Below are 112,017 nucleotides of genomic sequence, written 5' to 3' on the forward strand. Positions count from 1 at the left end.
ACCGCCGCCGCGAACGGAGCGATCTTCGCCTCCGCCAGCGAACGCACCGACTCCCGGAGCATCTCGTGCTCCTCGCCGAGCCGGTAGAGGTCGAAGTCCGCCCCGGAGTTGCCCGCCATGTTGCTCGCCCCTCACGTTAATTACCGTTAAGTAGTGGACATCCTAGGGTCGGGGGCGCCCCGGCGGCAGGTGACCGGGGCAACAGGGCGGGCCCGGGTTCAGCTAACGTCCCGGCCGAGGATGTCGGCGCTGGTGCGGTGCTCGGCGAGGTAGTCGTCCATCCGGTCGGTGCGCATGGCGGTCCACAGCACGCTCGCGGCGCCGTCGTCCATCAGCACCACCGCCTGGCCGTCGACGGTGTCGAAGCCGCCGAAGGGGGCGTTCATGAAGTGCACGCCGTCGGGGCGGATGTCGCGCAGGCTCCAGGCCAGGTCGTAGAGGTCGGTGTTGCTGAGCCGGTCGTCGACGCTGGCGACGTCGCCGATGGTGCCGAGCAGGCCGGTGAGCTTGGACGGGCTGGCGAGGGTGCCGGAGTTCATGGTCCTGAGCATCAGGGCGCGCAGGAAGTTCTGCTGGCGCTTGGTGCGGTCGAGGTCGCCGCCCGGCAGGCCGTGCCGCTCGCGGACGTAGAGCAGCGCCTCGGCGCCGTCCATGTGGTGGGTGCCGGCCAGCCACTCGCGGGCGTCGCCCTTGGCCTCGATGGTGCGCGGGATGGTGATGTCCACGCCGCCGACCGCGTCGGTGAGGGCCCGGAAGCCGTTCCAGTCGATCACCGCGAGGTGGTCGATCCTGATCCCGGTGAGGTCCTGGACGGTTCGGACGGTCAGCGCGGGGCCGCCCCAGGAGTAGGCGGCGTTGATCTTCGCTTGACCGTGGCCCGGAACCGGCACCCAGGTGTCGCGCGGGATGGAGACCAGCGCGACCGACTTCCGGTCCGCCGAGATGTGCATCAGCATCATGGTGTCGCTGCGCTGGGCGCCCGCCTGCCAGGCCGGGGCCTCGGCATCCCTGCCGGTGGTCGGCTCGTCGGAACGGGCGTCCAGGCCGACCAGCAGGAAGGTCTGGCCGCTGTGCGGGACGGCCGACGGCTGCTCGGAGGCCGGCAGCGTCGGGAAGGCGTCCGGGATCCGCCGCACCGAGGAGGCGTAGTGGTCGGCCGCCCAGAGCAGCCCGCCGAACGCCCCGCCCGCCAGCACCAGCAGCACGGCCAGCGTCCACGCCAGCAGCCGCCGGCCCCGGCGCCGGCGCGGGGCGGGTTCCGGCGCGTCCCCGTCGGGGTCGGCGGGATCGGGTTCGTCGTCCTCGTCGCGGTCGAAGATGCTCAGCGGGCCGGGGTCCTCGTCCGGCTCGTCGTGCCGCCCCTTGGAAGTCATGGCGGCATTGTGAACCTCCTGCACAGACCTTCGCGCCGGAACCGTAATATCTGCAGACCGCCGACGTCCGGCGGACGGCTAACATCAGTGGCTGCGGCCGTGGCCCACCACTGGTACGGCCCCGAACTGAACTGAAGGAAACGCGTATGGCTCCCCGCATCACGGTGATCGGCACCGGCTACCTGGGCGCGACGCATGCCGCGTGCATGGCGGAGCTCGGGTTCGAGGTCCTCGGTCTCGACATCGACCGGGACCGGCTGACCGCGCTGGCCGCCGGCCGGGTGCCGATGTACGAACCCGGACTGTCGGAGCTGCTCCTCAAGCACGTGGCGGGCCACGAGGGGTCCAGCGGGCGGCTGCGCTTCACCGACTCCTGGGAGGAGGTCGCGGCCTTCGGCGACGTCCACTTCATCTGCGTCAACACCCCGCAGCGCAAGGGCGAGTTCGCGGCCGACATGAGCTACGTGGACTCCGCGCTGGACTCGCTGGCCCCGCTGCTGGAGCGGCCCGCACTGGTCGTCGGCAAGTCGACGGTGCCGGTGGGCTCGGCGAACCGGCTGGCCGCCCGGCTGGCCGAGCTGGCCCCGGTCGGGGCGCAGGCCGAACTGGCCTGGAACCCGGAGTTCCTGCGCGAGGGCTTCGCCGTCGGCGACACCCTGCACCCGGACCGGCTGGTGGTCGGCGTGCGCAGCGAGCACGCCGAGCAGGTGCTGCGCGAGGTGTACGCGGGGCCGATCGCGGACGGCGTGCCGTTCGTGGTGACCGACTTCCCGACCGCCGAGCTGGTCAAGGCCGCCGCCAACTCCTTCCTGGCCACCAAGATCTCCTTCATCAACGCGATGGCCGAGGTCTGCGAGAGCGCCGGCGCCGACGTGGTGCAGCTGTCCAAGGCGCTGTCGTACGACGCCCGGATCGGCGGCAAGTTCCTGAACGCGGGCCTGGGCTTCGGCGGCGGCTGCCTGCCCAAGGACATCCGGGCGTTCATGGCCCGGGCCGGCGAGCTGGGCGCGGACCAGGCGCTGACCTTCCTGCGCGAGGTCGACTCGATCAACATGCGGCGCCGCTCCCGGATGGTGGAGCTGGCCCGCGAGCAGTGCGGCGGCAGCTTCCTGGGCCGCCGGGTCGCGGTGCTGGGCGCGGCCTTCAAGCCGAACTCGGACGACATCCGGGACTCGCCCGCGCTGAACGTGGCCGGGCAGATCCAGCTGCAGGGCGCCCAGGTCACCGTCTACGACCCGAAGGCGATGGACAACGCCCGCAAGATGTTCCCCGGCCTGTCCTACGCCGCCTCCCCGCTGGACGCCGCCGAGGGCGCCCACGTGGTGCTGCACCTGACGGAGTGGCAGGAGTTCCGCGAGCTCGACCCGGCCGAGGTCGGCGCGGTGGTCGCCGAGCGCCACCTCGTGGACGGCCGCAACGTGCTGAACGGCGACGCCTGGCGGGCCGCCGGCTGGACCTACCGCGCGATGGGCCGCCCCTCCGCGGAGTGACCCGCCCCGCGCACGCGCGACGGCCGGGCCCGGAATGACCGGGCCCGGCCGTCCGTTCTCCCCGGCATGAGCCACACAGACGACGCCACCGTCCGGAAGGTCCTCACCTCCTCCGGCGACACCTGGGCCGTGGTCGGCCTGTCGAACAACACCGCGCGCGCCGCGTACGGCGTGGCCCGGGTGCTGCAGCGGGCCGGGAAGCGGATCGTGCCGGTGCACCCGAAGGCCGAGACGGTGCTCGGCGAGCCGGGCTACGCCTCGCTCGCCGAGATCCCGTTCCCGGTCGACGTGGTGGACGTGTTCGTCAACTCCGAGCTGGCGGGGCCGGTCGCCGACCAGGCGGTGGCGGTCGGCGCGAAGGCGGTCTGGTTCCAGCTCGGGGTCATCGACGAGGCGGCCTGCGCGCGCACCCGCGCGGCCGGCCTCGACATGGTGATGGACCGCTGCCCGGCGATCGAACTGCCGCTGCTGTAGCGGCGGCCCGGCGCTCCGGCCGTCGGCCGGTGGCCCGGCCCCGGGGGCCCGGCCCCGCCGGTCAGCCGCCGGTCGGCGCGCCGATCGGGAAGGCGATGTCGCAGACCTCGTCGGCCGGCCCGGCGGTCGCCCAGTCCGCGAAGTAGACCTCCCGGCCGGCGCCGGTGCGCGGGGTGCCGGCCCGTTCCATCCACGCGCAGACGGCGTCGTACGCGCTGAGGATCTGCGGGTACTCCACCTGCGCCTTGGTGACCGTGGTGTACGCCTCCCGGTGCGCGGGCTCGGTGCGGTGTGCGGCGGTCAGGCCCGCGGCGCGGGCCGGGTCGACCGGGACGCAGACCTCCACCGGGCCGTCGGCGTCCTCGTTGACGTCCCCGTGGTAGACCACGAACGGGGCGGCCGTCACCCCGCCGTGGGCCTCGGCCACCGCCGCCAGCCGCGCGGTGGCCTCCGGGATGAAGCGGTCCAGCTCCTCCGGCCTGGCCCGGCGCTGCTCGGTGAGCACCAACTGCTCGGGCACGTCGCGCTGTTCGATCCGGTACATCTCGTCGATCCCTTCGAGTCCGCTGAGTTGGACGCGGAGGTGGTCGGCCAGCGTCCGCTGCGAGGCGGTCCGCCGTTCGACGGCGGCCCAGTACGCGGCGACCCGCTCGGCCGCCGCGGGGCCCGGCAGGGCGAGCACCTCGGCGACCGTGGCCAGCGGCATGTCCAGGCCGCGCAGCCGGACGATCAGCCGCGCGGTGGCCAGCCGCTCCGGCCGGTAGTACCGGTAGCCGCTGTCCGGGTCGATCCGGTCCGGCGGCAGCAGTCCCTGCCGGTCGTACAGCCGCAGCGCCTTCGGCGACAGCAGGCCGCGGCGGGCGAACTCACCGGTGGTGAGCAGCCGTTCCTCCTCCGCACCGGCAACGCTGCCCCCTGCCCCAGGGGCGAGGTCAAGCCGGTGGTTCACGCGCCGTCCAGCCGGGCCAGGGTGGCGATCGAGGGGCGGCGCTCGGCCCGCAGCCGGGTGGCGACCGTCTCGGCGCCGCGCAGCGCCCGCACCGCGTTGTGCCAGGTCAGCTTGGCCAGGTCGGCCTCGGACCAGCCGCGGCGCAGCAGTTCGGCGACCAGCACCGGGTAGCCGGCGACGTCCTCCAGGCCGGCCGGGGTGAACGCGGTGCCGTCGTAGTCGCCGCCGAGGCCGATGTGGTCGACGCCGGCCACCTCGCGCAGGTGGTCGAGGTGGTCGGCGACGGTGGCGGCGGTGGCGACCGGGCGGGGGTGCTCGGCCTCGTAGGCGCGCTGCACGGCCATCGCCTCGGGGGTGGTCTCCAGCGGGTGCAGGCCCTTGGCCCGCATGTTGGCGTCGGCGGCGAGCGTCCACTCGATGGCGGCGGGCAGCACGAACTTGGGCACGAAGGTGGCCATCACCACGCCGCCGTTGGCGGGCAGCCCCGCCAGCACGTCGTCGGGGACGTTGCGCGGGTGGTCGCAGACGGCGCGGGCCGAGGAGTGCGAGAAGACCACCGGGGCCTCGGAGACCCGCAGCGCGTCGCGCATGGTGTCGGCGGAGACGTGCGAGAGGTCGACCAGCATGCCGAGCCGGTTCATCTCCCGCACCACCTCCTCGCCGAACGCGGTCAGCCCGCCGTGCACGGGCTCGTCGGTGGCGGAGTCCGCCCACGGCACGTTGGAGTTGTGGGTGAGCGTCAGGTAGCGCACGCCCAGCTCGTACAGCGCCCGCAGGGTGGCCAGCGAGGAGTTGATGGAGTGTCCGCCCTCGGCGCCCATCAGCGAGGCGATCCGGCCCTCGGCGCGGGCGGCCTCCACCTCGTCGGCGGTCAGCGCGAGCCGCAGGTGGTCGGGGTGGCGGGCGGCCATCGCCCGGACGAAGTCGATCTGTTCGAGCGTCGCGCTGACCGCGTCGTCCCCCGCCAGTTCGGCCGGCACGTACACCGACCAGAACTGCGCACCGACCCCGCCCGCCCGCAGGCGGCCGAGGTCGGTGTGCAGCCGGTGGCTCTGGTCCGCGGCCAGGTCCACGGCGTCGAGGTCGTACCCGGCCTGGGCGCGCATCGCCCAGGGCAGGTCGTTGTGGCCGTCCACCACCGGCGTGGTGCGCAGGACGGCCCGGGCGCGGTCGAGCAGTTCGGGGGTCATCCCCCCGTTCTACTACTTGCCGAAGCCGAAGGAGTCGTTCCCCGCGACCTTGGCGCGCAGCTTGCGGCCCTTCTCGGTGGCCTGGCTGTTCAGCTCGGCCTGGAACTCGACCATCTTCTCGGCGAGTTCGGCGTCGAACGCGGCCAGCATCCGCACCGCGAGCAGCCCGGCGTTGCGCGCGCCCGCGACCGACACGGTGGCCACCGGCACCCCGGCGGGCATCTGGACGATCGACAGCAGGCTGTCCATCCCGTCCAGGTAGCGCAGCGGCACCGGCACCCCGATCACCGGCAGCGGCGTCACCGACGCCAGCATCCCCGGCAGGTGCGCCGCCCCGCCGGCCCCGGCGATGATCGCCTTCAGCCCGCGCCCGTGCGCCTGCTCGCCGTACGCGACCATCTCGCGCGGCATCCGGTGCGCGGAGACCACGTCGACCTCGTACGGGATCTCGAACTCGTCGAGCGCCTGCGCGGCGGCCTCCATCACGGGCCAGTCGGAGTCGGAGCCCATCACGATGCCGACAAGGGGAGAGGTCATTCGGTGATCGTTCCTCGCAGGTAGGCGGCCGCGTGGCGGGCGCGCTCGCGGACGTCTTCGAGGTCGTCCCCGAAGACGTTGACGTGGCCGACCTTGCGGCCGGGCTTCACGTCCTTTCCGTACATGTGGATCTTGAGGCCGGGGTCGCGGGCCATGCAGTGCAGGAAGGCGCGGTACATGTCGGGGTAGTCGCCGCCGAGGACGTTGACCATGACGGTCCACTTGGCGCGGGGGCGGGGGTCGCCGAGGGGGAGGTCGAGGACGGCGCGCAGGTGGTTCTCGAACTGGGAGGTGACGGCGCCGTCCTGGGTCCAGTGGCCGGAGTTGTGCGGGCGCATGGCGAGCTCGTTGACCAGGATGCGGCCGTCGCGGGTCTGGAAGAGCTCGACGGCGAGGTGGCCGGTGATGTCGAGCTCGCCGGCGATCCGCAGGGCGAGCTGCTGGGCCTCGTCGGAGAGGGCGGGGTCGAGGCCGGGCGCGGGGGCGGTGACCTCGGCGCAGATGCCGTTCTCCTGGACGGACTCGACGACCGGGTAGGCGACGGCCTGGCCGCTGGGCGAGCGGACCACGTTGGCGGCGAGTTCGCGCAGGAAGTCGACCTTCTCCTCGGCCAGGACGGGGACGCCGGCCAGGAAGGGGGCGGCGGCCTCGTTCTCGTCCTCGACGACCCAGACGCCCTTGCCGTCGTAGCCGCCGCGGACGGTCTTCAGCACGACGGGGTACCCCTCGCCCTCGGCGGCGAAGGCGGTGACGTCGGCCGGGTCGGCGACCAGCCGGTGCCGGGGGCAGGGGACGCCGATGGAGTCGAGCTTGGCCCGCATGACGCCCTTGTCCTGGGCGTTGACCAGCGCGCCCGGCCCGGGGCGGACGGCGATGCCCTCGGCCTGGAGGGTGCGCAGGTGCTCGGTGGGCACGTGCTCGTGGTCGAAGGTGATCACGTCGCAGTCGGCGGCGAAGGCCCGCAGCGTGTCGAGGTCGCGGTAGTCGCCGAGCACGGTGGTGCCGACCACCTGCGCGGCCGACTCCTGGGGGGTGTCGGCGAGGAGTTTGAAGCGGATGCCCAGCGGGATGCCCGCCTGGTGCATCATGCGGGCGAGCTGCCCGCCGCCGATGACTCCGACCACTGGAAAGTTCGCATTGCCCGCTACAGTCACGCGCTCCAGGATATCCGGGCCGGTGGGAGGGCTCGGCACCGGCGGGCGCGACGCCCGTTCCGGCGTGCGGCGGGGCTTCTCGCACCGGGGCGGGGGTGAGGCCGCGGGGATTGCGGGTAGCCTGGTGGGCCGGATCGTAGAACACCACTTATCCGATCATGTGAAGCAGACGGAGACAGCCCGGATGACGACCAGCACCGAGACGCGTCCCTCCCTGACCCAGCGGATGCGCGGGCTGTCCGCCGAGGCGATCGGCTTCGCCGTGATCGGTGCCAGCGGCGTGGTGGTCAACTTCGGCCTGTTCTGGATCCTCACCAACGGCGTCGGCCTGGCCTCGCTGCGCTCCAACATCGCCGCGACGCTGGTGGCCATCGCCACCAACTACCTGGGCTACCGGTACTGGCTGTACCGGGACCGCGACGCCGCCTCCCGCAAGCGGGAGATCACCCTCTTCCTGCTGTTCAGCGGCATCGGCATGCTGATCGAGACCGGCACCCTGGGCTTCACCCAGTACGTCCTGGGCCTGGACACCCCGTTCGAGAAGATGGGCGGCAAGGTGCTGGGCCTGGTGGTGGCCACCGTGTTCCGCTTCGTCTCCTACCGCACCTGGGTGTTCAAGGCGATGCCGGAGCTGGAGGAGCCCGCCGTGGTGCAGGAGGCGGAGCTGCTGCTGGCCGCCGGGCCGAGCCGCACCCTGGCGAACTGAACGGCTGACCGGCCGCGCGTCGGAAGCCCGCGAACTCCCCCGCGGGGGAGGCTCATTCGCCCCCGTGCGCGAGGAACAGCGCGAACACCGGCGGCCGCAGCGACAGCAGTTCGAGGCGGCCGCCGTCGGCTTCGGCCAGGTCGCGGGCGACGGCCAGTCCGATGCCGGTGGAGTTGCGGCCGCTGACCGCCCGTTCGAAGACCCGGTTGCCGAGTTCGCGGGGGACGCCCGCGCCCTCGTCCTGGACCTCGGCGACCACCGAGCTGCCGGAGCGGCGCACCCGCAGCGTGATGGTGCCGGCGCCGTGCATCAGCGAGTTCTCGATCAGGGTGGCGAGCACCTGGGAGACGGTGCCGGGGGTGCCGATCACCCGGGCGTCGCGCAGGCCCTCGATGGCCAGCCGGCGGCCGCTGTCGCGCAGGGTCGGGGCCCACTCCTCGACCTGCTGCTTGACCACCTCGTCGAGCCCGAAGGTCACCGCGGTGGGGCTGCCCGGGTCGCGCTGGTTGGTGAGCAGCCGCTGCACCACGTCGGTGAGCCGCTCGACCTGCTGGAGGCCGATCGCGGCCTCCTCGCGGACGGTGCCGGGGTCCTCGGCGAGCGCGGTGATCTCCTCCAGCCGCATGGAGAGCGCGGTGAGCGGGGTGCGCAGCTGGTGCGAGGCGTCGGCGGCGAGCCGGCGTTCGGCGGTGAGCATCCGGGCGATCCGTTCGGCGCTGGTGTCCAGCACCTCGGCGATCCGGTCGAGTTCGGGCACGCCGTAGCGGCGGCCCTGCGGGCGGGGGTCGCCGGAGCCGAGGCGCTCGGCGGTCTCGGCGAGGTCGGTGAGCGGCCGGGCGAGGCGCTTGGCCTGCCAGACGGCGAGCGCCACGGCGGCCTGGACGGCGAGCAGCGCGACCACGCCGAGCAGCAGCAGCATGTTGCCGATCTCGTGGTCGAGCGCGGTGCGGGACTGCGCGACGGTGACGGTCTCCCCGCTGGCGCCGGGCTCGGTGGCGGACAGCGCGTCGCCCCGGACCGGCTGGCCGAGGGCGATCTGCGGCTGCCCGGGAATGTCCACGGTGACGTAGTACTCGTCGGTGACGACGGCGGCGAACTTCTCGCCGCTGACCGGCTCGCCCGCGGCGAGCCGGCTCTCGACCAGGCCGAGCACCCGGACCGCCACCGCGTCCACCCGGTCGTTGGCGGCGTTGACGATCGACTGCTTCTCGATCAGGGCCAGCGGCACGCAGAACACCGTGACCACCACCAGGACGACGCCCAGCAGCGAGTTGATCATCCTGCGCTTCACGCCTGGCGGCCCTTCGGTTCGGTTCGGGCCGCCGCGGTCGGGTCCGCCGCGGGTCCTCCGGTCGGTTCTCCTCGAACTCCGGCCGGTCCTTCTCGGACTCCGGTCAGTTCTTCTCGGGCTCCGGTCAGTTCTTCTCGAAGCGGAAGCCCACGCCGCGCACGGTGGCGATGTAGCGCGGGTTCGCGGCGTCGTCGCCGAGCTTCTTGCGCAGCCAGGAGATGTGCATGTCCAGGGTCTTGGTGGAGGTCCACCAGGTGGTGTCCCAGACCTGGCGCATGATCTCCTCGCGGGTGACGACCCGTCCGGCGTCCCGCACCAGGACCCGCAGCAGCTCGAACTCCTTGGCGGAGAGGGTGAGTTCCTCCTCGCCAAGCCAGGCGCGGTGCGACTCGATGTCGATCTTGACGCCGTGCGCGCCGGTGGTCAGCTGGTCCACGTTGCCGCGGCGGAGCAGGGCCCGGACCCGGGCGAGCAGTTCGGCCAGCCGGAACGGCTTGGTGACGTAGTCGTCGGCGCCGGCGTCCAGGCCGACCACGGTGTCCACCTCGTCGGCGCGGGCGGTGAGCACCAGGACGGGGAAGCTCTTGCCGTCGGCGCGCAGCCGCCGGCACACCTCCAGGCCGTCCATCTCGGGGAGCCCGAGGTCGAGCACGATCAGGTCGACGTCCTCGCTGAGGCCGGCGCCCAGGGCGGCCGGCCCGTCCTCGCGGACGAGCACCTCGTAGCCCTCGCGGCGCAGGGCGCGGGCCAGCGGTTCGGAGATTGCCGGGTCGTCCTCGGCCAGCAGCACACAGGTCATAGGGGCGATGGTAGACCGCGCGGCGGCCGCTGATCAGAGGGTCTCGGGCAGTCCCGGCGCGCCCGGGCCGGGCGCTGTGAACACCGTCACAGCCGGTGATCATCTGCGATCGGCGGGCCCCTGCGGCAGCAACTGTACTTTCACGGACATTCTTCGCAGCACCCTTGGCATCGCAGGTAATCTTCCGGCCACGGCATCAAAATGCACGGCGCACGGCCGCCAGACTTTACCTTCTGCATACCATTCACTCTCCGCAGTCGGTCGAATCCGCGACTTAGAGTGGTGGGGAACCCGAGAAAACAGGCAAGGAATCAGCATGGCTTCGACCACCCTGGAGTCCGAGGTACGGCCCTCCCCCACCCCCGGACGGACCTTCCTCGGCCACCCCCGCGGCCTGGCCACCCTCTTCATGACCGAGACCTGGGAGCGCTTCAGCTTCTACGGCATGCGGGCCCTGCTGGTGGTCTACATGACCACCGAGGCGGCCAAGGGCGGCCTGGAGGTCCCGGCGGCCACCGCCGCCGCCGTGTACTCGGTCTACAACGCCATGGTCTACCTGCTCGCGCTGCCCGGCGGCTGGATCGCCGACCGGCTGCTCGGCGCCCGGCGCACCGTCGCCCTCGGCGGGTTGATCATCATGGTCGGGCACTTCATGCTCGCCGTCCCCAGCAAGGGGTTCTTCTTCGCCGGCCTGGTCCCGATCGCGATCGGTTCCGGCCTGCTGAAGGCCAACATCTCCACGATGGTCGGCCAGCTCTACGACAAGGACGACGACTCGCGCCGCGACGGCGGCTTCACCATCTTCTACATGGGCATCAACCTCGGCGCCTTCCTCGCGCCGCTGGTGATCGGCACCGTCGGCCAGCAGGTCGACTGGCACCTGGGCTTCGCGCTGGCGGGTGTCGGCATGGCGCTGGGCCTGGTCCAGTACCTGCTGGGCAGCCGCCACCTCAGCCCGGCCTCGAACGTCGTCGCCGCGCCGATGAGCCGGGACGAGCGCCGCGCGGTGCTGCGCAAGGCCGGGATCTGGCTGGCCGCCGCCGCCGTGTTCTACGGCGTGGTGGCCGGCACCGGGCACTTCACCGTCTCCTGGGCGATCTGGCCGCTCTCGCTGGCCGGCATCGCGATCCCCGCGCTGGTGTTCGCCCGGATCCGCCGCGACCGCGACCTGACCGGCGCGGAGCGCTCCCGGATGGGCGGCTACCTGTGGTTCTTCGCGGCCGCCGCGGTGTTCTGGATGATCTACGACCAGTCCGGGTCCACCCTGAGCGTGTTCGCCGAGCGGAACACCGCCGGGAGCCTGTTCGGCTTCTCCTTCCCCTCCAGCTGGTTCCAGTCGCTGAACCCGCTGTACATCATGGCGCTGGCCCCGGTCTTCGCCTGGCTGTGGAACGCCGCCGCCCGGCGCGGCCGCAACCCCTCCACCACCGCGAAGTTCGCCTTCGGCCTGCTGATGATCGGCGCGTCCTTCCTGGTGATGATGCTCGCCATGGCGGCGGCCTCGGGTGGCGTCAAGGTCTCGCCGCTCTGGCTGGCCGTGGTGTACCTGATCCAGACCACCGGCGAGCTGACCCTCTCCCCGGTCGGCCTGTCCGTCACCACCAAGCTGGCGCCCGCCAAGTACGCCAGCCAGATGATGGGCGTCTGGTTCCTGGCCGTCACCGCGGGCGACTGCGTGGCCGCCCTGGCCCAGCTGCTGCTCGGCGACGACGTGGTCGGCTCGACCTGGTACTTCGCCGTCCAGGGCGTGCTGGCGGTGGCCGCGGGCGTCGGCCTGTTCGCCGCCCGCGGCCGGGTCGGGAAGCTGATGGGCGACGTCCGCTGACCGGGCGTCACACCTTGCGGACGCCGCCCTGCCACACGGCGGCGGTCAGCGGGACGCCCGGGCGGTAGGCCAGGTGGACGTGCGAGGGCGCGTCCAGCAGGTGCAGGTCCGCCCGGGCGCCGGGGGCGATCCGGCCCACGTCGGTGCGGCGCAGCGCGAGCGCGCCGCCCGCGGTGGCGGCGTGCACCGCCTCGTCGGGGGTCAGGCCCATCTCGCGGACGGCGACGGCCACGCAGAACGGCATCGAGCTGGTGAAGCTGGAGCCCGGGTTGCAGTCGGTGGACAGCGCGAGGGCGGCGCCCGCGTCCAGCAGCCGGCGGCCGTCCGGGTAGGGCGCCCGGGTGGAGAACTCGGCGCCCGGCAGCAGGGTGGCCACCGTGTCGCCGCCGGCCAGCGCGGCGACGTCCGCGTCGGTCAGGTGGGTGCAGTGGTCGGCGGACGCGGCGCCCAGCTCCACCGCGAGCTGCACGCCGGGGCCGTGGCCGAGCTGGTTGGCGTGCACCCGGGGCAGCAGGCCCGCGGCCTTCCCGGCGGTCAGCACCGCCCGCGCCTGGTCGCCGTCGAAGGCGCCGCGCTCGCAGAACACGTCCACCCAGCGGGCGTACGGGGCGCAGGCCGCCAGCATCTCGCCCGTCACCAGCTCGACGTACCCGGCCGGGTCGTCCGCGTACTCGGGCGCCACCACGTGCGCCCCCAGGTAGGTGGTCTCGGCGGTGTGCCCGGCGGCGATCCGCAGGGCCCGGGCCTCGTCCTCGGTGCTCAGCCCGTAGCCGGACTTCACCTCGACGGTGGTGGTGCCCTGGTGCAGCATCTCGGCCAGGTAGCGGGTCAGGTTGGCGTTCAGCTCGGCGTCCGGGGCGGCCCTGGTGGCGGCGACGGTGGTGCGGATGCCGCCCGCGCTGTACGCCCGCCCCGACATCCGGGCGTTGAACTCGGCGGTCCGGTCGCCCGCGAACAGCAGGTGCGAGTGGCTGTCCACGAAGCCGGGCAGCAGGGCCCGGCCGCCCGCGTCGGCGTGTTCGTCGGCGGCGGGCGCGGCCGCGGCCGGGCCCACCCAGGCGATCCGCTCGCCGTCCACCACCACGGCGGCGTCGGCGAGCAGCCCGAGCGGGCCCTCGCCCAGGGCCGGGTCGTTGGTGACGAGCGAACCGATGTTGCTGATGAGCAGGCTCATGAACGCGCTGGTCCTTCACGGGAGTCGGGCGCCCCGGCGGGGGCGGTCGGACGGGGGGCGGGCCGTTGCCGCGGGGCGTCGTTACCGCAGGGCGCCGATGGCCGCGGCGAGCGCCCGCCCGGTCTCCGGGACGAGCCGGTGCACGCCGTCCCGGACGACGTGCCGCCCGCCGACCACCAGGTGGCGGACGTCGGCCGCGCCCGCCGCGAAGACCGCGGTCTCGGCGCCGAGCACGGGCGGCGCCCCGGCCGTGCGGACGGTGTCGAGGGCGAGGACGCAGAAGTCGGCGAGCGCGCCGGCCTCCAGGCGGCCGGCCTCGGGCCAGCCGAGCGAGGCGTGGCCGTCGGCGGTGCCGGCCTTCAGCAGGGCGTTCGCGGTCCAGTGGCCGCGGGTGCGGGTGCGCAGGCGCTCGTCGAGTTCGAGGGCGCGGGCCTCCTCGAACGGGTCGATCACGGCGTGGCTGTCGGAGCCGAGCGTGACCGGGCAGCCGGCCGAGGCGAGCCGCCGGGCCGGGCCGATGCCGTCGGCGAGGTCCCGTTCGGTGGTGGGGCACATGCAGATGGTGGTGCCGGTCCCGGCGAGCAGCCGGACGTCCTCGTCGGTGAGGTGGGTGGCGTGCACGGCGGAGGTGCGCGGGCCGAGCACGCCGTGGTCGGCGAGCAGCCGGGTCGGGGTGACGCCGTGCGCGGCGAGGCAGGCGTCGTTCTCGGCGGTCTGCTCGGAGAGGTGGACGTGCAGCGGGGCGCCGCGGGTGGCGGCCCACTGCGCGACGGTGTCCAACTGCCCGGCGGGGACGGCCCGGACGCTGTGCACGGCGGCGCCGATCCGGGCGTGCTCGGCGCCGGCCAGGGCGGAGGCCCGTTCGGCCCAGGCGTCGGCGTCCCCGTCGGAGAACCGGAGTTGGGGCCCGGTGGGTTCGGCGCCGAACCCGGACGACAGGTAGCAGGTGTCGAGCAGGGTGATCCGGATGCCGGCCCGGGCGGCGGCCTCGACCAGGGCCGCGCCCATCGCGTTGGGGTCGGCGTAGCGGGCGCCGCCGGGCGCGTGGTGCAGGTAGTGGAACTCGCCGACGGCGGTGATCCCGGCGAGCGCCATCTCGGCGTAGACGGCGGTGGCGAGCGCCAGGTAGCGGTCGGGGTCGAGCGCGGCGGCGGCCTTGTACATGGTGTCGCGCCAGGTCCAGAAGGTGCCCGAGCCGACCTGCACGGTGGAGCGCAGCGCCCGGTGGAAGGCGTGCGAGTGCGCGTTGGCCTGGCCGGGCAGGGCGAGCCCGGCCAGCCGGACCGCCCCGGCGGGGCAGGGCCCGCTGTCGGGGACGACCCCGGTGATCCGGCCGTCCGGGCCGGCGGTGATCAGCACCTCGGGCCGGACGGCCGGGCCGCCCCGGTGCGGCAGCCAGGCGTGTTCGGCCCAGTACGTCACGACGGCCGGCATGCGAGGTCCTCCAGTACGTCGGCCAGGGCGGTGACGCCGGCGTGGCAGTCGGCCCGTTCGGCGTGTTCGGCCGGGGAGTGCGAGACCCCGCTGGGGTTGCGCACGAACAGCATGGCGGTCGGGACGGCGGCGGCCAGGATCCCGGCGTCGTGTCCCGCGCCGGTGGGCAGCACGGGGGCGCCGAGCAGGGCGGCGAGGCGGTCGCGCAGCGGGCCGTCGAAGTCGACCACGGGGGTGTACGACTCGCGGGTGAGCTCGACCCGGACGCCGTCGCGCCCGCCCCGCTCGACCGCCGACTGCTCGATGCCCTCGACCAGTTGGTGCAGGGTCTGCTCGTCGGGGGCGCGCGAGTCCAGCCAGCCGCGGACCAGCGAGGCGATCGCGTTGGTGCCGTTGGGTTCGACGGCGACCTTGCCGAAGGTGGCGAGCGCCCCGGCCAGCCGGGCCTTCTTGCGGGCGGCGAGCACCGTGGTGGCGTAGGTGAGCATCGGGTCGCGGCGGTCGGCGAGCAGGGTGGTGCCGGCGTGGTTGGCCTCGCCGTGGAAGTCGAACCGCCACCGCCCGTGCGGCCAGATCGCGCCGGCCACGCCGACCGGCTGCCGCTCGGTGAGGTACCGGCCCTGTTCGACGTGGAGTTCGACGAACGCGCCGATCCGGCCGAGCCGTTCGGGGTCGGCGCCGATCAGCGCCGGGTCGTGCCCGGCCTTCTCCATGGCGTCGGGCAGCCGGACGCCGTCGGCGTCGCGCAGCGCGTACGCGGCGTCCCGGTCGAGCGCGCCGGTGGCCAGCCGGGAGCCGACGCAGGCGACGCCGAACCGGGCGCCCTCCTCGTCGGCGAAGTTGACGACCGCCAGCGGGCGGGTGAACCCGGCCCCGCGGGCGCGCAGTTCGTCGAGGGCGGCGAAGGCGGAGACGACCCCGAGCGGCCCGTCGTAGGCGCCGCCGTCGGGGACGGAGTCCAGGTGCGAGCCGGTGACCACGGCGTTCCCGGCGGCCGGGTCCCCGTGCCAGGCCCACTGGTTGCCGTTGCGGTCGATCTCGTACGCCAGGCCCCGGGACCTGGCCTGCTGCTCGAACCAGGCCCGGCCCTCGGCGTCGGCGGAGTTCCAGGCGTGCCGCCGGTAGCCGCCGGTGGCGGCGGAGCGGCCCACGGGGAGCAGCTCCGCCCACATCGCGTCGAAGCTCACAGCTCCGCCATCGGGCTGCGCTCGTTCATGGGGATGTGAACGCCCCGCTCCGCAGCGACCTCGTCCGCCCGGTCGTAGCCGGCGTCGACGTGCCGGATGACGCCCATGCCGGGGTCGTTGGTGAGGACCCGGCGGATCTTCTCGCCGGCCAGCGCGGTGCCGTCGGCGACGGTGACCTGCCCGGCGTGGATCGAGCGGCCGATGCCGACGCCGCCGCCGTGGTGGATGGAGACCCAGGAGGCGCCGGAGGCGACGTTGACCATGGCGTTGAGCAGCGGCCAGTCGGCGATCGCGTCGGAGCCGTCGAGCATCGCCTCGGTCTCCCGGTAGGGGGAGGCGACCGAGCCGCAGTCCAGGTGGTCGCGGCCGATCACGATCGGCGCGGACAGCTCGCCGGAGGCCACCATGTCGTTGAACCGCTCGCCGGCCTTGTCGCGCTCGCCGTAGCCGAGCCAGCAGATCCGCGCGGGCAGGCCCTGGAAGTGCACCTTCTCCTGGGCCATGGTGATCCAGCGGTGCAGCGACTCGTTCTCCGGGAACAGGTCGAGGACGGCCTTGTCGGTCTTGTGGATGTCCTTCGGGTCGCCGGAGAGCGCGGCCCAGCGGAACGGGCCCTTGCCCTCGCAGAACAGCGGCCGGATGTACGCGGGGACGAACCCGGGGAAGGCGAACGCCCGGTCGTACCCGGCGAGTTGGGCCTCGCCGCGGATCGAGTTGCCGTAGTCGAAGACCTCCGCGCCGCGGTCCTGGAAGCCGACCATCGCCTCCACGTGCCGGGCCATCGACTCGCGGGCCCGGGTGGTGAACTCGGCGGGCTTGTCGGCCGCGTAGGCCGCCATGTCCTCGAAGGCGACGCCGGTGGGCAGGTAGGCGAGCGGGTCGTGGGCGCTGGTCTGGTCGGTGACGACGTCGATCGGGGCGTCCGTGGCGAGCAGCTGCGGCAGCAGGTCGGCGGCGTTGCCGAGCAGGCCGATGGAGAGCGGCTGCCGCTTGTCGCGGGCCTCGACGGCCAGCTGCAGGGCGTGGTCGAGGTTGCGGGCCTCGACGTCGAGGTAGCGGTGCTCGATCCGGCGGGCGATCCGGGACGGGTCGCAGTCGATGCAGATCGCCACGCCGCCGTTCATGGTGACGGCCAGCGGCTGGGCGCCGCCCATGCCGCCGAGGCCGGCGGTGAGGGTGATCGTGCCCTCCAGCGTGCCGCCGAACTTCTTGTTCGCCACGGCGGCGAAGGTCTCGTAGGTGCCCTGCAGGATGCCCTGGGTGCCGATGTAGATCCAGGAACCGGCGGTCATCTGGCCGTACATGGTGAGGCCGAGCGACTCCAGGCGGCGGAACTCCTCCCAGTTCGCCCAGTCGCCGACCAGGTTGGAGTTGGCGATCAGCACCCGCGGCGCCCACTCGTGGGTCTGCATCACGCCGACCGGGCGGCCGGACTGGACCAGCATGGTCTCGTCCTGCTTGAGGCCCTGCAGGGTCCGCACCATCGCGTCGAAGGAGCGCCAGTCCCGGGCGGCCTTGCCGGTGCCGCCGTAGACCACCAGCTTGGAGGGGTGCTCGGCGACCTCCGGGTCCAGGTTGTTCATCAGCATCCGCAGGGCGGCCTCCTGCTGCCAGCCCTGCGTGCTCAGCCCGGTGCCCCGGGCCGCGCGGACCTCGCGCGGGCCGCTCGTCTGCTCTGCCATGGGCCAGCCTCTCTGCCGGATGGATTCCATTCACGATCAACGAGGCTGAATATATCCAAACACCGACGGCCCGACCAGAGTCCCGCGCCCGCGGATCAGTCCGGCCCCTTCCCCGCGGCCCCCTCCTCCCCCGGCTCGCCGCGCAGCGCGGCCAGCCGCCGCCGGTACTCCTCGACCTCGATCTCGCCCCGGGCCAGCCGTTCGCCCAGCAGCCGCTCCGCCTCGGCGTGCCGGGCCGGCGGCGGGGCGCTCCCCCACCGGGGCGCCGGGCCGCCGGTCGTCCGGTGCTGCCCGGCCACCCGCCACAGCACGGCCAGCAGGACCACCAGCAGCAGCCCGAACAGCAGGAACGCGATCCCGGGCCACACCCACGGCATTCCGCCGCGGGGCCCGTGGTGCCAGTACCTCATCGCCCTCACCCGCCACCGCACCCGTCCGGTGCGCCACCTCCAGTCTGCTCCCGTCCGCGCCGCCGCGGGCGGTGGCTCAGGCCGCCGCGTCGCCGTCCCAGTCGATGCCGATCTCGGCCAGCCAGCGGCGGTCGGCCGCGTCGGGCTCGGGGGTCGGCTGGCCGGGGCGGGCCGGGGGGCGCGGGATGTGCTGGACCGGGCCGACGCCGTAGCGGGCGGCGGCGGCCTCGGAGGCCGGGTCGCCGGGCTCCAGGACGCCGATGTGCACGGCCTCCTCGTCGCCCGGGTCGAGGACGATCAGTTCGGGGTCGGGCAGGCGGCGCAGCGCGATGCGGCGGCCGCAGAGCGGGCAGGACCATTCGTCGGCCCCGGAACCGAGCCGGCCGGTGAGTCTCATCTGGTGGATCGGCGGTGGCATTGGACTTCCCCCGTCCAAGCTGTCTTCTCCCTACCGAGAGGCATGCCCGCTCACCGCCCGTCGCCAACCCGGTGGAAAGGTGTCATTCGGCGAACAACGGGTGTCAGTCCAGGAAGAGTTGACGGGCCGTCGCGGACTGCTCGATCGCCTCCAGCCGGGCTTCGGCGTCCGGCAGTTCGTCGCACATGGTCTGCAGCAGGACCCGGCCGAGCATCATCGGCGCGCACGCGGTGTCGAAGACCAGGCCGGTGCCGACGGCGGCGGGCAGCAGGACGTCGGAGAGCTTGGCGACGGGGGCGAACGCCGAGTCGGCGACGGTGAGCACCGTCAGCCCGCACTCCCGGGCCACCGCGAGGGCGTCCATCAGCTCGCGCGGGTAGCGCGGCAGCGCGAAGCAGAGCAGCGCGGTGGCCCCGGCGGCGGCGACCTGCTCCAGCCGGTCGGCGAGCATCGAGCCGCCCTCGTCGAGCAGCCGGATGTCGGGGTGCACCTTGCCCGCGAAGTACGCGAATCCGCGGGCCTGCGCGGAGGCGGCCCGCAGGCCGAGCACGGGCAGCGGGCGGGAGGCGGCCAGGATCCGGGCGGCCCGGACGATCGGGGCCGGGTCGGCGAGCAGTTCGGCGAGGTGGCGCAGGTGCTCGATCTCGGCCAGCACGGCCTGCTGGTGCTCGTTGCGCACCACGTCGTGGTGGCTCTCGGGGGTGCCCGGCTCGCCGACGCCGAGCTCGCGCAGCTGCTTGCGCAGCGCCGGGTAGCCGTCGTAGCCGAGCGCGACCGCGAACCTGGTCACCGAGGGCTGGCTGACCCCGGCCAGTTCGGCGACCTCCACGCTGGACAGGAACGGCGCCTCGGCGGCGTGCCGGACCAGCGAGTGGGCGATCCGCCGCTGGGTGGGCGTGAGGCGGTGGCCCTCGAAGAGGTGGAGCAGCCGGGCGGAGGGCCCGGTGGCGGTGCCGGTCTCGTCCAGGGCGGTCATGTGCGCTACCTCCACGCTCGGTTGGGCGGTCGCCGGTGGCTTCGACGGTGGGACGACTGTGGCGCAGTCCCGCCAGGTGGGCAATCCCGTATCGCCTGGCGGGACGGGCGGCTCCGGAGCGCGAGCCGGCGGGTGCGCCGCCCGCCCACCGCCCGGCCCGCCCGTCCCGCGGCCGGTCAGGCCAGCGGTCCGGTGACCTGCTCGACCGCCTCCAGCAGCGCGCCGGAGGCGACCAGGTCGGCGGCGGCCTCCAGGTCCGGGGAGAGGAAGCGGTCCCGGCCCGGTCCGCCGACGCCGGCCGCGCGGGCGGCGGCGACCGCGGCGGCGGTCGCCGGGGCGAGCGCGCCCGGCTGCTCGGCGGCCTGCTCCCGGATCTCCAACGCCCGTGCGGAGGCGACGAGTTCCACCGCGAGCACCCGCCCGAGGTTGGCCACCGCCTGGCGCAGCTTGCGGGCCGCGGACCAGCCCATCGAGACGTGGTCCTCCTGCATCGCCGAGGACGGGATGGAGTCGACCGAGGCGGGCACCGCGAGCCGCTTGTTCTCGCTGACCAGCGCGGCCTGGGTGTACTGGGCGATCATCAGGCCGGAGTCGACGCCCGGGTCGTCGGCCAGGAAGGCGGGCAGGCCGTGCGAGCGGGCCTTGTCCAGCAGCCGGTCGGTGCGCCGCTCGGAGATCGAGGCCAGGTCGGCGGCGGCGATCGCCAGGAAGTCCAGCACGTAGCCGACCGGCGCGCCGTGGAAGTTGCCGTTCGACTCGACCCGGCCGTCGGGCAGCACCACCGGGTTGTCCACCGAGGCGGCCAGTTCCCGTTCGGCGACCAGCGCGGCGTGCGCCAGGGTGTCCCGGCCGGCGCCGGCGACCTGCGGGGCGCAGCGGATCGAGTACGCGTCCTGGACCCGCGGCGCGTCGTCCTGGTGGTGGCCGGTCAGTCCGGAGCCGCGCAGCACGGCCAGCATGTTGGCGGCGGCGGCGGCCTGCCCGGGGTGCGGGCGGATCGGGGCGTGCAGTTCGGGGGCGAGCACCTTGTCGGTGCCGAGCAGCGCCTCCAGGCTCATCGCGGCGGTGACGTCGGCGGTGGTGTAGAGCCGGCGCAGGTCGGCGAGCGCCATCACCAGCATGCCGAGCATGCCGTCGGTGCCGTTGATGAGGGCCAGGCCCTCCTTCTCCAGCAGTTCGACGGGGGCGATCCCGGCGGCGGCGAGCAGTTCGGCGGCGGGCTTCTCCACCCCGTCCGGGCCGAACGCGGTGCCCTCGCCCATCAGCACCAGCGCGCAGTGCGAGAGCGGGGCGAGGTCGCCGGAGCAGCCCAGCGAGCCGAACTCGCGCACCGCGGGGGTGATCCGGGCGTTCAGCAGGGCGGCCATCGTCTCGGCGACCAGCGGGCGCACGCCGGTGCGGCCGGAGGCCAGGGTCTTCATCCGCAGGAACACCAGCGCCCGGACCACCTCGGTCTCCACCACCGGCCCCATGCCCGCGGCGTGCGAGCGCACCAGCGAGCGCTGCAGCTGGGCCCGCAGTTCGGGGCTGATGTGCCGCACCGCGAGCGCCCCGAAGCCGGTCGACACGCCGTACACCGGCCGCGGCTCGGCGGCCAGCGCGTCGATCCGGGCCCGCGCGGCGGCCATCTCGGCGAGCGCGTCCGGCCCGATCTCCACCCGGGCCCCGCCGCGGGCGACGGCGAGGACGTCCTCGGCGCTGACGTCGGCCTTGCCGACCCGGACGACCACACTGTGCATATCCATATGCACAATCTCATCAGGTGAATGGTGATGTGACAAGCAGCGTCGCGCACCCCGTCCGGCCAGCCGCCGGTGGTTGACTGGCCCGCGGAGGTGCGAGACGCATGGCGCGGGCAACGGAACGGCGACGGGTGGTACGGCTGCGCGGCGGGGAACGGGGGGCGCGGCCCGACAGCCTGGCCGCCGAGGAGCCACTGGAGATCCGGATCGGCGGCGAGGCGCTGACCGTCACCATGCGCACCCCCGGCCACGACTTCGACCTGGTCGCCGGGTTCCTGGTCGGCGAGGGCCTGGTCGGCGCCACCGAGGAGCTGGCCGCGCTGCGCTACTGCGCCGGGACGGACGCCGGGGGCGCCAACACCTACAACGTGGTCGACGCCACCGTCCGCGGCGCCCGCCCGGCCCTATCGGCCCACCGCAACCTGCTGACCACCAGCGCCTGCGGCCTGTGCGGCCGGGACACCGTGGACGCCGTCCGGACCCGCTCGCGCTGGGACGTCTCCACCGACCCGCTGAGCGTCCCCGCCGAGACCCTCTACCTGCTCCCCGAGCGGCTGCGCGCCGCCCAGCGCACCTTCGACAGCACCGGCGGCCTGCACGCCGCGGGCCTGTTCACCGCGGACGGGACGCTGCTGTGCGCGCGCGAGGACGTCGGCCGGCACAACGCGGTGGACAAGGTGGTCGGCTGGGCGCTGCGCGAGGGCCGGCTCCCGCTGGCCGGCCACCTGCTGCTGGTCTCCGGCCGGGCCTCCTTCGAGCTGACCCAGAAGGCCGCGCTGGCCGGCCTGCCGCTGCTGGCCGCGGTCTCCGCCCCGTCCTCGCTGGCCGCCGACCTGGCCGAGGAGCTGGGCCTGACCCTGGTCGGCTTCCTGCGCGAGGACACCGCGAACGTCTACACCCGCCCCGACCGGATCGGCTAGGCCCCAGGCCCAGGCCCAGGCCCCGGACCCCGGGCCCCGAACCCGGGCCCCGGCCGCCCGTTCAGACCAGCGCGGCGACCAGCAGGGCGAACGCGGCGACCAGGACGGCGACCCGGGCGTAGTGGTAGCGGTCCCAGCGGTCGCTCTGCTCGCGCCAGTCGGCGGGCCGGTTCTCCGGGGTCCAGTGCTTGCTCCGGTTGTTGATCGGGACGAGCAGCAGCACCGACATCAGCACGCTGGCCACCAGCAGCCCGGCGGCGGTGACCACCAGCGGGGTGCCGGGGTGGTGCCAGCGGGCGGCGGCCCAGGCCGCGGCGAGGCCGAGCGAGCCGAAGTACCAGAACGGCATCAGGGCGCCGAGCATCCGGCCGCCGTGGGCACGGCCGAGCTGGTAGCTGTCCTCGGGCAGCGCGCCGAGGATCCGGTTGACCACGAAGGCGACGGCGAGCTCCACCCCCACCATCAGGCCGACGGCGACGACGGTGACGACCTCGAGCGCGTTGATCATGGCATTCCCTCCCGGACTGCGACCTAGCGGCGCTAGGTGATGGTGCAACGCTAGCGCTACTGCCGCTCTCTTGTCTAGCGATGCTAGGATCGACTCATGTCGGTACAGGAACGCAAGGAACGCGAACGGGCCGGGCGCGAACGCCTCATCGTGGCCACCGCCCGCGAACTCGCCGAGCAGCAGGGCTGGGACGCCGTCACCACCCGCCGGCTCGCCGAGCGCATCGAGTACAGCCAGCCCGTCCTCTACAGCCACTTCCGCGGCAAGCGCGAGATCATCGGCGCGGTCGCCCTGGAGGGCGCCGCCGAACTGGCCGCGGCGGTGCGGGCCGCCACCGCCGCGGCGGACGGCCCGCGGGCCCGGGTCGCCGCGCTGGCCCGCGCCTACCTGGACTTCGCCGAACGGCACCCGGCGGTCTACGACGCGATCTTCCAGCTGGACGGCGGCCTCCCCTACGCCCAGGAGGACACCCCCGCCCCGCTCAAGGACGCCTTCGCCGCCCTGCTGGAACCCCTCGCCGAGGTCACCGGCGAGGGCGTCCACCCGGGGCTGTTCACCGAGACCTTCTGGGCCGCCCTGCACGGCCTGGCCACCCTGACCCGGACCGGGCGGCTGCCGAGCGAGTTCACCGAGCAGCGGGTGGAGCTGCTGGTGGACCGGCTGGCCGTCGTCCCCGCGGGCGCCTGAGCCGCGGCTACGCGGGCGGCGGCGAGCAGGGCCCGGCGAGCGCGACCGCGACCAGGGCGCGCAGGGCCGGGGCGGTCTGGGTGAACGGCAGGGTGGACTCGTCCGCGAAGAGTTCGAGCAGCCAGCCGCCGGCCGGGTTGGTGCCGCCCGCGGCGGCCATCGCCCGGTAGCCGGAGACCACCATGACCGCCTCCTCGGCGGCGTCGTTGCCGGGGGCCCCGGCCCGGAGGGTGAAGGAGCCGCCGGTGACGGCCCGCGAGGTGAGCGGGTAGTGGCGCAGGTCGAAGACCGCGTCGGGGGCCTCGATCTGGGCCCGCTGGGTCTGGGCCCGGGCGGAGGCCGGACCGCCGGTCATCCGGTAGACCGCGTGCCGGGCGGTGCGCATCAGCGGGGAGCCGGGCGGCACGTAGGAGATCCACCAGCCGACGGCGTTCAGCAGCCGGGAGGCGGCCTCGGCGACCAGGGCGAGCCGTCCGAGGGTGTCGGCGGGGTGGGTCGGGCCGGCCTGGTCGAGGGCGCCGAGGACGGCGGCGAGCAGCTGCCCGGGGTCGGCGCTGTGCGCGGCGCCGCGGAAGCGCCGCCGGTCGCCGCCCGGCCGCCCGCCGGGGGCCCGGCGCTGCTGCGGGTCGGCGGCGTCGGCGAGCTGCACCGTCGGGTCGGGGGCGTAGGCGGGGCCGTGGCTGCGGCCGGCCACCACGGGGTGCGCGGCCCGGCCGGCCTTGGCCCGGTACTGGGCGGCGTCGGCGAGCCGGAACAGCCGGTCGGGGGTGGTGACCGGGCCGATCGAGTCGCCGGTGGAGGCGATGCCGCAGGCGACGCCCTCGCCGTCGGTCAACTCCAGGGCGCGGACGCAGAGTTCCTCGGCGACGGCGACCACCTCGTCGGCCGACTGGCCCTCCGCGAGCAGGCAGAACTCGTCGCCGCCGAGCCGGGCGGCCAGGCTGCCGGGGAGCTTGGCGGCGGACAGCGAGAGCTGGTGGGCGAAGCGTTCGAGCAGCCGGTCGCCCATCTCGTGGCCGAGCTGGTCGTTGACCCGCTTGAGCCCGTTGACGTCGCAGACCACCAGCGAGACCACCGCGCCGTCCCGGGTGTGGGCCTTGAGCGCCTCGTCGAGCCGGGCGTCGACGGCCCGGCGGTTGGCCAGGCCGGTGAGCGCGTCGGTGAAGGCGAGGCGGCGCAGGTCGGCGACCCGCTCGGTCTGGGCCAGGCCGGCCGAGACCTGGGCGGCCAGCAGGGTGGCGTACTCGGCGTCGGCGCCGGTGAAGACCGGCATGCCGATGCCGCGGGCCAGGTAGAGCTCGCCCCAGGCCTGGCCGTGCAGGACGATCGGCGCGACCAGGCAGCAGCCGCGGCCGCGCCGGCGCAGCCCGGCGGCCCGCTGGCGGCAGAACGCGCCGGAGCCGGGGTGGTCGTGGCCGGTGTGCGGGCCGCTGTCCTCGGCGGTCTGGACCCAGGCGCGGGGCAGCCGGCCGGTGGTCCAGTGCTCCTCCAGGTAGGTGACGATCTCCGGGAAGTCGGCCACCGGGTACGACTCGTCCTCGGGCAACTCCTGTTCGCCGGGCGAGAGTTCGCCGTGGTTGACGAGCACCCGCAGCCGCCCGGACTCGCGGTCCCAGACCGAGACGGCGGCCATCGTGGCGCCGAGCGCGGAGACGGCCCGGGCGGCGGCGGCCCGGACCGCCTCCAGCGGGGTCAGCGCGCCCGCCATGTCCTGGGCGAGTTCCACCACGGCCTGCAGCCGCAGGTCGGGCGCCGCCGCCTCGAACGAGGCCCGCTCGTCCATGGTCGCCTCACTCACCGTTGACCTCTCCCTACCCGTGGGGCACTTCTACCCAGACTAGGGGGGTATGCGCGGTTTGCGGCTGAAGGGCGGGAGTCAGTCGCCGGTGGGCACCCGGGTGAGCAGCCAGGGCTCGACCAGGCCGAGGCCGCGGACCGGGCGGCGCCACATCGGCTGGAGGTGGAAGCGGTGGCCGGGGGCGGGGGCGCTCTCGGGGAGGGTCGCGGTGCCGTGCTGGTCGAGCGCGGCGGCGAGTTCGCCGTCGACCAGGACGGCGTCCTTGGGGGCGATCGAGGTCAGCCGGGAGGCCAGGTTGACGGTGGTGCCGAAGACGTCGCCCATCCGGGAGGTGACGGTGCCGAAGGCCATGCCGACCCGCAGGGCGGGCATGTTGTCCTCCTTGGCGAGCGTCTCGACCAGGGAGAGGGCGATCTCGGCGACGGTGGCCGGGTCCTCGGAGACGAACAGGATCTCGTCGCCGAGGGTCTTGACCACCCGGCCGCCCTGGCCGGCGATCAGGTCGGAGCAGGTGTTCTCGAAGCCCTCGACGAGTTCGCCGAGTTCCTCCTCCTCCAGCCGGCGGGAGAGCCGGGTGAAGCCGACCAGGTCGGCGAAGGCGACGGCGAGCCGCCCGGAGGTGACCTCGTGGTCCTCGGCGGCGGCGACCACCCGGCCGGTGACGGCGGCCAGCTGGCGGCGCCAGACGTACACCAGGAACTGCTCCAGCTCGGGGAGCAGCAGTTCGACCAGCGGGTAGGCGACGTCGGAGCGGGTCATGCCGGGTTCGACGGGCTGGGTGAGGTTGTCGAGGAAGGTGTCCATCTGCCAGCCGGCCAGCCGGGCGGTGGTCTGGCCGGTGGAGCGGGCGACCTGGATCGCCATCGGCTCGCTGAGCAGCCCGGACTCGATCAGGCCGGCCAGCCGGCGCAGCGCGATCACGTCGTTGTCGGTGAGGGCGCGGGACTGGCCGATGTCGGGGAAGCCCATGGCGCGCCAGAACCGGGTGGCGAGGTCCATCGGGACTTCGGCGGCGCGCGCGGCCTGGTACGGGGTGTACTTGCGCGGCGCGTCGAGGATCAGCCGCTCCAGGTCGGTGGCGACGGTGGCCCCGTCGTCCGTCGCGCCGTTGCCGGAGCCCTCCGTGGCGCCGCCGTTGTCTGTCACCGGTCCGTCCCCGTGCGGCCTGCCGCACTTGTGTCTTGCCGTCTTCGAGGTGCGGGCACGCGACCACCGCGGGGGTAGTGGCGAGCCTCACACCGCTGCCAGGTGGAATGTTCGCACGGAATCGCGTAATCCGGGGCATCCGCCCGGCAGCCGGTCGGCCGGTCCCGCTGGGTGAGACCGGCGCGGCCGTCGCGGGGTCAGTCCTGCGGGCGGACGTGCACCACGTCCCCGGCGGCGACGGGGTGCCGGGCGCCGTCGGGGGTGCGCACCACCAGGCGGCCGTCGCCGTCCACCGCGACGGCCTCGCCGAGCAGTTCGCGCTCCCCGGGGAGCTGGACCCGCACCGGGCGGTTCAGCGTGGTGCAGCGGGCGGTGTAGGCGGGCAGCAGGCCGCTGGCGTGCGGGTCGCCGGCCGCGGCGGTCCACTCGCCGTACAGTTCGGCGAACTCGCGCAGCACGGCGCGCAGCAGGGTCGAGCGGTCGGTGGTCGCGGCGCCGGCCAGGGCGAGCGAGGTCGCGGTGGGGACGGGCAGTTCGTCGGCGCGCAGCGAGACGTTCAGGCCGAGGCCGGCCACCACGGCGCCGCCGGACAGTTCGGTGAGGATGCCGCCGAGCTTGCGCTCCTGCCCGTCGACGACGGCCTGCAGGTCGTTGGGCCACTTCAGGCCGGTGCGCACCTCGGCGATCCGGTCGAGGGCGGCGGAGACGGCGGTGCCGATCAGGATCGGCAGCCAGCCGTAGCGCTCCATCGGCACGCCCTGCGGGCGCAGCAGCACCGACAGGAACAGCCCGGAGCGCGGCGGGGCGTTCCAGCGGCGGTCGAGGCGGCCGCGACCGGCGTTCTGCGACTCGGCGACCAGCACCGCGCCCTCGGGCGCGCCGTCCTTGGCCCGGGCGGCGAGGTCGGCGTTGGTGGAGCCGGTCTCGGTCACCACATCGAGTGAGGTCCACAGGGCCCCGGGGCGCAGCAGGTCGAGCCGCAGGGCCCGTTCGTCCAGCGGGGGGCGCTCCAGGTCGGTCCACGGGGAGGGGCCGTCGTGGCCGAAGCCGCGCAGGCCGGAGCGGCGGGGACGGGGGCTGTCGGGAGTGGTCACCGGGCCAGCCTAGGCCGCCGCACGGACGCCGCACGCCGCATCATCGTCCCGCAGAACGGGCAGTGGGACGATGTGGCGATGGCCATAACCACGCGCGCGTCGGCGCTGGTTACGCTACTCAACGGTAGACCGCAGCGCCGCCCTGCCCGCAACCCTCACGCGCCGGGCCGGCGGCCGAGGACGCAGGGAGAGCCACCGGAATGACCCAGGCACCGCAGAACCCGCACACCACCGCCGGGAAGCTCGCCGACCTGCGCCGGCGGATCGACGAGGCGGTGCACTCCGGCTCGGCCGCGGCGGTCGAGAAGCAGCACGCCAAGGGCAAGCTGACGGCCCGTGAGCGGATCCTCGAACTGCTCGACGAGGACTCCTTCGTGGAGTTCGACGAGTTCGCCCGGCACCGCTCCACCAACTTCGGCCAGGAGAAGAACCGCCCGTACGGCGACGGCGTGGTCACCGGCTACGGCACCGTGGACGGCCGCCAGGTCGCGGTGTTCGCCCAGGACTTCACGGTGTTCGGCGGCTCGCTCGGCGAGGTGTTCGGCGAGAAGATCGTCAAGGTGATGGACTTCGCGCTGAAGACCGGCTGCCCGATGATCGGCATCAACGACTCCGGCGGCGCCCGGATCCAGGAGGGCGTGGTCTCGCTCGGCCTGTACGGCGAGATCTTCCGGCGCAACGTGCACGCCTCCGGGGTGATCCCGCAGATCTCGCTGATCATGGGCCCGTGCGCGGGCGGCGCGGTCTACTCCCCCGCCGTCACCGACTTCGTGGTGATGGCCGACCAGACCTCGCACATGTTCATCACCGGCCCCGACGTGATCAAGACCGTCACCGGCGAGACGGTGGACATGGAGGAGCTGGGCGGCGCCCGGACCCACAACACCAAGTCCGGCAACGCGCACTACCTGGCCGCCGACGAGAAGGAGGCGATCGAGTACGTCAAGAGCCTGCTCTCGTACCTGCCCTCCAACAACCTCTCCGACCCGCCGGCCTACCCCGAGCAGGCGGACCTGTCGATCACCGACGAGGACCTCGAACTCGACGCCATCGTCCCGGACTCGGCGAACCAGCCGTACGACATCCGCCGGGTGATCGAGCACGTGCTGGACGACGGCGACTTCCTGGAGGTCCAGCCGCTGTACGCGGGCAACATCGTGGTCGGCTTCGGCCGGGTCGAGGGCCACCCGGTGGGCGTGGTCGGCAACCAGCCGATGGACCTGGCCGGCTGCCTGGACATCGCGGCCAGCGAGAAGGCCGCCCGCTTCGTGCGCACCTGCGACGCGTTCAACATCCCGGTGCTGACCTTCGTCGACGTGCCCGGCTTCCTGCCCGGCACCGGCCAGGAGTGGGACGGCATCATCCGGCGCGGCGCCAAGCTGATCTTCGCCTACGCGGAGGCCACCGTGCCGCTGATCACCGTCATCACCCGCAAGGCGTTCGGCGGCGCGTACGACGTGATGGGCTCCAAGCACCTGGGCGCGGACCTCAACCTGGCCTGGCCGACCGCCCAGATCGCCGTGATGGGCGCCCAGGGCGCGGTCAACATCCTGCACCGGCGGGAGATCGCCGCCGCCGAGGCCGAGGGCGTCGGCGAGGAGCGCCGCGCCGAACTGCTCGCCTCCTACGAGGACACCCTGCTCAACCCGTACCTGGCCGCCGAGCGCGGCTACGTGGACGCGGTGATCGCGCCCAGCGAGACCCGGCGGCACATCGTCCGCGGGCTGCGGGCGCTGCGCGGCAAGCGGGAGGCGCTGCCGCCGAAGAAGCACGGCAACATCCCGCTCTGACCCCTGAAGGGAGCTCCGCACCATGACGCCCATCCACGTGCTGCACGGGCAGCCGACCCCCGAGGAGCTGGCCACCGTCCTGGCGGTGGTCCAATCCCGGGCCGCCACGCGGGCCGCCGCCCCCGCGCGCGGCCCGGCCACCGCCTGGACCACCCGCACCCACCGCCCGCTGCCCGCCCCGGGCCCGCACGCCTGGCGCACCAGCCTCTGGCCGCGCTGACCCGGCGCCCCGGCGCGGCGGAGTGAGTACGGATACTCAGGCGCCGCGCCGGAAGGCCGTTGCAGGGTGGGGGTGTGCTCTGGTCAGACCCCCGCGACGAGCCGTCGCAAGAGGCTCGTGAAGTGCAGCTGAGGCTGCGGCGGACGGGGCTGGTGCTCGCACTGCTGGCCCTGGCGGGGGCGGCCCTGGTGCTGCTCTAGGCGCGGCTAGGCTTGGGGGCATGACCGCTCGTCGCCCGCTGGTTCTCGCGTCCGCCTCCCCCGCCCGTCTGGGCCTGTTGCGGCAGGCCGGCCTGGAGCCGCTGGTGCGGGTGAGCGGGGTGGACGAGGACGCGCTGAGTGCTCCGACGCCCGGCGAGCTGGCGCTGGTGCTGGCGGTGGCGAAGGCCGAGAAGGTGGCCGGGGAGCTGGCCGCGGAGCCGGGCGAGCCGCCGCTGGTGGTCGGGTGCGACTCGGTGCTGGAGCTGGACGGCGTCGCGCTGGGCAAGCCGGCCGACGCCGCGGAGGCGCTGGAGCGCTGGCGCTCGATGCGCGGCCGGGCGGGCGTGCTGCGCACCGGCCACTGCGTGATCGACACCGCGACCGGGCGGCGGGCGGCCGCGACCGCCTCGACCACCGTCCGGTTCGGGACGCCGGACGACGCCGAGGTCGCCGCGTACGTCGCCTCCGGCGAACCGCTGCACGTGGCCGGGGCGTTCACCCTGGACGGCCGTTCGGCACCGTTCGTGGAGGGGATCGACGGCGACCCCGGCAACGTGATCGGCCTGTCGCTGCCGCTGCTGCGCACCCTGCTCGCCGAGCTGGACGTGCGCATCACCGACCTGTGGGCCTGAGGCCCCGTCAGCCCGTCGCGGGGGCGTGCTTGGCCAGGTAGCCGAGCACGTCGGGCAGCGCGCCGTCCCGGAGCAGCGGGGCGCCGTGGTTGCCGCCGGGGTAGACCTTGAGCTGCTTGTCCTCGGCGACGGAGGCGTCGTACAGGGCCTTGGCGTTGGCGGCGAACGGGGAGTCGAGCTGTTCGGCGGCGAAGTAGGTGGGGGTCTTCACCACGGTGACCGCCAGGGCGGCGTTGAACAGCGGGTACGACTCGGGCGAGCTGAGCGAGACCACGGCCCTGACCGGCAGCGGGTTGTCGAGCTTGGCGGCGACCAGTGAGGCGGCGGCGCCCTTGGAGGCGCCGACCAGGGCGACCGCGCCGACGCCCTTGCCCTGGTAGTAGCGTTCGGCGGCCTTGATGCCCTCGGTGACGTCGCCGGAGCAGGTGAAGGCGAGCACCGCGTAGCCGGCCTTGGTGAACTGGTCGAGGACGGGCGCCCATTCGCAGAGCGAGCCGTCGGCCTGGTGCGAGAAGACCACGCCGACCTTGGCGTGTCCGGCGTCGGAGTCCCGGTAGTAGGCGTCCAGGTAGTTCCCGGCGGCGGTGCCGCCGTCGAGGGTGAAGGAGCCCTTGGCGGCCTGCTCCTGGGTGACGCAGCCGTAGGTGTTGGCGCTGGGCGCCGGGTCGGCCTTCGTACCTCCGCCGCCGGAGCAGGCGGTGAGCAGCAGGGCGGTCGCGGCCAGCGCGACGGGCAGTGCGGAACGCTTCACGTTTTCCCCCGTGAATCGTGCGGACGGTGCGTGGTGGCTGTGACGGTAGGGAGCGGCCCGATCGGGGTCAATGGTCTGAACCATTCCGTTATGGCCGGCCCGGAACCGGATCATCCCGCTCCGGTTTCCCGGTTGCGGAATCGGACAGAACCGGGCCCGCACATCTGTTGCAGAGTTCCACCCCCTCTCCAGCCGGGCGCCGTTAGGCTGACGCAGCCGGACCGGAAAGGGGCGACGAGGAGCCGAAGATGACCGATGGAGTGCTCAACGTCGTTCTGGGACTGGTCGCTTCGGCGATCAGCGCCGGGCTGGGCTGGCTGGCCCAGTCGCTGCGCCGGCGGCGCCGGCTGGAACGGGAGCGGGCGTTCTTCGGGCTGCCGGCCGGCGGCGAGGCGCTGCTGGTGGTCAACCGCCAGGCGTCGGCCACGGACGCCAAGAGCGTGGCCCGCGACGACGTGTACGCGCTGATGGAGCTGTCCGCGCTGGTGCGCGAGTGCGGCGCGCGGGCGACGCTGACCGGGCACGACGAGGTCCGGCAGGGGCTGGGCGACAAGACCGAGTTCTGCGTGGGCGGCCCGGTCGGCAACCGGCGGACGGCGGCCCACCTGGAGTCCTGGCTGCCGGGGGTGGCGTTCGTCGACCCGCCCGCGGAGGCCGGGCACCCGGTGCACACCCTGCTGGTCGGCACCCGGGAGTTCCGGTTCCTGACCTCCCGGGAGGAGCCCGGCCAGCGGGCCCACGTGCTGCTGGCCCGGGTGCACCTGCGCGAGGGCAGCCGGCCGGTGTTCCTGATCGCCGGGCAGACCGCGGTCTCCAACCACGCGGCCGCCCGCTACCTGGTCGCCCACCACCGGGAGCTGGCCCGCAAGCACGGCCGGGACGGCGCGTTCGCGGTGGTGCTCCGGGTGGTGAACGCCCGCGCGTACGGGCCGGACGTGGTCGAGTTCGAGGCCGACGTGACGGACGCGGCGGTCAGCCGTCCGGAACCGGCGGCGGTCTGAACCGACCCCGGTGTGGCGAAGGCCACCCCACCCCCGACCGGCGCTCCAGCGCTCCGGTGCACGATCGCCCAGGGCCCACTGCCTGCGACGCGCCGCCAACGGCCGCCACTGGCACGGGAGTACGGCAACCGAGCGTGTGAGCACGCTCACCACCAGGGACTACTCGCCGGTAGCGCCCTCCAATCCATAGACTCGACGAGGTTCGAGAAGGGAGCCACAGTGCGCAAGGTGCTCATCGCCAACCGCGGAGAAATCGCCGTCCGCGTCGCCCGGGCCTGCCGGGACGCGGGTATCGCCAGCGTCGCCGTGTACGCGGAGCCTGACCGGGACGCGCTGCACGTGCGGGCCGCCGACGAGGCGTACGCGCTGGGCGGCGACACCCCCGCCACCAGCTACCTGGACATCGCCAAGGTGCTCAAGGCCGCCGCCGACTCGGGAGCGGACGCGGTCCACCCCGGCTACGGTTTCCTCTCCGAGAACGCCGAGTTCGCGCAGGCCGTGCTCGACGCCGGCCTGACCTGGATCGGCCCGCCGCCGCAGGCCATCCGCGACCTGGGCGACAAGGTCACCGCCCGGCACGTCGCCCAGCGCGCCGGCGCCCCGCTGGTGGCCGGCACCGCCGACCCGGTCTCCGGCGCCGACGAGGTCGTCGCGTTCGCCGCCGAGCACGGCCTGCCGGTCGCCATCAAGGCGGCGTTCGGCGGCGGCGGCCGCGGCCTGAAGGTCGCCCGCACCCTGGAGGAGATCCCCGAGCTGTACGAGTCGGCGGTCCGCGAGGCGGTCGCCGCGTTCGGCCGCGGCGAGTGCTTCGTCGAGCAGTACCTCGACAAGCCGCGGCACGTGGAGACCCAGTGCCTGGCCGACCAGCACGGCAACGTGGTGGTCGTCTCCACCCGCGACTGCTCGCTGCAGCGCCGGCACCAGAAGCTGGTCGAGGAGGCGCCCGCGCCGTTCCTGACCGACGAGCAGAACGCCGAGCTGTACCGGGCGTCCAAGGCGATCCTGCGCGAGGCGGGCTACGTCGGCGCCGGCACCTGCGAGTTCCTGGTCTCCCAGGACGGCCTGATCTCCTTCCTGGAGGTCAACACCCGCCTGCAGGTCGAGCACCCTGTCTCCGAGGAGGTCGCCGGCCTCGACCTGGTCCGCGAGATGTTCCGGATCGCGGACGGCGAGGAGCTCGGCTACGACGACCCCGAGATCCGCGGCCACTCCTTCGAGTTCCGGATCAACGGCGAGGACCCGGGCCGCAACTTCCTGCCCGCGCCCGGCACCGTCACGCTGTTCGCCCCGCCGTCCGGCCCGGGCGTCCGGCTGGACGCCGGTGTGGAGTCCGGCTCGGTGATCGGCCCGGCCTGGGACTCCCTGCTGGCCAAGCTGATCGTCACCGGCGCCGACCGCAAGCAGGCCCTGCAGCGCGCCAAGCGCGCCCTGGAGGAGTTCAAGGTCGAGGGCATGGCCACCGCCATCCCGTTCCACCAGGCCGTGGTCACCGACCCCGCGTTCGCCCCCGAACTGACCGGCTCCACCGAGCCGTTCACGGTCTACACCCGGTGGATCGAGACCGAGTTCGAGAACACCATCCCGGCGTTCACCGGCGCGGGCGGCGACGGCGAGGAGCCCGAGGGCCGCGAGACCGTGGTGGTCGAGGTCGGCGGCAAGCGGATCGAGGTCTCGCTGCCGTCCTCGCTCGGCGTCGCCTCGGCCCCGGCGGCCGCCGCGGGCTCGGCGAAGGCCAAGCGCCGGGTGGGCGCGAAGAAGGCCGCCTCGGCGGTCTCCGGCGACACCCTGGCCTCGCCGATGCAGGGCACCATCGTGAAGGTCGCCGTCGAGGAGGGCCAGGTGGTCGCCGAGGGCGAGCTGATCGTGGTCCTGGAGGCGATGAAGATGGAGCAGCCGCTGAACGCCCACAAGGCGGGCACCGTGGTCGGCCTCAAGGCCGAGGTCGGCGCCTCCGTCTCCAGCGGCGCCGCGCTCTGCGAGATCAAGGACGTCTGAGGGTAGGACGCGCACGCCCCGGAAGGGCGGCGGGAGTCTCCGGACCCCGCCGCCCTTCGGCCTACCCGGCCGCGCCGACCGGGTCGGCCGCGCCCGCCGCGCCCAGCACCAACTCCTCGACGCCGCACAGGAACCCGGCCATCTGCGCCCGGTCCAGCAGCGCGCCGTCCGCCACCATCCGCAGCTCGACCGCGCCGGGCACCGCGACCACGTCCACCGCGACCGACACCCCGGGGCGGGCCGGGAACTCGTCCGGGAAGCTCAGCTCCCGCTCCCCCGCGCCGCCCGGCCCCGGCGCGTCGGCCATCAGCGCGGCCAGCGGGTCCCGGGTGTCGTTCCAGACCACCGAGTGGTCGGCCGGTTCGACGCCCGCGGCCCGCAGCCCGGCCAGTTCGGCGTCCAGCCGCGGCTTGTCGTAGCCGGCGTGCCGGTAGGCGGTGAGCGCCGGGCCGTGGGCGCGGCGGACGGTCTCGGCGAAGTCGTCGGCGAGCTCCGGGAGGTGGAACAGGCCCTCCTGGGCGAGCGTGGTGACGGCCTCGGCGGACCGCTCGGTGAACCGGTTGCCGACCACCACCTGGCAGAGGAACTCGCGCTGCCCGCCGAGCCGGCCCAGTGCGGTGGCGGCGGCGGCCAGCAGCACCGTGGCGTCGCCGGTGCGCAGCCGGGCGGCGGCCGCGGGGAGGGCGTCGGCCAGCGCCGGGGAGCGCAGCACCGCGTACGGGAAGGTCCGCGCCGGGTCGGGCGCGGCGGCCGGGCGGGGCAGCAGGGCCCGCGGGCCGGCGGCCAGCTTCTCCCGCCAGTGCCGGCGGGCGGCGGCGTCCCGGCGGCGGCCGCGCGGGCCGGCCTGCTCGGCGGCCTCGTCCAGCGGCTGGGCGAACTCCCGTTCGGCGCGCAGGTCCCGGGCGCTGCGCCCGGCGGCCAGCAGCATCAGGTCGCGGACGGCGCGGCGCATCCCCCAGCCGTCGGCGGCGGTGTGCGAGAGCACCAGGACGGTCTGCCGGACCAGGCCGTCGACCAGTACCAGGCCGAGCCGCACCGGCCACTCGCGGGCCGGGTCGAAGGGCTCCCGGGCGTACCGGTCGAGCAGTTCGGCGGCCGCGGCGGCGGCCCGCTCGGGGGTGTCCCGGTGCAGCAGCGCCACCGGGAGGGTGCCGTCGGCGTCGACCAGCTGGTGCAGTGCGCCGTCCTGCTCGACCAGCCGGGTGCGCAGCGCGTCGTGCAGGTGGAGCAGTTCGGTGCAGGCGCGGAGCACGGTGCCGGGCTCCGCGCCGGGGTCGACGGGGGCGGCCAGCCGCAGGTTGTAGCGGGGCGACTCGGCGCCGAGCCGGACCAGGGCGGTGTGGATGGCGCGCTGGCCCCAGGTCGCGGGGCCGCGGCCGCCGCGGGCCCGACGCACCGTCAATTCGGTTGTGCGGTCGAGTGTTTCGCTCGCTGCGTCCATGGGGGCAGACGCTACAAGCGGCTCGGCCGGGGCGGCCAGGGGTCGGCCGCGGGCGGGCCGGAACCGGTCAGTGCGGCGCCGCCGGGCGGGTCGGCCGCCCGCGCGGTCAGCGGATCCGTTCGGCGAGCCGGGCGGCGGGCGGCAGGGCGCCGTGCGGGGCGGGGCGGCGCTGGCCGGGCAGCGGGGCGCCGGGGGCCAGGCCGGGCTGCGGCGGGCCGGGGCGGCGGGCGGCCTGCTGGTGGGCGGCGCTCTCGGTGGCCAGGCCGAGCGAGGCCACCGAGACCTGCACCCCGCAGTCGGCGAGGGCGTGCTGCTCGCGGGAGGTGAGGTCCTCCAGCAGGGTGCGCTCGTCGGTGACCAGCCGGGTGATCGCCTCGGTGGCGACGGTCTGGAACATGCTGTCGGCGCCGAGCTTGGTGTGGTCGGCCAGCACGATCACCTCGTTGGCGGCCTGCACCAGGGCCCGGTCGACCGAGGCGGAGAGCATGTTGGCGGTGGACAGGCCGCGTTCGGCGGTCAGTCCGCTGCCGGAGATGAACGCCTTGGTGACCCGCAGCCCGGCCAGCGACTGCTCGGCGCCGCTGCCCACCAGGGCGTAGTTGGAGCCGCGCAGGGTGCCGCCGGTCATCACCACCTCGACCCGGTTGGCGTGCGCCAGCGCCTGGGCGACCAGCAGCGAGTTGGTGACCACGGTCAGCCCGGGCACCCGGGCCAGCCGGCGGGCCAGCTCCTGGGTGGTCGTCCCGGCGCCGACCACGATGGCGTCACCCTCCTCGACCAGGTCCGCGGCGAGGTCGGCGATGGCGCTCTTCTCGGCGGTGGCGAGGTGGGTCTTCTGCGGGTAGCCCGGATCACGGCTGAACCCGCCGGGCAGCACCGCGCCGCCGTGGCGGCGGTCGAGCAGCCCTTCGGACTCCAGCGCCCGGACGTCCCGGCGGACGGTGACTTCGGAGGTCTGGACGACGCGGGCCAGCTCACGGAGCGACACGGCTCCGTTGGCGCGCACCATCTCGAGGATCAACTGGCGACGTTCTGCTGCAAACACAGGACCGACGGTAACCCGAGTGACCGTCTGCTTTCAGGCGTTTGCACCTGGTAACGGGATTTGCTCACCTCGGGACGGCGCACGACCGTACAATGCGCGCTCCACCGGGCGGGTGAGCCGGGCAGCGTGCGCCCGGCTCGTTCCCGTACGTCCCGCGCGCCCCGGGGGTCCGGGGCCCGCGCGCCCCGCTAGGAGCCCGCGCCCTCGCGCTTGCGGATGTGCAGCTGGCGGGCCGCCTCGGCGGTCGAGCCGGACAGCGACGGGTACACCGTGAAGGCGCTGGCGACCTGCTCCACCGTCAGGTTGTTGTCGACGGCCAGCGAGATCGAGTGGATCAGCTCGGAGGCGCGCGGGGCGACCACCACGCCGCCGACCACGATGCCGGTGCCGGGGCGGGCGAACAGCTTCACGAAGCCGTCCCGGATGCCCTGCATCTTGGCCCGCGGGTTGCCGCGCAGCGGGAGCTTGACCTCGACGGCGTCCATCTTCCCGCAGGACACGTCGGCGTGGGTGTAGCCGACGGTGGCGATCTCCGGGTCGGTGAACACGTTGGACGCCACGGTCTTCAGGTTCAGCGGCTGCACCGCGTCGCCGAGCGCGTGGTACATGGCGATCCGGCCCTGCATGGCGGCCACCGAGGCCAGCATGAAGACGCCGGTGCAGTCGCCGGCCGCGTACACGCCGGGGGCGGAGGTGCGGGAGACCCGGTCCACCTTGATCTGGCCCCAGTCGTTGACCGCGACGCCGGCCTCCTCCAGGCCCAGCTCCTCGGTGTTGGGGAGCGAGCCGACCGCCATCAGGCAGTGCGTGCCGGTGATCACCTTGCCGTCGGCCAGCGTCACCTCGACCCGGTCGCCGACCCGCTTGGCGCTCTCGGCCCGGGAGCGGCTCATCACGTTCATGCCGCGGCGGCGGAACACGTCCTCCAGCACCTCGGCGGCGTCCGGGTCCTCGCCCGGGAGCACCCGGTCGCGCGAGGAGACCAGCGTGACGTTCGAGCCGAGCGCCTGGTAGGCGCCGGCGAACTCGGCGCCGGTGACGCCGGAGCCGACCACGATCAGCTCGCGCGGCAGCTCCTCCAGGTCGTACACCTGTGTCCAGGCCAGGATCCGCTCGCCGTCCGGCTGCGCGTCGGGCAGCTGGCGCGGGCGGACGCCGGTGGCGATCAGCACCGCGTCGGCGCGCACCGACTCGACGGCGCCGTCGGCGAGTTCGACCAGCACCTCGCGGGAGCCGTCGATCGCCTGGCCGCCGGTGCCGAGCCGGCCGCGGCCGCGCAGCACGGTGACCCCGGCCCGGGTGACGGCCTGGGTGATGTCGTGGGACTGGGCGATCGCCAGGCGCTTCACGCGCCGGTTGACCTTGCCGAGGTCGACGCCGACCACCCGGGCCGGGTCGGCCGGGTCCGGCGTGCCGTCCGCGACCAGGATGCCCAGCTCCTCGTAGGAGCTGTCGAAGCTGGTCATCACCTCGGCGGTGGCGATCAGCGTCTTGGACGGCACGCAGTCCGTCAGCACCGCCGATCCGCCCAGACCGTCGCGGTCGACGACGGTCACCTCCGCGCCGAGCTGGGCGGCCACGAGGGCCGCCTCGTATCCGCCTGGTCCGCCACCGATGATCACGATCCGAGTCACGTGCCCCATTGTCCCGCATGCCGGAACGGATTCCACGCCGGGGGCGTTGTTGTTGCCCGCCCGGCTAGCCGGTCTGCTGGATCGAGGCCGACACCAGCACCCCGCCGGACACCGTGTAGGTGCCCTCGTAGGTCTTCGTGCTGCCGTCGGTCTGGACCGCGTAGATCACCGCCCGCACCTGGTTCGAGCCGAAGGTGCTGGTGGTGCCCAGGTAGATGCTGGCGGTGGTGGCGTAGCCCTTCACCCAGCCGTTGTAGTCGCTGCCGCCGATGTTCTTGCCGCCGAGCGCCCAGGCCGCCGCGTAGTCGTGGTTGCTGATGTCCTCGTAGTACTGCTGCACCACGGCGATCGCGCTGGTGAGCGTCGGGTTGCCGCCGCCCTTCGCGGTGGTGACCGTGACGGTCGGGTTCGGCGTCGCGGTGACCGTCTGCGGCGTGACGGTGACCGTCGGGGTCGGCGTCGGCGTGACGGTGACGGTCGGGGTCGGCGTCGGGGTGACGGTGACGGTCGGGGTGGGCGCCGCGGTGACGGTCACCGGGCCCGGCGGGCTGGCACCCGCGCCGCCGCCCGAGCCGCCGCTGGAACCGCAGCCGACCGCGGCCGCGAGCAGCACCGCCGCCACGGCCGGTGCACCCGCCACTACCGGTAGTTGTCGCATCAGGACGCTCCCGTCCGGCGCGCACCCCGCCCCCGACCCGGCGGGTCCGCCCGCGGGATGAGACCTCCCTCCACCGTAGGCCCGCCCCGGACGCGCAGCCCGGCGGACCGCCCCGCTCCCGTAGGCTGGCGCCATGTCGCTCTACGCCGCCTACGCCACCAACCTCGACGCCCGGCAGATGTCCCGGCGCGCCCCGCACTCCCCGCTGCGCGGCACCGGCTGGCTGCCCGGCTGGCGGCTGACCTTCGGCGGCGAACAGCTCGGCTGGGAGGGCTCGCTGGCCACCGTGGTGGAGGACGAGAAGGAGCAGGTCTTCGTCTCGCTCTACGACGTGGCCCCGATGGACGAGGACGGCCTGGACCGCTGGGAGGGCGTGCAGCTCGGCATCTACCGCAAGGTGAAGCTGCGCGCGCAGACCCTGGACGGCGAGGTCGCGGTCTGGACGTACGTGCTCAACGACTACGAGGGCGGGCTGCCCGCCGCCCGCTACCTCGGCCTGATCGCGGACGCGGCGGAGAGCGCCGGCGCCCCCGACGACTACGTGCTGGACCTGCGCCGCCGGCCCTGCTGAGCCCGCGCCGCCTGCCCTGCCCTTGCCCTGCCGGGCCCGCGCACCGGTCCGGCCGGGCCTGTGCCTTCCGCCCGGCCGGGCGCTCCGGCCGGGGAGGAATGCTGTCGTTCCACGCAATCCGGGTAACGATCCGGCATGGCCTGGGCGTGCTGTCTACGCGCGTAGGCAGATTTGACCTATCCTCGACCGTGTGAACGCATCTCCTCAGACGGTCGTCTCCGCCGACCCCTACGCCGCCGCCCGGGCCGCTGCCGACCGGCTGCGCGAACTCACCGGCGCCGAGCGCCACGACGTCGCCCTGGTGATGGGCTCCGGCTGGGTGCCGGCCGCCGACGCCCTGGGCGAGACGCTGGCCGAGTTCCCGGTCACCGACCTGCCCGGCTTCCCCGCCCCCGCGGTGGCCGGCCACGCCGGCACCATCCGCTCGGTGCGGATCCCCGGCGGCGGCGAGCGCCGGGCCCTGGTCTTCCTCGGCCGCAACCACTACTACGAGGGCCACGGCGTGGCCACCGTGGTCCACGGCGTGCGCACCGCCGCCGCGGCCGGCTGCCGCACCGTGGTGCTCACCAACGGCTGCGGCGGCCTGCGCGAGGGCTGGGTCCCCGGCCAGCCCGTGCTGATCAGCGACCACATCAACCTGACCGCGGACTCCCCGATCGTCGGCGCCAACTTCGTCGACCTCACCGACCTGTACTCCAAGCGCCTGCGCACCCTGTGCCGCGAGGTCGACCCGTCCCTCGACGAGGCCGTCTACGTGCAGTTCCGCGGCCCGCACTACGAGACCCCGGCCGAGGTCAACATGGCCCGGGTGATCGGCGGCGAACTCGTCGGCATGTCCACCACCCTGGAGGCCATCGCCGCCCGCGAGGCCGGCGCCGAGGTGCTCGGCATCTCGCTGGTCACCAACCTGGCCGCCGGCATCACCGGCGAGCCCCTCAACCACGCCGAGGTCCTGGAAGCCGGCAAGGCCTCCGCCGAGCGGATGGGCGCCCTGCTGGCGAAGGTCCTGGAACGGATCTGACACCCCGGCAGGAGCCGGACTCCCGCCCCGCGCCGCCCGCCTGACGGAGAATCGGGCGATGTGGCGAGCAACAGCACGGGGCAGCGGGGCGGGAGCCGGACCGCCACGCCGGGGCCGGGGCCGGAGCAACGGCGGCCGGGCGAGCGGGCCGGAGGGCCGGACCCGAGGGCATCCAGGCCACCGGGTCCGGGGCAACGGCAACGGCACCCGGGCCTATGGCGCCGCGGCCGAGTCGCCGAGGCCCAGGGGCCGGAGCGCTCGGGACCGCGAAACCGGTTCCGCACGTCGGTCCGGGTCGTCGAACGCAGCGCGGAGCCGGGGCCGGAGGACCGGACCCGAGGCATCCGGGCCGCCGGAACCGAGCCCGGGGCAACGGCAACGGCACCCACCGCGGCCGAGTCGCCGGGGCCCCGGGGCCGGGGCCGGACCCAAGGCATCCAAGCCACCGGGGCCGGGGGCAACGCACCCGGGCCTACGGCGCCGCAGCCGGGCCGCCCGCCGAACCCGGCGGGCCCTCCTCCGGCGGGCGTCGGGACCCGGTCCGGCCCGCACCGCACCGCACCGCACGCGCCCGTCCCCGCTCCCGTCCCCACCCTCCACACCTCTCTTCCTCTTCCTCGTCCTCACACCTTTCGTCCTCTCGTCCTCCACACACAGGGAGCGGGCCGCATGCCGAAGGCACCCACCACCGACCTCCTCGACCGGGCCCGCGCCTGGCTGGCCGAGGACCCCGACCCGCAGACCCGCGCCGAGCTGACCGCGCTGCTGGCCGCCGCCGAGGGGCCGGAGGCCGAGGCCGAGGAGCGGATCGCCTGGTCCCGGCTGGCCGAGCGCTTCGCCGGGCGGCTGCAGTTCGGCACCGCCGGGCTGCGCGGCGAGCTGGGGGCCGGGCCGATGCGGATGAACCGCGCCGTGGTGATCCGGGCCGCCGCCGGCCTGGCCGCGTACGTGCGGAAGAACCCGGCGCTCGGCGACCTGGTGGTGATCGGCTACGACGCCCGCCACAAGTCGTACGACTTCGCCCTCGACACCGCCGCCGTGGTGGTGGGCGCCGGGCTGCGCGCCGCGCTGCTGCCCCGCGCGCTGCCCACGCCCGTGCTGGCGTACGCGATCCGGCACCTGGGCGCGGCGGCCGGCGTGGTGGTCACCGCCAGCCACAACCCGCCGCAGGACAACGGCTACAAGGTGTACCTGGGCGACGGTTCGCAGATCGTGCCGCCCGCGGACGCCGACATCGCCGCCGAGATCGACGCGCTGGGCGCGCTGGCCGACGTCCCGCGCGCCGAGAGCGGCTGGGAGGTGCTCGGCGACGACGTCCTCGCCGCCTACCTGGCCCGCGCCGCCGCCGTCCTCGACCCGGCCGGCCCGCGCGACCTGGCCACCGTCTACACCCCGCTGCACGGCGTCGGCCGCGACGTGCTGCTGGCCGCGTTCGCCGCGGCCGGGTTCCCGGCGCCGACCGTGGTCGCCGAACAGGCCGAGCCCGACCCGGACTTCCCCACCGTCGCGTTCCCCAATCCGGAGGAGCCCGGCGCGATGGACCTCGCCTTCGCCGCCGCCCGCGAAGCCCGCCCCGACCTGGTCATCGCCAACGACCCGGACGCCGACCGCTGCGCCGTCGCCGTCCCCGACCCCGCCGCCGACGGCGGCTGGCGGATGCTCCGCGGCGACGAGGTCGGCGCCCTGCTCGGCGCGGCCCTGGCCGCCAAGACCTCCGACGGCGTCTTCGCCACCACCATCGTCTCCTCCACCCTGCTCGGCAGGATCGCCGCCGCGGCCGGTCTGGGCTACGCCGAGACGCTCACCGGCTTCAAGTGGATCTCCCGCACCGAGGTCATCCGCTACGGCTACGAGGAGGCCCTCGGCTACTGCGTCGACCCGGACGGCGTCCGCGACAAGGACGGCATCACCGCCGCCCTCCAGATCGCCGAACTCGCCGCCGGCCTCAAGCGCGACGGCCGCACCCTCACCGACCTCCTGGACGACCTGGCCCTCGCCCACGGCCTGCACGCCACCGACCAGCTCTCGGTCCGGGTCGACGACCTCTCCGTCATCTCCGACGCGATGGCCGCCCTCCGCGACAAGCCCCCGGTCGAACTCGCCGGCCTCACCGTCACCCGCGCCGACGACCTGACCGCCGGCACCCCGGAGCTCCCCCCGACCGACGGCCTCCGGTACTTCCTCACCGGCCCGGCCGTCAGCTCCGCCCGCGTCGTCGTCCGCCCCTCCGGCACCGAGCCCAAGCTCAAGTGCTACCTGGAGGCCGTCCTCCCGGTCGCCTCCCGGGCCGACCTGCCGGCCGTCCGCGCCCAGGCCCGCGACCTGCTCGACGTCCTCAAGCAGGACTTCGCCACCGCCGCCGGCCTGACCTGACCCGATCCGATCTGACGCATCGTCAGCACACCTGCGGGGCCCGGACGTTCACGCGTCCGGGCCCTGCTGCGTGCGGTACGCGGCGGTCACGACGGCCAGCAGGCCCGGGAAGCGCTGCTCCAGGTCGGCGGCGCGCAGGGTGGTCAGGCGGCGGTTGGCCTCCTCGCGGTGGCGGATCAGGCCGGCCTCGCGCAGGACCTTGAAGTGGTGGCTGAGGGTGGAGGGCGCGACGTCCACCGGGAAGGTGCCGCAGGCGCGTTCGGGCTCCCGGCCGAGGGTCAGCACGATGGTCATCCGGGTCGGGTCGGAGAGCGCGTGCAGCACGTCCAGCAGGTCGATGTCGGCGGTGTCGGGGTAGTGGGGCGCCTCGCGGCGGCGGCTGGCTCGGGGCACGGGGGCACCTCTCCCTGCGATGTTCGACAGATCTCGAAATGGCGTGGTACTAATTTCGACGTTCGTAGAACATCGTAACTGCGACCGATCCGGACCGATCCAGGGGGACCACCATGCGCGCACTCGTCATGACCGAAGCCGGCGGCGCCGAGCACAGCCACGTCCTCGACCTCGAACCGCCGCGGCCCGGCCCCGGCCAGGTCAGCATCGAGGTCGCCTACGCCGGGCTCAACTTCGTCGACGTGATGGCCCGCCGCGGCGACGGCGGCTACACCGCCGACTGGCCGCACCACCCCGGCAAGGAGGTCGCCGGCACCGTCCTGGCCCTCGGCGAGGGCGTCACCCACCTCGCCGTCGGCACCCGGGTGGTCGCCGCCACCCGCGGCGGCGGTCTCGCCGAGGTCGCGGTCGCCGACGCGGAGCTGACCGTCCCGGTCCCGGACGGCGTCCCGCTGGAGGTCGCCGCCACCACGCCGCTCGGCCTGGCCACCGCGCTGCTGCTGCTCACCGACGCCGGGCGGTTCGCCCCCGGCGAGAGCGTGCTGGTCCACTCGGCGAGCGGCGGGATCGGCACCGCCGTCGCCCGCCTGCTGCCCCACCTCGGCGGCGGCCGCCTGCTCGGCACCGTCGGCCGTCCGGAGAAGGCCGGGGCCGCCCGCCGCCACGGCTACCACGCCGTGCACGCCCGGGGCGGCGACGACCTGGCCGCCGAGCTGCGCGCGGCCAACGGCGGCCGCGGCGTCGACCTGGTCCTCGACCCGCTGGGCACCACCGCGCTCGACCTCGACCTCGACCTGCTCGCCCCGGGCGGCCGGATCGTCCTGTTCGGCAACGCAAGCGGGGCCGAACCCGCGCCGCTGCCGCCGCTCCCCCGCCTGCTGGGGGCCAACGCCACCCTCACCGGCTTCAGCCACAACGGGCTGCTCACCCACGCCCCCGCGAAGGTGGCCGGCGCCGTCCGCCGCACCCTCGACCTGCTGGCGGCCGGCTCGCTGGACACCCCGCCGACGGTGCTGCCCGGCCTGGCCGCCGTCCCCGCCGCGCACGACCTGCTGGCCGCCGGGCGGGCCGAGGGCAAGTACGTCGTCGCGCTCGACCGCTGAGCGCCCCTCACCGGGGGCGCCCCCGGTCAGGTCGCCGCGATCACCGAGACCAGCGCGACCAGGCCCGCCAGGGTCGGGGCGATGATCCACCAGCACCAGGTGGCCTGCAGCTCGCCGGCCGCGGCGGGCTTGTGGGCGTTGCGCTCGGCCTGCTCCTGGAGGGCGGTGACCACGGCGTCGGACCAGGCCCGGGTGGGATCGAGCTGGTCCGGGCGGGGGGTCTTGCGGGCCGGCCGGGCCGGGAGGTTCGGGTCGCCCTCGGCCGCGGCCCGGGTGGCCCGGCGGGTGGCCTTCTTGCGCTGGCGGATCGAGACCGGGATCGCCCAGACCTGGAACTTGCGGCCGTCCGCGAAGAGCTCGACCGAGTACCCCGCCTTGAGCTGCTCGACCTTCCCCCAGGGCGCGACGATCGTGCGCAGCGGGTTGCGGACGACCAGCCGCCGGTCGTTGGCGCGCACCACGGGCCGCAGGGTGTAGGCGATCACCGGGAAGGCGAAGACGGGTGCGGCGGCGAGGGCGACCCACGGGGTGGCTCCGGTGCCGGACACGACGGCGTCGATGATCAGCCAGGCGGCGACGGCGAGCATCATGGCGCCCGCGATGACGCTGGGGACGGAGCGGTAGACGCGGTCGGCGTACACGGGCTCCTCGGCGGCGGAACCCTGGTGGGGTGTCCGGTCGGATTCGGTCATGCCGTCGATTCTGCCCCAGGGCCGCGGCCGTCCCCAATGGCGACCCGGGCACGGGACGGTCACGAATGACCGTCCCGCGGGCCGCCCGGTCAGGCGGTGCGGCGGCGCAGCGTGGCGGCGCCGAGGGCGAGCGCGAGCAGGGCGCTCCCGGCCACCACGGCGAGGTCGGCCAGGACCCGGCCGCCCACCCCGCCCTGCGCGGTGGTCCGGCCCATCGCGTCGACGGCGTACGAGAGCGGCAGGACGTCGGAGAGCCAGCGCAGCACGGGGGCCATCTCGGCGCGGGGCACGAACAGCCCGCAGAGCAGCAGTTGGGGCAGCAGGACGGCGGGCAGGAACTGGACGGCCTGGAACTCGGTGGCGGCGAACGCCGAGACCAGCAGGCCCAGCGCCATCCCGAGCAGCCCGTCGGCGACCGCGACGGCGAACAGCATCCAGGTCGGCCCGGCCACGTCGAGGCCGAGCACGCCGATGGTCAGGGCGGAGGCGAGGGCGGCCTGGACCAGGGCGACGGCGCCGAAGGCGAGCGCGTAGCCGAGCAGCAGGTCGGGCTTGCCGAGCGGCATGGTGAGCAGGCGTTCCAGGGTGCCGCCGGTGCGTTCGCGGAGCATGGCGACCGAGGTGACCAGGAACATCACCAGCAGCGGGAAGACGCCGAGCAGTTCGGGGCCGAGCCGGTCGAAGGTGCGGGGCTGCCCGTCGTACACGTACTTGAGCAGGACGAGCAGCAGGCAGGGCACCAGCAGCAGCATCGCCACGGTGCGCGGGTCGTGCCGCAGTTGGGCCAGCACCCGGCGGGCGGTGGCGAGGGTGCGGCGGGTCGCGGCGTTCACCGGTGGGCCTCCTGTCCGGTCCGCACGAGGGTGAGGAAGGCGCTCTCGACGTCGGCCGCGCCGGTGGCGGCGAGCAGCGCGGCGGGGGTGTCGTGGGCGAGCAGGCGGCCCTCGCGCATCAGCAGCAGCCGGTCGCAGCGGGTGGCCTCGTCCATCACGTGGCTGGAGACCAGCAGGGTGGCGCCGTCGGCGGCGAGCTGCCGGAACAGTTCCCAGAGCTCCTGCCGCAGCACCGGGTCGAGGCCGACGGTGGGTTCGTCCAGGACCAGCAGTTCGGGGTGTCCGAGCAGGGCGGCGGCGAGCGAGACCCGGGCCCGCTGGCCGCCGGAGAGCCGGGCGACGGGGGTGCGGCGGTGGGCGTCCAGCCCGACCTGGCCGATCGCCCGGGCGGCGGCGCCGGGCGGGGCGCCGAGGACGGCGGCGAAGTAGTCGAGGTTCTCGCCGACGGTGAGGTCCCCGTAGACCGAGGGGGCCTGGGTGACGTACCCGACCCGGTCGCGCAGCGCGGCGTCCCCGGCGGGCCGGCCGAGCACGGTGACGCTCCCGACGGCGGTCCGCTGCACGCCGACGACGCAGCGCAGCAGCGTGGTCTTGCCGCAGCCGCTGGGGCCCAGCAGGCCGGTGACGCTGCCCCGGCCGACCTCCAGGTCCAGGCCGGGCAGCACGGTGGCCGGGCCCCGGCGGACGACCAGTCCGGCGATCCGGATCGCGGGGCCGTCGGCCGGCCCCGCCGAAGAATTCATCATGTGATGAGTTTCTCGCCGCGCCCCGACCGCGTCAAGCGCCCGCACACCGGCTCCCCGTAGGTTCCCCGCGGGCTCCTCCGCCCGCGCCCCGGCCCGTCCCCGCCGCCCGCTCCCCCGGTCCGCCCGCCCCGCTTGACAGCCCCCGGATAACCGGTCCGGCCGGGACCGGCCGGTTCGGTACGATTGGCGGCGGCCGGGCGGCTGCCCTGACGGCCCCGCACCGGTCCTCTGACACCCACCCGCGGGCGCGTCGGCGCGCCCGCCGGAGAACAGGGAGCATCCAAGAGATGACTCGGCAGTTGATCACCAGCGCGCTTCCCTACATCAACGGGATCAAGCACCTGGGCAACATGGTCGGGTCGATGCTCCCGGCGGACGTCTACTCCCGGTACCTGCGCCAGCGCGGCCACGAGGTGCTGTACATCTGCGCCACCGACGAGCACGGCACCCCCGCCGAGCTGGCCGCCCAGGAGGCCGGGCTGCCGGTGGCCGAGTTCTGCGCCCGGGCGCACGAGCAGCAGAAGGCGATCTACGACGGCTTCCAGCTGTCCTTCGACTACTTCGGCCGCTCCTCCTCCCCGCAGAACCGGGAGATCACCCAGGAGATCGCCCGCGAGCTGCAGGCCAACGGCTTCATCGAGGAGCGGGCGATCCGCCAGGTCTACTCGATCGCGGACGGCCGCTTCCTGCCGGACCGCTACATCGTCGGCACCTGCCCGCACTGCGGCTACGACAAGGCCCGCGGCGACCAGTGCGAGAGCTGCACCCGGGTCCTCGACCCGACCGACCTGCTGGAGCCGCGCTCGGCGATCAGCGGCAGCTCGGAGCTGGAGGTCCGCGAGACCAAGCACCTGTTCCTGCTGCAGTCGAAGCTGACCGACGAGGTCGAGTCCTGGATCGCCGCCAACGGCGACAACTGGCCGGTGCTGGCCTCCTCGATCGCCCGCAAGTGGCTGACCGAGGGCCTGCAGGACCGCGCGATCACCCGCGACCTGGAGTGGGGCGTCCCCGTCCCGGCCGACACCTGGCCCGAACTGGCCGCCGAGGGCAAGGTCTTCTACGTCTGGTTCGACGCCCCGATCGAGTACATCGGCGCCACCAAGGAGTGGGCGGACGCCACCGGCGGCGACTGGCGCTCCTGGTGGTACGAGGCGGACGACACCGTCCGGTACACCGAGTTCATGGCCAAGGACAACGTCCCGTTCCACACCGTGATGTTCCCGGCCACCATCCTCGGCTCGCGCAAGCCGTGGAAGAAGGTCGACTACGTCAAGGCGTTCAACTGGCTGACGTACTACGGCGGGAAGTTCTCCACCAGCCAGAAGCTCGGCATCTTCACCGACGTCGCGCTGGAGCTGCTGCCGGCCGACTACTGGCGCTACTACCTGATGGCGAACGCCCCGGAGTCCGACGACTCCAGCTTCACCTGGGACCTGTTCGCGGCGACCGTCAACAAGGACCTCGCCGACACCCTGGGCAACTTCGTCAACCGGGTGCTCTCCTTCAGCCGCAAGCGCTTCGGCGACGAGGTCCCGGCCGGCGCGGCGAACGGCGAGGCGGAGCTCGCCCTCGGCGCCCAGATCGCCGAGCTGCTCGCCGAGTACGAGGCCCAGCTCGACGCGCTGAACTTCCGCAAGGCCGCCCAGGCGCTGCGCGCGCTGTGGTCCGCGGGCAACGCGTACCTGGACGTCACCGCGCCGTGGACGCAGATCAAGACCGACCCGGAGGCGGCCGCGCGCACCCTGCGCACCGCGATCAACCTGATCCACCTCTACTCGGTGGTCTCCGAGCCGTTCATCCCGGCCGCGGCCAAGGCGATCCGGGAGTCCTTCGCGCTGGACGGCGACACCCGCACCTGGGTGTCGGCCGACGAGGCCCGGGAGCTGTCGCTCGTCCCGGCCGGCACCGGCTTCACCGTCCCGCCGGTGCTGTTCGCCAAGATCACCGACGAGGACCTGGCCGCCTGGACCGAGCGCTTCGGCGGCGGCGCCTGACGCCTCCTCAGCCCGTCAGGTACCCCTGGACGGTGCGGCCCAGCAGGGGGGCCAGCACCTCCGGGGGTGCCGAGGCGAGCGGCTCGACGGCGATCACGTAGCGGGCCACCGCCAGGCCGACGACCTGCGACATCACCAGTTCGACCCGCAGTTCCGGGTCCGGCAGGTCGAGCAGGCCGGCCACCCGGGCGACCAGTTCGGTCACCATGAAGTCGCGCATCAGCGCCGCGACCTCCTCGCTGGCGGCGGCCGTCCGCACCAGCGCCAGCAGCCGCTCGCGCACCGGCGGCTGCTCCCACAGCCCCAGCACGAAGCCCGCGACCCGCTCGCCGACCGTCGCCGGGTCGCCCGCGAACACGCTCTCCACCACCGTGCGCGGGTCGAGCGGGAACTCCAGCGCCGCCATGAACAGCCGGTCCTTGCTGCCGAAGTAGTGGTGCAGCAGCGCCGCGTCCACCCCCGCGGCCCGGGCGATCGCCCGCATGCTGGCCTTCTGGTAGCCGCGCGCCGCGAACTCCGTCCGGGCCGCCGCCAGCACCGCCCCCCGGGTGTCCCCGCCCCCGGGCCGCCGCCCCCGCGCCTTCGTACCGCCGCTCATCCCGCCATTGTCCCCGTCCCGGGGCCGGGCGCTCTCCGCTCCGGTGGGTGGGCACATTTCGGTCAGGACTCGAAACCGCCCCGCCCTACCGGCTTCCTACGCGCGTAGATATGCTGCTCTGGTGACTATGTCCACTCTTGCAGCCAACGCCCCCGGCGCCGCGGGCGGCGGTCTCGCGGACGTCGCGGCGTCCGAGGCCACCTTGCGCCGTTTCCTGCACGGCCTGCCCGGGGTCGATCAGGTCGGTCTGGAGTCGCGGGCGGCCACCCTCGGCACGCGGTCGATCAAGACCACCGCCAAGGCCTTCGCCATCGACCTCGCCATCTCGATGATCGACCTGACCACGCTGGAGGGCGCGGACACGGTCGGCAAGGTCCGCTCGCTGTGCGCGAAGGGCCTCAGCCCCGACCCGTCGGACCGCTCCACCCCGCGGGTCGCGGCGATCTGCGTGTACCCGGACATGGTGGCGACCGCGAAGGAGGCGCTGCGCGGCAGCGCCGTCCAGGTCGCCTCGGTGGCCACCGCGTTCCCCTCCGGCCGGGCCGGCCTGCCGGTCAAGCTGGCCGACACCGCGGAGGCGGTCGCCGCCGGGGCGGACGAGATCGACATGGTGATCGACCGGGGCGCGTTCCTCTCCGGCCGCTACCTGGAGGTGTTCGAGACGATCCGGGCCGTCAAGGCGGCCTGCGAGCGCCCCGACGGCACCTCGGCCCACCTCAAGGTGATCTTCGAGACCGGCGAGCTGCAGACGTACGACAACGTCCGCCGGGCGTCCTGGCTGGCGATGATCGCCGGCGCGGACTTCATCAAGACCTCCACCGGCAAGGTCGCCGTGAACGCGACCCCGCCGGTGACGCTGCTGATGCTGGAGGCGGTGCGCGACTTCCGCGCGGCGACCGGCGTGCAGATCGGCGTGAAGCCGGCCGGCGGCATCCGCACCACCAAGGACGCGATGAAGTACCTGGTGATGGTGAACGAGACCCTGGGCGACGACTGGCTGAGCCCGCACTGGTTCCGGTTCGGCGCCTCCAGCCTGCTGAACGACCTGCTGATGCAGCGCCAGAAGCTGAGCACCGGCCGGTACTCCGGTCCCGACTACGTGACGGTGGACTGAGGACGATGGCGAAGACCAAGAAGACCGAGACCCCGGCCGGGGACGCGCAGCGGCCCGCCCGCACGGGGAGCCTGTTCGCGTACGCCCCGGCCCCCGAGTCCCCCGCCGCCGCGGGCGAGATCGCCACGAGCTACGGCCACTTCATCGGCGGCGAGTTCGTCGACTCCTCCGGCTCGGAGGCGCTGAAGACCGTCAACCCGGCCACCGAGCAGGTGCTCGCCGAGTTCGCCCAGGGCACCGGGGAGGACGTGGACCGCGCGGTCGCGGCCGCCCGGAAGGCGTTCGCCGACTGGTCGGCGCTGCCGGGCAGCGAGCGCGCCAAGTACCTGTTCCGGATCGCCCGGATCATCCAGGAGCGCTCGCGCGAGCTGGCCGTCCTGGAGTCGATCGACAACGGCAAGCCGATCCGGGAGACCCGCGACGTCGACCTGCCGCTGGTCGCCGCGCACTTCTTCTACTACGCGGGCTGGGCCGACAAGCTCGACTACGCGGGCTGGGGCCCGGACCCGCGCCCGCTGGGCGTGGCCGCGCAGGTCATCCCGTGGAACTTCCCGCTGCTGATGCTGGCCTGGAAGGTCGCCCCGGCGCTGGCCACCGGCAACACGGTGGTCCTGAAGCCCGCCGAGACGACGCCGCTGACGGCTCTGCGCTTCGCCGAGATCTGCCGCCAGGCGGGCCTGCCGAAGGGCGTGGTGAACATCGTCACCGGCGACGGCCGCACCGGCGCCGCGCTGACCGCGCACCCGGACGTGAACAAGGTCGCCTTCACCGGCTCGACCCCGGTGGGCCGGGCGATCGCCAAGCAGCTGGCGGGCACCCGCAAGAAGCTGAGCCTGGAGCTGGGCGGCAAGGCCGCCAACATCGTCTTCGACGACGCGCCGCTGGACCAGGCGGTCGAGGGCATCGTCAACGGCATCTTCTTCAACCAGGGCCACGTGTGCTGCGCGGGCAGCCGCCTGCTGGTGCAGGAGTCGGTGCAGGACGAGCTGCTGGACGCGCTCAAGCGCCGGATGGGCACCCTGCGGGTCGGCGACCCGCTGGACAAGAACACCGACATCGGCGCGATCAACTCGGCCGAGCAGCTGGCCCGGATCACCGAGCTGGCCGCGGCGGGCGAGCAGGAGGGCGCCGAGCGCTGGGCCCCGGAGTGCGAACTCCCGGGCGCGGGCTACTGGTTCCGCCCGACCCTGTTCACCGGCGTCTCGCAGGCGCACCGGATCGCCCGCGAGGAGATCTTCGGCCCGGTGCTGTCCGTGCTGACCTTCCGCACCCCCGCCGAGGCGGTGGAGAAGGCCAACAACACCCCGTACGGCCTGTCCGCGGGCATCTGGACGGAGAAGGGCTCGCGCATCCTGTGGATGGCGAACCGGCTCCGGGCGGGCGTGGTGTGGGCGAACACCTTCAACAAGTTCGACCCGACCTCGCCGTTCGGCGGGTACAAGGAGTCCGGTTACGGCCGCGAGGGCGGTCGCCACGGCCTGGAGGCGTACCTCGATGTCTGAGACCACCGTCCGACTGGACGTCTTCAAGACCTACAAGCTGTACGTCGGCGGGAAGTTCCCGCGCTCGGAGAGCGGGCGGGTGTACGAGGTGACCGACAGCAAGGGCCAGTGGCTGGCGAACGCCCCGCTGGGCACCCGCAAGGACGCCCGGGACGCCGTGCTGGCGGCCCGCGCCGCGGTGAAGGGCTGGTCGGGCACCACCGCGTACAACCGCGGCCAGGTGCTGTACCGGGTGGCCGAGATGCTGCAGGGCCGCCGGGAGCAGTTCGCGGCCGAGGTGGCGGCGGCCGAGGGCGTGGGCGCGAAGAAGGCGGCGGCGCTGGTGGACGCGGCGATCGACCGCTGGGTCTGGTACGCGGGCTGGACCGACAAGGTCGCGCAGGTCGCGGGCGGCGCCAACCCGGTGGCGGGGCCGTTCTTCAACCTGTCCACCCCGGAGCCGACCGGCGTGGTCGGCGTCCTGGCGCCGCGGGCCGGCACCGGCTTCTCGCTGCTGGGCCTGGTGTCGGTGGTCGCCCCGGCGATCGCCACCGGCAACACCGTGGTGGTCGCGGCGGCCGAGCAGGCCCCGCTGCCCGCGCTGTCGCTGGGCGAGGTGCTGGCCACCTCGGACGTGCCGGGCGGCGTGGTCAACCTGCTCTCCGGCCGCACCGCGGACCTCGCCCCGACGCTGGCCTCGCACCAGGACGTCAACGCGCTCGACCTGGCCGGGGCGATCGACCCGGACGGGCCCGGCGCGGCGGCGGCGCTGGAGGCGTCGGCGGCGGATACATTGAAGCGAGTGGTCCGGCCGGCCGCCGACCCGTCCGCCGAGGACTGGACGGCCGCTCCCGGCACCGGGCGGCTCCTCTCCTTCCTGGAGACCAAGACGGTCTGGCACCCGATGGGCATCTAGCCCACCCGCCCGACCCCGCAGACCGGCCGTCCTCAGTGCCCTACCCCCCCCCGGGGCCCGGGCGGCCGTGACGGGCCCGCACTTCTCCCCCCCCCTGGTGCGGGCCCGTCCCCATGCCCGCGCACCCGCCCCGTTCGCAGGAGGGGCCGACCGGCGGGTTCCGAGCTGCCCCTGTGATGCCTCAGACTGGTTTCCCGTGAGTGACACCCCGCTGAACCGCCGCCCGATATCCCGCGTCATCCTGCTGTCGGGCCCCTCGGGGTCGGGGAAGTCCTCGCTGGCCGAGCGCAGCGGCCTCCCGGTGCTGCAGCTGGACGACTTCTACAAGGACGGCGACGACCCGTCCCTGCCGCAACTGCCCGACGACGGCGGGACGGACTGGGACTCCCCGCTCTCCTGGCACGCGGAACAGGCACTGGCCGCGATCCGGACCCTGGCCTTCGAGGGCCGGGCCGAGGTCCCGGTGTACTCGATCCCGGACAACGGCCGGGCCGGCAGCCACCTGCTGGAACTGGACGGCGCGGCCGGCTTCGTCGCCGAGGGCATCTTCGCCGCCGAACTGGTCCGCCGCTGCGCCGCCGAGGGCCTGCTCGGCGACGCCCTGTGCCTGCGCAACAAGCCGTCCACGACGGCCTGGCGGCGCTTCCGGCGGGACGTCCGGGAGGGCCGCAAGTCGGTCCCCTACCTGGTCCGCCGGGGCCTGCGCCTGATGCGGGCCGAACGCGGCATCGTGGCCCGGCAGGTCGAACTGGGCTCCTACGCCTGCTCCGGCGTGGAGGCGGGCCGCCGGATCGCCGCGGTGGCCCGGCAGCTGCCCGCCGAACTGGTCTGAGGGGGCGCGGGGCGATGGACGGACGCTGGTTGGTGGCGGGGCTGGGCAATCCGACCCGCCGGTACGCGGGAACGCGGCACAACGCGGGCTTCCTGGTGGCCGACCGGCTGGCCGAGCGGCACGGCGCCCGCTGGCGCGGCCTGACCACCCGCACCGCCTCGTTCGAGCTGGACGGCCGCACCGTGCTGCTGGCCGAACCGCAGTGGTCGATCAACCTGTCGGGCCGCCCGGTGGCCGCTCTGCTGCGCCGGCACGGCGTCCCGCTGGAACGGCTGCTGGTGGTGCAGGACGACCTGGACTTCCCGTTCGGCGCGGCCCGGTTGAAGCGCGGCGGCGGCCCGGGCGGGCACAACGGCGCCCGCTCGGTGCACGCGGCGCTGGGCACCGCGGACTACGCCCGGCTGCGGGTGGGCGTGGGGCGCCCGGCGAAGGGCGTGAAGGTGAGCGACTTCGTGGTGGAGCGCTTCTCGGACGAGGAGCGGGAGCGGATGCCGGAGCTGCTGGAGCGCTGCGCGGACGCCGTGGAGGCGTTCGTGCTGCGCGGCCTGAACCGCGCCCAGGACGTGCTGCACACCGCCGGCGCGCACTGAACCGGCGCACGGCGAACGGGCGGGGCCCCGGTGCCGTTTCCCCCGCACCGGGGCCCCGCCCGTTCCGTTCGGGTGCGGGACCTTCCCCCCGCGGCCGTCTCCCCCGAGCCGTCCGCCGTGTCCCGCGCCCTTCCCCCCACTGCCCGTCCCCCGACGGGAGTCCCGGTGTCGTCAGGCGACCAGCTCGCCGAAGGCGTGCACGGTGTCGCCGGAGCGGTTGAGCTGCTCGTCCTCGCGCATCCGGCGCAGCGCGCGCCAGATGGAGCTCTTCACGGTGCCGACGCTGATGCCGAGGATGTCGGCGATCTCCGGGTCGGTGCGGCCCTCGTAGTAGCGCAGCACGAGCATGGTGCGCTGGTTCTCGGGCAGCTTGGCGAGCGCCTGCCAGAGCACGGCGCGCAGTTCGGTGCCGCCCATCGCGTCGGTGTCGCCGGCGTGCTCGGGGAGTTCCTCGGTCGGGTACTCGTTGACCTTGCGGCGGCGCCAGGCGGAGATGTGCAGGTTGGTCATGGTGCGGCGGAGGTACCCGCCGACGGCGGCCTTGTCGGTGATCCGGCCCCAGGCGCGGTAGGTGGAGAAGAGGGCGCTCTGCAGCAGGTCCTCGGCCTCGTAGCGGTCGCCGGTGAGGTGGTAGGCGGTGGCGTACAGGGAGGCGCGGCGCTCGCGCACGTACGCGGTGAACTCGGCGATGTCGCGCGCCTCGTCCGTCGCGGCGGCCGGGTGCTCCCCCTGCGCGCCTCCCTGTTCGGCCTGCTCGCCCCGGAAGGTCTGCGGTGCGACCCGCAGCGTCCGGCCCGCGGCCAGGTTCCCCAACCGGCCGTGGGTGGTGTCCCCGCTCCTGGTCCCCACGACCGGGCGGCGGGTTCCGGCGTTGTGCGCGCACCCCCGTACGAGCACGTTGCCGGCGTTCTCCTCCTCGTGCCGCGTCCGGTTGGTGCCGAGGACGGCGGAACGCGGCCCGGCGTTTCGGGTCGTCAGCGTTGCGGTCATCGGGCACCCCCATGGTCGGTACGAGCGGTTCTGCGCCGCTGCGGTTCCGGGCGGTGGCCCGGCTCCGTTCTGCGGCGACGAGGAAAATCCTGCCGTCCGCGCGTCATGGCGGTGTCCGTCGACTGTCACAGGGCTGTCACAAGGAGGGGCGGTCCGTGACGGTCCCGGGCTCCTCGGATGCGGACGCCGGAGCGGGGCGGTCCGGTTCCCGGTGCGCCGGGAGTCACCCGGGTGGGTGCTTCCGGTGGCCGGGTGGGACACAATGACCCCCGTGTCTTTCCTGCTTCTGATCGAGGACGACGACGCCATTCGCACCGGCCTCGAGCTCGCCCTCACCCGCCAGGGTCACCGGGTGGCCGCCGCCGCGTCCGGCGAGGACGGTCTGCGCCTGTTCAAGGAGCAGCGCCCGGACCTGATCGTGCTGGACGTGATGCTGCCCGGCATCGACGGCTTCGAGGTCTGCCGGCGCATCCGCCGCACCGACCAGCTGCCGATCATCCTGCTGACCGCCCGTTCCGACGACATCGACGTGGTGGTCGGCCTCGAGTCCGGCGCCGACGACTACGTGGTCAAGCCGGTGCAGCCCCGGGTGCTGGACGCCCGGATCCGCGCGGTGCTGCGCCGCGGCGAGCGGGAGAGCTCGGACTCGGCGGCGTACGGCGGCCTGGTGATCGACCGTTCGGCGATGACCGTCACCAAGGACGGCCAGGACCTCCAGCTGACCCCGACCGAGCTGCGGCTGCTGCTGGAGCTGAGCCGCCGCCCCGGGCAGGCGCTCTCCCGCCAGCAGCTGCTGCGGCTGGTGTGGGAGCACGACTACCTGGGCGACTCCCGGCTGGTGGACGCCTGCGTGCAGCGGCTGCGGGCGAAGGTCGAGGACGTGCCGTCCGCGCCGACGCTGATCCGCACCGTCCGCGGGGTCGGCTACCGTCTCGACCCGCCCGCGTGACCCTTCTCCCCCTCCGACTGGTGAGCCTTTTTTGACCGACCATCAGACCGCGCCGCGCCGCGCCCGTTCGGCGTCCTGGCGGCGGCTCAGTTCACTGCGGGTCCGGCTGATAGCGGTGTTCGCCGCGGTCGCGCTGGTCACCGCCGTCTCCGCGTCCGGCATCGCCTACTGGCTGAACCGCGACGCGGTGCTCAAGCGTGCCCAGGACACCGCGCTGAACGACTTCCGGGGTTCGCTGACCCGCAACGTCTCGCTGCTGCCGCTGCACCCGACCTGCCAGGACCTGCGGATGCTGGCCGTCCAGGTGGCCAGTTCCGGGCTGGCGTACGACGTGGTGGTGGTCGACGACTCGGTGCCGGGCTGCACGGCGTCCTCCGACCCGATCGGCTTCTCGCTGCGGCAGGTGCCGGCCGCGCTGGTCACCGCGGTGAACAAGCCGCGCGAGACCGGCCCCGGCAACCCGTACGAGTACCACCTGTACTGGCAGCGGGTGAACCTGGCCGGGCCGTACGTGGTCGGCGGGACGAAGGTGGTGCCGGGCGGGCCGACCGCCTACATGTTCAAGTCGCTGCAGAACGAGCGGGCCGACCTGAACACCCTGGGCGTCTCGCTGGCGATCGCCACCCTGCTGGCGCTGGTCGGCTCGGCGCTGCTCGCCCAGGCCGCCTCGGCGACCGTGCTGCGGCCGGTGCGCCGGCTCGGGGACGCCGCCCGGCGGCTCGGCGAGGGCGAGCTGGACACCCGGCTCGACGTCGAGGGCAACGACGAACTCGCCGAGCTGGCAAGGACGTTCAACCGCACCGCGGAGTCGCTCTCGGAGCAGGTCGCGGAGCTGAGCGCGCGCGAGGCGCAGTCCCGCCGGTTCGTCGCCGACATGTCGCACGAGCTGCGCACCCCGCTGACCGCGATGACCGCCGTCACCGACATCCTGGAGGACGAGGCCGACGCCCTCGACCCGATGATCGAGCCGGCCGTGCGGATCGTGGTCTCCGAGACCCGCCGGCTGTCCGGCCTGGTGGAGAACCTGATGGAGGTGACCCGGTTCGACGCGGGCACCGCCAAGCTGGTCGCCGACGAGGTCGACATGGCCGACCTGATCATGTCCTGCATCGACGGCCGGGCCTGGTACGACGCGGTCGAACTGGACGCCCCGCGCGGCATCCTGGCCGTGGTCGACCCGCGCCGCCTGGACGTGGTGTTCGCCAACCTGATCGGCAACGCGCTCAAGCACGGCGGCTCCCCGGTGAAGGTGAGGGTCCGCCAGGACGACGAGGCGCACACCGTCGTCGTCTCGGTCTCCGACGGCGGCCCCGGCATCCCGGAGGACGTGCTGCCGCACGTCTTCGACCGCTTCTACAAGGCCGACAAGGGCCGGGCCCGCTCCGAGGGCAGCGGCCTGGGCCTGTCCATCGCCGAGGCCAACGCCCGGATCCACGGCGGCGACATCACCGCCGCCAACAACCCGGACGGCGTCGGCGCGGTCTTCACCCTCACCCTGCCGCTCACCCAGCCGCCCGCCCCCGGGCCGGAGGACCGCCGATGACCCCCCGTCCCCGTCCCCGTCCCGCCCGCCGGGCCCACCGGTCCCGCGCGCTGGCCGTGCTGGCCGGCGGCCTGCTCGCCCCCGCGCTGCTGGCCGGCTGCGGCATCCGCCCCACCGAGGTGCCGGTGGACGCCGGCGCCCCGGCCAGCCGCACCGCCTGCCCGGGCGAGGTGCTGGTCCCGATGGCGCCCGAGAGCGCCTCCCCGTCCGCCGTCCCCGCGCCCGGCCCCTCCCCGGCGGCCGGCCGGACCCCGGCCCCGGCGCCGCCGGCCACCCCCAGCAGTGCGTTCGTCGCCCCGTCCGCCAGCACCTGCCCCTGAGCCGGGGGCGACGGGGGTGCGGAAGACCACAGGACCCGGCGGGGTCGCCGGACGGCCGCGGGGAACCGGGCCGGACGGAACCTGCGTCCCCCGCAGTGTGCACACCACCGCACCCCGCGACCCCGCGACCGCCGACCACCGCCCGACCCGCCGACCGACGGCCGGGCGGGCCGGTGCCGGAGCGGCGGCGCCGTACCGGTCGCGGACGGCGGCCCGGCTGCTGCTCGGCCTGCACCTGCTGCTGCTCGGCTGGCTGAGCCTGCGGCCCGTCCCGGTCGCCTGGACCAGCCCGCCCAACCTCAGCCCGTTCTCCTCGGTCCACCAGGCGCTGTCCCTCGGCCCGGCCGCCGCCGTCCGCCAACTCGGCTCCGGCATGCTGCCGTTGGCCCCGATCGGGGTGCTGCTGCCGCTCGCCGTGGGCTCCCCCCGCCGCTCCTGGCTGCTGTCCTTCCTGCGCACCACCGGCGCGGCCGCACTGCTCGGCACCGCCCTGGAGATCCTGGAGGGCTGGGCCCCCGGCCACGTCCTGGACGTGGACGACGTCCTGCTCGGCATCGCGGGCGCGGCCCTGGCCCACCTGCTGCTGATGCCCCCGCTGCGCGCCCTGGACCGCCGCCGCTCCACCGCCGGCTGGATCGAGGCCGCCGAGACCGCCGAGACCGCAGGGGTGGCCGAAGCCGCCGAGGGCACCCCGGCACCGGCCGCCGGCCGCACCGAGGACCGGAACCGGACGCTCCCCCGCCCGGCCCTGCAGGTGCTCGGCCCCCCGGCCGCGCCGCGGGGCTGAGCACCGGACGGATCAGCCCGCGGCCTTCTTCAGACTGTCCACGTCGACGACCTGGTCGGCCGCCGGGGCGGTCGCCGGCACCGGCTTGTCGAAGTCGCTGAACCGCATGCTGCCGCTCTCGCCGCCGTCGACCGAGAGCAGGTAGGCCTCGCCCTGGTCGGCGATGGCGACCTCCATCTGCTTGCCGCTCTCCTCGCCCCCCACGGTGAGGACGACCGCGTCGACCCCGCCGACCTTCTTGGTGCTGTTCTTGGTCCCGCTGTTGTCCGGCGTGCCGTCCTCGTTCAGGCCGGCCTTCTTCATCAGGCCCAGCGGCATGTCGCAGAACTGGTCGAAGCGGCCGGCCATGGTGGCGGACTTCGTGGAGGTCAGCCACTTGCCGGAGATCAGGTTGGCGACCGAGGTGTTGGCGCCCGGGACGACCACCTTGATGAACTCGGCGTCCGGCTTGAGCCACACCTTCCCGCCGATGCGCAGGATCTCCGCCTTGCCCTTGCCCTTGATGCCGATGGTGCCGGCGCAGTTGCCGGTGGAGTCGGCGGCGACGTCACCGCTGATGTCGCCCTCCGACTCCTGCACCTGGAAGGCGGCCTTGACGCTCTTGAGCTTCCCGTTGGCGGCCCGCATCTTCGTCATGATCTGCTCGACCGACAGCCCCTCCAGGCCACCGCCCGCCGCGGGCTTCGAGGCGGCGGCACCGGCGGAGCCGGAGGCGGCGGGCGCGGAGTCGCCCTTCTTGGTCGCGTCGGGACCACAGGCCGTCAGGCCGGTGACACCGAGGACGGAGAGCACGGTGACGGCCAGCAGCCGGTTCGCACGCATCAGAGTCTGTTCCCGTTTCCTATGACGATCGGATGCGCGAGTCTTCCAGCGACCGGAAACGACCCTTGCCTTACCTCCCACTTATTTACTACCCCATTACCTTCGATGACCCGTCGCACAAACTCAGGGTGTCCCCGGAGCCGACCCCGAGTCCGGCGTCCTCCCGCCCGGGGACCGCACCAGGGTCCGGATCGGCTTCGCGGCTGACGCGAAAGGCCAGGTCACGGCGGCAGGATGGAGTCATCGCCCGGTCGGACGGACCGCACCGGGCCCACCCCCACGGAGGAGAAGATGAGCACCCTCGCCCGCCCCCGCCACCGTCGCGTCATCGCCGGCGTCTGCGCCGGGATCGCCCAGCGCTTCGGGCTGGACCCGTGGACGGTCCGGATCATCTTCCTGGTGTCCTGCCTGCTGCCCGGCCCGCAGTTCCTGGTCTACCTGGCGCTGTGGCTGCTGCTCCCCCAGGGGCCGTGACCCGGCCCGCGCCGCCCGGCCCGCGCCGCCCGGGCCCGCCGCCCGGGCCCGCCGTCGAGCCCGGCGCTCCGGCACGCACGACAGGGGCCGTTCCCCCCAGCGGGAACGGCCCCTGTCGTGCGTCCGCGTCCGGTGCGTCAGCCGCCCAGGCCCGGCAGGCTGGGCAGGCCCGGGGCGCCGCCGCCGGTCGGGGAGAGGCTGCTCAGGGTGCCGACCACGCCGCCGACCGGGGTCTTGGCCAGGCCCTGGCCGCCGGGGACGGAGTCCAGGCCGCCGACCCGGTTGGCCGCCGCGGCGGGCGCGGACGGCGCCGGGGCGCCCTGCATCTGGTCGGCGCCGCCCGGGCCGGTCTGCTCGGCGACCGGCGGGGCCTGCTCGGCGGCGGGGGCGTGGGCCGGGGCGCCGGCGGCCGGGTTGAGGGTGCCGGTGACCGTGCCGAGCTGGTCGCCGCCGGGGAGCTTGCTCACCGCGCCGGTGGCCGCACCGGTCACGCCGGGGTTGGTGAGCGCGCCGGTCGGCAGTCCGAGGCCGCCGGGGGCGGCCGGCGCGGCGGCGGCGGAGCCCGCGGCGACGGCGGCGAAGGCGACGCCGAGCGCGGCGGTGCCGGCGACCTTGAGAGTGGCCTGCTTCATGTGTGCGTCCTCAGTCCTGGTCGGGCCGGTGCACCGGCGGACGCCCGGAGTCGGGGACGTCGCCGTCACACCGAGTCAGCAGTGACCGGCCCACCGTAGTGAGAAGTCCCCGCGCCCTCCAAAGCCCGACCACTCCGGAGAGTGATAAGTCCGACCATCTCCCTGGACGCCGGAGCCGCCCCGGTCCGCTAGCCGCGCGGGCCGAACAGCCACTCCGCCTTCAGCTCGGCGTACCCGGGCTTGATCACGTCGCTGATCATCGCCAGCCGCTCGTCGAACGGCAGGAACGCCGACTTCATCGCGTTGACGGTGAACCACTCCAGGTCCGCCAGGGTGTACCCGAACGCCTCCACCAGGTGCGCGAACTCGCGGCTCATCGAGGTGCCGCTCATCAGCCGGTTGTCGGTGTTGACGGTGACCCGGAACTTCAGCCGGGCCAGCAGCCCGAGCGGGTGCTCGGCGTACGAGGAGGCCGCGCCGGTCTGCAGGTTGGAGGTCGGGCACATCTCCAGCGGGATCCGCTTGTCCCGGACGTACGCGGCCAGCCGGCCCAGCTCGACCCGGCCGTCCGCACCGACGGTGATGTCGTCCACGATCCGCACCCCGTGGCCGAGCCGGTCCGCGCCGCAGCACTGCAGCGCCTCCCAGATCGACGGCAGGCCGAACGCCTCGCCCGCGTGGATGGTGAAGTGGTTGTTCTCGCCCTTGAGGTAGTCGAACGCCGCCTGGTGCCGGGTCGGCGGGTGGCCCGCCTCGGCGCCCGCGATGTCGAACCCGACCACGCCGCGGTCCCGGTGCCGGTTGGCCAGCTCGGCGATCTCCTGCGAACGGGCGGCGTGCCGCATCGCGGTCAGCAGCGTCCCGACCCGGATCCGGTGCCCGCGGGCCCGGGCGTTGGCCTCGCCCAGCCGGAAGCCCTCGTTGACGGCCTCCACCACCTCGTCCAGGCTCAGTCCGGCCTCCAGGTGCTGCTCCGGCGCGTACCGCACCTCGGCGTACACCACCCCGTCGGCGGCCAGGTCCTCCGCGCAGTCCGCCGCGACCCGCACCAGCGCGGCCCGGGTCTGCATCACCGCGCAGGTGTGCGCGAAGGTCTCCAGGTACCGCTCCAGCGACCCGGAGTCGGCCGCCTCCCGGAACCACTCCCCGAGCTCCTTCGGGTCCGTGGTCGGCAGCCCCCGGTAGCCGCAGTCGGCGGCCAGTTCGACGATCGTCTCCGGCCGCAGCCCGCCGTCCAGGTGGTCGTGCAGCAGCACCTTCGGTGCCCGGACGATCTGCTCGGGGGTGGGAACGCGCGGGGCCGTGGTGCCCGCGATTGCACTGATCTGCTTCTCCATTGCCGGAGCATAGCCCCTACGCGCGTAGATTGCCTATCGCCACGCCACCCCGACCGAACCGGGACACCCGTCGGCCCACCCCCGCGGAGGAGCCTCTCAGTCGTGCGCCAGGATGCTCCCCCGGCGCGAGAGCACGAAGTCGCGGAAGGCCGCCGCCGGCGGCGTGAGCGGGCGGTTCGCGTGCCAGGCGAGGCCGATGGCGCGGCGGGTACGGGGGGCGGTGACCTCCAGTTCGACGACGCCGGGGCGGGGGACCAGCGCGGGCGGGAGCAGCGCGACGCCGAGGCCGGCCGCGACCAGGCCGCGCAGGGTCTCGACCTCCTCGCCCTCGAAGGCGATCCGCGGGGTGAACCCGGCCTCCGCGCAGAAGCCCTCCATGATGTGGCGCAGCCCGTACCCCTCCTCGACCGTCACCCAGCTCTCCCGCGCGACCTCGGCGAGCCGGATCCGGCGGCGGGCCGCGAGGCGGTGGTCGGCGGGGACGGTGAGGAAGAGCCGCTGCTCGTCCAGCGGCCGGGCGGTCAGGCCGGGTTCGTCCGGGAGCGGGGAGACCAGGCACAGGTCGAGCTCCCCGGCCCGCAGGCGCTCCAGCATCGCGGCCACGTAGTCCTGGACCAGTTGGAAGCGCACCCGCGGGTGCCCGGCCCGGAAGCCGCGCAGCAGGGCGGGGACGGCATCCGTGCCCATGGTGTGCAGGAAGCCGAAGGCGACCCGCCCGGCCGCCGGGTCGGCCTCCGCCCGGGCCGCCTCGACGCCGCGCTCGACCTCGGCGAGGGCCCGCTCCACGGCGTCCAGCAGGATCCGGCCGGAGCGGGTGAGCCGGACGGTGCGGCCCTGCCGGGCGAGCAGGCCGACGCCCAGGTCGGCCTCCAGCCGGGCGATGGCGCGCGACAGGGTGGGCTGCGGCCTGCCGAGCAGCTGGGCGGCCTGGGTGACGTGCTCCAGCCGGGCGACCGCCGCGAACTCCGCCAACTGCGGTGCGAGCAGGGTCACATCGGCGTCCGGGCCGAGTTCGGCGAGGCGGGCGGACCCGGAGCTGCTCTCATGCGTCATGGCATCAATGCTCTCCCATTCATGCATTGGACGCATCAAGCAGCCCGGGCCTAGCGTCGGCACCATGCAGCCCGCCAGTACCGAGGCGTCCGCGCCCGCCCCCACCAGCACCCCCGCCGACCTGCGCCTGCGCCCCGGCAGCCGGGACTTCCGCCGCGCCAACCTCGCCCTGTTCGCGGCGGGAGTGGCCACCTTCGTCCTGCTGTACTCGACCCAGGGCCTGCTGCCGATCCTCTCCGCCGACCTCGGCCTGACACCCGGTCAGGCCAGCTGGACGGCCTCCGCCTCCACCCTCGGACTCGCCCTCGCCCTGCTCCCGGCCAGCGCCCTGTCCGACCGCTACGGGCGCACCGCCGTGATGACGGCCTCCACCCTGGCCGCCGCGCTGCTCGCCGTGGCCCTGCCGTTCGCCCCGGACCTCACCACCCTGGTGGTGCTGCGCGCGGTGCAGGGCGCGGCCCTGGCCGGCCTGCCCGCCACCGCGATGGCCTACCTCGCCGAAGAGGTGCACCCGTCGGCGCTGGCCTCCGCGATGGGGCTGTACGTGGCGGGCAACTCGATCGGCGGGATGGGCGGCCGGCTGGTCTCCGGCTGGGCCGCGGCCGCCTGGGGCTGGCGCTGGGGGCTGGCGGTCTCGGCCGCCCTGGCGCTGCTCGCCGCGCTCGCCTTCCGCGCTCTGGTCCCGCGCGCCCGGCACTTCCGCCGCGCCCCCGTCGACGCCCGGGCCCTGGCCGCCACCGTCACCGCGCACCTGCGCAACCCGCTGCTGCTGCGGCTGTACGCGCTGGGCATGCTCTTCATGGCCGTCTTCGGCGCGGTCTACAACACGGTCGGCTACCGGCTGACCGCCGCCCCCTTCCACCTCCCGGAGTCGGTGGCCGCCTCGATCTTCGTGGTCTACCTGGTCGGCACCGCGTCCTCCGCCTCCGCGGGCCGGCTGACCGCCCGCTGCGGCCGCCGCGGCACCCTCTACCTGGCGATCGGCACCACCACCGCCGGCCTGCTGCTCTCCCTCGTCGGCTCCCTGCTCTGCGCGGTCCTCGGCCTGGTCCTGATCACCGCCGGCTTCTTCGCCGGCCACGCCACCGCCTCCTCCGCCGTCGGCCGCACCGCCACCACCGGCCGCGCCCAGGCCTCCGCCCTCTACCTGATCGCCTACTACCTGGGCAACAGCCTCGGCGGCACCCTCGGCGCCGACGCCTACCACTCCACCGGCTGGTCCGGCACCGCCACCGTCGCCCTCACCGCCATGGCCTGCGCGGCCGGCGTCACCCTCTACGCCACCCACCGCGCCCACGCCACCCGCCGCGCGGGGGCCGCTACCGTGCGGGCATGACCGACGAATACCGAGCACTGCGGGCACTGGCCGACCTGGTGCCCGCGGTGCCGGACCTGCGGGCTCCGGAGATCGCCGAGGGCACGGTTCACCTCGCGCTCCTGCCGGGCCCCAGGCACGGCGCCGCCGTCGAGCTGGTCCGGCGTCAACTGGCCGCCCAGCCGGCGGCCCCCGGACGGGTGGTCCCGGCCGCGCCCCTGGAAGCCCCGTCCCTGGGCCTCCTGCGCCGTCCCGACCTCGCGGTCCTCCCGGCCCCGGTCGCCCGCCCGCTCCTGGTCGTGGAGGTCGTCGCCCCGCACTTCCTGGAGTTCGACCACCGGACCAGGGCCCGTGACTACGCCGCCATGGGCATCCCGACCTACCTGCTCGTCGACCCCCGCACGGGCACCGGCATCGTGCACGACGAACCGAACTACACCCGCCGCACCGACTTCGCCTTCGGCGACGTGATCACCGTCGGCCCCTGGACCCTCGACACCGGCGTCCTGCGCACCTAATCCGGCTAGCAGGACGCCGGTGCACCGCTAGCCGATCCGGTCCAGCACGATCGGCGCCGGGGTGAACGCCGTGCCGGCGGGGGCGACGGTGACGGCGCCCTCCAGGGACTCCAGGGCGTAGGGGAAGCGCTCGGGGGTGTCGGTGTGCAGGGTGAGCAGGGGCTGGCCGGCGGTCACCGGGTCGCCCGGCTTGGCGTGGAGTTCGACGCCGGCGCCGGCCTGGACCGGGTCCTCCTTGCGGGCGCGGCCGGCGCCGAGGCGCCAGGCGGCGACGCCGACGGCGTAGGCGTCGAGGGCGGTGAGGACGCCGGTGGCGGGGGCGGGGACGACGTGGGTCTCGCGGGCGACCGGGAGGGGGGCGTCGGGGTCGCCGCCCTGGGCGGCGATCATGCGGCGCCAGTGGTCCATGGCGGTGCCGTCGCGCAGGGCGTCGGCCGGGTCCTTGCCGTGGACGCCCGCGGCGGCGAGCATCTCGCGGGCGAGGGCGAGGGTGAGTTCGACGACGTCGGCGGGGCCGCCGCCGGCCAGCACCTCGACCGACTCGCGGACTTCGAGCGCGTTGCCGGCGGTGAGCCCGAGCGGGGTGGACATGTCGGTGAGCAGGGCGACCGTGGCGACCCCGGCGGAGCTGCCCAACCCGACCATGGTGCGGGCGAGTTCGCGGGCGTCGTCGAGGTTCTTCATGAAGGCGCCGGAGCCGACCTTGACGTCCAGGACGAGGGCGCCGGTGCCTTCGGCGATCTTCTTGGACATGATCGAGGAGGCGATCAGCGGGATGGCCTCGACGGTGCCGGTGACGTCGCGCAGGGCGTAGAGCTTCTTGTCGGCGGGGGCGAGCCCGTCGCCGGCGGCGCAGATGACGGCGCCGCAGCCGCGCAGCACGTCGAGCATCTCCTCGTTGGAGAGCAGGGCGCGCCAGCCGGGGATGGACTCCAGCTTGTCGAGGGTGCCGCCGGTGTGGCCGAGGCCGCGGCCGGAGAGCTGCGGGACGGCGGCGCCGCAGGCGGCGACCAGCGGGGCGAGCGGGAGGGTGATCTTGTCGCCGACGCCGCCGGTGGAGTGCTTGTCGGCGGTGGGGACGCCGAGCGAGGAGAAGTCCATCCGCTCGCCGGAGCGGATCATCGCGTCGGTCCAGCGGCTGATCTCCCGGGCCGTCATGCCGTTCAGCAGGATGGCCATGGCCAGGGCGGACATCTGCTCGTCGGCGACCTCGCCGCGGGTGTAGGCGTCGATGACCCAGTCGATCTGGGGGTCGGTCAGTTCGCCCCGGTCGCGCTTGGCCCGGATGACGGAGATGGCGTCCATACACGTGCTCCAGAAGAGGTGGCCGTAAGAGGTGAAATGCGTAGAGTGCCGCGGGATGTCCCCCGCGACACTCTACGCGCGTAACCAGGCAAACAGCTACAACTTGTCCGGCCCGAACGCGTCCGGCAGCACCTCGCTCATCGGCCGCACCCCGGAGGGCAGTTCGACCAGCAGGTCGGGCCCGCCGTGCTCGTACAGCAGCTGCCGGCAGCGCCCGCACGGCATCAGCAGCTCGCCGCCGCCGTCCACGCAGGTGAAGGCGACCAGCCGGCCGCCGCCGGAGGCGTGCAGCGCGGAGACCAGCCCGCACTCGGCGCACAGGCCGAGGCCGTACGAGGCGTTCTCCACGTTGCAGCCGACCACCGTGCGGCCGTCCTCGACCAGGGCCGCGGCCCCGACCGGGTACTTGCTGTAGGGCGCGTACGCGTGCCGCATCGCGGCCCGGGCGGCCTCCCGCAGCGCCTCCCAGTCGACGTCCCCGACCTCGACGGCCGCCGTCACTTGGCCTGCCCCTTGCGGTAGACCTGGCCGTCGGCCTTGGGCATCCGCAGCCGCTGCGAGGCCAGCGCGAGCACCACCAGGGTGATGACGTACGGGGTGGCGACGATCAGCGGGCGCTGCACCTGGTCGGTGCAGGCGTACCAGGTGGCGGTGCCGCCCGCGACGACCAGGCTGATCACGCCGGCGGTGAGCTTGCGGCGGTAGAACTGCCAGAGCGCGAGCAGCGCCATCGCGATGGCGACCACCAGCAGCAGCACGTGCACCGAGTCGGCGTCGCGCAGCTGGAGGCTGTCGGTGAAGCCGAACAGGCCCGCGCCGGCGGCCAGGCCGCCCGGCATCCAGTTGCCGAAGATCATCGCGGCCAGGCCGATGAAGCCGCGGCCCTGGGTCTGGCCGTCCCGGTAGAAGTGCGCGGCGACCAGCGACAGGTAGGCGCCGCCGAGGCCCGCGAAGGCGCCGGAGGCGACCACCGCGAGGTACTTGTACTTGTAGACGTTGACGCCCAGCGACTCGGCGGCGGTCGGGTTCTCGCCGCAGGAGCGCAGCCGCAGGCCGAACACGGTGCGCCAGAGCAGGAAGTAGCTGGCGACCAGCAGCGCGGCGGCGATCAGGGTGACCACCGACAGGTCGGTGACCAGGCCGCGGACGATGCCCGCCACGTCGGAGACCAGGAACCAGTGGTGCTGCTCGATGCCGTCCAGCCAGCTCGACAGGCCGGGGAAGGTGAAGGTGGGCAGCGCGTCGGCGGGCGGCGACTGGTTGGCACCGGCGCCGTCGGCCACGTAGTCCTTGTAGTAGATCCGGTTGACGTAGGCGCAGATGCCGGGGATCAGCAGGTTGATGCCGACGCCGGAGACGATGTGGTCGACGCCGAAGGTGACGGTGACCAGCGCGTGCAGCAGGCCGCCGAGCGCGCCGCCCGCCATGCCGGCCAGCAGGCCGACCCACGGGTTGACCAGGAAGCCGCCCCAGGCACCGCAGAAGGTGCCGGCCACCATCATGCCTTCGAGGCCGATGTTGACCACGCCCGCGCGCTCCGCCCAGAGGCCGCCGAGGCCGGCCATGGCGATCGGGACGGCGGAGGCCAGCGCGGCGGTGATCTGGCCGGAGGAGGTCAGGCCGTGGTTGCCGGTGGCGGCGCCGACGGCGGCGAACAGCACCAGGGCGAGCGCGATCAGCAGCAGCACCACCGGCCAGGTGAGCTTGGCCCGCTTCGCGGGGGCGGCCGGCGTCTTGGGCTTGTCGGCGACTGCGGTGCTCATGCCGCGACCTCCTTCTGGGCGGCCGCGGCAGCCTGCGCGGCGAGCTCGGCGCCGACCTTCTGCTGCTGGCGCTTGAGGCCGTAGCGGCGCACCAGTTCGTAGGCCACGACGACGCAGATGACGATGGTGCCCTGGATCACCGGGATGATCTCGGCCGGGTAGTCGCCCCGGGTGGGCAGCTGGGCGCCGGAGGCGTCCAGGAAGGCGAACAGCAGCGCCGAGAACGCGATGCCGATCGGGGTGTTGCGGCCGAGCAGCGCCACCGAGATGCCGATGAAGCCGAGGCCGCTCTGCACGTTCTGCCCGAAGTACGGGGTGTTCTGCATGAGTTCGGGCAGGCCGACCAGGCCGGCCAGCGCGCCGGAGACCACGATCGAGGTGATCACCATGCGTTTGACGTTGACGCCGGAGGCGCCCGCGGCGCTCTCCGAGCGGCCGGTGGCGCGCAGGTCGAAGCCGAACCGGGTGCGGTTCAGGGTGAAGTGGAAGACCACGCCGACCAGCACCGCGATCACCAGGAAGCCCCACAGGGTGCCGCCCTGGGTCTCGAACGAGAAGAACCGGCTGGACTCGGAGATCTTGCCGGTCTGGATCGAGTTGGTGGTCCCGCTGGTCTTCGGCGCGAGCACGCCCGGCACCAGCAGCACGCCGATCAGCGCGACGGCGATGGCGTTCAGCATGATGGTCGAGATGACCTCGCTGACGCCCCGGTAGACCTTCAGCAGGCCGGCGATCGACGCCCACAGGCCGCCGACGCACATGGCGACCACCAGCAGCAGCGGGATCTGCACGAAGGCCGGCAGGTCGATCTGGCTGCCCACGTACGCGGCGAACAGCATGGCCAGCTTGTACTGGCCCTCGATGCCGATGTTGAACAGGTTCATCCGGAACCCGAACGCGGCGGCGGCCGCGGCCAGGTAGTACACGATGGCCTTGTTCAGGGTGGCGACCTGGCCGTCGGACGCGGTGCCGTAGTTCCACATGATGGAGAACGCGTCGAACGGGTCGCGGCCGGAGACCGCCAGCAGGGTGCCGGCGATGATCAGCGACAGCAGCACGGCCAGCACGGGGGCGGCCAGCGCGAGGCCGATCCGCTCCAGGTCGACGCGCTCGCGCAGCGACCGCTTGGCCGCGGGTGCGGCCGGGGGGTTGGGACTGGTCATGTGGTTACTCCCCCGCCTGCTCGTCGTCGGCGGTGTCGGTGGGCGGGGTCGCCTCGGCGGCGGCCTCGGTGGCCTCGGCCGCGAGGGCCTGCGCCTCGGCGACGGCCTCCGGGTCGGACTCGATGTGGCCGGTGGCGGCGCCGGTCATCGCGCTGCCCAGGTCCTCGGCGGTGACGGTGGCCGGGTCGGCGTCGGCGACCAGGCGGCCGCGGTAGATCACCCGGATGGTGTCGGACAGGCCGATCAGCTCGTCCAGGTCGGCGGAGATCAGCAGCACCGCGAGGCCGTCGCGCTGGGCGGAGCGGATCTGCTCCCAGATCTGGGCCTGCGCGCCGACGTCCACGCCGCGGGTGGGGTGGGCGGCGATCAGCAGCTTCGGGGAGTGGCTCATCTCCCGGCCGATGATCAGCTTCTGCTGGTTGCCGCCGGACAGCGAGGCCGCGGTGACCTCGATGCCGGGGGTGCGGACGTCGTACTCCTCGACGATCCGCTGGGTGTCGGCGCGGGCGCCGACCAGGTCGAGCAGCACGCCCTTGGAGTTGGGCCGCTCGGTGACGTGGCCGAGGATCCGGTTCTCCCACAGCGGGGCTTCCAGCAGCAGGCCGTGCCGGTGCCGGTCCTCGGGGATGTAGCCGATGCCGGCCTCGCGGCGGGCCCGGGTCAGGGTGCGGGTCAGGTCGGCGCCGTCCAGCACGACGGTGCCGGCGTCCAGCGGCAGCATGCCCATGATGGCCTCGACCAGTTCGGCCTGGCCGTTGCCCTCGACGCCGGCGATGCCGAGGATCTCGCCCTTGCGGATCCGCAGCGAGACGTCGTCCAGGACGACCCGCTCGACGCCCTCGGCGTCCGGCTTGGCGATCCGCAGGCCCTCGACCCGGAGCATCTCGGTGTCGGTGACGGTGGACTCGCGGCTCTCCGGGGAGGGCAGTTCGGCGCCGACCATCAGCTCGGCGAGCTGGCGGGCGGTCACCTCGCGCGGGTCGGCGTCGCCGACGGTGGTGCCGCGGCGGATCACGCTGATCGCGTCGGCCACCGAGAGCACCTCGTGCAGCTTGTGCGAGATGAAGATGACGGTGACGCCCTCGGCCTTGAGCTCGCGCAGGTTGTCGAACAGCGCGTCGACCTCCTGCGGGACGAGGACCGCGGTCGGCTCGTCCAGGATCAGGATCCGGGCGCCGCGGTAGAGCACCTTGAGGATCTCGACGCGCTGCCGGTCGGCCACGCCCAGGTCCTCGACCAGCGCGTCCGGCTTGACGCCCAGGCCGTACTGGTCGGAGAGCTCGCGGATCCGGGCCTTGGCCCTGGCGCCGATGCCGTACAGGCTCTCGCCGCCCAGGACGATGTTCTCCCAGACGGTGAAGTTGTCGGCCAGCATGAAGTGCTGGTGGACCATCCCGATGCCGCGCGCGATGGCGTCCGCGGGGGTGGAGAACTCCACCCGCTCGCCGTCGATGGCGATGGTGCCCTCGTCCGGCTTCTGCATCCCGTAGAGGATCTTCATCAGGGTGGACTTGCCCGCGCCGTTCTCGCCCATCAGCGCGTGGACGGTGCCCCGCTGCACGGTGATGTCGATGTCGTGGTTGGCCACCACGCCGGGGAAGCGCTTGGTGATGCCGCGCAGTTCGACGGCAGGTGTCGCCGTCCCCGCGCGGGGGGTGCCGTCCGTCGGGACGGAGTCGGAGGGGGTGATGGCGATCTCCTGCTGGTCGTCGGGCGCTTCGTCGCGCTGAGGGCTCAGGGGGAAACCCGGGAGGAGCCGCGCCGCGGGGCCGGGGCGTGGTGCGGCGGTGGGGACGGAACCGGCAGGGGCCCGGGCGGGCGCGCCTGGGCGCATCCGTCCGGGCCCCTGCCGTGCGATCCGGTGGGCCCGCCGGTCCGCCGCCGGGTGGGGGCGGGGTGCGGCGGGGCCGCTGCCGTCCTTACGGGGCGGTCGGGACCGTGGTCTGGCCGCTGGTGATCTGCTGGGTGGCGGCGTCGAGCTTCGCCTTGAGGTCGTCGATGTAGCCGCCGGTGACGGCCAGCGAGACGCCGCCCTCCTTGAGGTCGAAGTTCTTCACGCCGGTCAGCACGTTGCCGTCCTTGGCCGACTTGATGTAGGTGAACACCGCGGTGTCCACGTTCTTGACCATCGAGGTGAGGATGTGGGTCTTGTACTTCTCCAGGGCCGGCTGCTTGGCCTGGTCGGAGTCGACGCCGATGGCCCACTTGTCGTTCTTCTCGCCGGCGGCGGTGGAGACGGCCTCGATCGCGCCGGTGCCGGAGGAGCCGGCCGCCGAGTAGATGACGTCGGCGCCCTTGTCGAGCTGGCCCTGGGCGGCCTGCTTGCCCTTGCCCGGGTCGGCGAAGCCGGAGGTGTCCGGCGGGGTGCTCAGGTAGGTGACCTCGATGGTGATGCCGGAGTTCACCGACTTGGCGCCCGCGGTGTAGCCGGCCTCGAACTTCTTGATCAGCTCGGACTGCACGCCGCCGATGAAGCCGATGTGGTTGGTCTTCGACTTGCTGGCCGCGGCCACGCCGGCCAGGTAGGAGCCCTGCTCCTCGGAGAAGGTCAGCGAGGTGACGTTCTTCGGCTGGTCGGCCGCCGCGGAGTCGATGATGGCGAAGTTGACGTTCGGGTTCTCCGCCGCGACCTTGTCCACCGCGTCCTGGTAGGCGAAGCCGACCGCGATGATCGGGTTGAAGCCGCTGGTCACCAGGGACTTGAGCCGCTGCTCGCGGTCGCTCTCGGACTCGCCGGACTTGGCCTCGGCCTCGTTCACGGTGGCGCCCAGCTCGTTCTTGGCCTTGTCCAGGCCGCGCGCGGCGGAGTCGTTGAAGGACTGGTCGCCGCGGCCGCCGATGTCGTAGGCCATGCCGACCTTGAAACCGGAGGCCCCGGCACCGGCCGAGGACTTGTCGTCGGTGCTCTTTGCGCCGCAGGCGGCGAGCGAGGCGATGCCCAGGGAACCCGAGAGCACGACCGCGGCGAGCTTGAGTGAACGGCGCAAGGGAGTTTCTCCTTCTCACACACCCGGTTGGCGTGGTCGAGCGCCACCGTAACGCGCGTAGAACACGGTTGTGTTACGGCCTGCGGAGGCATCCGGGTTGTTATCAAAATGTGGTCGTACGCCCAGGCAAATCCGGACATAGCCGCACACACGGTCAACCCGATGTTCATTACCGGCTGGTATCGGGCCACCACGGTACGCCCCCTCCCGGGGACCGAGAAGGTGCCGCGCCGAAGTGCGGGGAGCCCGGGGCCGCGGCCCCGGGCTCCCCGCGCGCGCGAACGGGTCAGATCCGGGCGTGCTCCAGCGCCAGCGCGGCGAACAGTTCGACGCCGATGCCGATCGCCCGCTCGTCCGCGTCGAAGTCGCCCTGGTGGAGGTCGCGCGGGCCCTTCTCGTCCGGGCCGCGCACCCCGAGCCGGGCCAGCGCGCCGGGGGCGTGCTCCAGGTACCAGGAGAAGTCCTCGCCGCCCAGGCTCTGCTCGGTGGGCTCGACCACCGGGCCGCCGCCGTCGGCGAACCGGGCGTTCATCGCGGTCTCCAACTGGTCGATCGACGCGGCCTCGTTGACCACCGGCGGGACGCCCCGGTGGTAGTCCAGCGTCCACTTGGCGCGGTGCGTCTCGGCCAGGTGCGCGACCAGTTCCTCCAGCACCTCCGGCGCCTCCCGCCAGCCGGCCAGCTCCAGGCAGCGGACGGTGCCCTCCAGTTCGGCGTGCTGCGGGATCACGTTCGGCGCGGAGCCGGACGCGATCCGCCCCCACACCAGCGAGACGCCCCAGCGCGGGTCCATCCGGCGGGAGAGCCCGGCGGGCAGTTCGGCGGCCAGCTTGGCCACCGCGGTGACCAGGTCGGTGGTCAGGTGCGGGCGGGCGGTGTGCCCGCCCGGGCCGTCCAGCGCGATCCGCACCTTGTCGCAGGCCGAGGTGATCGCCCCGGTCTTCAGCCCGATCCGGCCGACCGGCACCTTGGGGTCGCAGTGCACGGCGAAGATCCGCCCCACCCCCTCCATCCCGCCGGCCGCGACGACGTCCAGCGCGCCGCCGGGCATCATCTCCTCGGCGGGCTGGAAGATCAGCCGCACCGGGCGGGCCAGCTCCCCGGCGGCCAGCGCCTCGGCCAGCACCAGGCCGGTGCCGAGCACCACCGCGGTGTGCACGTCGTGGCCGCAGGCGTGCGCCCGGCCGGGGAGCGTGGAGCGGTACGGCACGTCCTGCTTGGCGTCGTCGATCGGCAGCGCGTCGATGTCCGCGCGGAACGCCAGCAGCGGGGTGCCCGGCGCGGTGCCCGGCGGGACGAGGTCCACCAGCAGCCCGGTGCCGCCCGGCAGCACCCGCGGCTCCAGCCCGGCGGCGACCAGCCGCTCGCGCAGCAGCCGGGTGGTGCGGAACTCCTGGCGGCCGAGCTCGGGGTGCCGGTGGAGGTCACGGCGCAGCTCGATCAACTCGTCCCGGTACGACGCCACCCGGGCGCGCAGGTCGGCGGGCGGGCGGGCGGCGGTGACGGTGGCGGCGGCTGCCGGCTGGGGATCGTTCACCTTGACAAGAGTAGGCCGACGGTGGGGTTTTGGCCCGGGTTCCGGAGAACTGATCACCGGATGGGTGCATAGCGGCCGCTGGGGTGGGTAGGACACTTCGTTTCGCCGCCCTTCGTTCCGACCCCCCTGCCCCTGTGCAACGACCCGCACCGGCGATCGGACACGGCGGCTGCTCCGTGCGGACCCCGGAGCGCCCCCGGTCAAACGTTTCCCCCCGATCGAGTCATGCGGGGGTAAAGCTTTCGGACCTGCTCTTGAGTGGCGTACATCAGTCCGAATAGACAGCTTCCGCACAGTCAACTCCGGTGCCGCGGTGGGGGGTCTTCCGCTCGCGGCGCACCTCGTCACGCCCTCACGAGGGGCAGCTGACGATCCATCGAACGAGAAGGGGGGACCGACGTGCCCATCGCGCGCAACAAGCTCGCAAAGAGCATCGCTCCGGCCACCGTCGCCGCCGCACTCATCCTCGCCACCCTCGGCGCGGTCGCTCCGGCCTCCGCCGCCACCCCGGCCGGCGACGGCGCCCAGGCGCTGCCCGGCACCCACCCCGAGTGGGCCACCCCGCAGGCCGACGCCGGCGCCGCCGACGCGGCCGCCCCGGCCACCGCGCGGATCTACCTGGCCGGCCGCGACGCCAGCGGCCTGGCCGCGCTCGCCAAGGCCGTCTCCGACCCGAACTCGGGCTCCTACGGCCAGTACCTGACCTCGGACCAGGTCCAGGCGAAGTTCGGCGCCGGCCCGGAGCAGGTCAAGGCCGTCACCGACTGGGTGACCGGCGCGGGCCTGACGGTCTCCGCCAGCACCAACCACTACGTGCAGGTGGCCGGCTCCACCGCCGCGATGGCCAAGGCCTTCGGCACCGGCTTCCACAACTACCGCACCGCGGACGGCACCCACCGCGCGCCCACCACCGACGCCAAGGTCCCCGCCGCGGTGGCCGGCTCGGTGCTGGCCGTCTCCGGCCTGGCCGACGCGATCCACCAGAACAGCTCGACCGCCACCTCGGTGCGCGAGGCCGAGCAGCGCGCGAACGCCGCCTCCCGGCTCGCCGCCCCGGACAAGAAGGCCCCGGCCACCCTGCCGGACGTGCCGACCTGCTCCGAGGACGGCTACGGCTCCAAGACCGCCAAGGGCGCCCCGGTCGGCTACGAGAAGAACGAGCCCTTCGCCCCCTGCTCGTACGTCCCCTCCCAGCTGCGCAAGGCCTACGGCGTCACCGACGCCAAGGTCTCCGGCAAGGGCGCCCGGGTGGCGATCATCGACGCCTACGGCCTGTCCACCATGGAGCAGGACGCCAACCACTACTCCTCGCTGCACGGCGACCAGCCGTTCAAGCCGGGCCAGTACACCGAGTACGTCACCCCGGACAAGTGGACCCACCAGGACGAGTGCGGCGGCCCGGCCGGCTGGGCCGGCGAGGAGGCGCTCGACGTCGAGATGGTCCACGGCCTCGCGCCCGACGCGCAGGTCGTCTACGTCGGCGGCAACTCCTGCTACGACGAGGACCTGTACGACGCGATGGCCAAGGTCGTCGACGGGCACCTGGCCGACATCGTCTCCAACTCCTGGGGCGAGATCATGCACGGCACCGGGGGCGACATCGACCCGGCCGTGGTCGCCGCCGACAACCAGATCTTCCAGCTCGGCGCGGTGACCGGCATCGGCTTCACCTTCTCCTCCGGCGACTGCGGCGACAGCTCCCCGGGCGCGGCCGCCACCGGCGCCAACTGCCAGAAGGACACCAACCAGGCGCAGGCCGACTGGCCGTCCGCCTCGCCGTGGGTCACCTCGGTCGGCGGCACCGCCCTCCAGCTCGACGACAAGGCCGGCAAGTACGGCGCCGAGGTCTCGATGGGCGACCTGCGCTCGGTGCTCTCCGCCGACCAGAAGTCCTGGAGCCCGTTCCCCGGCGCCTTCTACTTCGGTGGCGGCGGCGGCGTCTCCAAGGACTTCGCCCAGCCGTGGTACCAGCAGGGCGTCGTCCCCGACCGGATCTCCAAGACCGCGGCCGACGGCACCAAGTCCGCCACCCCGCTGCGCGCCACCCCCGACATCGCCATGAGCGGTGACCTGGTCGCCGCCACCCTGGTCGGCTTCACCGACGGCGGCACCTACAGCGAGGGCGGCTACGGCGGCACCTCGGTCTCCGCCCCGGAGACCGCCGCGATGTTCGCCAACGCCATCCAGTCCCGCGGCGGCCGCGCCCTCGGCTTCGCCAACCCGGCCCTCTACGACCGGGCCGGCAGCAAGGCCTTCCACGACGTGAACGACGACGCCGTCCACACCAAGCGCGGCAACGTGGTCGACCTCGGCGTGGTGAACAACACCCTCCGGGTCCGCCTCTACAAGATCGGCGCCGACTTCGGCCTCTCGGCCGACCGCGGCTACGACACCGCCACCGGCCTGGGCTCCCCGGGCAAGGACTTCTTCAAGTCCTTCGCCATCAAGAAGTAACCGGCGGCACACGGCAGAGGGGCTGCCGGGGGAACTCCCCCGGCAGCCCCTCTCGCCGTCCCCCTGCTCCGACTCCGTCCCCGCGCCCCGTCAGGGGCGCGGGGAACTGCGCGAAGCGGAAGGCGCACGCCGGCAAGGTCGCGGCACCGGCGGCGAGTTGCACCGCCGGAGCGCCGCCGCCCCTCGCGTCGCGGCCTCAGAACCGGTCGACCGGCACGTACGTCCCCCACACGCCGCGCAGCGCGTCGCAGACCTCGCCGACCGTGGCCCGGGCCGCCAGGGCCTCCTTCATCGGGTAGAGCACGTTGTCGGTGCCCTCCGCGGCCTTGCGCAGCTGCGACAGCGCCCGGCCCACCGCCGCCGAGTCCCGGTCGGCCCGCAGCCGGGCCAGCCGCTCGGCCTGCTGGGCCTCGATCGCCGGGTCGACCCGCAGCGGCTCGTAGGGCTCCTCCTCGGCGAGCTGGAAGCGGTTGACGCCGACCACGGTCCGCTCGCCGGAGTCCTGCTCCTGCTGGATGCGGTACGCGGTGCGCTCGATCTCGCCCTTCTGGTAGCCCTGTTCGATGGCGGCGACGGCGCCGCCCATGTCCTCGACCTTGGCCATCAGTTCCAGCGCCGCGGCCTCCAGCTCGTCCGTCATCGCCTCGACCACGTAGGAGCCGGCGAACGGGTCGACGGTGGCGGTGACGTCGGTCTCGAAGGCGAGCACCTGCTGGGTGCGCAGCGCGAGCCGGGCGGACTTCTCGGTCGGCAGGGCGATCGCCTCGTCGAAGGAGTTGGTGTGCAGCGACTGGGTGCCGCCCAGCACCGCGGCGAGCGCCTGCACCGAGACCCGGACCAGGTTGACCTCGGGCTGCTGGGCGGTGAGTTGGACGCCCGCGGTCTGGGTGTGGAAGCGCAGCATCTGCGACTTGGGGTTCTTCGCGCCGAACTCCTCCTTCATGACGCGGGCCCAGATCCGGCGCGCGGCACGGAACTTGGCGACCTCCTCCAGCAGCGTGGTGCGGGAGACGAAGAAGAAGGAGAGCCGGGGCGCGAAGTCGTCGACGTCCATCCCGGCGGCGACCGCGGTGCGGACGTACTCGATGCCGTTGGCGAGGGTGAAGGCGATCTCCTGCGCGGGGTTCGCCCCGGCCTCGGCCATGTGGTAGCCGGAGATGGAGATGGTGTTCCACTTGGGGATCTCGGCCCGGCAGTACTGGAACACGTCGGCGATCAGCCGCAGGCTGGGCTTGGGCGGGAAGATGTACGTGCCGCGGGCGATGTACTCCTTGAGCACGTCGTTCTGGATGGTGCCGGTGAGCTTGTTCGACGGCACGCCCTGCGCCTCGCCGACCAGCTGGTAGAGCAGCAGCAGCAGCGAGCCGGGCGCGTTGATGGTCATCGAGGTGGAGACCTCGCCGAGCGGGATGCCGCCGAAGAGCACGTTCATGTCCTCGACGCTGTCGATCGCCACGCCGACCTTGCCGACCTCGCCGTGCGAGATCGCGGCGTCCGAGTCGTAGCCCATCTGGGTCGGCAGGTCGAAGGCCACCGACAGGCCCATGGTGCCGTTGGCGATGAGCTGCTTGTAGCGGGCGTTGGACTCGGCGGCGGTGCCGAAGCCGGCGTACTGGCGCATCGTCCACGGCTTGCCGGTGTACATGGTCGGGTACACGCCGCGGGTGAACGGGTACCGGCCGGGCGCGCCGAGCCGGCTCGCGGCGTCGAAGCCGTCCAGGGTGTCGGGGCCGTACACCGGCTCGATCGGCAGGCCCGACTCGGTGCGGCGGGGCTCGGCTGCCATGGGTGTCCTCCGCGGGAAAGGTGTGAGGGTTAGCGCCGATTAACGGGTCGGCTGGATACGCAATGTAGCCGTGCCCCGTCGGGAGCAGACAGATGCCACGGCTGGGACCTTGCTCACAACATCCGCGACCCGCTCCTTGGGATGATCGGTCCACCGACCGGACACACGAGGAGTGCACGAACATGACCGAGCAGAAGGTGGCCGTGGTCACCGGCGCCAGCAGCGGCATCGGGGCGGCCACCGCCCGCCGCCTGGCCGCGGACGGCTTCGAGGTGGTGCTGACCGCCCGCCGCACCGAGCGGATCGAGGCGCTGGCGAAGGAGATCGGCGGCCGCCCCTACACCCTGGACGTCACCGACCGGGCCGCGGTGGACGCGTTCGCCGCCGAGGTGGGCCGGGTCGACGTGCTGGTGAACAACGCGGGCGGCGCGCTCGGCGCGGAGAGCGTCGAGAGCGGCGACCCGGCGGACTGGCGCACCATGTACGAGGTCAACGTGATCGGCGTGCTGCACCTGACCCAGGCGCTGCTGCCCGCGCTGCGCGCCACCGGCGAGGGCACCGTGCTGATCATGTCCTCGACCGCGGCGCTGGCCGCGTACGAGGGCGGCGGCGGGTACGTGGCGGCCAAGCACGCCGTCCACTCGATGGCCCAGACCCTGCGCCTCGAACTCGTGGCCGAGCCGGTCCGGGTGATCGAGATCGCGCCCGGCATGGTGAAGTCGGAGGGCTTCGCGCTGACCCGCTTCCGCGGCGACCGGGAGAAGGCGGACGCGGTCTACGCGGGCGTCGCCGAGCCGCTCACCTCGGAGGACGTCGCCGACACCGTCTCCTGGGCGGTCACCCGGCCCGCCCACGTGAACATCGACCTGCTGGTGGTCCGGCCCCGCGCCCAGGCCGCCAACCACAAGGTGCACCGGGCCAGTTGATCCGTTCCGCGTGAACGGAAAGGGCGGCGGGTCACAACTTGATAGCTCGATCGGGTGAAATCGGCCCGCCGCCTCCCCAACTGATGAGCCCTCAACTACCGTGGAGGCGCTGCCCCGCCGAGCTGTACCGGCCCCGCGCGGCGGCACCGCCGCACCCGCCTTCCCCGGCCCACCCCCCGTCTCTGCAGCATTCCGCCTTCCTGCCCTCACGAGGAGGATCCGCTGGCCAGCGACATCCCGCCGCAGCGTCTCGACGTGCGGTCGGCACCGTCCCTGCTGGGGCTTCACCGGTTCAACGAAGCCGACTCCGGTGCGGTGGAGGAGGCGCTGCTCGCCTGTTGCGGCAGCCATCGCTGGGCCCTCCGCCTCACCGCCCACCGCCCCTATCCCGACATAGAGTCCCTGCTCGCCGCGGCCAGCGAGGCCAGCTACGACCTGCGCCCCGCGGACCTCGCGGAGGCCCTCGCCGACGAGAGCTGGATGCCCCAGCCGCTGCTCGGCATGCGCGCGCCCGGCAGCCAGGCCGCGCACACCGCGCTGCGCGCCGCCCACGCCGCGTACGAGGCCCGGTTCGGGTACGTCTTCGTGGTCTGCCTGGACGGCGTCGACCCCGAGGAGATGCTGGACGCCGTCCTCACCTCGCTCCGCACCCGGCTCGCCAACGACCCCGACGAGGAACGCCTGGTCTCCGCCGAGGAGTTGCGCCGGATCGCGCTCAGCCGCCTGGAACACCTGGTCGCGGTCAAGAGCTGACGGACCCCCCGGCCGGGGCCCCTTCCCGGGGCCCCGGCCGCATCCCGTTCCGGCCGAACTTGGCCAGCTGCGCCGCCACCACGCCCCGGTCCGGCTCCGGCGCCGGGTGCCCCGTCGCGTCGAGGGTGGTGAAGACCGCCAGCAGGTCCCCGGTCCGGGTGACCAGGGCGCGCTGGACGATGGTGGTGCCGCCGGTTTCATTCGTGAGGGTGAAGGCGGTCGCGGCGTCGGCTCCTCCGGGGGTGGGCGTGTCGAGGCGGGTGAGCAGGTGCCGGCCGGCGGTGGAGGTGAACGCCCGGCAGCGGTCGAGGACCCGGTCGAGCCCGGAGTGCACGGCGGCGGCCCGGCCGGGCCGGAAGGCCAGCACCGCGGTGTAGAGCGAGGCGGGGGTGTCGCCGGCCCGGGCGATGTCGAGGTCGGTCTCGGCCAGCGGGCCGGCCGCGCCCTTGGACGGGGTGAGGGCGTCCAGGACGGGCTGGCAGGCCGGGGCGTCGGCGGTCTGCGGGGGGCTGGAGATGTCGCTCTGGCCGGGCTGCATCAGGGTGACGTGCCAGCCGGGGGCGAGGTCGGCGTCGGTGACGGCCAGCGCGCGCACCGCGGCGGCGTCGTACTCGGGCCAGGCGGAACTCCCGGCGGAGGCCGCCGTGGTGGCCACCACGGCGTCGGCGGAGGGCGGGCGCGGCGCGCCGGTGCAGCCGGCCGCGGCGAGCGCGAGCGCGAGGGCGGTGGGGGCGGCGAGGGCGGGCAGGGGTCGCACGGCGGGCCTCTCGGCTGGGCGGCGGGGGGAGCGGGAGGCGTACCGTAGCGCGGTCAAGCGATGACGCAGCGTCACAGTTCCCGTTCCGATTAGGCCGTGCGTGCCTGATTGATCACACCAGGGGCCCCCGACGGCGGTTGCCGACGGCGCGTCGATAGGATGCTCGCGGCCGGTGGACCGTATCCGGCCGGGCTGACCGACACCGAAGCCGGCCGAGCCCCCGAACCGCTTCCGGAGGGTTTTCCGTGCCGGCTGGAACGCTGTACCGCGGCCGGGAAGGCATGTGGAGCTGGGTGGCTCACCGAGTCACCGGCGTCCTGATCTTCTTCTTCCTGTTCGCACATGTCCTGGACACCGCCCTGGTGCGGGTGTCGCCCGAGGCGTACGACTCGGTGATCGCCACGTACAAGTTCTGGCTGGTGAACCTGATGGAGTACGGCCTGGTGGCCGCCATCCTGTTCCACGCCCTGAACGGTCTGCGGGTCGTGGCGGTGGACTTCTGGGCCAAGGGCCCGAAGTACCAGAAGCAGATGCTGTGGACCGTCGTGGGCGTCTGGGTCGTCCTGATGGCCGGCGCCTTCTACCCCGTCCTCGAGCACACCCTTCGCACCTGGTTCGGGGGCTGATCCTGATGTCGACTGACACCAACGACCTGGTGGTCCCCTCCCTCCAGGCCCACACCGCCAAGGGACTGGGCACCGGCAACCCGGCCGACGCCTTCGTGGTGGAGCCCGCCCGGACCCGCACGAAGAAGACCCCGCGCCGCACCCGCACCAACTTCGAGATGCTCGCCTGGCTGTTCATGCGCCTGTCGGGTGTCGTCCTGGTGGTGCTGGTCCTCGGCCACCTGCTGATCAACCTGATGCTGGACGGCGGTGTCTCCCGGGTCAGCTTCGCCTTCGTGGCGGGCCGCTGGGCGTCCCCGTTCTGGCAGGTCTGGGACCTGCTGATGCTGTGGCTGGCGATGCTGCACGGCTCCAACGGCATGCGCACCGTCATCAACGACTACGCGGAGAAGGACGCCACTCGTCTGTGGCTCAAGGGTCTCCTCGGTGTCGCGACCGTCTTCACGGTCGTCCTCGGCACCCTGGTGATCTTCACCTTCGACCCGAACATCTAGACGAGCCACCAGAGGCGACTGACCCCCATGCAGATTCACCAGTACGACACCGTCATCGTCGGCGCCGGCGGCGCCGGCATGCGCGCGGCCATCGAGTCGACGCAGCGCAGCCGCACCGCGGTGCTGACCAAGCTCTACCCGACCCGGTCCCACACCGGCGCGGCGCAGGGCGGCATGTGTGCCGCGCTCGCCAACGTCGAGGAGGACAACTGGGAGTGGCACACCTTCGACACGGTCAAGGGCGGTGACTACCTGGTCGACCAGGACGCCGCCGAGATCATGTGCAAGGAGGCCATCGACGCGGTCCTCGACCTGGAGAAGATGGGTCTCCCCTTCTCCCGCACCGACCAGGGCCGGATCGACCAGCGCCGCTTCGGCGGCCACTCCCGCAACCACGGCGAGGCCCCGGTCCGCCGGTCCTGCTACGCCGCGGACCGCACCGGCCACATGATCCTGCAGACGCTGTTCCAGAACTGCGTCAAGCACGGCGTCGAGTTCTTCAACGAGTTCTACGTCCTCGACCTGCTGATCAACGAGGGCCGCACCGCCGGCGTGGTGGCCTACGAGCTCGCCACCGGCGAGATCCACGTCTTCCAGGCCAAGGCCGTGGTGTTCGCCTCCGGCGGCACCGGCAAGATGTTCAAGGTCACCTCGAACGCGCACACCCTGACCGGCGACGGCCAGGCCGTGGCGCTGCGCCGGGGCCTGCCGCTGGAGGACATGGAGTTCTTCCAGTTCCACCCGACGGGCATCTGGCGGATGGGCATCCTGCTCACCGAGGGCGCCCGCGGCGAGGGCGGCATCCTGCGCAACAAGGACGGCGAGCGCTTCATGGAGCGCTACGCCCCCGTCATGAAGGACCTCGCGTCCCGTGACGTGTGCTCCCGCGCGATCTACTCGGAGATCCGGGCCGGCCGCGGCTGCGGCCCCGACGGCGACCACGTCTACCTGGACCTGACCCACCTGCCGCCGGAGCAGCTGGACGCCAAGCTGCCGGACATCACCGAGTTCGCGCGCACCTACCTCGGCATCGAGCCCTACACGGACCCGATCCCGATCCAGCCCACCGCGCACTACGCGATGGGCGGCATCCCGACCAACGTCGAGGGCGAGGTCCTGCGCAACAACACCGACATCGTCCCGGGCCTGTACGCCGCGGGCGAGGTCGCGTGCGTGTCGGTGCACGGCGCCAACCGCCTGGGCACCAACTCGCTGCTGGACATCAACGTGTTCGGCCGCCGGGCGGGCATCGCGGCCGCCGAATACTCCGACAAGCACGACTTCGTGCCGCTGCCGGAGAACCCGGGCGCGCTGGTCGAGGCGCTGGTGGAGGGCCTGCGGGAGTCCACCGGCACCGAGTCGGTCGCCAAGATCCGCCAGGAGCTGCAGGAGTCGATGGACACCAACGTGTCCGTCTACCGCACCGGCAAGACCCTGCAGCAGGCCGTCGAGGACGTCGCGGCGCTCAAGGAGCGCTTCAAGAACGTCTCGATCGCGGACAAGGGCTCGCGCTACAACACCGACCTGCTGGAGGCCGTCGAGCTGGGCAACCTGCTCGACCTGGCCGAGGTCCTGGTCGTCTCCGCGCTGGCCCGCGAGGAGTCCCGCGGCGGTCACTACCGCGAGGACTTCCCGACCCGCGACGACGTGAAGTTCATGCAGCACACCATGGCGTACCGCGAGGTGGCCGAGGACGGTTCCACCTCGATCCGCCTCGACTACAAGCCGGTCGTGCAGACCCGCTACCAGCCGATGGAGCGTAAGTACTGATGTCCACTCCGACCGTCGAGACGCACTCGGCCGCGCTGGACGCGGTCGAGGCGGGCAGCACCCAGCTGATCAGCGTCACCTTCCGGATCCGCCGGTTCAACCCGGAGGAGCACCCGGACCCGGTGTGGGTGGACTACCAGCTGGAGATGGACCCGAAGGAGCGCGTCCTGGACGCGCTCAACAAGATCAAGTGGGAGCAGGACGGCACGCTCACGTACCGCCGCTCCTGTGCGCACGGCATCTGCGGTTCGGACGCCATGCGGATCAACGGGCGCAACCGGCTGGCGTGCAAGACCCTGATCAAGGACGTCAACCCGGAGAAGCCGATCACGATCGAGGCCATCAAGGGCCTCGCGGTCCTCAAGGACCTGATCGTGGACATGGACCCGTTCTTCCAGGCGTACAAGGACGTCATGCCGTTCCTGATCACCAACGGGAACGAGCCGACCCGCGAGCGGCTGCAGTCGCAGGCCGACCGCGAGCGCTTCGACGACACCACCAAGTGCATCCTGTGCGCCGCGTGCACCTCCTCGTGCCCGGTGTTCTGGAACGACGGCCAGTACTTCGGCCCGGCGGCGATCGTCAACGCGCACCGCTTCATCTTCGACTCGCGCGACGAGGGCGGCGAGCAGCGCCTGGAGATCCTCAACGACCGTGAGGGCGTGTGGCGTTGCCGCACCACCTTCAACTGCTCGGAGGCCTGCCCGCGCGGCATCGAGGTCACCAAGGCGATCCAGGAGGTGAAGCGCGCGCTCGTCACGCGTCGCTTCTAGTCCGACCCGCTCGAAGGGCCCGTCCGGAGTTCGCTCCGGGCGGGCCCTTCGGCGTCCGGTCCGCGCGGCGTCCGGGCGGGCCGCGTTCAGGCGGGGCGGCGGGTGCGGACGGTGGCGAGGGTGAGCAGCAGCGGGCCGAGGAACAGGGCGGCGCCCATCGTCCGGTAGTCCTGGTCGGCGGCGGAGGCGGTGAGTGCCAGCTGGGCGCCGAGGACGGCCGCGCCGGCCACCGGGACCAGGGCCCGGATCCGGTGCCGCCAGGCGTGCAGCACGGCGGCGGCCAGGCCCAGGTAGGCCCACAGGGCGCCGCGCCACAGCAGCCAGTCGAGTTGCGGGGCGCGCAGCAGGGTGTGGCTCCAGCCCGCGGCGGCGTGCAGCGGGTGCCACAGGCCGCGCGAGCCGGCCGCCGGGCCGGGCACCCCGGTGGCGGCGTGCGGGCCGCCGTCGGCCGCCCACACGGCCCAGGCGATCCGGCCCCGGCAGAGCCGGGCGTCCAGTACCCGGTCGGGGTGGTCGCGGAGCAACTGCCGCCAGGTGTCGGCGAGTTCGGTTCCGGCGCGGCGGGCCGCGGCCGGGTTCCAGCGGTCGGTGAGGGCGGCGGTGGCGGAGCAGTCGGCGCCTGCCGCGGCCCAGTCGGCGGGCGGGGCGACCGCCGTCAGCGCCGGGTCCAGCGGGGCGGCGGCCCGGTACTGGGCCCGGGCCAGGTCGGCGGCCCGCAGCGGGTGCAGGTCGCCGCCGCGAGCGGCGGGGTGGCCGAGCAGTCCGAGCGCGATCGGCACCGCCAGCGCGAGCACGGTCAGCAGCGCGAGGCGCACCCGGGCCCCGGGCAGGAACAGCAGCAGCACCGCGACGGCGACCAGGGCCGTCCCGGCGCCCCGGGTGCCGGTCAGGGCGAGGGCGCAGACGGCCGCGGTCAGCGCGGCCAGGTCCAGCCGCTGGGCGGGGCCGCCCTGCGCGAGGGTGCCCTGGGCCCGCCGGGCGAGCAGCCGCAGCCCCGCCCCGGTGAGCAGCAGCGCGGCGACGGTGGCGATCGCCTCGGGGGTGGCCGAGACCACCAGGCTCGCGGTCGGCGGCAGTCCGGCCAGTACCAGCGCGACCGGCCCGCTGTAGCGCCCGCGCACCCCGAAGTGGGCCAGCGCGGCCACCAGGTAGCCGAGGGCGAAGGCCGCCGCCGCGGTCTGCACCAGCACCGCAGGACCGGTGTGCAGGGCCCGCACCGCGGCCGCGTACAGCGGCGCGCCCGGCTCGGGGGCGTCCCCGGTGAACGCCGGGTAGACCGCCGCCCACCACAGCAGCAGCACCGCCCAGCAGGCCGCGGCCACCGCGGACGGCAGCCGCAGCCGGGACTTCGCCCGCCGGTGCCGCCGCTCCCGTTCCTGCCGCCGCGCCCACTCCGGGCGGGTCTCACCGAGGGTGGTACTGGTACTCACGCCGAAGCCCTCCCAGCAGTTCGTGCCGGGCAGGCTAGCAGCGGGATTCGGCCACTTGAAGGGGGCCCGCACCGGGAAGCTCCGGCGCCGGCCCCCGGGGGCCCCGAGGGGGCGGCGTCAGGCCAGGGCGCCCCGGCCGGTGGACGCGGTGGTGCCGCGGTGGGTGAGCAGGTGGCGGTCGGCGGTGACGGCGTACAGGTCGGGGCGGCCGTCGCGCAGGCGGCGAGCAGGCGCGGGGGCACGGCTCGGGTCGAGGCCCCCGGGGGAGACGTCGGACGGGCGGGTCGGGCCCGCCCGGCCGGACGTCTTTCTTCTCGGCCCGGGTGCTGCGCCAGCGAATCGACCGTGCCTCGGACGGGCCTTTTCGCGGGGGGGGATTATTCGGCGGCGGTGCCCTCGGCGGCGGCCGCGCCGCGCAGGGCGCGCAGGCCGCGGACGCCGATCCAGCCGATGGCGAGGCCGAGCAGCAGGGAGGTGACGGTGAGCAGCAGGTGGACCCAGAAGAACGCGGTGGGCTGGGAGTGGTCGCCGTTGACGAAGGCCTGGCCGCCGGAGTCCTTCCACAGGTTCTTGGCGAAGGTCGTCCAGACGAAGAGCGACCAGACGCCGAAGGCGGTGAGGAACCAGGAGACCGGGCGGCTGAGCTTCATGGCGGGGGTCCTTCGCGGCAGACGGGGTGCCCGTCCAGTATGCGGGGCCCGCCGATCGGAGCAGCGGGCGGTACTCGTTCGTGGCGCGGGGCGGCGGCGTCGCCGGGGGCCGGGCGGGGTGCGGGTTATTTTCCCGGAATGCTGATAATCCGCCGGATTCTCCACGGTTCGTCCGCTGCCGCCCTGCTGCTGGTGCCCGTCCTGCCGGCGGGCGCCGCCGTGCCCGGGGACGCCCCGCCGCCCGGCGTGGTGGGCGGGGAGCGGCTGGGCGCGGCGGGGGCGCAGGTGGCGCCGGGGCCGGGGGCGCCGCCGCTGCCGAAGGACCTGACCGGGCAGTCCTGGGTGGTCGCGGACGCGGGCAGCGGGCAGGTGCTGGCGGCGTTCAACGCGCACGCCCAGCTGCCGCCCGCGTCGACGCTGAAGATGCTGTTCGCGGACACCGTGCTGCCGCGCTTCCCGGCCTCCCAGGTGCACCGGGTGACCTGGACGGAGCTGCAGGGGATGGGCGCGGGCAGCAGCCTGGTGGGCATCAAGGAGGACCTGGACTACAAGGTCGAGGACCTGTGGCGCGGGGTGTTCCTGTCCTCCGGCAACGACGCGGTGCACGTGCTGGCGAACATGAACGGCGGCGTGGCGAAGACGGTGGCCGACATGCAGGCCCGGGCCGAGCAGTTGCAGGCCCGGGACACCCACGTGGTCAGCCCGGACGGCTACGACATGGACGGGCAGGTCACCTCGGCGTACGACCTGACCCTGTTCGCCCGGGCGGGCCTGCGCAATCCGGAGTTCCGCGGCTACTGCGCGACCCGCTGGGCGCAGTTCCCGGGCGCGGTGGACAAGAAGACCGGGCAGCGCGGGAGCTTCGGCATCGCCAACACCGACCGGCTGCTGGGCAAGTACCCGGGCCTGATCGGGGTGAAGAACGGCTACACCACCAACGCGGGCGCCACCTACACCGGCGCGGCCGAGCGCGACGGGCGGACCCTGCTGGTGACGGTGATGCACCCGGCGAACGGCACGAAGGTGTACGACGAGGCGGCGGCGCTGCTGGACTGGGGCTTCGCCGCGGCCGGCAAGGTCACCCCGGTGGGGGTGCTGGCCGAGGACGGCGCCCCGGAGCAGCAGGCCCCGGCGGCCGCCGCGCAGCCGGTGGCGGACGCCCCGGCGCCCTCGGGCACCCCGGCCGGGTCGGCTCCGCCGGCCGGTCCGGCGAGCGGGCTGGCGGCGCACGCCGCGGCGGGCGGCCCGGGGCCGGCCACCTGGTCGGCGGTGGGGCTGTGCGCGGCAGTCGCGGTGGCGGGGCTGCTGCGGCTGCGGGCGCTGCGCCGCCGGGCCGCCCGGTCGGGGGGCTGATCGGCCGGGGGCTGACCGGACGCCGGACGGGCGCGCGCCCGTCCGGCGCGTCCCGGGGCGTCAGGCGGCCCGGCGGGCGGCGCGCAGGGCCCGGCGCACCGAGCGGGTGGCGAACGGCGGCAGCACGTCGAGGGCGACCCGGCGGGGCAGCGAGCGGCGGGCCGGAGTGGGCGTCCGGGACGGCCCGGACCGGGGCTCGTCCCAGGCGAGGCGGTGGCAGAGCTGCCCGGCGAGGTGCTCCTCGTCGAGCCGGAAGCCCTCGCCGCGCCAGTCCCGGGCCAGCAGGTCGGCGCGGACGGCGTCGGGGTCGCCCCAGGTGCCGTAGAACTTCTCGGGGGTGAGCAGGACCGGGCGCAGGTCGAGGGTGAAGACGGCCTCCCAGACGGCGGCGGCCACGCCGGGGGTGTGCGGGGCCCGGTAGTCGTCGAGGGCGACGACGCCGTTCTTGGCCAGGGCGTCCCGGGCGACCAGGATGTCGCCGGCCACGTGCTCGTACAGGTGGGAGGCGTCGACGTGGACGAAGCGGCAGCTGCCGGCCGGGATCCGGCCGTCGGCGAGCACCGAGGTGGGGGCCTGGACGATCACCGGCAGGGCGGGGTGGAAGGCCCGGTAGTTGGTCTCGAAGGCGCGCCGGGTCAGGGTCTGCCGGTAGGACATGTCCATCTCGGCGGAGTTCTCGTCGTCCGGCGCGTCGAGGTCGAACAGGTCGCAGACGGTGAGGGTCTCGCCGTCGCGCAGGTGGCTGCCGAGCAGGATCGCCGAACGGCCGAGGTAGGCACCCAGCTCCAGCAGGTCGCCGGTGGTGCCGGCGGCGCTCTGCCGGTCGAGCAGGTGCGCGAAGACCTCCTGGTCGGCCCGGAAGAACCAGCCCGGGACGTCGTCGGGGGTGGCCGGCACGGGCAGCCCGGTGGGGGCGGGCGGCACGGCGGCGGTGTCGGGTGCGGACACACGGTCTCCTGGGGAGCTGGCCGGCGACCGGGTAGGGCGCGGCGGCGGCGTGCGGTCGGCGGAAGCCGGTCGGCTGTGACCGGGATCATAGTCACTCGTCCGGATGGCGGACAGCAGGAGGAGCGGGTGTTTTCGCGGCGGCCTCCAGCGCGGCCCCGGCCTGCCGCAGGGCGCGCTGCCGGGCCTCCTCCGGGTCGGCGAGCGCGGTCCAGGCCGCGCAGTACATCAGCAGCCGGGAGACGAAGTCGATCCACAGCAGCAGCGCCACCGGCACGCCGAACGCCCCGTACAGGCTGCGGCCGGCCACCGAGCCCAGGTAGGAGGAGAGCAGCAGTTTCAGCAGTTCGAAGCCGACCGCGCCGATCAGCGCGCCCTCCAGCAGGGCCCGGCGGTGCTGGCCGGTGATCCGCGGGAACGGGCCGAGCAGGTAGGCGAACAGCAGCAGGTCGGCGCAGACCGCGATCAGGAAGCCGAGCCCGGACAGCAGCCAGCGGGCGGCGGTGCCGTGCAGGTCCAGGCCGTCGGCGAGCCGGTGGGCCAGGGTGGTGGCGAGCGCGGAGGCGGCCAGCGAGGCCAGGCAGACCAGGCCGAGGCCGAGCAGCACCACGCAGTCGCGGGCCTTCACCAGGACGGGGTTGCCGCCGTCGTCCGGCAGCCGCCATATGGCCCGCACCGCGCCGCGCATGGTGTCCACCCAGCCGAGGCCGGAGACCACCAGCAGCAGGCCGGAGACCAGGCCGACGGTGCCGGCGTTGGCGACCATGGCGTTCAGGTCGAGCGAGTCGGCGAGGCCGGGCAGCTGCTCGGTGATCTTGTCCTGGAGCTGGTGCACCCGGGAGTCGGAGAGGGTGGCCAGGGCGATCGCCAGGGCCACCGTGAGCAGCGGGAACAGGGCCAGGAAGCCGAAGAAGGTGACCGCCCCGGCCAGCCGGTTGCCCTGCACGTCGTCGAAGAGCAGGTACACCCGGTAGGGGCGGCTGCGCAGCAGGCGGGCGGCCGCCGGGCCGATCACGGGCAGCTTGGTGAGGAAGTCCACGCCTGGCTGTATACCGCCGTCCGGGCCACCGGGGCGGGAACGACGCGGGAACGGGGCGCGCCGTGACGCACCGTCAGCGTCCGCTCACCGGGCGGCGGTTCGGCCGCGGACGGCGCGGCGGCTCAGCGGCGGTCCGGCGGCGGCTCAGCGCCGGCTCAGCGGCGGACGGCGCGGCGGGCCCGGGCGAGCACCCGCAGGCCCTGGAAGCCCAGGTAGTTGCCGCGGCCGAGCAGCTCGCCGCGCAGGCCCTCCCGGCCGGGGGCCGGCCGGTAGCCGGCCGGACGGTGCCGGGCGCAGTGCTCGGCGGCCCGGCGGAAGAACTCGCGGCGGTCGCCGGCCGGGACCCGGCCGGGCTTGGAGACCACGGTGGCGAGGTGGCCGAGCATCATCCGGTAGATGACGGGGCGCCAGCGGTCCAGGTCGGGGCGGGTGTCGAGGAAGGCGAACACCCGGTCGTACTGGGCGAAGACGTCGAAGTGCTTGCGGGAGGCGGTGGCGAGGATGTTGCCGCCCTCGCGGCGCTGGCGGTAGTGGACGCCGACGGCGTCGAGCAGGGTGATCCGCTCGGCGGCGAGCAGCGCCGGGTAGGTGAACGGGGTGTCCTCGTAGTAGCCGGGCGGGAAGTCCAGGCCGTGCCGGAGCAGGAACTCGCGGCGGTACGCCTTGTTCCAGGCGACCTGCAGCAGGTCGAGCAGGTCGCGGCGCTCGTCGAGGGTGAACACCTCGGCGCCGGGCCGGGCGAAGACCGGGGCGGAGGCGGAGCGGGTGACCCGGCCGTCCCAGTAGCTGCGGGCGTAGTCGAACACCAGCAGGTCGGGGTCACCGGTGGCGCGCAGCCGGGCGTCGGTGTCGGCGAGCAGGCCGGGGGTGAGGGTGTCGTCGCTGTCCAGGAAGACCAGGTAGTCGCCGGTGGCGAGTTCGGCGCCGGCGTTCCGGGCCGGGCCGAGGCCGACGTTCTCCGGCAGGTGCCGGACGGTGACCCGGCTGTCGCGGGCGGCCGCGGCGTCCAGGATCGCGCCGCAGCCGTCCGGCGAGCGGTCGTCGACCGCGATCAGTTCGAAGTCCGTGAAGGACTGGGTCAGGACCGACTCCAGGCACTCCGGGAGGTACTCCTCGACGGCGTGCACCGGCACCACAACGCTGAACCGCGGCATCTCTTCACTCTCCCGACCTGGCCTGGCCTGGCGCAGACTAGCAAGCCCGGAGAGGTAGGATCGCGGCCGGTGCCGGTCCGCTTTAGCACGTTTCTCGGGCCCGCCGGTCGCACTCCCTGAGGAAAGGCTCTGCGCTACCGATGGCCCCCCGTCTGTCCGTCGTCGTCCCGATCTACAACGTCGAGCGCTACCTCGAGGAGTGCCTGGACTCCATCGCCGCCCAGACCTTCGCCGACTTCGAGTGCGTCATGGTCGACGACGGCTCCAAGGACTCCAGTGCCGCCATCGCCGAGGCGTACGCCGCGAAGGACTCCCGGTTCCGGCTGGTGCGGCAGGTCAACAAGGGCCTGGGGGCGGCGCGCAACACCGGCTACCGGCACGTCTCCCCGGACAGCGAGTTCCTCGCCTTCGTCGACAGCGACGACACCATGCCGCCGTCCGCGTACGAGCTGATGATCGGCACCCTGGACGAGACCGGTTCGGACTTCTGCACCGGCAACGTGCAGCGCTTCCGCGCGGTCGGCCACTACCAGTCCGGCGGCCACCGCAAGCCGTTCGCGGCGACCCGGCTGCGCACCCACATCACCGAGATCCCGGCGCTGATCACCGACCGCACCGCCTGGAACAAGGTCTACCGGCGCTCGTTCTTCGACGAGGCGGGCGTGCTGTACCCCGAGGGCATCCTGTACGAGGACGCCCCGGTCAGCGTGCCGCACCACTTCATGGCCCGCCGGGTCGACGTGCTCGCCGAGCCGATCTACCACTGGCGCGAGCGGGAGGTCGGCGAGATGTCGATCACCCAGATGAAGACCAACCCGCGGGGCGTCCTCGACCGGGTCAAGTCGATGGAGCTGGTCCGGGACTGGCTCTCCGCGCAGGGCGACCCGAAGTACCGCAAGTACCTGCGCACCTACGACGAGAACAACCTCGTCGAGGAGATCCCGATGTTCTTCGGCTCGGTGCTGGAGAACGACCCGGAGTACAACGCGGCCTACCTGGAGTCGGTCGGCCGGCTGCTGCGCGCGATCGGCCCCGAGCAGGTCCGCAAGCTGCGCGCCCCGCTGCGGCTCAAGTACCACCTGACCCTGCAGGGCCGGCTGGAGGAGCTGATCGAGCAGCTCCGCTTCGAGCAGGACAGCAACGGCGCGGCCCCGGCCCGCGGCCTGCTGCGCCCGTACGCCGACTACCCGTTCCTGCGCGGCGGCCGCAAGAGCGTGCCCGCGGACGTGCTGCGGCTGAAGAACGCCCTGGTGATGCGCTCGCGGCTGTACGAGGCCCGCTGGGAGGGCGGGAAGCTCCAGCTGACCGGCCACGCCTTCCCCGAGCACCTGGGCGCCGAGCACAAGCACGACATGGTCAAGGCGCTGATCCTGCGCGAGGCCAAGGGCCGCGGCGTGGTGGCCGTGCAGACGAAGGCGCAGTACTCCCCGGAGGCCACCTCCAGCTCCCCGCACGACCTGTACAGCTGCGACTGGGCGGGCTTCGCCGCGTCCATCGACCCGCAGCGGCTGAAGTCCCGCGGCGCCTGGAAGGAGGGCTCCTGGCGGGTCCTGGTGGCCGGGGCCGGCAAGGGCGGCGTGTACAAGGGCCGGGTGTCGGTCGGCTGGCACGACCGCAACGAGTACCCGCCGGTGCACTGGGTCGAGGACGACGTCCGGATCGTGCCGTGGTCCCGGGACGGCCACCTGCTGCTGCGGGTGGAGCGGGTGCGCGCCCGGGCGGTGGCGGCCGCCGCCGCGGACGGCGCGGTCGAGCTGCGCGGCCTGGTCCGCTCCGGCCCGGACCTGGCCGGCGCCGAACTGCGGCTCACCCACGTCGAGTCGGACCGCGAGCTGTTCGCCGAACTGGAGCTGGGCACCCCGGCCGGCCGCGACCTGCCGTTCACCGCGCGGTTCCGGACCGCCGACCTGACCGCCGTCCGGGAGGCCTGGGACGCCCTCGACCCGACCGCCGAGGAGCGCACCCGGGACCGCTGGGACCTCGAACTCAAGCTGGCCGACGGCAGCACGCTGCCGCTGGTGCTGGACGACCGCACCGCGCCGGTGGAGCTGCACCTGCCGCTGCCGGGCGGCGGGCGCTCGCTGTACGCCAAGCCCTCCCCGTCCGGCTACCTGCAGCTGTGCGACCAGGTGCTGCAGCCGGTGATCGAGGAGGTGGCCCGGGCCGCCGACGGCGAGGGCTTCGTGCTCAGCGGCTCGTTCCCGCTGCCCGGCGCGCACCGCTACGAGCTGGTGATCCGGCACCACAAGCGCCAGGAGGAGCACGCCTACCCGGTGGAGATCGCCGACGGCCGGTTCCGGGCCGCGCTGCCCGCCGTGCCGACCGCGTCCTTCGCCGGCCGGGTGCCGCTGCACAAGGGCACCTGGACGGTGCTGTTCCGCCCGGTCGGCGCGCCGGTCGACAGCCCGTGGCCGGCGGCCGCGCTGGCCGCGGGGACCTTCGACGCGCTGCCGCTGGAGGTCGAGGCCCGCGGCAAGCGGATCGCCCTGGAGCGCCGTGGCTTCGACACCCTCTCGCTGGAGTCGCACGACCCGCTGGGGCCGGACGAGCGCAGCGGCTACCGGCAGCGCGCCCTGCGCCACGCCTACACCGAGCAGCAGGCCGGCCCGCTGACCGACACGGTGCTGTACCACACCGTCCGGGAGGACTGGTGGGCCGCGGACGGCGGCGTCTACAGCGACTCGCCGCGGGCGGTGCACGAGGAGCTGGTCCGCCGCGGCCTGCCGCTGCGCCACCTGTGGACCTCGGTGGACCTGCAGGCCGAGCTGCCGCAGACCGCCGAGGCGGTCCGGCACCGCTCCCCCGAGTGGTTCCGGGCGCTGTCCACCGCGAAGTACATCGTCACCTCCACCCACCTGCCCACGTACTTCCGCCGCCGCCCCGGCCAGGTCGTCCTGCAGACCTGGCAGGGCGTGCCGCTGAAGCGGATCGGCACCGACTTCGAGAAGGTCTGGTTCACCGACTCCGGGTACCTGGAGCACCTCAAGGAGGAGGTGCCGCAGTGGAGCCTGCTGACCGCGGGCAACCGCTGGTCGGTGCCGGTGCTGCGGCGCGCCTTCGGGTACGGGGGGAAGGTGCTGGAGAGCGGCTCGCCGCGCAACGACCTGCTGTTCGCCGCCGACCGGGAGAAGACCGCCGAGCGGGTGCGCGAGCAGCTCGGCCTGCCCGAGGGCAAGAAGGTGGTGCTGTACGCGCCGACCTTCCGGGAGGACCGCCGGCTGCCGGACGGCGGCTACCAGCTGAACCTGCAGCTCGACCTGGACGCGGCCCGGGCCGCGCTGGGCGACGACCAGGTGCTGCTGGTGCGCGGCCACGAGGTGGTGCGCGGGCAGATCGCCGAGGCCGGCAACGGCTACGTGTGGGACGTCAGCACCTACCCGGACACGGCGGAGCTGCTGCTGGTCGCCGACGTGCTGGTGACCGACTACTCCGCCTCGGTGTTCGATTTCATGAACACCGGCCGCCCGGTGCTGTTCTTCACCTACGACCTCGAGCACTACCGCGACAACCTGCGCGGTTTCAGCTTCGACTTCGAGGCCCAGGCGCCCGGCCCGCTGCTGCGGACCTCCGCCGAGGTGGTCGCGGCGCTCGGCGACCTGCCGGGGACGGCCGCCCGGTACGCCGAGAAGTACGCGGCGTTCCGCGAGGCGTACGGGGACCTGGACGACGGCCAGGCCGCGGCGCGGGTGGTGGACGCGCTGCTGGCCGAGGGCGAGTAGCCGGGGGCGCCGACCGGCGGCGGCCGCGTCGCCGCCGGTCAATGGACTGCCAATTCCCTGCATATTTCAGGAAAAGCTGAGAACTTTCCCAGAAAGCAGGGAATTGACTTTCCCCATTCACCTGGCTGTCATGGGCGAGTGTCTCGCATCTCCCTTTTCGCCGGCCGCCAGGACCGCCTCCGCACCGCACCGGCCGCCTCCGCCCGGGTCGGGCTGCGCCAGGCCGTCTGGGACGGCGACGTCCTGTCGCTGTCCGGCGACGGGCGGCTGGAGGGCCATCCCGGCGACCGCCCGGGCGAGACCGCGGTCACCCTCGAACTGACCCCGCCCACCGAGCAGCGGCCGCTGGTCCTGCCGACCCACCCCCGCTACCTGCCCGAGGCCACCGACGACAGCGGCCAGCAGGCGCACGGCCTCGACTGGACCGGCTTCACCGCGCTGCTCGACCCCCGGTCGCTGGGCCCGGGCGGCCGGTGGCGGCCCGGCACCTGGCGGGTCGACGCGCTGGTGGCCGCCGGCCAGGTCCGGGCCCGCGCCCCGCTGGCCGCGCACTGGTGCGGCAGCGCCGAGTACCCGCCCGCCCGCTGGGTCGACGAGGGCGTGCTGCTGGTCCCCCGGTTCGGCGGCGGCACCCTGCAGCTGACCGTGCTCACCGGCCTGGGCGCCGTCACCGGCCTGGAGCGCACCCCCGACGGCTTCCGGCTCTCCGGCCGGGCCCCCGCCGCGGCCGCCGGCGGGCGGCTGATACTGCGTCACCGGGAGACCGACACCGCCGTCGGCTGCGCCACCGACTGGGACGGCGCCGCGTTCACCGCCCGGATCGCCGCCGGGCAGTGCTCGCTCACCGGGCACTGGGAGCCGGCCCTGCTCGGCCCCGGCGGCGCCACCGTCGACCTGCGCGCCGACTGCCCGCCGGCCGGCCGCCGCCAACTCCCGCTGCCGGACCGGCAGGTGCTGTACGCCAAGCAGCTCTCCGACCTGCACCTGCAGTTCTGCGTCCAGGACCCGGAGCCGCTGGTCGACACCCTCACCGCCGTCCCGGAGGGCTACCGGGTGGCCGGCGAGCTGCCGCACCACGACGGCGCCGCGCTCGAACTGGTGCTGCGCCACAGCGGCGACGGCCGGGAGCGCCGGCGCCCCGTCACCACCGGCCCGGACGGCCGGTTCGGCACCGTCCTGCCGCTGGAGCCGCCGGCCTCCGACGGCCGCCCCCGCCCGCTCGCCAAGGGCGTCTGGGAGCTGTCGCTGCGCCGGGCGGGCGCCCCCGAGCACGAGGAGCTGTCGCTGCGCCTGCACCCCGGCGTCCTGGAGGCGCTGCCGCTGCGCGCCGCGCGCGGCCCCAAGACCTTCGTGCTGGAGCGCCGCTGGCACGACACCCTGATCCTGGACAGCACCCCGGTGCTCACCGCCGCCGAGCGCAGTGCCCGCCGCCAGCTGCGGCTGCGCACCGTGGCCTACCCGGAGGCCCGCCGCCGCCCGCTGCGCGACGCCGTGCTGTACGACGTCTTCGGCGGCCGCAGCTACTCCTGCAACCCGCGCGCCGTGCACGAGGAACTGGCCGCCCGCGGCCTGCCGCTGGAGCACCTGTGGGTGGTCGAGGACGGCCAGGAGCAGCCCCCGCCGGGCACCACCGCGCTGCGGATGTGGAGCCCCGAGTGGTACGAGGCGCTGGCCACCAGCCGCTACCTGGTCGGCAACACGCACTTCCCGGAGTTCCTGGAGCGCCGCGAGGGCCAGGTCGTCGCCCAGCTGTGGCACGGCACCCCGCTCAAGCGGATAGCGCGCCAGGTGCGGGCCGCGTGGATGACCGAGGACGGCTACCTGGACCGGCTGGAGCACGAGGTCCGGCAGTGGAACCTGCTGCTCTCCCCCAGCCCGTTCGCCACCCCGGTGCTGGCCGACTCCTTCGACTACCGCGGCGAACTGCTGGAGGCCGGCTACCCGCGCAACGACCGGCTGGTGCGCGCCGACCCGGCCGAGCGGGCCGCGGTCCGGGCCCGGCTCGGCGTCCCCGAGGGGCGCACCGCGGTGCTGTACGCCCCGACCTGGCGCGACGACCAGCGCGAGGGCGACCGCTACCGGCTCGACCTGCAGCTGGACCTCGGGGCGGCCCGGGCCGCCCTCGGCGGGGACCACGTGCTGCTGCTGCGCCCGCACGTGCACGTCGGCGGGCGGATGCCGGACGACGACTTCGTCCGGGACGTCTCGGACCACCCGGACGTCACCGACCTGATGCTGGCCGCCGACGTGCTGGTCACCGACTACTCGTCGCTGATGTTCGACTTCGCGGTGACCGGCCGGCCGATGCTGTTCTTCACCTACGACCTGGAGCACTACCGCAACCGGCTGCGCGGCTTCACCTTCGACTTCGAGTCGAGCGCCCCGGGCCCGCTGCTGGCGGACTCGGCCGCCGTGGTGGCCGCCCTGCGCGACCTCGACCCGGAGCCGTACCGGGAGCGCTACCGGGCGTTCCGGGAGCGGTTCTGCCCGCTCGACGACGGCCGGGCCGCGGCCCGGGTGGTGGACCGGATGCTCGAACTCGCCGGACGGCTCCCGGCGGACTCCCAGTGAACCCGCCGGGAACTCCCAGCCCGGACGCCCCGGCCGGCCGGGGTGTCCGGGCCGCTCAGGCCGGCCCGAACGCGTAGCTCCGCCAGGGGCGCCACACCGAGTCGGCGCCGAACCGGGAGAGCACGAACTCGGCGACCTCGAAGACCGCCCGGAACCCCCGGGCGTCCTCGTACGCGCGGTCCAGGACGGGCTCGGGCAGGCCGTGCGCGACGGTGACGTGCGGGTGGTAGGGGAAGGCCAGCTCGCGGGCCAGCGGGCCGGAGCGGACCTCGGCCTCCAGCACCCGGCACTCCTGGGCGCCCTCCTCGACCCGGACGAACACCACCGGGGAGACCGGCCGGAAGGTGCCGCTGCCCTGCAGCAGCATCCGGAACGGCCGCTGCGCGGCGGCCACCGCCCGCAGGTGGCGTTCGATCGCGGGCAGGAAGCCGGTGCGGGTCTCGGTCGGCGGCAGCAGGGTGACGTGGGTCGGTATCGACCTGGCCTGCGGGTCGCCGTGCCCGGCCCGGGCGTCCTGCACCAGGCTGCCGTACGGCTCCGGGACGTGTATGGACACGCCGATGGTGACGGCCTCGTCGAGGCCGTCACCCTCGGTGGCGGCAGCCGTCGGCATCAGCGCTTGGGCGCCAGGAAGCCGACCCGGTCGTAGACCTCGGCGAGCGTCTCGGACGCCACCGCGCGGGCCTTCTCGGCGCCCAGCGCGAGGACCCGGTCCAGCTCGGCCGGGTCGTCCAGGTACTGCTGGGTGCGGGCCTGGAACGGGGTGACCCACTCGGTGAACAGGTCGGCCAGCTCGGTCTTCAGGGCGCCGTACATCTTGCCCTCGAAGTGCGCGACCAGCTCGTCGATCGACCGGCCGCTGAGCGCGGAGTGGATCCGCAGCAGGTTGGAGACGCCGGGCTTGTTCGCCTCGTCGTAGGTCACCACGGTGTCGGTGTCGGTGACCGCGCTCTTGAACTTCTTGGCGCTGGTCTTCGCCGGGTCGAGCAGGTTGACCAGGCCCTTGTCGGTGGCCGCGGACTTGCTCATCTTCGCGGCCGGGTCCTGGAGGTCCTGGATCTTGGCGGTGGCCTTGAGGATGTACGGCTCGGGGACGGTGAAGGTCTTGCCGTAGCGGGTGTTGAAGCGGTCCGCGAGGTCGCGGGTGAGCTCCAGGTGCTGGCGCTGGTCCTCGCCGACCGGCACCGCGTCGGCCTGGTAGAGCAGCACGTCGGCGACCATCAGCACCGGGTAGGTGAACAGGCCGACCGTGGTGCGGTCGCTGCCCTGCTTGGCCGACTTGTCCTTGAACTGGGTCATCCGGGACGCCTCGCCGAAGCCGGTGAGGCAGTTCATCACCCAGGCCAGCTGCGCGTGCTCGGGCACCTGGGACTGCACGAACAGGGTGCAGCGCTCCGGGTCCAGGCCGGCGCCGAGCAGCTGGGCGGCGGAGATCCGGGTGTTCTGCCGCAGCACCGCCGGGTCCTGCTCGACGGTGATCGCGTGCAGGTCGACCACCATGTAGAAGGCGTCGTTGGCCTCCTGCAGGTCGACCCACTGGCGCACCGCGCCGAGGTAGTTGCCCAGGTGGAAGGAGCCCGAGGTGGGCTGGATGCCGGAGAGCACCCGGGGACGGTCCTTCACGGGACCGGTGACCGCTGCGTTGACCATGGGGCCATTGTTCCAGCTTCCCCGGCCGGTCAGGAAACCTCCGGGGCGAGCGGACCGGCCGGTGTGACGGTGCTCACCCGCAGCCGTTCGATCCGCCGCCCGTCGAGGCGGGCCACGGTCAGCCGGGCCCCGGTCTCGGTGACCACCTGGTCGCCCTTGCGGGGCAGCCGGCCCAGCTCGCGCACCACGAACCCGGCGACCGTCTCGTACGGGCCCTCGGGCAGGGCCAGGCCGGTCTCCTGGGTGAAGTCGGCGAGGTTGAGCAGGCCGTCGATCTCCATGCCGCCGCCGGCCAGCCGGCGGGTCGCGGTGGTGTCCTGGGCGTCGTACTCGTCGCGGATCTCGCCGACCACCTCCTCGACCAGGTCCTCCAGGGTGACGATGCCCGCGGTGCCGCCGTACTCGTCGACCACGATCGCCAGGTGGTGGCCCTCCCGGCGCATCTCGCTCATCGCCTCCAGCACCCGCTTGGTGGCGGGCAGCAGCTTCACCGGGCGGGCCAGCTCGCGCACCCGGACGGCCTGCTCGCCGCGCGCCCCGTACAGGTCGCGGACGTGCACGAAGCCGGTCACCGCGTCGTACGAGCCGTCGACCACCGGGTAGCGGGAGTGCGGGGCGGAGTCGGTCTCGTGGCGGACCTCGGCGACCGGGCGGTCGCCGTCCAGGAAGGTCACCTCGGTGCGCGGGACCATCACCTCGCGCAGCTGGCGCTCCCCGGCCGCGAACACCTCGTTGATCAACTCGCGTTCGTCCGAGCCGAGTTCGGTGTTGGCGGCGACCAGGCCGCGCAGTTCCTCGGGGCTCATCACGCCGCGCCCGGCGCTCGGGTCGCCGCCCAGCAGCCGGACCATCAGGTTGGTGGAGTGGCCCAGCAGCCAGATCGCCGGCCGCAGCACCACCGACATCACGTCCACCACCGGCGCGGCCAGCAGCGCGATCGACTCGGCCCGCTGCAGGCCGATCCGCTTGGGCGTCAACTCGCCCAGCACCAGCGAGGCGTAGGAGATCACCAGGGTCAGGCCGACCAGCGCGACCGCGTCCGCGACGCCCTCGGACAGGCCCGCCCGGACGAACACCGGCGCCAGCTTGCCCGCCAGGGTGTCGGCGCCGAACGCCGCCGACAGGAAGCCCATGCAGGTCACCCCGACCTGCACCGCCGCCAGGAACCGGTTCGGGTCCGCCGCCAGGTGCGCGGCCCGCGCGGCCCGCCGCGTCCCCACCGCCTCCAGGGCCCGGATCTGGCCCTCGCGCAGCGAGATCAGCGCGATCTCGGCGACGTTGAACAGGCCGCCCAGCATGATGAACACCAGGACGAGCGCCGCGTCCTGCAGGGTTTCGCTCACAGCCCGCAATCCTAGGGGTCAGCCCCGCCGGCGCCTGGCGGAAACGGACGGCCGGGAGCGCGCGTAACATGCCGGTGCACCCGAACCGTCCCCCGGTGGAGCCGCGCTGCACCGGAAGCGGGTCGAACCGCTGCCCCGCCGTTCCGGCTCGGGCACCCAACGGCCGAAAGCGCAGGACTGATCCCATGGCCCGGACCGACTCGTCCCCGCCGATGCCCTCCACCGACCGGTCCGCGGGACGGGCGCACGCCCGGACGGCCGCGCTGCCGCCGGCCCTGCAGCGGCTGGCCCGCGCGGTCTGGCTGCCGCCGGCCCTGCTGACCCTGGCGGCCGGCCTACTGATGATCAAGCGTCCGGTGCTGTGGCACGACGAGCTGGCCACCCTGACCGTGATCCGGCGCCCCACCGGCGCGATCCTCGCCATGCTCCAGCACGTCGACGCGGTGCACGGCTTCTACTACCTGTTCATGCACTACTGGACGTCGCTGTTCGGCGAGTCGCCGACGGTGCTGCGGCTGCCGACGGTGCTGGCGATGTCCGGCGCGGCGGCCTGCGTCGCGCTGGCCGGCCGCCGGATGTTCGGCGCCCGGGCCGGCCTGCTCGGCGGCCTGGTCTTCGCCCTGGTGCCGACCGTGGTGCGCTACGGCCAGGAGGCCCGCTCGTACGCGTTCGTGGTGCTGCTGGCCTCGGTGGCCCTGCTGGCCCTGCTGCGGGCCGTGGAGCGGCCCACGGTGCTGCGCTGGGGCCTGTACGCGCTGTCCCTGGTGGGCACCGCCTACCTGCACCTGGTGGCGCTGACCTTCCTGGCCGCGCACGGCCTGGCCGTGCTGATCGCCTGGTGGCGGGAGCGCCGCGCGTGGCGCCGCCCGGTCGGCTTCACCGCCGCCGTGCTGCTGGCCGTGGCCTGCGCGTACCCGCTGATCCACCTGGGCACCAAGCAGTCCGGGCGGCAGATCAGCTGGATAACGGTGCCGGTGCCCGACGACCTGACCCTGGTGTGGGGCGGGATATTCTGCTCGACCCTGATGGCGGGCGGCGTGCTGCTGGCGGGCGCGCTGGCCTGGGGCGGGCCGCGGCGGGACTCCGCCGCGCTGGGCACGGCGGGCGTGCTGGTGCCGGTGCTGCTGTTGTGGGAGCTGTCCCGGGTGGGCTCGGTGTCGTACTTCATCCCGAAGTACATGTTCTTCGTGCTGCCGGCCGCCTGCGTGCTGGCCGGCGGCGGCCTGGCGCTGGTCCGGCTGCGCGGCGCGGCCGTCGCGCTGGCCGTCCTCGGCCTGCTGTCGTTCCCCGACCAGGCGGCGGTGCGCGACCCGCTCTCGCACGCCCACTACGAGTACCCGAAGCCGCTGACCTGGTTCGCTCCGCTGGACTACCGGGCCGCGGCCCGGATCATCGACGCCAACTACCTGCCCGGCGACGGCGCGGCGTACGGCCAGCAGCGCGACGCCGTGTGGTGGGGCGTCGACAACGGCGTGCCGTACTACCTGCAGTACCTGCCGCACCACGTGAAGCTGCGGGACGTCACGGCCGGGGAGAGCGGGCAGCAGCGCGACGACCTGTGGCCCACGCTGTGCGCCGAGCCGGAGTCCTGTCTGCACGACGAGCCGCGGATCTGGCTGGTCTCCAAGGACGACGGCGACCCGGACGTGCTGAACACCGTGACCGTCCCCGAGCAGCAGACCCTGGACCGGCACTTCACCGTCCAGCGGGTGTGGAAGGTCTCCGGCCTGAGCGTCGCCCTGCTGGTGCGCAAGTAGCGCCCGGCGCACACGGCGAAGGCCGGGATCCCCGCGGGGATCCCGGCCTTCGCCGTGTGCGGGAGGGGGCTCAGATGAGGCCGAGCTCCTGCACCGCGTCGCGCTCCTCGGCGAGCTCGGCGACCGAGGCGTCGATCCGCTTGCGGTCGAACTCGGAGAGGTCCAGGCCCTGGACGATCTCGAACTTGCCGTCCTTGGTGGTGACCGGGAAGGAGGAGATCAGGCCGGCCGGCACGCCGTACGAGCCGTCGGAGACGATGCCCATCGAGGTCCAGTCGCCCTCGGGGGTGCCGTTGACCCAGGTGTGCACGTGGTCGATGGCGGCGTTCGCGGCCGAGGCGGCCGAGGAGGCGCCGCGGACCTCGATGATCTCGGCGCCGCGCTTGGCGACCTTCGGGATGAAGAACTTCTCGACCCACTCCTGGTCGGCGCCGACGGCGTCGAAGGCGGCCTTGCCGGAGATCTCGGCGTGGAACAGGTCCGGGTACTGGGTGGCGGAGTGGTTGCCCCAGATGGTGACCTTCTTGACGTCCTCGACGGTGACGCCGGCCTTCTTGGCGAGCTGGGCGACGGCCCGGTTGTGGTCCAGGCGGGTCATCGCGGTGAAGCGCTCGGCCGGCACGTCCGGGGCGTTGCGCTGGGCGATCAGGGCGTTGGTGTTGGCCGGGTTGCCGACCACCAGGACCTTGATGTCGTCCGCGGCGTTGTCGTTGATGGCCTTGCCCTGCGGGCCGAAGATGCCGCCGTTGGCGGAGAGCAGGTCGCCGCGCTCCATGCCCGCGGTGCGCGGACGGGCGCCGACCAGCAGGGCGACGTTGGCGCCGTCGAAGGCGGTGTTCGCCTGGTCGGTGACGGTGATGTCGCGCAGCAGCGGGAACGCGCAGTCGTCCAGCTCCATGGCGACGCCCTCGCCCGCCTTCAGGCCCTGCGGGATCTCCAGGAGGCGCAGGTTCACCGGGACGTCGGCACCCAGCAGGTGGCCCGAGGCGATGCGGAAGAGCAGCGCGTAGCCGATCTGGCCGGCGGCTCCGGTGACGGTGACGTTGACGGGGGTGCGAGTCATTTCAGCCTTCTCCTGCGATCGCCAGGTGCCCCAGGCACACCGGCGCGCTGGAGCCGAGGATGATCTCTCGATATCGAGAGACCTGGGCAAGGCTATCGCAAGGCCGAAGAGCGCGAAGCCAGGGGCGCGGGGAACCGCGTGCGGTTCCCCGCGCCCCGGCTCCGCTCACCGCATCGGGTGCCCGATCAGCCGTCCGATGTTCTCCAGCACCGGCACCCGCAGCCACGGGTCGGGCTGGGCGACCAGGGTGAGCAGCAGGATCGCGCCGCCGAGCAGGAACATCAGGGTGACGTCGGTGAACCGGCTGCGGACGGCGAGCAGCCCGACGTCGGGCAGGCCGAGCCGGAGCAGGCCGCCGAGCAGCATCGCCGCGCCGACGGTGAGCAGGCCGGGCCGGAAGTGGCCGCTCCAGGTGGTGAGCAGGCCGGCCGCGGCCACGGCGAGCACCAGGGTGATCGGCCACTGGCGCAGCGGGAGGGTGTGGCGACGGCCGAGGGCGGCCGCGGAGCCCTCCGGGGGCAGGGTGCCCAGGGTGGTGACGGGGGGACGGCGGCGGCCTCGCCGCGGGACGCCGGGCACCGGTGTCAGACGCCGGCGCGGCGCTCGGCCGCCTCGACGATGTTGTTGAGGAGCATGGCGCGGGTCATCGGACCGACGCCGCCGGGGTTGGGGGAGATCCAGCCGGCCACCTCGGCGGCGCCGGGGTGCACGTCGCCGACGATCTTGCCCTCGCTGCGGGAGACGCCGACGTCGAGGATGGCCGCGCCGGGCTTGACGTCCTCGGGCTTGACCAGGTGCGGGACGCCCGCGGCGGCGACGATGATGTCGGCCTTGCGCAGGTGCGCGGCGAGGTCGCGGGTGCCGGTGTGGCAGAGCGTCACGGTGGCGTTCTCGCTGCGGCGGGTGAGCAGCAGGCCGATGGAGCGGCCGACGGTGATGCCGCGGCCGACCACGACGACCTCGGCGCCGTCGAGGGCGACGCCGTGGCGGCGGAGCAGTTCGACGATGCCGAGCGGGGTGCAGGGCAGCGGGCCGTCGATGCCGAGGACGAGGCGGCCGAGCGAGGTCGGGTGGAGGCCGTCGGCGTCCTTGTCGGGGTCCATGAGTTCGAGCACGCGGTTCTGGTCCAGGCCCTTGGGGAGCGGGAGTTGGACGATGTAGCCGGTGCAGGACGGGTCGGCGTTGAGCTCGCGGACGACGTTCTCGACGTCCTCCTGGGTGGCGGTGGCGGGCAGTTCGCGCTGGATGGAGGCGATGCCGATCTCCGCGCAGTCCCGGTGCTTGCCGTTGACGTACCACCGGCTGCCCGGGTCGTCGCCGACCAGGACGGTGCCGAGGCCGGGGACGATGCCCCGTTCCTTGAGGGCCGCCACGCGGACGGCGAGTTCGGACTTGATCGCGGCCGCGGTGGCCTTGCCATCGAGAATCTGGGCAGTCATGGGCCCATTCTCCCGGATCCGGGGCGGGGGGCGTGCCGCCGTACCGCCCGTCGGACCGGCGCGGCGCGGCGGCCACCGAGCGTCCCCGGGGCGGACACGGAGCGTGCCGGCCCGTTGCGGTTGTGCCACGGTCCGGTGCGGGTTGCGGCTGGCGGCTGGACAGCGCGGCGTGGTACGGACGACGATGGCTTGGCAATCCCTGCCGCACCGGGTCTGGTGACGGGCCGTCCGCCGGCGGGGGACGAGATGTTCGGGGGAAGAACGACAGTGAGCGAACCGTACCTGCCGGGGCCGTCGGTCGTCCGCGGCGCGGCTGCCGCCCTGCCCGTTCGCGCCCCCCTGCGGCCGTGACCGCCCCCGGGGCCCCGGCCCCGGTCCGCGCCGTCCCGCTCCCGGCCGCGCCCCGGTGGTCGGCGGGCACCGTGCCGGGTGCGGCACTGCGGGTGCTGCTGCGGGGGGCGGTGCTCGCCGGGGCGGCGGTCGCGGTGGCGGCGGCGCACGACGCGCACGACCCGGGGGTGCTGTGCCCGCTGCGGCTGCTGACCGGGGTGCCGTGCCCGCTGTGCGGCAGCACCACGGTGTTCATCGAGGCGGGGCACGGGCGTTGGGGCGCGGCGCTGCTGGCGAACCCGGTGACGGCGCTGGCCGCCGTGCTGCTGGTGGGCTGGCCGCTCGGCCCGGGCCGCCGGTGGCGGGAGTTGTCGTACGCGGGCCGCAACCTGTTGCTGGCCGCCGCCCTGTTGCCGGCCTGGGCCTGGGAGTTGGCCCGGCTCGGCCCGTTCCGGTTCTGAACGGGCGGTCGGTCGATGGCTGTTGCCCTGTGTCCTGTCCGGATGGTCCGCTACTCTGCCCCGCGGTCGGCGTCTCTGCCCGCCCGTCCCCAGGTTTTTCCGTCCACACCCCTTCCTGCCCGGAGGCACCGATGAGTTACCCGCCCGACCCGAACAACCCGTACGGCCAGCAGCCCCCGCAGCCCGGCTACGGCTACCCGCAGCAGCAGCCCCCGCAGCAGCCCGGCTACGGCTACCCGCAGCAGCAGCCGCAGCAGCCGTACGGCTACGCGCAGCAGGTCCCGCCGCAGCCCGGCTACGGCTACCCGCAGCCGGCCGGCACGATCCAGGCCAACAACGGCTACATCAACATCGCGAACCTGGGCACGGTGAAGCTCGCCACCATGGGCCAGCGCTTCCTGGCCCGTCTCCTGGACGGCCTGGTCACCGGTGTGATCGTCAGCATCGCGATGTTCGCGGGCGTGGCCGGGATGATCGGCCTGGCCGACAAGACCACCAAGGACTGCTCGGGCTACGAGTACCCCAGCACGGGCTGGACCGACTGCGTGAACAGCAACACGCAGGCCAGCACCAACGTCGTCATGGCGATGTTCGGCCTGATCGCCGTGGTCGCCGTGTTCGGCCTGCTGTACGAGTGGCTGCTGGTCGGCCTGGCGGGCGCCACCATCGGCAAGATGGCGCTGGGCCTGCGGGTGGTCCGGGAGAACGACGGCCAGCACCCGGGCGTGGGCGGCGGTTTCATCCGCTTCATCATCCCGATGGTGGGCGCCTTCATCTGCTACATCGGCGCGCTGCTGGTCTTCCTGTCGCCGTTCTTCGACAACTCGGGCAAGCTGCAGGGCTGGCACGACCGGGCCGCCGGCACCCTGGTGGTCAAGAAGTAACCCGCCCCCGCGCAGCCCGAGGGCCCCGTACTCCGCGGAGTACGGGGCCCTCGGGCGTTCCCGGCGCCGGATCGGGCGCGCCGGGTCAGTGGAAGAAGTGCCGGGTGCCGGTGAGGTACATGGTGACGCCGGCCTTCTCGGCGGCGGCGATGACCTCTTCGTCGCGGATCGAACCGCCGGGCTGCACCACGGCCTTGACGCCCGCGGCGAGCAGGATCTCCAGGCCGTCGGCGAACGGGAAGAACGCGTCCGAGGCGGCGTAGGCGCCGGTGGCGCGCTCGCCGGCCCGCTCGACGGCGAGCTTGCAGGAGTCGACCCGGTTGACCTGGCCCATGCCGACGCCGACCGAGGCGCCGTCCTTGGCGAGCAGGATGGCGTTGGACTTGACGGCCCGGCAGGCCCGCCAGGCGAAGGACAGCTCGGCGAGCTCGTCGGCGGACAGCGCCTCGCCGGTGGCCAGCGTCCAGGTGGCCGGGTCGTCGCCGGCCGCGTCGACCCGGTCGACCTGCTGGAGCAGCAGGCCGCCGGAGATCCGGCGGGATTCGAGCGCGTCGGCGGGGGCCTCGGGGGCGCGCAGCACCCGCAGGTTCTTCTTCTTGGCCAGCACCTCCAGGGCGCCGTCCTCGTAGCCGGGGGCGACGACGACCTCGGTGAAGATCGGGGCGATCTGCTCGGCCAGTTCGACGCTCACCGGGCGGTTGACGGCGATCACGCCGCCGTACGCGGAGACCGGGTCGCAGGCGTGGGCCTTGCGGTGCGCCTCGGCGACGTCCGCGCCGGTGCCGATGCCGCACGGGTTGGCGTGCTTGATGATGGCGACGGCCGGGCCCGCGTGGTCGTACGCGGCGCGGCGGGCCGCGTCGGTGTCCACGTAGTTGTTGTAGGACATCTCCTTGCCCTGCAGCTGCTCGGCGCCCGCCAGGCCGCCGGTGCCGTCGGTGTAGAGCGCGGCCTGCTGGTGCGGGTTCTCGCCGTAGCGCAGGACGTTGCCGAGCTCCCAGGTGGAGCCCAGGAAGGTCGGGAACGCGGCCTCGGACTCGGTGTAGCCCGACTCCTCGAACCAGCTCGCCACCGCGACGTCGTACGCGGCGGTGTGCGCGAACGCGGCGGCCGCGAGGCGCTTGCGGGTCAGCAGGTCGAAGCCGCCGCCCTGCACGGCCGTCAGCACGTCCGCGTAGCGGGCCGGGTCGACCACGACGGCCACCGAGGGGTGGTTCTTCGCGGCGGCGCGGACCATGGACGGGCCGCCGATGTCGATCTGCTCGACGCACTCGTCGGGGGTGGCGCCGGAGGCGACGGTGGCGGTGAACGGGTACAGGTTCACCACGACCAGGTCGAACGGCTCGACGCCCAGCTCGGCGAGCTGCGCGCGGTGCGACTCCAGGCGCAGGTCGGCCAGCACGCCGGCGTGCACGCGCGGGTGCAGGGTCTTGACCCGGCCGTCCAGGCACTCGGGGAAGCCGGTCAGCTCGGAGACCTCGGTGACCGGGACGCCCGCGGCGGCGATCTTCCCGGCGGTGGAGCCGGTGGAGACGATGGCGACCCCGGCGGCGTGCAGGCCCTGGGCCAGCTCCTCCAGCCCGGTCTTGTCGTAGACGCTGATCAGCGCGCGCCGGATCGGGCGCACGTTCTCGGAGACGGGCTTGCTGGCGGAGGAAGCGGCGCTCATGCCGGAATCCATACCTTTCGGTCTTCGATGCGGTGTCCTTCGCGGGCCAGCCGGCCCACGACCTCGACGAGCAGCTTGCGCTCGACAGTCTTGATGCGCTCGTGCAGCGCCTCGCCGCCGTCGGCGTGGTCGGCGTCCTCGACCTCCACCACGCCCTGGGCGATGATCGGCCCGGTGTCCACCCCGGCGTCCACCAGGTGCACGGTGCAGCCGGTGACCTTCACCCCGTACGCCAGCGCGTCGGGGACGCCGTGCGCCCCCGGGAAGGCGGGCAGCAGCGCGGGGTGGGTGTTGACGGTGCGCCCGGCGAAGGCGGCGACGAACGCGGGGCCGAGGATCTTCATGAACCCGGCGGTGACCACCAGGTCCGGTGCGTACGAGGTGATGTCGGCGGTCAGCGCGGCGTCCCAGGCGGCCCGGTCGGCGTGGTCCTTGATCCGCTGGACGAAGACCGGGATGCCGGCCTTCTCCGCCCGCTCGATGCCCGCGATGCCGTCGCGGTCGGCGCCCACCGCGACGATCTCCGCCCCGTAGGCGGGGTCGGCGGCGGCGTCGATCAGCGCCTGGAGGTTGGTGCCGGAGCCGGAGACCAGCACCACCAGCCGGGCCGGTCCGGGGGTACGGGGCGGGAACACTTGGGCGTCAGCGGCAGCCACGGGCGCGATTCTCCGTACGTCGGGTTGTCGCCCGCTGGTACGTCCACCGTCGGTGGGGCCACTACGGGCGGCGGCAGGTCGGGAGCGACGGCGGCGGGTCGCCGGGCGGCCGCGGCGCTGCGGTGGCCCGAGGAACCTTGGGAAGCTGCCGACCGTCACCACGATAACGGCTGGTGGGAGGCCACCCGTAACCGGACGGCCACGCTACGCGCGTAGTTGAGACGGGGATCTCCCACCCGGCACGGCACCGACCCGGCAGGGTGCCGCACGGCCGGGAACCGGCTGGGGGATCATTGACCGACCGTCCACTCCCCCACCCCCGGACGGCCACCCGACGAGACAGGAACGGGACACCATGAGCAGCGGCGAGGACAGCGGCGAGCGCAACCCCTTCGCGCCCCCTCCGCCCGGCGCGCCCGACCATCCCTGGCGTCCCCGCACCCCGCGGCCGCCCGCCTCCGGCCCACGACCGGACGGCTCCCCCGACGAGGACCGGCCCCAGCCGCCGCCGTGGGGCCACCGCCCCGACCAGGACCCCCAGCAGCCCGCCCCGCCCAAGCCCGACGACCCGGCGCAGCGCACCGCCCGCAACGCCCTGCTGTCGGGCTTCGCCGCGCTGCTCACCGTGCTCTTCGGCCTCTACTGGCTGGCCTTCCCGCTGTCCCTGCTCGCCGTCTGGTACGCCGTCGCCGTCCTGCGCACCCCCGCCGAACCCGTCAGCGACCCGTTCGCCCCGCGCCCCGTCCGCCCCCAGGTCCCGGCCGCGCTCGGCGCCCTGCTGACCGGCGGCCTCGCCCTGGTGGTCTCGCTGAGCGTCTTCACCATCCAGTTCGCCTACCACGACTACCTGGACTGCCGGACCGCCTCGGTCACCCAGGAAGCCGCCCGCAGCTGCTCCCAGGAGTACGAGGTCCCGACCTGGCTGAGCAACCTGGCCGAAGTCTCCACCGACCAGTAGTCCCGCCCCGGCCCCGGAAACACCAGCAGCCCCCGGCGGACCGCCGGGGGCTGCTGCCGTTCGCCGTCCGACCGAATCAGACCGCGCCCGCGAAGGCGCTCCACGCGGCGACCGGCAGGGTCAGGTACGAGCCGTCCGGGTCCTTGCTGTCACGGACCAGCACCACGCCGTGGGACTCCGCGTAGGCGGTGCTGACCTCGACGCACGCGCCACCGCCCCCCGAGTAACTGGACTTGAACCAACCGGCCTTGGCCTGGTCGACAGAGAGCATGTTGCACAGATCCTTCCGAGCCTTGCTGATCAGCGCGAGGGAGTCAGCCGGGGAAAGTGCTTCGATCTGCAGGCGATGATACTCGTCCACCCATCCCGTCACGGTTTCGCTTTCGTGTTCGACATAACCCCGTTGGTGCGTCTCGGTATAGCCGACCGAGGCACCGTCAGCCAGCGTCAGCAGAATGGTCATATGCATGAAAGGGCGTCTCGCCCCGCTGGTGAACGGCATGACCTGGAGGACCACGTTGGGGCGGGCCGACAGCTCTGCCAGCCAAGCGAGTTGCCGTGCCGTCACTCCGGGCGAACCGACCACCGTGCGGATACAGCTCTCGTCGAGCACCAGGTGCAACTCCGGCGGGTCCGGCAGGTGCAGCGGGGCCTGCCGGCCGAGCAGCACGCCGATCCGTTCTTCGGCCTGCTCGGGCGTCACCGACCCCCGCTCCACATAACCGGATTCCAGCGCTCGCGCGAACTCCTCGGTCTGCGCAATGCTGGGCGTAATTCCGACTTCCCACACCCGAATGCGACGGGCTACCGCCTCAAGGCCGACGTACTCCGGAAAACCTCCGCGGAACGCGGTGTGGCCCAGCATCCACCACGCGCCCTCCAGTGCCCCCGCCGCGCCCAGCGCCCGGTCCAGGGCCCGGATGAATTCAACAGGTGGGCGTCGCCGCCCGTTCTCGATCAGGGACACGTACGCCGCCGTGTAGCCCGCCAGCCGGCCCAGCTCGCCCTGGGTGAGGCCCTCGCGTCGCCGCCGTTCACGGATCTGCCAGCCGAAGGCCGCCAGCGGGGATGACGAAGGGTCAAGTTCGTTGATGCGCACGGACGTTCCCTCTTTTCAACGTGCCGAGATGTTGAATGGAAACCGCTTCCGATCGTAGTCGCCGGTGCCGATGCTGGTGACACATCGCCGAAGGATCGGAGCAGAGAGTGAGCGGTGGGGACGAACCCCCGGCGGTCGGGCCGTACCGGCCTTCCGCCGTGGGCGAGTTGGTGCTCGACCGGAAGTCCGGGGAGGTCGTCCGGTACATGGGCGAGTGGTGCGGGCTGATGTGGGTGCGGCCGGTCGGCGGCGGGACGGAGGTGCCCGTCCACCGGGACGGTCTCGGTCCCGTCCCGGACGCCCGCGGCGGCACCGGATGACGTCGTCCGGTTCACCCGATCGAGGAGAGGAAGGAGAAGCGTTGTCAGCACAGACCGACCCGCCGACGGGGGACGCCGGCGAGCGGGCCCGCTGGATCGGCGGCGCGCTGCACCGGCTGACCGGGCGTCAGCCGCTGGTCGAGGGCACCGGTGACGGGGGGTTCCGGATCACCGCCCGGGTGGTGGAGCACCCGGACTCCGCCGTGGCGGCGGCGGTGCTCCGGGTGCTCGGCGCGGGCGACCGGTTCGGGCACGGCAGGAACGAGCGGTGGGAGCACCTGTGGACCGAGATCGACCCGCGGCGGCCGGAAGGGGGAGCGCGATGATGCACCCGGTGGAGTACTACCCGCACGGCCTTCCCGGGCTGGACTGGCACGCGGTCAGCGACGACCTGGACGGGCTGGTGCTGGCGGCTTCCCGCCACGGGGTGGCCATCGCCCGGGCCACCGATCCGCGGAAGGTGCTGGTCGTGGACCCCGACGAGTGGGCCGATCTGCGCCACGCCATCAAGCGGGGCGACTGCGACCACCTGCTCGGGGACCGCCTGCTGTGCGCCGACCCCACGCCGCGCCCCGACCCGCGCCCGGTGCCGTGCCACGGCCCGTGCCCCGGCTCGGACCCGGGCATGGACTCAGGCTCGGGCAGGGGCTCGGCCGCCGCGCCGTCCTACGACTGCTCGGAGCCCGACTCCGGAGTGACGAAGCCCGACTCGTAGGCGGCGATCACGGCCTGGGTGCGGTCCCGGGCGCCGAGTTTGCCGAGCAGGCTGCTGACGTGCGTCTTGACGGTCTGCACGCCCAGGTGCAGCCGGTCGCCGATCTCGGCGTTGGACAGGCCGCGGGCCATCAGCCGCAGCACCTCGCCCTCGCGGGCGGTCAGTCCGGCCCGGGCCACCGCGCCGCCGTCCGCCGGGTCCCGGCCGGCCCGGGCGGCGGCCAGCCGGCGGATCGAGGCCGGGAACAGCAGCGACTCGCCCGCGGCGACCAGGCGCACCGCCTGCACCACCTCGGCCGGGCGGGAGCGCTTGAGCAGGAAGCCGTCGGCGCCCGCACGCAGCGCCTCGTACACGTAGTCGTCGGCCTCGAAGGTGGTGACCACCAGGATCTTCGGCGGGCGGTCGGGGCCGCGCAGGATCGCCCGGGTCGCGGCGAGGCCGTCCAGGCCGGGCATCCGCACGTCCATCAGCACCACGTCGGGGCGCAGCGTGCGGACCAGGCCGAGCGCCTCGGCGCCGTCGGCGGCCTCGCCGACCACTTCGAGGTCGGGCTGGGCGTCCAGGACGGCGCGCAGGCCGAACCGGATCAGCTCCTCGTCGTCGACCAGCAGCACCTTGATCACCGTCACCGGCCCAACCGTAGCGGCAGCCGCACCCGCAGCAGCCAGGCCGTCCCGTCCTCGGCCGCCTCGTCGGGGCCGGCCTCGCAGTCGCCGCCGAGCAGCACCGCCCGCTCCCGCACCCCGCGCAGGCCCTTGCCGCCGCCGCGGTGCGAACTTCCCTTCACCGCAAGGCCGTTGCGGCAGGACAGTTCCAGCACCCCGCCGCTGACGGCGCCGCGGACCCGGATCGGTGCGCCCGGGGCGTGCCGCAGCGCGTTGGTGACGCCCTCCTGGACGATCCGGTACGCCTCCCGGGACAGCACGCCGGGCAACTCGGCCGCACGGACGTCGAGTTGGGCGTCGACGGGGCTGCCGGCCGACCGGGCGGCGGCGAACAGTTCGCCGACCCGGTCCAGGCCGGGACGCTCGGCGGCGGTCGCGTCCGGGCTCTCGCGCAGCAGCACCAGCATCCGTTCCAGGTCGTCCAGGGCCCGCCGCCCGGTGGTCTCGATCGCCTCCAACGCCCGTTCCCGGAACGCCGGATCGGCCACTTCGCGGGCCGCGCCCGCCTGCACCACCGTCACCGTCAGGGCGTGCCCGATCGAGTCGTGCAGCTCCCGGGCCAGCCGGTTGCGTTCCAGCAGCCGCTCCGCCCGGGCCTCGGCGGCCGCCAGCCGCTCCGCCCCCGACGGACCCAACAGGCTTACGGCGAGCGCGAGTTGGAGCTTCCCGGCGAGCACCGTCAGCCAGAGCAGGCCGGGGACGGCCGGCAGCGCCAGCAGCGGCGC

The 112,017-nt window shown here is 73.9% G+C and carries 104 protein-coding genes and 2 pseudogenes (1 of these 106 only partly in view); 46 read left to right on the top strand and 60 right to left on the bottom strand.

The window, feature by feature from the left end:
* Positions 1-119, bottom strand: a pseudogene (locus tag IH44_RS45080) (acyl-CoA dehydrogenase family protein); the annotation flags it as partial.
* A 99-nt stretch (positions 120-218) separates the two neighbouring features.
* Positions 219-1,373 (bottom strand): LCP family protein, encoded by a 1,155-nt coding sequence (locus IH44_RS0100010; protein ID WP_035953425.1) that lies wholly within the window; start codon positions 1,371-1,373, stop codon positions 219-221.
* A gap of 146 nt (positions 1,374-1,519) precedes the next feature.
* Here IH44_RS0100010 and IH44_RS0100015 point away from each other — a divergent pair, with 146 nt between their 5' ends.
* Together IH44_RS0100015 and IH44_RS0100020 are read left to right on the top strand one after the other, a co-directional pair.
* Positions 1,520-2,863, top strand: coding sequence for a UDP-glucose/GDP-mannose dehydrogenase family protein (locus IH44_RS0100015; protein ID WP_030457242.1), 1,344 nt, complete (start codon positions 1,520-1,522; stop codon positions 2,861-2,863).
* 66 nt (positions 2,864-2,929) lie between these two features.
* Complete coding sequence (locus IH44_RS0100020; RefSeq protein WP_030457243.1) at positions 2,930-3,337, top strand: CoA-binding protein; 408 nt, start codon at positions 2,930-2,932, stop codon at positions 3,335-3,337.
* 61 nt (positions 3,338-3,398) lie between these two features.
* Here the strand turns inward: IH44_RS0100020 and IH44_RS0100025 are convergent, their stop codons facing one another.
* The 4 genes from IH44_RS0100025 to IH44_RS0100040 are packed head-to-tail and all read right to left on the bottom strand — an operon-like array spanning position 3,399 to position 7,167.
* Positions 3,399-4,286, bottom strand: a complete 888-nt coding sequence (locus tag IH44_RS0100025) for a MerR family transcriptional regulator (protein WP_232794768.1) — start codon at positions 4,284-4,286, stop codon at positions 3,399-3,401.
* Positions 4,283-5,476, bottom strand: a complete 1,194-nt coding sequence (locus IH44_RS0100030) for a dipeptidase (protein WP_030457245.1) — start codon at positions 5,474-5,476, stop codon at positions 4,283-4,285. Before IH44_RS0100030 ends, IH44_RS0100025 begins: the two co-directional genes overlap by 4 nt.
* A gap of 12 nt (positions 5,477-5,488) precedes the next feature.
* Positions 5,489-6,013 carry a 5-(carboxyamino)imidazole ribonucleotide mutase gene (gene purE, locus IH44_RS0100035; protein WP_030457246.1) on the bottom strand — a complete coding sequence of 175 codons (525 nt, stop codon included), beginning with the start codon at positions 6,011-6,013 and terminating at the stop codon, positions 5,489-5,491.
* Entirely contained in the window at positions 6,010-7,167 is a 1,158-nt protein-coding gene (locus tag IH44_RS0100040) for a 5-(carboxyamino)imidazole ribonucleotide synthase (protein WP_035953428.1), read from the bottom strand. Before IH44_RS0100040 ends, purE begins: the two co-directional genes overlap by 4 nt.
* Positions 7,168-7,351: 184 nt before the next feature.
* Here IH44_RS0100040 and IH44_RS45085 point away from each other — a divergent pair, with 184 nt between their 5' ends.
* Positions 7,352-7,873: a GtrA family protein gene (locus IH44_RS45085; RefSeq protein ID WP_035953431.1), complete on the top strand. Its 522-nt coding sequence runs from the start codon at positions 7,352-7,354 to the stop codon at positions 7,871-7,873.
* Between the two features lie 52 nt (positions 7,874-7,925).
* On the opposite strand, the gene IH44_RS0100050 is transcribed toward IH44_RS45085, so the two are convergent.
* Both IH44_RS0100050 and IH44_RS0100055 read right to left on the bottom strand, forming a co-directional pair.
* Complete coding sequence (locus IH44_RS0100050; RefSeq protein ID WP_030457249.1) at positions 7,926-9,164, bottom strand: ATP-binding protein; 1,239 nt, start codon at positions 9,162-9,164, stop codon at positions 7,926-7,928.
* A gap of 124 nt (positions 9,165-9,288) precedes the next feature.
* Positions 9,289-9,963: a response regulator transcription factor gene (locus tag IH44_RS0100055; protein ID WP_014136090.1), complete on the bottom strand. Its 675-nt coding sequence runs from the start codon at positions 9,961-9,963 to the stop codon at positions 9,289-9,291.
* Between the two features lie 316 nt (positions 9,964-10,279).
* Between IH44_RS0100055 and IH44_RS0100060 the strand changes: the two genes are divergently transcribed.
* Positions 10,280-11,788 (top strand): peptide MFS transporter, encoded by a 1,509-nt coding sequence (locus tag IH44_RS0100060; protein WP_030457250.1) that lies wholly within the window; start codon positions 10,280-10,282, stop codon positions 11,786-11,788.
* A gap of 7 nt (positions 11,789-11,795) precedes the next feature.
* Here IH44_RS0100060 and hutI read toward each other — a convergent pair whose 3' ends face one another.
* From hutI to hutH, 8 genes are all read right to left on the bottom strand, one after another.
* Complete coding sequence (gene hutI / locus IH44_RS0100065; RefSeq protein ID WP_030457251.1) at positions 11,796-12,962, bottom strand: imidazolonepropionase; 1,167 nt, start codon at positions 12,960-12,962, stop codon at positions 11,796-11,798.
* An 81-nt stretch (positions 12,963-13,043) separates the two neighbouring features.
* The gene (locus IH44_RS0100070; protein WP_030457252.1) at positions 13,044-14,396 is read right to left on the bottom strand and encodes a formimidoylglutamate deiminase; all 1,353 of its coding nucleotides are present in this window, start codon (positions 14,394-14,396) and stop codon (positions 13,044-13,046) included.
* Positions 14,381-15,568, bottom strand: coding sequence for an allantoate amidohydrolase (locus IH44_RS0100075; RefSeq protein ID WP_030457253.1), 1,188 nt, complete (start codon positions 15,566-15,568; stop codon positions 14,381-14,383). The genes IH44_RS0100070 and IH44_RS0100075 overlap by 16 nt, the downstream gene beginning before the upstream one ends.
* An 11-nt stretch (positions 15,569-15,579) precedes the next feature.
* Positions 15,580-17,265, bottom strand: coding sequence for a urocanate hydratase (hutU, locus tag IH44_RS0100080; RefSeq protein ID WP_030457254.1), 1,686 nt, complete (start codon positions 17,263-17,265; stop codon positions 15,580-15,582).
* 95 nt (positions 17,266-17,360) lie between these two features.
* On the bottom strand, positions 17,361-17,675 hold the full coding sequence (locus tag IH44_RS0100085; RefSeq protein ID WP_157852040.1) for an SHOCT domain-containing protein: 315 nt from the start codon (positions 17,673-17,675) through the stop codon (positions 17,361-17,363).
* A gap of 76 nt (positions 17,676-17,751) precedes the next feature.
* Positions 17,752-18,093: a hypothetical protein gene (locus IH44_RS40400; RefSeq protein ID WP_035953434.1), complete on the bottom strand. Its 342-nt coding sequence runs from the start codon at positions 18,091-18,093 to the stop codon at positions 17,752-17,754.
* Positions 18,094-18,196: 103 nt separating this feature from the next.
* A complete protein-coding gene (locus tag IH44_RS0100095) occupies positions 18,197-19,069 on the bottom strand; it encodes a MurR/RpiR family transcriptional regulator (RefSeq protein WP_030457256.1) in 873 nt (290 codons plus the stop codon).
* 176 nt (positions 19,070-19,245) lie between these two features.
* On the bottom strand, positions 19,246-20,808 hold the full coding sequence (gene hutH, locus IH44_RS0100100) for a histidine ammonia-lyase (protein ID WP_030457257.1): 1,563 nt from the start codon (positions 20,806-20,808) through the stop codon (positions 19,246-19,248).
* A 107-nt stretch (positions 20,809-20,915) separates the two neighbouring features.
* Between hutH and fdhD the strand changes: the two genes are divergently transcribed.
* On the top strand, positions 20,916-21,731 hold the full coding sequence (fdhD, locus tag IH44_RS0100105) for a formate dehydrogenase accessory sulfurtransferase FdhD (RefSeq protein WP_030457258.1): 816 nt from the start codon (positions 20,916-20,918) through the stop codon (positions 21,729-21,731).
* Positions 21,732-21,792: 61 nt separating this feature from the next.
* On the opposite strand, the gene IH44_RS0100110 is transcribed toward fdhD, so the two are convergent.
* The gene (locus tag IH44_RS0100110; protein ID WP_030457259.1) at positions 21,793-22,239 is read right to left on the bottom strand and encodes a DUF1772 domain-containing protein; all 447 of its coding nucleotides are present in this window, start codon (positions 22,237-22,239) and stop codon (positions 21,793-21,795) included.
* 96 nt (positions 22,240-22,335) lie between these two features.
* Between IH44_RS0100110 and IH44_RS0100115 the strand changes: the two genes are divergently transcribed.
* Positions 22,336-22,926, top strand: a complete 591-nt coding sequence (locus IH44_RS0100115; protein ID WP_030457260.1) for a TetR/AcrR family transcriptional regulator — start codon at positions 22,336-22,338, stop codon at positions 22,924-22,926.
* Positions 22,927-23,491: 565 nt separating this feature from the next.
* Here IH44_RS0100115 and IH44_RS47540 read toward each other — a convergent pair.
* From IH44_RS47540 to IH44_RS0100130, 3 genes and pseudogenes are all read right to left on the bottom strand, one after another.
* Positions 23,492-24,634: pseudogene (locus tag IH44_RS47540) on the bottom strand (diguanylate cyclase domain-containing protein); the annotation flags it as partial.
* A 168-nt stretch (positions 24,635-24,802) separates the two neighbouring features.
* A complete protein-coding gene (locus IH44_RS0100125; RefSeq protein ID WP_035953436.1) occupies positions 24,803-25,870 on the bottom strand; it encodes an adenylate/guanylate cyclase domain-containing protein in 1,068 nt (355 codons plus the stop codon).
* A gap of 197 nt (positions 25,871-26,067) precedes the next feature.
* Entirely contained in the window at positions 26,068-26,964 is an 897-nt protein-coding gene (locus IH44_RS0100130) for a biotin--[acetyl-CoA-carboxylase] ligase (protein ID WP_369794868.1), read from the bottom strand.
* Between the two features lie 200 nt (positions 26,965-27,164).
* On the opposite strand from IH44_RS0100130, the gene IH44_RS0100135 reads away from it, so the two are divergent.
* From IH44_RS0100135 to IH44_RS0100150, 4 genes are all read left to right on the top strand, one after another.
* The gene (locus IH44_RS0100135) at positions 27,165-28,754 is read left to right on the top strand and encodes an acyl-CoA carboxylase subunit beta (protein ID WP_030457264.1); all 1,590 of its coding nucleotides are present in this window, start codon (positions 27,165-27,167) and stop codon (positions 28,752-28,754) included.
* Positions 28,755-28,776: 22 nt separating this feature from the next.
* Positions 28,777-28,974 carry an acyl-CoA carboxylase subunit epsilon gene (locus IH44_RS0100140; protein WP_030457265.1) on the top strand — a complete coding sequence of 66 codons (198 nt, stop codon included), beginning with the start codon at positions 28,777-28,779 and terminating at the stop codon, positions 28,972-28,974.
* A 74-nt stretch (positions 28,975-29,048) separates the two neighbouring features.
* The gene (gene mmpB, locus IH44_RS49020) at positions 29,049-29,174 is read left to right on the top strand and encodes a morphogenic membrane protein MmpB (RefSeq protein WP_255358028.1); all 126 of its coding nucleotides are present in this window, start codon (positions 29,049-29,051) and stop codon (positions 29,172-29,174) included.
* 20 nt (positions 29,175-29,194) lie between these two features.
* Positions 29,195-29,806: a nucleoside triphosphate pyrophosphatase gene (locus IH44_RS0100150; protein ID WP_030457266.1), complete on the top strand. Its 612-nt coding sequence runs from the start codon at positions 29,195-29,197 to the stop codon at positions 29,804-29,806.
* A gap of 7 nt (positions 29,807-29,813) precedes the next feature.
* Here IH44_RS0100150 and IH44_RS0100155 read toward each other — a convergent pair whose 3' ends face one another.
* The gene (locus IH44_RS0100155) at positions 29,814-30,557 is read right to left on the bottom strand and encodes an alpha/beta hydrolase (RefSeq protein ID WP_030457267.1); all 744 of its coding nucleotides are present in this window, start codon (positions 30,555-30,557) and stop codon (positions 29,814-29,816) included.
* Between the two features lie 248 nt (positions 30,558-30,805).
* Here IH44_RS0100155 and IH44_RS0100160 point away from each other — a divergent pair, with 248 nt between their 5' ends.
* Both IH44_RS0100160 and IH44_RS0100165 read left to right on the top strand, forming a co-directional pair.
* On the top strand, positions 30,806-31,558 hold the full coding sequence (locus tag IH44_RS0100160; RefSeq protein WP_030457268.1) for a hypothetical protein: 753 nt from the start codon (positions 30,806-30,808) through the stop codon (positions 31,556-31,558).
* A gap of 219 nt (positions 31,559-31,777) precedes the next feature.
* The gene (locus IH44_RS0100165; protein WP_030457269.1) at positions 31,778-33,553 is read left to right on the top strand and encodes a biotin carboxylase N-terminal domain-containing protein; all 1,776 of its coding nucleotides are present in this window, start codon (positions 31,778-31,780) and stop codon (positions 33,551-33,553) included.
* Between the two features lie 61 nt (positions 33,554-33,614).
* On the opposite strand, the gene IH44_RS0100170 is transcribed toward IH44_RS0100165, so the two are convergent.
* The 4 genes from IH44_RS0100170 to IH44_RS45090 form a co-directional block, all read right to left on the bottom strand.
* Complete coding sequence (locus tag IH44_RS0100170; RefSeq protein WP_030457270.1) at positions 33,615-34,994, bottom strand: condensation domain-containing protein; 1,380 nt, start codon at positions 34,992-34,994, stop codon at positions 33,615-33,617.
* A 106-nt stretch (positions 34,995-35,100) separates the two neighbouring features.
* Positions 35,101-36,003, bottom strand: a complete 903-nt coding sequence (locus IH44_RS0100175; protein WP_051816414.1) for a DeoR/GlpR family DNA-binding transcription regulator — start codon at positions 36,001-36,003, stop codon at positions 35,101-35,103.
* A 224-nt stretch (positions 36,004-36,227) separates the two neighbouring features.
* Positions 36,228-37,682 carry an NAD(P)H-quinone dehydrogenase gene (locus tag IH44_RS0100180; RefSeq protein ID WP_030457272.1) on the bottom strand — a complete coding sequence of 485 codons (1,455 nt, stop codon included), beginning with the start codon at positions 37,680-37,682 and terminating at the stop codon, positions 36,228-36,230.
* A gap of 55 nt (positions 37,683-37,737) precedes the next feature.
* Entirely contained in the window at positions 37,738-38,331 is a 594-nt protein-coding gene (locus IH44_RS45090; RefSeq protein WP_157852042.1) for a hypothetical protein, read from the bottom strand.
* 133 nt (positions 38,332-38,464) lie between these two features.
* On the opposite strand from IH44_RS45090, the gene IH44_RS0100190 reads away from it, so the two are divergent.
* From IH44_RS0100190 to IH44_RS0100200, 3 genes are all read left to right on the top strand, one after another.
* Positions 38,465-38,902 (top strand): gamma-glutamylcyclotransferase, encoded by a 438-nt coding sequence (locus IH44_RS0100190; protein ID WP_030457274.1) that lies wholly within the window; start codon positions 38,465-38,467, stop codon positions 38,900-38,902.
* A gap of 190 nt (positions 38,903-39,092) precedes the next feature.
* Positions 39,093-39,923, top strand: a complete 831-nt coding sequence (locus IH44_RS0100195) for a purine-nucleoside phosphorylase (RefSeq protein WP_030457275.1) — start codon at positions 39,093-39,095, stop codon at positions 39,921-39,923.
* 669 nt (positions 39,924-40,592) lie between these two features.
* Positions 40,593-42,296, top strand: coding sequence for a phospho-sugar mutase (locus IH44_RS0100200; protein ID WP_030457276.1), 1,704 nt, complete (start codon positions 40,593-40,595; stop codon positions 42,294-42,296).
* A gap of 48 nt (positions 42,297-42,344) precedes the next feature.
* On the opposite strand, the gene IH44_RS0100205 is transcribed toward IH44_RS0100200, so the two are convergent.
* Positions 42,345-42,689 (bottom strand): helix-turn-helix transcriptional regulator, encoded by a 345-nt coding sequence (locus tag IH44_RS0100205; protein ID WP_035953441.1) that lies wholly within the window; start codon positions 42,687-42,689, stop codon positions 42,345-42,347.
* 113 nt (positions 42,690-42,802) lie between these two features.
* On the opposite strand from IH44_RS0100205, the gene IH44_RS0100210 reads away from it, so the two are divergent.
* Positions 42,803-43,792 carry a zinc-binding dehydrogenase gene (locus tag IH44_RS0100210; RefSeq protein WP_030457278.1) on the top strand — a complete coding sequence of 330 codons (990 nt, stop codon included), beginning with the start codon at positions 42,803-42,805 and terminating at the stop codon, positions 43,790-43,792.
* 26 nt (positions 43,793-43,818) lie between these two features.
* Here the strand turns inward: IH44_RS0100210 and IH44_RS0100215 are convergent, their stop codons facing one another.
* The 3 genes from IH44_RS0100215 to IH44_RS0100225 form a co-directional block, all read right to left on the bottom strand.
* On the bottom strand, positions 43,819-44,484 hold the full coding sequence (locus IH44_RS0100215) for a PH domain-containing protein (protein WP_030457279.1): 666 nt from the start codon (positions 44,482-44,484) through the stop codon (positions 43,819-43,821).
* An 89-nt stretch (positions 44,485-44,573) separates the two neighbouring features.
* On the bottom strand, positions 44,574-45,317 hold the full coding sequence (locus IH44_RS0100220; RefSeq protein WP_030457280.1) for an ABC transporter permease: 744 nt from the start codon (positions 45,315-45,317) through the stop codon (positions 44,574-44,576).
* A complete protein-coding gene (locus IH44_RS0100225) occupies positions 45,314-46,063 on the bottom strand; it encodes an ABC transporter ATP-binding protein (RefSeq protein ID WP_035953443.1) in 750 nt (249 codons plus the stop codon). The genes IH44_RS0100220 and IH44_RS0100225 overlap by 4 nt, the downstream gene beginning before the upstream one ends.
* Positions 46,064-46,350: 287 nt before the next feature.
* Here IH44_RS0100225 and metG point away from each other — a divergent pair, with 287 nt between their 5' ends.
* Positions 46,351-48,057 carry a methionine--tRNA ligase gene (gene metG / locus IH44_RS0100230; RefSeq protein ID WP_030457282.1) on the top strand — a complete coding sequence of 569 codons (1,707 nt, stop codon included), beginning with the start codon at positions 46,351-46,353 and terminating at the stop codon, positions 48,055-48,057.
* 7 nt (positions 48,058-48,064) lie between these two features.
* Here the strand turns inward: metG and IH44_RS0100235 are convergent, their stop codons facing one another.
* Positions 48,065-48,655, bottom strand: coding sequence for a TetR family transcriptional regulator (locus tag IH44_RS0100235; protein WP_030457283.1), 591 nt, complete (start codon positions 48,653-48,655; stop codon positions 48,065-48,067).
* A gap of 127 nt (positions 48,656-48,782) precedes the next feature.
* Between IH44_RS0100235 and deoC the strand changes: the two genes are divergently transcribed.
* The 5 genes from deoC to pth all read left to right on the top strand — a co-directional run bounded on the left by deoC (position 48,783) and on the right by pth (position 53,588).
* Positions 48,783-49,769, top strand: a complete 987-nt coding sequence (gene deoC / locus IH44_RS0100240) for a deoxyribose-phosphate aldolase (protein WP_030457284.1) — start codon at positions 48,783-48,785, stop codon at positions 49,767-49,769.
* A 5-nt stretch (positions 49,770-49,774) separates the two neighbouring features.
* Positions 49,775-51,271 carry an aldehyde dehydrogenase family protein gene (locus tag IH44_RS0100245; protein WP_232794769.1) on the top strand — a complete coding sequence of 499 codons (1,497 nt, stop codon included), beginning with the start codon at positions 49,775-49,777 and terminating at the stop codon, positions 51,269-51,271.
* Positions 51,264-52,166, top strand: a complete 903-nt coding sequence (locus tag IH44_RS0100250; RefSeq protein ID WP_030457286.1) for an aldehyde dehydrogenase family protein — start codon at positions 51,264-51,266, stop codon at positions 52,164-52,166. Before IH44_RS0100245 ends, IH44_RS0100250 begins: the two co-directional genes overlap by 8 nt.
* Positions 52,167-52,362: 196 nt before the next feature.
* Positions 52,363-52,998, top strand: coding sequence for an ATP-binding protein (locus IH44_RS0100255; protein WP_030457287.1), 636 nt, complete (start codon positions 52,363-52,365; stop codon positions 52,996-52,998).
* A 14-nt stretch (positions 52,999-53,012) separates the two neighbouring features.
* Positions 53,013-53,588, top strand: coding sequence for an aminoacyl-tRNA hydrolase (pth, locus tag IH44_RS0100260; protein WP_030457288.1), 576 nt, complete (start codon positions 53,013-53,015; stop codon positions 53,586-53,588).
* Positions 53,589-53,759: 171 nt separating this feature from the next.
* On the opposite strand, the gene IH44_RS0100265 is transcribed toward pth, so the two are convergent.
* Complete coding sequence (locus IH44_RS0100265; protein WP_369794873.1) at positions 53,760-54,566, bottom strand: SigE family RNA polymerase sigma factor; 807 nt, start codon at positions 54,564-54,566, stop codon at positions 53,760-53,762.
* 283 nt (positions 54,567-54,849) lie between these two features.
* On the opposite strand from IH44_RS0100265, the gene IH44_RS0100270 reads away from it, so the two are divergent.
* The 4 genes from IH44_RS0100270 to IH44_RS42275 all read left to right on the top strand — a co-directional run bounded on the left by IH44_RS0100270 (position 54,850) and on the right by IH44_RS42275 (position 58,177).
* Positions 54,850-55,527, top strand: coding sequence for a response regulator transcription factor (locus IH44_RS0100270; protein ID WP_198544925.1), 678 nt, complete (start codon positions 54,850-54,852; stop codon positions 55,525-55,527).
* A 31-nt stretch (positions 55,528-55,558) separates the two neighbouring features.
* The gene (locus tag IH44_RS0100275) at positions 55,559-57,070 is read left to right on the top strand and encodes a HAMP domain-containing sensor histidine kinase (RefSeq protein ID WP_030457291.1); all 1,512 of its coding nucleotides are present in this window, start codon (positions 55,559-55,561) and stop codon (positions 57,068-57,070) included.
* A complete protein-coding gene (locus IH44_RS0100280) occupies positions 57,067-57,390 on the top strand; it encodes a hypothetical protein (protein ID WP_030457292.1) in 324 nt (107 codons plus the stop codon). The genes IH44_RS0100275 and IH44_RS0100280 overlap by 4 nt, the downstream gene beginning before the upstream one ends.
* Before the next feature lie 97 nt (positions 57,391-57,487).
* Positions 57,488-58,177, top strand: a complete 690-nt coding sequence (locus tag IH44_RS42275) for a VanZ family protein (RefSeq protein WP_051816387.1) — start codon at positions 57,488-57,490, stop codon at positions 58,175-58,177.
* Between the two features lie 12 nt (positions 58,178-58,189).
* Here IH44_RS42275 and IH44_RS0100290 read toward each other — a convergent pair whose 3' ends face one another.
* Entirely contained in the window at positions 58,190-58,999 is an 810-nt protein-coding gene (locus tag IH44_RS0100290; protein WP_051816388.1) for a hypothetical protein, read from the bottom strand.
* Positions 59,000-59,290: 291 nt separating this feature from the next.
* Between IH44_RS0100290 and IH44_RS0100295 the strand changes: the two genes are divergently transcribed.
* Complete coding sequence (locus IH44_RS0100295) at positions 59,291-59,473, top strand: PspC domain-containing protein (protein ID WP_030457295.1); 183 nt, start codon at positions 59,291-59,293, stop codon at positions 59,471-59,473.
* A 137-nt stretch (positions 59,474-59,610) separates the two neighbouring features.
* On the opposite strand, the gene IH44_RS42280 is transcribed toward IH44_RS0100295, so the two are convergent.
* The 3 genes from IH44_RS42280 to IH44_RS0100310 all read right to left on the bottom strand — a co-directional run bounded on the left by IH44_RS42280 (position 59,611) and on the right by IH44_RS0100310 (position 62,495).
* Entirely contained in the window at positions 59,611-60,105 is a 495-nt protein-coding gene (locus tag IH44_RS42280; RefSeq protein ID WP_051816389.1) for a hypothetical protein, read from the bottom strand.
* Positions 60,106-60,293: 188 nt separating this feature from the next.
* Complete coding sequence (locus IH44_RS0100305) at positions 60,294-61,442, bottom strand: adenosine deaminase (protein WP_030457297.1); 1,149 nt, start codon at positions 61,440-61,442, stop codon at positions 60,294-60,296.
* A gap of 96 nt (positions 61,443-61,538) precedes the next feature.
* Complete coding sequence (locus IH44_RS0100310) at positions 61,539-62,495, bottom strand: LysR family transcriptional regulator (protein ID WP_030457298.1); 957 nt, start codon at positions 62,493-62,495, stop codon at positions 61,539-61,541.
* Positions 62,496-62,559: 64 nt separating this feature from the next.
* Between IH44_RS0100310 and IH44_RS0100315 the strand changes: the two genes are divergently transcribed.
* A complete protein-coding gene (locus tag IH44_RS0100315; RefSeq protein WP_030457299.1) occupies positions 62,560-63,831 on the top strand; it encodes an MFS transporter in 1,272 nt (423 codons plus the stop codon).
* Complete coding sequence (locus tag IH44_RS0100320; RefSeq protein WP_051816390.1) at positions 63,828-64,328, top strand: Uma2 family endonuclease; 501 nt, start codon at positions 63,828-63,830, stop codon at positions 64,326-64,328. The genes IH44_RS0100315 and IH44_RS0100320 overlap by 4 nt, the downstream gene beginning before the upstream one ends.
* A gap of 27 nt (positions 64,329-64,355) precedes the next feature.
* On the opposite strand, the gene IH44_RS0100325 is transcribed toward IH44_RS0100320, so the two are convergent.
* The 7 genes from IH44_RS0100325 to IH44_RS0100355 form a co-directional block, all read right to left on the bottom strand.
* Positions 64,356-65,633: a thymidine phosphorylase gene (locus tag IH44_RS0100325; RefSeq protein WP_030457301.1), complete on the bottom strand. Its 1,278-nt coding sequence runs from the start codon at positions 65,631-65,633 to the stop codon at positions 64,356-64,358.
* A 96-nt stretch (positions 65,634-65,729) separates the two neighbouring features.
* On the bottom strand, positions 65,730-66,134 hold the full coding sequence (locus tag IH44_RS0100330; protein WP_030457302.1) for a cytidine deaminase: 405 nt from the start codon (positions 66,132-66,134) through the stop codon (positions 65,730-65,732).
* Positions 66,131-67,396 carry an ABC transporter permease gene (locus IH44_RS0100335; RefSeq protein ID WP_030457303.1) on the bottom strand — a complete coding sequence of 422 codons (1,266 nt, stop codon included), beginning with the start codon at positions 67,394-67,396 and terminating at the stop codon, positions 66,131-66,133. The genes IH44_RS0100330 and IH44_RS0100335 overlap by 4 nt, the downstream gene beginning before the upstream one ends.
* The gene (locus tag IH44_RS0100340) at positions 67,393-68,559 is read right to left on the bottom strand and encodes an ABC transporter permease (RefSeq protein ID WP_051816391.1); all 1,167 of its coding nucleotides are present in this window, start codon (positions 68,557-68,559) and stop codon (positions 67,393-67,395) included. Before IH44_RS0100340 ends, IH44_RS0100335 begins: the two co-directional genes overlap by 4 nt.
* Positions 68,560-68,563: 4 nt before the next feature.
* Positions 68,564-70,393: an ABC transporter ATP-binding protein gene (locus IH44_RS0100345; RefSeq protein ID WP_232794770.1), complete on the bottom strand. Its 1,830-nt coding sequence runs from the start codon at positions 70,391-70,393 to the stop codon at positions 68,564-68,566.
* An 85-nt stretch (positions 70,394-70,478) separates the two neighbouring features.
* Positions 70,479-71,546 carry a BMP family protein gene (locus tag IH44_RS0100350; RefSeq protein ID WP_030457306.1) on the bottom strand — a complete coding sequence of 356 codons (1,068 nt, stop codon included), beginning with the start codon at positions 71,544-71,546 and terminating at the stop codon, positions 70,479-70,481.
* Positions 71,547-71,832: 286 nt separating this feature from the next.
* Positions 71,833-73,083 carry an amidohydrolase gene (locus IH44_RS0100355; protein WP_030457307.1) on the bottom strand — a complete coding sequence of 417 codons (1,251 nt, stop codon included), beginning with the start codon at positions 73,081-73,083 and terminating at the stop codon, positions 71,833-71,835.
* 399 nt (positions 73,084-73,482) lie between these two features.
* On the opposite strand from IH44_RS0100355, the gene IH44_RS0100360 reads away from it, so the two are divergent.
* Positions 73,483-75,537, top strand: a complete 2,055-nt coding sequence (locus IH44_RS0100360) for a protease pro-enzyme activation domain-containing protein (protein WP_051816392.1) — start codon at positions 73,483-73,485, stop codon at positions 75,535-75,537.
* 196 nt (positions 75,538-75,733) lie between these two features.
* Here the strand turns inward: IH44_RS0100360 and IH44_RS0100365 are convergent, their stop codons facing one another.
* Positions 75,734-77,323 (bottom strand): methylmalonyl-CoA mutase, encoded by a 1,590-nt coding sequence (locus IH44_RS0100365; RefSeq protein WP_030457309.1) that lies wholly within the window; start codon positions 77,321-77,323, stop codon positions 75,734-75,736.
* 182 nt (positions 77,324-77,505) lie between these two features.
* Here IH44_RS0100365 and IH44_RS0100370 point away from each other — a divergent pair, with 182 nt between their 5' ends.
* Positions 77,506-78,249 carry an SDR family oxidoreductase gene (locus IH44_RS0100370; protein WP_030457310.1) on the top strand — a complete coding sequence of 248 codons (744 nt, stop codon included), beginning with the start codon at positions 77,506-77,508 and terminating at the stop codon, positions 78,247-78,249.
* Positions 78,250-78,504: 255 nt separating this feature from the next.
* The gene (locus IH44_RS0100375; protein ID WP_030457311.1) at positions 78,505-79,002 is read left to right on the top strand and encodes a 2-oxo-4-hydroxy-4-carboxy-5-ureidoimidazoline decarboxylase; all 498 of its coding nucleotides are present in this window, start codon (positions 78,505-78,507) and stop codon (positions 79,000-79,002) included.
* Here the strand turns inward: IH44_RS0100375 and IH44_RS0100380 are convergent.
* Complete coding sequence (locus IH44_RS0100380) at positions 78,992-79,759, bottom strand: hypothetical protein (protein ID WP_030457312.1); 768 nt, start codon at positions 79,757-79,759, stop codon at positions 78,992-78,994. The genes IH44_RS0100375 and IH44_RS0100380 overlap by 11 nt on opposite strands.
* A gap of 245 nt (positions 79,760-80,004) precedes the next feature.
* Here IH44_RS0100380 and sdhC point away from each other — a divergent pair, with 245 nt between their 5' ends.
* From sdhC to IH44_RS0100400, 4 genes are read left to right on the top strand one after another with little or no spacing between them, the layout of a single operon-like run.
* Positions 80,005-80,385, top strand: coding sequence for a succinate dehydrogenase, cytochrome b556 subunit (gene sdhC / locus IH44_RS0100385; protein ID WP_030457313.1), 381 nt, complete (start codon positions 80,005-80,007; stop codon positions 80,383-80,385).
* 5 nt (positions 80,386-80,390) lie between these two features.
* Entirely contained in the window at positions 80,391-80,879 is a 489-nt protein-coding gene (gene sdhD, locus IH44_RS0100390; protein ID WP_030457314.1) for a succinate dehydrogenase, hydrophobic membrane anchor protein, read from the top strand.
* 27 nt (positions 80,880-80,906) lie between these two features.
* Positions 80,907-82,649, top strand: coding sequence for a succinate dehydrogenase flavoprotein subunit (gene sdhA / locus IH44_RS0100395; RefSeq protein WP_030457315.1), 1,743 nt, complete (start codon positions 80,907-80,909; stop codon positions 82,647-82,649).
* Positions 82,649-83,422, top strand: coding sequence for a succinate dehydrogenase iron-sulfur subunit (locus IH44_RS0100400; RefSeq protein WP_030457316.1), 774 nt, complete (start codon positions 82,649-82,651; stop codon positions 83,420-83,422). Before sdhA ends, IH44_RS0100400 begins: the two co-directional genes overlap by 1 nt.
* Positions 83,423-83,508: 86 nt before the next feature.
* Here the strand turns inward: IH44_RS0100400 and IH44_RS0100405 are convergent, their stop codons facing one another.
* A complete protein-coding gene (locus IH44_RS0100405; protein WP_030457317.1) occupies positions 83,509-84,852 on the bottom strand; it encodes a hypothetical protein in 1,344 nt (447 codons plus the stop codon).
* 377 nt (positions 84,853-85,229) lie between these two features.
* Positions 85,230-85,502 (bottom strand): SCO4848 family membrane protein, encoded by a 273-nt coding sequence (locus IH44_RS0100410; protein WP_030457318.1) that lies wholly within the window; start codon positions 85,500-85,502, stop codon positions 85,230-85,232.
* Positions 85,503-85,640: 138 nt separating this feature from the next.
* Between IH44_RS0100410 and IH44_RS0100415 the strand changes: the two genes are divergently transcribed.
* Positions 85,641-86,855, top strand: coding sequence for a D-alanyl-D-alanine carboxypeptidase family protein (locus IH44_RS0100415; RefSeq protein WP_030457319.1), 1,215 nt, complete (start codon positions 85,641-85,643; stop codon positions 86,853-86,855).
* 60 nt (positions 86,856-86,915) lie between these two features.
* On the opposite strand, the gene IH44_RS0100420 is transcribed toward IH44_RS0100415, so the two are convergent.
* The 3 genes from IH44_RS0100420 to IH44_RS0100430 all read right to left on the bottom strand — a co-directional run bounded on the left by IH44_RS0100420 (position 86,916) and on the right by IH44_RS0100430 (position 89,993).
* Positions 86,916-87,803: a class I SAM-dependent methyltransferase gene (locus tag IH44_RS0100420; protein ID WP_107066449.1), complete on the bottom strand. Its 888-nt coding sequence runs from the start codon at positions 87,801-87,803 to the stop codon at positions 86,916-86,918.
* A 91-nt stretch (positions 87,804-87,894) separates the two neighbouring features.
* Positions 87,895-88,839, bottom strand: a complete 945-nt coding sequence (locus tag IH44_RS0100425; RefSeq protein ID WP_030457321.1) for a YihY/virulence factor BrkB family protein — start codon at positions 88,837-88,839, stop codon at positions 87,895-87,897.
* Positions 88,840-88,994: 155 nt separating this feature from the next.
* On the bottom strand, positions 88,995-89,993 hold the full coding sequence (locus IH44_RS0100430) for a glycosyltransferase (protein ID WP_030457322.1): 999 nt from the start codon (positions 89,991-89,993) through the stop codon (positions 88,995-88,997).
* A gap of 140 nt (positions 89,994-90,133) precedes the next feature.
* On the opposite strand from IH44_RS0100430, the gene IH44_RS0100435 reads away from it, so the two are divergent.
* Positions 90,134-93,712, top strand: a complete 3,579-nt coding sequence (locus tag IH44_RS0100435; protein ID WP_030457323.1) for a CDP-glycerol glycerophosphotransferase family protein — start codon at positions 90,134-90,136, stop codon at positions 93,710-93,712.
* A 138-nt stretch (positions 93,713-93,850) separates the two neighbouring features.
* A complete protein-coding gene (locus tag IH44_RS0100440; protein ID WP_051816393.1) occupies positions 93,851-96,283 on the top strand; it encodes a CDP-glycerol glycerophosphotransferase family protein in 2,433 nt (810 codons plus the stop codon).
* Between the two features lie 55 nt (positions 96,284-96,338).
* On the opposite strand, the gene IH44_RS0100445 is transcribed toward IH44_RS0100440, so the two are convergent.
* Genes IH44_RS0100445 through IH44_RS0100455 form a run of 3 tightly spaced genes read right to left on the bottom strand, consistent with a single transcriptional unit; the run spans position 96,339 to position 99,276 of the window.
* Positions 96,339-96,896, bottom strand: a complete 558-nt coding sequence (locus IH44_RS0100445; RefSeq protein WP_051816394.1) for a 2'-5' RNA ligase family protein — start codon at positions 96,894-96,896, stop codon at positions 96,339-96,341.
* Entirely contained in the window at positions 96,896-97,933 is a 1,038-nt protein-coding gene (gene trpS / locus IH44_RS0100450) for a tryptophan--tRNA ligase (RefSeq protein WP_030457326.1), read from the bottom strand. The genes IH44_RS0100445 and trpS overlap by 1 nt, the downstream gene beginning before the upstream one ends.
* 29 nt (positions 97,934-97,962) lie before the next feature.
* The gene (locus tag IH44_RS0100455) at positions 97,963-99,276 is read right to left on the bottom strand and encodes a hemolysin family protein (RefSeq protein ID WP_030457327.1); all 1,314 of its coding nucleotides are present in this window, start codon (positions 99,274-99,276) and stop codon (positions 97,963-97,965) included.
* Between the two features lie 185 nt (positions 99,277-99,461).
* Here IH44_RS0100455 and IH44_RS0100460 point away from each other — a divergent pair, with 185 nt between their 5' ends.
* Positions 99,462-101,033 carry a glycosyltransferase family 39 protein gene (locus tag IH44_RS0100460; protein WP_051816395.1) on the top strand — a complete coding sequence of 524 codons (1,572 nt, stop codon included), beginning with the start codon at positions 99,462-99,464 and terminating at the stop codon, positions 101,031-101,033.
* Between the two features lie 70 nt (positions 101,034-101,103).
* On the opposite strand, the gene IH44_RS0100465 is transcribed toward IH44_RS0100460, so the two are convergent.
* From IH44_RS0100465 to IH44_RS0100475, 3 genes are all read right to left on the bottom strand, one after another.
* On the bottom strand, positions 101,104-102,096 hold the full coding sequence (locus IH44_RS0100465) for a malate dehydrogenase (RefSeq protein ID WP_030457329.1): 993 nt from the start codon (positions 102,094-102,096) through the stop codon (positions 101,104-101,106).
* 165 nt (positions 102,097-102,261) lie between these two features.
* Positions 102,262-102,675, bottom strand: a complete 414-nt coding sequence (locus IH44_RS0100470; protein WP_081966657.1) for a DUF3017 domain-containing protein — start codon at positions 102,673-102,675, stop codon at positions 102,262-102,264.
* 5 nt (positions 102,676-102,680) lie between these two features.
* Complete coding sequence (locus IH44_RS0100475; protein ID WP_030457330.1) at positions 102,681-103,535, bottom strand: bifunctional methylenetetrahydrofolate dehydrogenase/methenyltetrahydrofolate cyclohydrolase; 855 nt, start codon at positions 103,533-103,535, stop codon at positions 102,681-102,683.
* 347 nt (positions 103,536-103,882) lie between these two features.
* Here IH44_RS0100475 and IH44_RS40410 point away from each other — a divergent pair, with 347 nt between their 5' ends.
* Both IH44_RS40410 and IH44_RS0100485 read left to right on the top strand, forming a co-directional pair.
* The gene (locus tag IH44_RS40410) at positions 103,883-104,326 is read left to right on the top strand and encodes a DUF2752 domain-containing protein (protein WP_030457331.1); all 444 of its coding nucleotides are present in this window, start codon (positions 103,883-103,885) and stop codon (positions 104,324-104,326) included.
* A gap of 131 nt (positions 104,327-104,457) precedes the next feature.
* On the top strand, positions 104,458-105,210 hold the full coding sequence (locus tag IH44_RS0100485) for an RDD family protein (protein WP_030457332.1): 753 nt from the start codon (positions 104,458-104,460) through the stop codon (positions 105,208-105,210).
* 85 nt (positions 105,211-105,295) lie between these two features.
* Here the strand turns inward: IH44_RS0100485 and purH are convergent, their stop codons facing one another.
* Together purH and purN are read right to left on the bottom strand one after the other, a co-directional pair.
* Positions 105,296-106,879, bottom strand: coding sequence for a bifunctional phosphoribosylaminoimidazolecarboxamide formyltransferase/IMP cyclohydrolase (purH, locus tag IH44_RS0100490; RefSeq protein WP_030457333.1), 1,584 nt, complete (start codon positions 106,877-106,879; stop codon positions 105,296-105,298).
* Entirely contained in the window at positions 106,876-107,535 is a 660-nt protein-coding gene (purN, locus tag IH44_RS0100495; protein WP_232794771.1) for a phosphoribosylglycinamide formyltransferase, read from the bottom strand. Before purN ends, purH begins: the two co-directional genes overlap by 4 nt.
* Before the next feature lie 355 nt (positions 107,536-107,890).
* On the opposite strand from purN, the gene IH44_RS0100500 reads away from it, so the two are divergent.
* Complete coding sequence (locus IH44_RS0100500) at positions 107,891-108,493, top strand: hypothetical protein (protein ID WP_051816396.1); 603 nt, start codon at positions 107,891-107,893, stop codon at positions 108,491-108,493.
* A gap of 76 nt (positions 108,494-108,569) precedes the next feature.
* Here the strand turns inward: IH44_RS0100500 and IH44_RS0100505 are convergent, their stop codons facing one another.
* Positions 108,570-109,592, bottom strand: coding sequence for a Scr1 family TA system antitoxin-like transcriptional regulator (locus tag IH44_RS0100505; RefSeq protein ID WP_051816397.1), 1,023 nt, complete (start codon positions 109,590-109,592; stop codon positions 108,570-108,572).
* Between the two features lie 107 nt (positions 109,593-109,699).
* On the opposite strand from IH44_RS0100505, the gene IH44_RS0100510 reads away from it, so the two are divergent.
* The 3 genes from IH44_RS0100510 to IH44_RS0100520 are packed head-to-tail and all read left to right on the top strand — an operon-like array spanning position 109,700 to position 110,627.
* Positions 109,700-109,912: a hypothetical protein gene (locus tag IH44_RS0100510; protein ID WP_030457337.1), complete on the top strand. Its 213-nt coding sequence runs from the start codon at positions 109,700-109,702 to the stop codon at positions 109,910-109,912.
* Positions 109,913-109,953: 41 nt separating this feature from the next.
* Positions 109,954-110,238, top strand: a complete 285-nt coding sequence (locus IH44_RS0100515) for a hypothetical protein (RefSeq protein ID WP_030457338.1) — start codon at positions 109,954-109,956, stop codon at positions 110,236-110,238.
* Entirely contained in the window at positions 110,235-110,627 is a 393-nt protein-coding gene (locus IH44_RS0100520; RefSeq protein ID WP_157852043.1) for a hypothetical protein, read from the top strand. Before IH44_RS0100515 ends, IH44_RS0100520 begins: the two co-directional genes overlap by 4 nt.
* Here IH44_RS0100520 and IH44_RS0100525 read toward each other — a convergent pair.
* Positions 110,579-111,256, bottom strand: a complete 678-nt coding sequence (locus IH44_RS0100525; RefSeq protein ID WP_030457340.1) for a response regulator transcription factor — start codon at positions 111,254-111,256, stop codon at positions 110,579-110,581. The two genes, IH44_RS0100520 and IH44_RS0100525, sit on opposite strands and share 49 nt — an antisense overlap.
* On the bottom strand, positions 111,253-112,017 hold the 3' portion of the coding sequence (locus IH44_RS0100530; RefSeq protein ID WP_030457341.1) for a sensor histidine kinase. The gene runs 381 nt beyond the window's last position; the window shows 765 of its 1,146 coding nt (coding positions 382-1,146); the start codon falls outside the window, past its right edge — the gene reads right to left on this strand; its stop codon occupies positions 111,253-111,255. Before IH44_RS0100530 ends, IH44_RS0100525 begins: the two co-directional genes overlap by 4 nt.

The organism is Kitasatospora sp. NRRL B-11411, assembly GCF_000721345.1.
GTDB lineage: Bacteria > Actinomycetota > Actinomycetes > Streptomycetales > Streptomycetaceae > Kitasatospora > Kitasatospora cineracea.

Excerpts from the sequence above, each read along its gene's own strand:
- IH44_RS0100250 (WP_030457286.1), top strand. The coding sequence starts at position 51,264 with ATGTCTGAGACCACCGTCCGACTGGACGTCTTCAAGACCTACAAGCTG.
- trpS (WP_030457326.1), bottom strand. The coding sequence starts at position 97,933 with ATGGTCAACGCAGCGGTCACCGGTCCCGTGAAGGACCGTCCCCGGGTG.
- IH44_RS0100410 (WP_030457318.1), bottom strand. The coding sequence starts at position 85,502 with ATGAAGCTCAGCCGCCCGGTCTCCTGGTTCCTCACCGCCTTCGGCGTC.
- IH44_RS0100235 (WP_030457283.1), bottom strand. The coding sequence starts at position 48,655 with ATGAGCGGCGGTACGAAGGCGCGGGGGCGGCGGCCCGGGGGCGGGGAC.
- IH44_RS0100180 (WP_030457272.1), bottom strand. The coding sequence starts at position 37,682 with ATGGGGCACGTGACTCGGATCGTGATCATCGGTGGCGGACCAGGCGGA.
- metG (WP_030457282.1), top strand. The coding sequence starts at position 46,351 with ATGACTCGGCAGTTGATCACCAGCGCGCTTCCCTACATCAACGGGATC.
- IH44_RS0100225 (WP_035953443.1), bottom strand. The coding sequence starts at position 46,063 with ATGATGAATTCTTCGGCGGGGCCGGCCGACGGCCCCGCGATCCGGATC.
- deoC (WP_030457284.1), top strand. The coding sequence starts at position 48,783 with ATGTCCACTCTTGCAGCCAACGCCCCCGGCGCCGCGGGCGGCGGTCTC.
- IH44_RS40400 (WP_035953434.1), bottom strand. The coding sequence starts at position 18,093 with ATGCCACCGCCGATCCACCAGATGAGACTCACCGGCCGGCTCGGTTCC.
- IH44_RS0100070 (WP_030457252.1), bottom strand. The coding sequence starts at position 14,396 with ATGCCGGCCGTCGTGACGTACTGGGCCGAACACGCCTGGCTGCCGCAC.
- IH44_RS0100485 (WP_030457332.1), top strand. The coding sequence starts at position 104,458 with ATGAGTTACCCGCCCGACCCGAACAACCCGTACGGCCAGCAGCCCCCG.
- IH44_RS0100400 (WP_030457316.1), top strand. The coding sequence starts at position 82,649 with ATGTCCACTCCGACCGTCGAGACGCACTCGGCCGCGCTGGACGCGGTC.
- IH44_RS0100415 (WP_030457319.1), top strand. The coding sequence starts at position 85,641 with ATGCTGATAATCCGCCGGATTCTCCACGGTTCGTCCGCTGCCGCCCTG.
- IH44_RS0100520 (WP_157852043.1), top strand. The coding sequence starts at position 110,235 with ATGATGCACCCGGTGGAGTACTACCCGCACGGCCTTCCCGGGCTGGAC.
- IH44_RS0100460 (WP_051816395.1), top strand. The coding sequence starts at position 99,462 with ATGGCCCGGACCGACTCGTCCCCGCCGATGCCCTCCACCGACCGGTCC.
- IH44_RS0100140 (WP_030457265.1), top strand. The coding sequence starts at position 28,777 with ATGACGCCCATCCACGTGCTGCACGGGCAGCCGACCCCCGAGGAGCTG.
- IH44_RS0100290 (WP_051816388.1), bottom strand. The coding sequence starts at position 58,999 with ATGCGTGCGAACCGGCTGCTGGCCGTCACCGTGCTCTCCGTCCTCGGT.
- IH44_RS0100445 (WP_051816394.1), bottom strand. The coding sequence starts at position 96,896 with ATGCCGACGGCTGCCGCCACCGAGGGTGACGGCCTCGACGAGGCCGTC.
- IH44_RS0100085 (WP_157852040.1), bottom strand. The coding sequence starts at position 17,675 with ATGAGGTACTGGCACCACGGGCCCCGCGGCGGAATGCCGTGGGTGTGG.
- IH44_RS0100320 (WP_051816390.1), top strand. The coding sequence starts at position 63,828 with ATGACCGACGAATACCGAGCACTGCGGGCACTGGCCGACCTGGTGCCC.
- IH44_RS0100190 (WP_030457274.1), top strand. The coding sequence starts at position 38,465 with ATGTCGCTCTACGCCGCCTACGCCACCAACCTCGACGCCCGGCAGATG.
- IH44_RS0100175 (WP_051816414.1), bottom strand. The coding sequence starts at position 36,003 with ATGGTGCGCGCCAACGGAGCCGTGTCGCTCCGTGAGCTGGCCCGCGTC.
- IH44_RS0100095 (WP_030457256.1), bottom strand. The coding sequence starts at position 19,069 with ATGACCGCCCTGGACGAGACCGGCACCGCCACCGGGCCCTCCGCCCGG.
- sdhD (WP_030457314.1), top strand. The coding sequence starts at position 80,391 with ATGTCGACTGACACCAACGACCTGGTGGTCCCCTCCCTCCAGGCCCAC.
- IH44_RS0100150 (WP_030457266.1), top strand. The coding sequence starts at position 29,195 with ATGACCGCTCGTCGCCCGCTGGTTCTCGCGTCCGCCTCCCCCGCCCGT.
- IH44_RS0100305 (WP_030457297.1), bottom strand. The coding sequence starts at position 61,442 with ATGGAGAAGCAGATCAGTGCAATCGCGGGCACCACGGCCCCGCGCGTT.
- hutU (WP_030457254.1), bottom strand. The coding sequence starts at position 17,265 with ATGGCAGAGCAGACGAGCGGCCCGCGCGAGGTCCGCGCGGCCCGGGGC.
- IH44_RS0100370 (WP_030457310.1), top strand. The coding sequence starts at position 77,506 with ATGACCGAGCAGAAGGTGGCCGTGGTCACCGGCGCCAGCAGCGGCATC.
- IH44_RS0100060 (WP_030457250.1), top strand. The coding sequence starts at position 10,280 with ATGGCTTCGACCACCCTGGAGTCCGAGGTACGGCCCTCCCCCACCCCC.
- IH44_RS0100475 (WP_030457330.1), bottom strand. The coding sequence starts at position 103,535 with ATGACTGCCCAGATTCTCGATGGCAAGGCCACCGCGGCCGCGATCAAG.
- IH44_RS0100295 (WP_030457295.1), top strand. The coding sequence starts at position 59,291 with ATGAGCACCCTCGCCCGCCCCCGCCACCGTCGCGTCATCGCCGGCGTC.
- IH44_RS45090 (WP_157852042.1), bottom strand. The coding sequence starts at position 38,331 with ATGCGACAACTACCGGTAGTGGCGGGTGCACCGGCCGTGGCGGCGGTG.
- hutI (WP_030457251.1), bottom strand. The coding sequence starts at position 12,962 with ATGAGCCTGCTCATCAGCAACATCGGTTCGCTCGTCACCAACGACCCG.
- IH44_RS0100215 (WP_030457279.1), bottom strand. The coding sequence starts at position 44,484 with ATGACCGAATCCGACCGGACACCCCACCAGGGTTCCGCCGCCGAGGAG.
- IH44_RS0100430 (WP_030457322.1), bottom strand. The coding sequence starts at position 89,993 with ATGCCGCGGTTCAGCGTTGTGGTGCCGGTGCACGCCGTCGAGGAGTAC.
- IH44_RS0100135 (WP_030457264.1), top strand. The coding sequence starts at position 27,165 with ATGACCCAGGCACCGCAGAACCCGCACACCACCGCCGGGAAGCTCGCC.
- IH44_RS0100170 (WP_030457270.1), bottom strand. The coding sequence starts at position 34,994 with ATGGACGCAGCGAGCGAAACACTCGACCGCACAACCGAATTGACGGTG.
- IH44_RS0100055 (WP_014136090.1), bottom strand. The coding sequence starts at position 9,963 with ATGACCTGTGTGCTGCTGGCCGAGGACGACCCGGCAATCTCCGAACCG.
- purE (WP_030457246.1), bottom strand. The coding sequence starts at position 6,013 with ATGACCTCTCCCCTTGTCGGCATCGTGATGGGCTCCGACTCCGACTGG.
- pth (WP_030457288.1), top strand. The coding sequence starts at position 53,013 with ATGGACGGACGCTGGTTGGTGGCGGGGCTGGGCAATCCGACCCGCCGG.
- IH44_RS0100435 (WP_030457323.1), top strand. The coding sequence starts at position 90,134 with ATGGCCCCCCGTCTGTCCGTCGTCGTCCCGATCTACAACGTCGAGCGC.
- IH44_RS0100010 (WP_035953425.1), bottom strand. The coding sequence starts at position 1,373 with ATGACTTCCAAGGGGCGGCACGACGAGCCGGACGAGGACCCCGGCCCG.
- IH44_RS0100015 (WP_030457242.1), top strand. The coding sequence starts at position 1,520 with ATGGCTCCCCGCATCACGGTGATCGGCACCGGCTACCTGGGCGCGACG.
- sdhA (WP_030457315.1), top strand. The coding sequence starts at position 80,907 with ATGCAGATTCACCAGTACGACACCGTCATCGTCGGCGCCGGCGGCGCC.
- IH44_RS0100115 (WP_030457260.1), top strand. The coding sequence starts at position 22,336 with ATGTCGGTACAGGAACGCAAGGAACGCGAACGGGCCGGGCGCGAACGC.
- IH44_RS0100465 (WP_030457329.1), bottom strand. The coding sequence starts at position 102,096 with ATGACTCGCACCCCCGTCAACGTCACCGTCACCGGAGCCGCCGGCCAG.
- IH44_RS42280 (WP_051816389.1), bottom strand. The coding sequence starts at position 60,105 with ATGAAGCAGGCCACTCTCAAGGTCGCCGGCACCGCCGCGCTCGGCGTC.
- IH44_RS0100210 (WP_030457278.1), top strand. The coding sequence starts at position 42,803 with ATGCGCGCACTCGTCATGACCGAAGCCGGCGGCGCCGAGCACAGCCAC.
- IH44_RS0100020 (WP_030457243.1), top strand. The coding sequence starts at position 2,930 with ATGAGCCACACAGACGACGCCACCGTCCGGAAGGTCCTCACCTCCTCC.
- IH44_RS0100340 (WP_051816391.1), bottom strand. The coding sequence starts at position 68,559 with ATGACCAGTCCCAACCCCCCGGCCGCACCCGCGGCCAAGCGGTCGCTG.
- fdhD (WP_030457258.1), top strand. The coding sequence starts at position 20,916 with ATGGCGCGGGCAACGGAACGGCGACGGGTGGTACGGCTGCGCGGCGGG.
- IH44_RS0100030 (WP_030457245.1), bottom strand. The coding sequence starts at position 5,476 with ATGACCCCCGAACTGCTCGACCGCGCCCGGGCCGTCCTGCGCACCACG.
- IH44_RS0100280 (WP_030457292.1), top strand. The coding sequence starts at position 57,067 with ATGACCCCCCGTCCCCGTCCCCGTCCCGCCCGCCGGGCCCACCGGTCC.
- IH44_RS0100310 (WP_030457298.1), bottom strand. The coding sequence starts at position 62,495 with ATGACGCATGAGAGCAGCTCCGGGTCCGCCCGCCTCGCCGAACTCGGC.
- IH44_RS0100245 (WP_232794769.1), top strand. The coding sequence starts at position 49,775 with ATGGCGAAGACCAAGAAGACCGAGACCCCGGCCGGGGACGCGCAGCGG.
- purH (WP_030457333.1), bottom strand. The coding sequence starts at position 106,879 with ATGAGCGCCGCTTCCTCCGCCAGCAAGCCCGTCTCCGAGAACGTGCGC.
- IH44_RS45085 (WP_035953431.1), top strand. The coding sequence starts at position 7,352 with ATGACGACCAGCACCGAGACGCGTCCCTCCCTGACCCAGCGGATGCGC.
- IH44_RS0100200 (WP_030457276.1), top strand. The coding sequence starts at position 40,593 with ATGCCGAAGGCACCCACCACCGACCTCCTCGACCGGGCCCGCGCCTGG.
- IH44_RS0100365 (WP_030457309.1), bottom strand. The coding sequence starts at position 77,323 with ATGGCAGCCGAGCCCCGCCGCACCGAGTCGGGCCTGCCGATCGAGCCG.
- hutH (WP_030457257.1), bottom strand. The coding sequence starts at position 20,808 with ATGCACAGTGTGGTCGTCCGGGTCGGCAAGGCCGACGTCAGCGCCGAG.
- IH44_RS0100315 (WP_030457299.1), top strand. The coding sequence starts at position 62,560 with ATGCAGCCCGCCAGTACCGAGGCGTCCGCGCCCGCCCCCACCAGCACC.
- IH44_RS0100335 (WP_030457303.1), bottom strand. The coding sequence starts at position 67,396 with ATGAGCACCGCAGTCGCCGACAAGCCCAAGACGCCGGCCGCCCCCGCG.
- IH44_RS0100345 (WP_232794770.1), bottom strand. The coding sequence starts at position 70,393 with ATGCGCCCAGGCGCGCCCGCCCGGGCCCCTGCCGGTTCCGTCCCCACC.
- IH44_RS0100075 (WP_030457253.1), bottom strand. The coding sequence starts at position 15,568 with ATGTGGGCGGAGCTGCTCCCCGTGGGCCGCTCCGCCGCCACCGGCGGC.
- IH44_RS0100160 (WP_030457268.1), top strand. The coding sequence starts at position 30,806 with ATGACCGATGGAGTGCTCAACGTCGTTCTGGGACTGGTCGCTTCGGCG.
- IH44_RS0100500 (WP_051816396.1), top strand. The coding sequence starts at position 107,891 with ATGAGCAGCGGCGAGGACAGCGGCGAGCGCAACCCCTTCGCGCCCCCT.
- IH44_RS0100110 (WP_030457259.1), bottom strand. The coding sequence starts at position 22,239 with ATGATCAACGCGCTCGAGGTCGTCACCGTCGTCGCCGTCGGCCTGATG.
- IH44_RS0100325 (WP_030457301.1), bottom strand. The coding sequence starts at position 65,633 with ATGGACGCCATCTCCGTCATCCGGGCCAAGCGCGACCGGGGCGAACTG.